A 96131-nucleotide genomic window follows, 5' to 3' on the forward strand; every position below is an offset into this window, starting at 1 on the left:
TCGGTGAAAGCGTGCGGGGCGGGCTCTTGTCGCGATCCCGCCATCGCCGCGCCATCTCCATGGCACGCTTGCCGGCCGCAAGTGCTGCGGCGGATTAATCCGGAAGACCGGCCTTGCGGTAGCCCTCCACGAAATGTTCAAGCGTGAGAGCGTCGCGAAATGGTTCGGTCGCCGCCCAGTGGCGGATGGAAAAGCCGGGGTTGGCGACAAGGAAGAGTTCGGTCTCTGCCTGCGCCTCGTCGAGCCGGCCGAGCTGAGCAAGGCTTGCCGCCAGGAAACGGCGCGAGCTTGTGCGATAGGTCTCGTCGCGGCGCAGCGTCTCGACGGCGGCTGCATATTGCCCCGCCGCATACTGCGCCTGGCCGAGCGTCAGATAATACCAGCTTGCCGGAAACGGGTTCAGCCGGAACGCCTTGCGAATCTGCTCGAGCCCCTCCTCGACCCGCCCTGCTAGGACGGTAACGTCGGATAGTGCCGCAAAGGTATCGGCCTCGTTCGGGTCAAGTTCGATCGCCTTGGCGAACTCCGCGTCCGCCGCGGCAAAATCGCGTTCATAGGCAAGAAGGTAGGCCAGCACCCAGCGGCAGCCGGCATCGTTGGGGTCGATCGCAACGGCCTTGCGCGCTAAGTGTAAGGCGATGCTGCGGGTCGCTTCCGTCGGCCCGCCGCTATGAACCCACCCCATCCAGTGGTTCATGGCCAACCAGCGATAGGCCTCGGCATAGTCGGGGTCAAGGGCGACTGCGCGGGTCAGCATCAGATGCGCCTCCTCAGCCGCCTGCGGGGTATCATCCATCAGCTTGCGCGCCCGCACGCAGAGATCGTAGGCCTCAAGACTTCTAGGCCGGCGGCGCGGCGGCGGGGTGCGCAGCCGGCCGAGCAGCGCCTCGACGATCCTGGCGGTCACCTCGTCCTGAACGACGAAAATATCGTCTAGGCTGCGGTCGAAGCGTTCCGCCCACAAATGAGTACCGCTGACGGTGTCTACCAGCTTGGCGTTGACGCGCACGCGGCCCGCGGCGCGCCTTGCGCTGCCCTCCAGCAGGTATCGCACTCCGAGCTCCTCGGCGATCTCCCGCACGGCAACCGCCCTGCCCTTATAGGTGAAGGCCGAGTTGCGGGCGATGACGAACAGACCCGGCATTCTCGAAAGGTCGGTGATCAGGTCTTCGGTCAGCCCGTCCGCAAAAGATTCCTGTTCGGGATCGTTGCCGATGTTCAGGAAGGGCAGCACGGCGATCGACGGTATGTCGGGCAGCGGCAAGGTCTTTCGCTTCACGCCGCTCAGCCGCTGCATGGCGCCCGTGAAGCGGTAGCCGACGCGCGGAACCGTTGCAATCCATTCGCCGCCGCCGGCAGCGGGGCCGAGCAGCTTGCGCAGCTGCGCGATCTGGACGGTGAGGTTGCCTTCCTCGACCGCCATGCCCGGCCAAGCCGCGTCCATCAGCTCGGTCTTGGCAAGGATTTCGCCGGATCGCCCGACGAGCGCCGCAAGCAGCTTCAGCCCGCGATGGCCAATGGCAACAGGTTCATCATTCCGAAGGAGCGTTCCCGCATCCGGATCAAGCACGAACGGACCAAAGGCAAAGCGCAATCCCTGCATAGAGCGGATCTATAGTCCGTTTGGAAGTTTTTGAGAACTTTTTGGAGCCGCTTAATTACGCCGCTCCTCCTATTCCGCAGAATTCCATCCTCTTTCGGGCGGGGCTTCTGACCCGTCACCCCTGACGACTGACGAGGAGATCTGCATGACTGCCGCAAGCATAACATCACAGCGAGACGATCGGATCCGCTGGGGCGCGATGGCAGGCATCATCGCGACCGTCACAGTGTTTGCCGTGGCGCAGGGGCTGACCTATCCGCTGCTAAGCTTCATCCTGGAGCGGCACGGAACGGCCACTGGCCTGATCGGTCTGTCGGCAGCGATGACGCCTCTCGGTTTCATCATATCGGCACCCGTCATTCCGGCGCTCTCGCGGCGCGTGGGCGCAGCGCGGCTTGCGATCCTCTGTTCGATCCTGGCCGCCCTCACCCTCATGGCGATTGCCGCGCGGCAGGACGTTTGGACCTGGATGCCGCTGCGCTTTCTGCTCGGCTTCTTTGCCAATCCACTCTATGTCATCAGCGAGACCTGGCTGATCTCGATCACGCCGGCGTCGCGCCGGGGCCGCATCATGGGCCTCTATTCATCGATCGTTTCGGCCGGCTTTGCCGTCGGTCCGCTCTCGCTCGGCCTCAGTGGCACGGAAGGCTGGGCACCCTTCCTGATCGGCATTGGGGCCTTCCTTGGCTGCGGCCTGATCGTGCTTGTTGTCGCCCTCCGCCTGCCTGACATGCCCGGCGAAGGCGAGGCAATATCGGTCGGCGGCTTCCTTGCGCGGGCGCCGCTGCTGCTGTTTGCGGTTTTCACTGCCGCCGCCTTTGAGCAGATCCTGCTCTCCCTGCTTGCCGTCTATGGCTCGGCCCTCGGCAGTACCGAGGGCCGCATCGCTTCGCTCATCACCTGTTTCGTTGCCGGCAATGCCGTGCTGCAGATCCTGCTCGGGCGCGTGGCGGAACGGTTCGGCGCGACGCGGACCATGTTATTCTGCGTCCTCACTTGTCTTTCCGGCTGCCTGCTGCTGGCGTCAACCTTTACCACCTGGTTCATCTGGCCGCTCGTTTTCATCTGGGGCGGTGCCTCGTTCGGGCTCTACACCATGTCGCTGATCCAGCTCGGCGAGCGTTTCAGCGGTCAATCCCTGATCGCCGGCAATGCGGCCTTCGCCTTCGCATGGGGCATTGGCGGCATGGCGGGCTCGCCCGCGGCCGGACTGGCAATGCAGCTGGTCGGACACCAGGGGCTGCCGTCGTTCCTCGCCCTACTCAGTTGTGTCCTGGCGATTTCTCTGTTGGCCGCGAGGCGGCGTGAGCAATGAAGGACCTCGCGTGCTTTCGATAAGTCCCTTGGCCGCGAGAATCCCTTGAATTTCGCCCGCCGCTATATATAACATGTTATATAACATTCAATGGAATTGGAGAGATTGAATGGTCGAAGATGTGGTGCGAACGCTTGGCTTTTTGTGCCTGGCCAGCCGGTTGCGTCGCATCGGCGAGAGACTGCAGGCCGATACGCAGCAGGTCATCGACGAGGCCGGCGTCGGCATCCAGGCAGGTCAGTATCCATTCCTCGCAGCGATCGACCGGGCCGGGCCGCTGACGATCGGCGAGCTTGCGCAGGCGGTTGGCATCACCCAGCCCGGCGCGACGCGGACCATCGGGCAGCTTCTCGAACTCGGCTTCGTCGATATTCAGCCGGCGCCGGACGATCAGCGCCGCAGATTGGTGTCGCTAACCGACAAGGGACAGGAACTCGTCGATCATTCGAAGGCAACCATCTGGCCGCGCGTGGCGGCTGCGGTTGCGGATCTCTGCGGCGACCTCGACGGACCGATCCTCGAGCAACTCGCCGCCATCGAAGACGGGCTTGCCGCACTGCCGCTCATACGCCGGAGCACGGTTACGGGCCCGCCCGCCCTGTCCACCGCGCAATAGGGAGAGAAAGACGATGAATCATGTGCTTGACCGGCCGATCTGGAGCGCGCTCAAAACCACGCATGCCGCTCTTGCCGAAGGCAACAGTTACGCACGGCGATACCCGCCCTCCATCGTCCCCTTCGCGGCCTCTGCCGACGATAGCCCTGAGAGCCTCGATGCCCTGGAGAAGCTGCCGTCAGCGGAAGAGCGCATGTATCTCGTCGAGGCCGGGCCGATTGCCATTTCACCGGGTCTTGCCGTCGTCATGGAGGCGCCGGTGACCCAGATGGTTGCCGAGCGGCCTCATGAGAGGATTTCGGATTCCCGCATTCAGCCGCTGACCGAGGCCGACGCCGCCGACATGCTTGATCTGGCGAGCTTGACCAGACCCGGGCCGTTCACCCTGCGCGCCCAGAGCCTCGGCAGCTTCTGGGGCATCAGGCATGAAGGCCGTCTGGTGGCGATGGCCGGGCAGCGTATGCGGCAGACCGGTTTCATCGAACTGAGTGGGCTTTGCACCCATCCCGAATTCCAGGGGCGTGGCCTCGGCACCCTGCTGTTCCGTTTCGTTGCCGGCGAAATCGCTTTAAGCGGCGCCACGGCCTATCTGCATGTCTATGCGGGGAACACCTCCGCAATTTCCCTCTACAAGGCGCAAGGCTTCACGCTTCGCTCGGAGATGAACATGCGGGTGGTCAAACGCCGCGCCTGAGCTGCTGCTCAACGGCCGGGACGGTGTCTCCTCCCCGGCAACGTCCAATTTAGGGGCTTCGGTTCAAGACACTACCTTACCGCCGCCGGCAGCACTTCAAATTTCCAGAATTTTTCCTGGCTCAAATAGGTTGTGGCGAATTCGCGGATAGTTGAGGCCGTAACCTCGTCGTAGCCGCTGAGATTTCCGCGTATGCGGTCCAAACGACGCGGATCCGTCTGGGCGCCGCGCAGATATTCAATCCAGTATTCGTTGCCCTGCCGCTGGTGCTTCAGTGTCTCGATGATGGGTTCGCGAGCGCATGCGAGCTCGTCGGCGGAGACATCATGCGACCTGAGATCATTGGCGATCTCGTCGACAAGCGCATAGAAGCGCGCGAGCTTTGCTGGATCCGTCTCGACATAGAAATAGGCGTAGCCATAGCCGGGAATTTCCCTCGACAGATTGACGTCGCCCTCCAGCGCGTAGCTTGCCCCTTCTGCAATGCGAAACTGGTCGGTCAGCCTATTCTGGAAAATCTGGGTGACAACATTGGCGGTGAAGGAGCGCGGGAGATCGGAGAGCAAATCGCCGATGGGAGCCCCGACGACGGCGGCGGCGCTATCTCCCCTTCCATTATGGGTCTGCAGAACGGGCTTCTCGGTGGCCGCCGGAAAACGCACATTACTCCAAACATTGCTCGGCGCCGCCTCCGGGCGTGGCGGCAAAGCGCCAAATGTTTCAGCTGTCAGCCGGATGGCGTCGTCCACCGTCACATCGCCGACGATGGTGATATCGATCGGGCCATTGGACACCACAGGCCGGAACAGCGCCTCGAAATCGTCCGACTTGGCGGCGGACAACTGGGCGCGATCGGGAAAGGTCCAGCGCGGATCGCCGGAGTGGACGAGACCGCCGAGGTTACGGCTGACAACGCCGCCAGGGGTGGCCTCATACTGATCGAGGCCGCTCAAATAGGCCTGCTGTACCCGCTTGAACGCCTCGGGGCGGTATGCGGGATCGGAGGTGTATGCCGTCATGAGTTGCAATTGCGTCGCCAGATCCTCAGTCCGCGTACGACCGTCGAGCTTCAAGGAGCTGTCGCCTACCGAGACGTCGAGGCCGACGATGTTGGCGGTCAGCGCTTTCTGCATATCCTGGTAATCCATGGCCTTCACGCCCGACAGCGCGACCGCCGGCGATGCCCAGATCGGGAGGGGACGGTCATGCGGCAAGTCCAGCCGGCCGCGGCCGATATCCTCGCGCACCAGCACTTCATTGGCGCGCAGCTTGGTTGGCTTGACGGTAAGCCGTACACCGTTGGAAAAGCGCACCATGGTCAGGCCGAGATCTTCGACGGCGCGGCGTTCGACCACAGCGCCCGGCGCGCCGAAATGGGTGTAGGGCCAGGCGACATCGGCTGCACTGGACGGCGCCGACACGGCAATGGCGTTGGAAGCGTAATAGACCTGCCGGAGCGCGTCGGCTCCGCCCTGCGGCGATTGGGCGGTCTGGAGCACGATCTGCGGACCATTGCCGGAGAAGGCACGCTGCAGAGCCTGATTGACCTCGGCTGCGGTGACGCCGTTCGTCACCGTCTCGAACAGCGAGAGGTCGTCGGCCGGCGACGAGAAGACCTGATTGTCATCGACGCTGCCAGCCAGCGCCGAAGCGATGTCGGTGGTCGTGCGCGTCGCGGCTCCGGCGGCAGCAGCCTTCAAGGCCGAGCGGTATTCGAGGATTTCGCGATCGATCTCGGCCTGGGCAACGCCGAACTGTTGAATACGACGCTGTTCCTGGTCAATGGCCCCGAGTGCCGCCTGCCATTTGCCCGGTTCGGAATTCGCCGTGACCAGGACGACATGAGCGGAATCGAGAAGATCCTGGGAGCCGACGCCGGCGCTGATGAAAGGCGCGTCCGCCTTGCTGGCGATGATGCTGACCCGGCGTTTGAGCACCATCAGACCGAGATCTTCGATAAGCTGGGTGCGGCGCTTGCCCAAGGTGTCGGGCGCGGCGTCATAAGGGCGCGTCCAGGCGATCTGGACGCTGGTCATGCCGCCGGGAACAACGACGACGTCCGCGCTTTCGCCTTTCGTCTGCAGCACGCCCGTATCCTGACTTGCAGGCGTCGGTCCTATGGGCTTCCAGTCGCCGAAGCGCTGCCGGATTTCGATTTCCATGGCAGCGGCGTCGATGTCGCCCACCACGATCAGCGTCGCCCGATCGGGCCGATAATTGGCCCGGTAGTAATCGCGGACGAGGTCCACAGGCGCATTGCTGATAATATCGGCTTTACCGATCGGCGGGCGCATGGTCACGCGCCGGCCGGCGAGCAATGAATTCATGATTGCAAGCCCCGCGCGGTACTGCGGCGTATCGCGCAGCCGCTCTTCCGACAGGATGACGCCGCGCTCGCGATCGAGGGCGCCGGCATCGAGGGTCAGCTCGCTCGCCGTCTCTCGCATCAGCATCAGGCCCGTGGAAACCGTGTCTGGATCGACCTCGGGCAAATCGAGTGCATAGACAGTCTCGTCATAAGAGGTATGGGCGTTGGTGTCCGGTCCAAAAGCCAGCCCCTTGCGCTGAAGGATACGGATCATCTCGCCTTCGGCGACATGCGTCGAACCTTTGAAGGCCATGTGCTCGAGAACATGCGCCAGGCCCTGCTGGTCGTCGTTTTCCTCGAGTGAGCCGGAGCCGATGCGAAAGCGGATCGCGGCCTGTCCTGATGGCGTGGCGTTGCGCATGATTGCAAAGCGCATGCCATTGGCGAGCACGCCGAAATGGACATTGGAATCGGCTTGAATGTCGCTTTGCGTTTGCGGCCAGGGGGTGGACGGCGTGTCGGCATAGGTCGGCGATGCGAAAATTGCGACAAGGCAGACCGTCGCGAGAAACCGCCAAGCGGCGGCGCATTGCATTTGTTTGGGAGACATTCTTATCCAGGCGATGAGCATGAAGAGAGGAAATGGCTTTGACCGACCATTCCATAAGTTGCATATCGCTTCAACTTCCATGTGTGAACGGATAAGACGCAGACAATTCGGTTAGAGCTCGCGGGAGCTCCATAGAAATCTTAGAATTTTCGCATAAGATTTTGATATTTAAATCTTATGACAGCGGCTTCCATCGTCATTCCCGATGAATTCCCCACATCTCGTCAATTGTCAGATCACTGTCATAGAGCCCGACTAAAGGATGGCGCTTCGACGCTGTCACCAGGGGGGCGCATTCGATGGCGACATTGCAGCAAGTCGCATTCCGGGCAGGATGTTCGCTGGCGACCGCAAGCCGGGTTCTCAATCGCAACGGGCCGGCCAGCGATCTGATGGTGCGCAAGGTGCGCCGTGCCGCTGCCGAACTCGGTTATCGCCCGGCCGCCCATGCTGTCGGGCGGCTCGGGCGCAGACCGGTAATCGGCGTCTTGATCCCGAGCATCACCAATCCCGTCTTTGCCTCGTCGCTGTCGAGCATCCAGAATCGTATGCTGGTCGCCGGCCATGGCGTCTTGATCGCCCAGTCGAATTACGATCCGGCACGCGAGGCCGATGCCGTCGCCGCACTTCTGAATGACCGGCCGACCGGGCTGATCCTCACCGTCTGCGACCCGTCGACGAGCGAGGCGCTGCTGCCCAAGCTGCCGCCGACCGTGCTTCTCAACAACCTGCCGACGGCGCAGTTTCCGGCGGCCGTCACGGCCGATAATCGCGGCGCCGGCCGGGAGATCACGACGTTCCTGATCGGCATGGGCCACCGCCACATTCTCTTTCTCTCCGGCAATTTTGCTGCCTCCGATCGCGCTCGTCTTCGCTACCAGGGCTACCTCGACGCCATGGCCGAGAACGGCCTGACGTCGCTTGACGCGATCCAGATCTCCTTCGTCGGCGCCTATGACCAGCTCGATCTCAGTGCGGCGATGACCTCGCTTTCGCCGACGGCGATTATCGCCTCCAACGATCTTCTGGCGCTCGGCGTCATCGGCGCGCTGAAGCGCGAGGGGCTGTCGGTGCCGGGGGATGTTTCGGTCGCCGGCTTCGACGGCATCGCCATCGGTCGGCTGATCGATCCGCCGCTGACAACCATTGAAATGCCGGATGCCAGCATGGGCGCGACGGCTGCCTCGCTGCTGCTCGACATGGCGGAGAATGCAGCCCCTGCCCGCCACCTCGACGTCGCCTATACGCTGCGCCGCGGCGGCACGGTGCGCGCCATCTAAACCACCCGGAAATAAAAGGCCGCCGCGCGCTCGGCGTGGCGGCCCGTTCTTCTGACGCGGAAAGCGATCAGCTGCGCGGCAGCATGCCCTCGACGTCGGCGGCCGCGTCGTCGAGCGCTTCCTTCGGCTCGGCCGATTGGTCGACGATGCGCGAAAGATTGTCGACGATCGTCTGGGTGACCTTGACACCATTGGAGCCGGGGAAGGCATACCAGGGGATCATGACCGGCATCTGGCTGAGGCCAGCCTGGAACAGCGGGTTCTGCTTGTAGAAATCGCCAAGATATTCGGGCGACTTGGCGGCAAGCTCGTTGTTCGGCACATAGCCGGTGCCGGGCACGACGACGGAAGCGCCGTAGGGGCCGGCGGCGAACTTGGCAAACTTCCAGGCGGCGTCCTGCTTGGCGGCGTCATGGGTCAGGATGACGACGGCGTTGCCGCCTGTGGGAAGACGGCCATTCACCGGATCGATCAGCGGGATCTTGGCGGTGCGCAGGTCGAACTTTTTGCCGACATTCTTGATCGTGTTGCGCAGCGCGCCTGTGGTCTGGAATTCGAAACCGACCTTGCCGGCGGCGAAAGCCTGTTCGCCGGCAGGCTTGGTGAAGACGGGCATACCGCCCTCGGTGACCAGGCGATGCAGGACGTCGACGGCCTTCTGACCTTCCGGACCGCTGAAGGCGACCTTGCTTTCGTCGTCGTTCAGCATCTTGCCGCCGGCGCCGAAGAGCAGCGCCGAGAACATCCAGTCGTCGCCCTGCCAGCGGAAATCGATGCCGTCGACGCCGTTGCCGAGCGCCTTGATCTTGCCGCCGAGCGCAATGACCTCGTCCCAGGTCTTCGGCGGATTGTCAGGGTTGCCGCCGGCCGCCTTCACCAGATCGGCGTTGTAATACATGATCGGGTTGGAGGTCGCGAAAGCGAGGCCCACCTGCTTGCCCTTGACCTGGGCGAGCTTGAGGATCGTGTCGGAGAAGCCCTGCTCGGCCATGTTGCCGTCTTTCTTGACGAGCGGGCCGAGGTCGACGGCGACATCGCGTTCGTCGAGCATGCGCAGGCGGTTCAGGCCGATGAAGGTGATATCGGGCATTTCGCTGGTGCCGACCTGACGAAGGATCGTCTGGATACCTTCTTCATAGGTGGCCGAGGGGCTGGCGAACTGGATCTTGATATCGGGGTTCTCAGCCATGAACTTCTTCGAGATCGTGTCCATCACGTCCTTGAAGAAGCCCGGCATCGGGTAATGAACCGTCAGCGTCGTCTCGGCATGCGCGGGAAGCGCGATTGCCATCGATACGGCCGCTGCGGCGAGAAGCTGGGTGATACGTTTCATCGCTCGTTCTCCTGGTTGAAGCCGGTCAGCCTTTGAGACCGGTCATGGTGATGCCCTCGACGAAACGCTTCTGCGCAAGCAGGAAGGCGGCGACGAGGGGAAGGGTAATGATGAGGGTCGCCGCCATCAGCGCGCCGTAGTCGTCGCCGGCCTCGGCGGCGCGGAAATACATCAGCCCGAGCGGCGGCGTGGCATAGTCCTGCTTGCTGATGACGATCAACGGCCAGTAGAGATCGTTCCAATGGGCGACGACCGAGAAGATGGCGAAGGCAGTGACCGCCGGCCAGGCATTCGGCACAATGACGCGGGCGACGATGCCGAGCTCCGACATGCCGTCGAGACGGGCGGCATGGATGAGATCGTCGGGTATGGCACGGAAGAACTGCAGGAACATGAAGATCGCGAAGACCGAAATGGTGAAGGGCGCTATGAGCGCGGCATAGCTGTTGAGCAGCGCGGCGCGGTCGAAGGCGACATAAAGCGGCAGCGCGGTCGCATGGATCGGCACGAGAAGTCCGAGCATGACCAGCACCATCATGGCCCGCGCCGCGCCGAAACGCAGCTTCGCCATGGCGTAGGCGCAGGGGATGGCCACCAGCACCTGAAAGAGGAAGATCAGCCCGCAGACGACGACGCCGTTCCACAGGAGCCGCGCCATCGGCACCCGGCTCAAGGCCTTGGCGAAATTCTCGGCATAGGCGAAATGCGTCGGGATGAGCGACAGTGACGAGGTGAAGATGTCGCTCTGCGTCTTGCCGGCCGCTGAGATCATGAAGATGTAAGGGGCGAGGAAGATGATCGCCCCAAGGGAAAGCAGGCTCAGGCGGATGAGCCTGCCGAGGGAAAAAGCGCTTGCCGTCATGTGTAATGCACCCGGCGATCGAGAATGCGGTACTGCAGGAACATCAGCACCACGAGGATCAGCAGGAAGACCACGGTCATCGCCGAGGCATAACCGACGCGCAGATAGACGAAGCCTTCCTGGTAGATGGTAAAGAGCAGCACTTCCGACGCCTTGTTCGGGCCGCCCTCGGTCAGCGTCTTGACCGTCTCGAAAACCTTGACCGCATTGGTGATGCTGATGGTGATGACGAAGAGCGTCGTTGGCCCGAGCATCGGCCAGGTCACCAGCAGGAAACGGTCGAGCGAGGATTTGGCGCCGTCCACTTGCGCTGCGGCGTAAAGCTCGCGCGGGATCGCGGTCAGGCCGGCCAGGAACAGCACCATGTTGAATCCGGCCGATTGCCAGACGCCGATAATCGACAGACTGTAAAGCACGGTGCCGGAACTGCCGAGCCAGTTCGGGCCGGGCAATCCCACCAGCGCCAACAACGCATTGAGCGGGCCGATCGTCGGGTGGAACATATATTGCCAGACGGTCGCCATGGCAACGATCAGCGAGGCGACCGGCAGGAAATAGGCGGTGCGGAAGAAGCTGCGGGCCGCGGTCTCGCTCTCGATCAGCATGGCGATGCCGAGGCCGAGCAGGATCGAGACCGGCGCCACGATTGCCGTATAGACCGTCGTATTCCATAGCGACTTGCGGAATGTGCGGTCGGTGATCAGGTGAGCGTAATTCTCGAAGCCGACGAAGCGGAACTTGCCGTAGCCGAGTTCGAAGTCGGTAAAGCCGAGCACGACGACAGCCGCGACCGGCAACAGCACGAAGAGAAAAAGCAGGATCATCGCCGGCAGCACCAGCATCCAGGCGATGCGGGCCTCGCTGCGGCGATGAGCAAGGGCGGAATGATCAGGGATGGCCATGGAGGCGAAGCTAGCCATGCGCCCTCTCCCGCTGGGCATCGGCATTACCAGCAAGCCTGGCATCAGCAGCGCTGAGCCCGGCATCAGCGGAGCTGAGCCCGGCATCACTACCGGCGACGAAGCCCGCCAGCCGGCTGCCGTCCTCGGCAAAGATGAGCGTCCGGCCGGGCGACAATCGAAGCCCCACGGCATCGCCGGCCGCAAGCCCGGAGGCTTCGGACGGCTGTACCTTGGCGATGACGGTCTCACCGATCGCGTCGAGCCGGCAATGGAGGATAACCTCGGACCCCAGAAATTCGACGCGTTCGATCCGGGCGGCAAGGCCGTCATGTCGGCTCTTGGAAAGAAAGACGAATTCCGGACGAATGGCGAGTGTCACCGGCGTCTTTGCCGCGGGCGCATTCCCGAGCGTTAGCCGCAGGCCGCCGCAGAGGATGACGCCGCCTTCGGCAAAGGCCGGAAGCAGGTTGATGCGCGGCTGGCCGATGAAGCGGGCGACCTCGATATGGGCGGGATCGTCGTAGATGAGCTGAGGACTTGCGATTTGCAGCAATCGGCCGCCCATCATCACGGCGACACGGTCCGCCATCGACAGCGCTTCTGCCTGGTCATGGGTGACATAGAGCGTCGGCACGCCGGCGCGGCGATGCAGGTCGACGATTTCGCCTCGGGCGTGAACGCGCAGGTTGGCGTCGAGGTTGGACAGCGGCTCATCCATCAGGAAGATGCTCGGCTGGCGCACCATGGCGCGGGCGAGCGCCACGCGCTGGCGCTGGCCGCCCGACATCTGGCCGGGTTTGCGGTCGAGCAGATGGTCGATCTTCAGCGAGGTCGCCATATCGCGGACGTCGCGGGCAATCGCCGCACGGGTGGCGCGCTGGCCCGGTATCAGCGATTCAATGAAGGGCAGCCGCTGCATCCTTGAGAGCCGGCGCATCGCCAGCGGCACGGCGATATTCTGAGACGCCGTCAAATGCGGATAAAGCGCGTAGGATTGAAAGACCATGGCGATGTTGCGCTCGGCGGCCGCCACACCGGACATATCTTTCCCGCCGATCAGGATTTCGCCGCTGTCGGCATGGTCGAGGCCGGCAAGGACGCGCAAGAGCGTGCTCTTGCCGCAGCCCGAGGGGCCGACAAGGGCGATGAATTCAGCGGCCCCGACATCGAGGCTGACGCCGTTGAGAATCTGGTTGCCGCCGAAGGCCTTGGTGATGCCGCGCAGCGAGAGCGCGCTCATTCGACAGGTTCCCGCTGTTTGACCGCCTGGGGATAGACCTCGAGCACGACATCGTCGAGCACATGCGCGGTCATGCCGGGAACGGCGACGATCTGGCTTTCGACCGATGTATCGAACTCATGCACGACGGCCCCGATCAGGCGCTCGCCCGGCATCTCGCGCTCCATCTTGTCGATGATGAAGGCAGCCGACGGACCCCAGGTCAGCTGGGTATTGTCGAATCGACCCTGCCAGGCCCAGTGGAGGTGGCCGCTGGCAAACAGCGCCACGTCATGGGCTGCGATCAGATTATAAAGCCGCCGGCGCTGAGCCGGGCGAACGCTCCAGTAGCCGGTATCGCCTTCATCGGGTGCATCGACGAACAGCGGCTTATGCGCGAAGAGAGCCACGCGCCGCCCTGCCCTGTCTTCGAGCGCCTTGGCGAGCCACTCGAACTGGGCCTCTTCCTCGTCATCCTCATGACCGAGAAGCAGCGAATTCAAGCCGATGAAGCGCCAGCCGGCCGCATCCTCGAGCCAGCGATCGTCACCGGCAAGGCTGCGCCAGCGGGCCAGCCGCTCGGCATTGACAGGCTGGTCGGTTTCCCTGAAGTGACCGACATCGTGATTGCCGGGGACGATCAGCATCGGGATCGACACTTGCCGCATCAGATCCATCGAAAAAGTGATGTCCTCGTCCTTGTCGGCGCCGTCGACGGTGAGATCACCGGTATGGACGATCAGATCGGCGCCGGTCGCTTCGATCCAGCTCAGAAGCGGCGCCCAATTGCCGTTGAAATGCGGCTTGTTCGGGCTGAAATGGGTGTCGGTGATCTGAATGATTTTCATGAGGGCGCGTCTCCGAGACCTGGGAAGCGCGTCACGGACGCTCCCTTCTCGGACCCTCTCTAGAAGGCTCGCATGTCAATCAGACATCCGCGGTTTTCAGCTGTTTTTCAGTTTTGACATCAATCCGTCATGCAGGCGCAGACCGCCCCCGAAAATGGGGGCGGCCAGCGGCAGGGTCTGCGGAGATCAATGCCTCGGCGCGGTGGCGGGTATAGACGAAACGGTTGCCGAAACGGGGTCGCTTGCCGGAAAGCTATCTTCGAGGCCTTCGTTCAGCTCCTCTTCCAGCGTTTCACTGTCATGGGTCGAACGCGCGCTCGGCTGGCCTTTCAAACCCTTGCTGCCTTCGTCGAAGTTGCCGTTGCTCAAGGCGTCGTAACGGTTGATGCTGCCGTCGGCGCCGCGGCCGGGAAAGGCGGTCAGCTGAACCATCATCACCTTGGCGTGGTCGAGCGCCGTCGAGCTGTCGAGCTCACCATGGGAATTATCGATTTTGACGAAAACCGATTCTCCTCCCTCGCCCAGGAATTCGACGGTGAAGAAGTCGCCGGACTGTGTCACGCGTGTATCGATCAACTGCATGGAAACCTCCTGTGTTCATGCCAGATCAACGGCGAGCAACATCGGGAGTTCCAGCGACGATACCATTTCATCGGGGTGCATGCCGTGCCGAGATTGCAGCGGCTTACCCTCGGCCGAAATTTATGGTTAATTTATTAATAATTCAGCTTCTATAGTTGGAACCATGCGGCCTTTCCGAGTGTTGATGCTGCGCCGTGGAGGACACCCCGATGATCCTGAAAATCCTTGCTCCGAAGACCGACGCCGAGTGCCATGATACCGGCACCTATCCCGACGGGATCTTCGCCGAAAACCGTATCGACCTTTCCTCGCGCTCCGACGGCCGCCGCCGCTCGCCGCATGAGCGCGATTATGGGGCCGACAGGAAACCGGAAAACCTGCCGCTCGGCCTTGCCTGAGATTCCGCCGCGATAAGTGGCGCGCGCTGCTGTTTGCCGCGTAACTGGCATGCGTCACCGGCACCCTGCGCGCCCGTTTTTTCAAAAGCGGCCCGCGACAGAAGTAACTTGCATGATGATAGTCACTGCTGTAGTGACATCCCCATGCAACGGACTAGCTTCAGCCAATTCAAATGCCCGGCAGCACGTGCGCTCGACAGCGTCGGCGACTGGTGGAGCATGCTGATCCTGCGCGATGCCTTTCAGGGGCTTTCGCGCTTCGACGAATTCCAGAAGAGCCTCGGCGTGGCGCCGAACATCCTGACGCGACGGCTCAAACATCTGACGGAAAAGGGGCTGTTCGAACGGCGGCTCTACCGTCAGCGCCCTGCCCGCTACGAATATCTGCTGACGGACAAGGGCCGTGATTTCTTTCCTGTTCTGATGACGCTGTTTTCCTGGGGAAGCCGGCATATCCCGGAAGAGGACCTCGCCTTTCTCTTGGGCGATGCCGCTTCAGGCAAAGAGCGCCAGACGATGCTGGTCGACGCGCGGACCGGCGAACAAGTGACACCCGAAAACACCAGCCTGCTTGCAGGTCCCGCCGCCGATGACGAGGTGCACGAGCGGATCGCCCGCATGCGCGCCTGGTACCTCGGCATCGACGCATAGAAAGGACAAAAGAATGGATCGTATCGTTGTCACCGGCATGGGACTTGTCTCGCCGCTCGGCACGGGCGTCGAGCCTTCCTGGAAGCGCCTTCTCGACGGCGGTTCGGGGCTGCGGGTGCTGGCGGAGGATATCGTCGGCGAACTCTCGGCCAAGGTCGGCGGCATCGTTCCCGGCATCGCGGAAGATGCTGAGGCCGGTTTTGATCCCGACCGTTACATTACGCCGAAGGACCAGAAGAAGATGGACCGCTTCATCCACTTCGCCATGGCGGCGACGGAGGAAGCGGTGAGGCAAGCCGGCTGGATGCCCACTGACGAAGGTGAGCGCGAGCGCACGGCAACGATCATCGCGTCGGGCATCGGCGGCTTCCCGGCGATCGCCGCAGCGGTGCGGATCGGCGAAATGCGCGGCGTTCGGCGGCTGTCGCCTTTCACCGTGCCCTCCTTCCTCGTCAACCTCGCCGCCGGCCAGGTCAGCATCCGCTACGGCTTCAAGGGGCCGCTCGGCGCTCCGGTAACGGCCTGTGCGGCCAGCGTCCAGGCAATTGGCGATGCGGCGCGGCTGATCCATTCCGGTGAAGCGGATGTGGCGATTTGCGGCGGTGCCGAGGCCTGCATCGACAAGGTGAGCCTCGGCGGCTTTGCCGCTGCGCGTGCCCTTTCCACCGGCTTCAACGAGACGCCGGAGCTGGCGTCCCGGCCCTTCGACACGGCGCGCGACGGTTTCGTCATGGGCGAAGGCGCCGGCATCCTGGTCATCGAAACACTGGAGCATGCGCTTGCCCGCGGGGCGACGCCGCTCGCCGAACTCGTCGGCTACGGCACGGCGGCGGATGCCTACCACATGACCGCAGGCCCCGAAGACGGCGACGGCGCGCGCCGGGCAATGGAGGCCGCGCTCAGGCAGGCGAAGATCCCCGCTTCCGAGGTCAAACACCTGAATGCGCACGCAACTTCGACACCCGTCGGTGACAAAGGCGAGATCGCAGCGATCGGCACCGTCTTCGGCCGCGATGGCGCCATCGCCATCAGCGCGACGAAATCGGCGACCGGCCATCTGCTCGGGGCCGCCGGCGGGCTGGAGGCGATCTTCACCATCCTGGCGCTGCGCGACCAGATCGCGCCGCCGACCCGCAACCTCGATGAGGCCGATCCTGATGCCGACGGCATCGATATCGTCGGCAAGACTGCGCGGACGCTGGCGATGGACTATGCCATCACCAACGGTTTCGGTTTTGGCGGGGTGAATGCCAGCGCCCTCTTCCGGCGCTGGTCGTAAAGTCCGCTTTCCTTGCGCTGGAAATGGCCTACACTTCCACTCTATCGGGGATCATTCCCCGATAGAGCTGGAGATCAACCCATGCGCGCCCTCTTCGCAGTTGTCATTCTGTGTGCCGCGTCCCTCCTCTCCGCCGTCTCGGCCCGCGCCGAAGATCCGATCGACACGACGCGGACGATGATCGAGGAACAGATCAAAGCCTTCCTCAAGGACGATGCCGAGACCGCCTATTCCTTCGCCGCTCCCGGTATCAAGGCGATGTATCCCGACAAGAACCTGTTCTTCTCCATGGTCAAGAAGAGCTACGAGCCGGTCTATCACCCCGGCAACTACGCCTTCGGCCGCAGCCGCTCGATCGACAACGGCGCGCTGATCTACCACGAGGTGCTGATATCAGGCCGCGACGGCAAGGACTGGACGGCGATCTACCAGATGACCCGACAGCCGGACGGCAGCTACCGGATCAACGGCGTGCAGATCATGCCGGATGCCGACAGCAAAGGCATCTAGACGATTGAGTATATTTTTTCAGATTAAGTTGTGCTCTGCATCCCAAGGAGATGGTGAGCATTCTTTCTAGTGGACTGCTGGTCGAGCTGGACCTTGCCGCGTTTGAGGCATCGATGGTGGCCCTGATCCGTCCATACCGCAATGGAGCGATCTTCAGGCTGGCCGCGCCAAACCCCGATGCCGGAAGTTGCACCCCCACCCGCTGATTTACTGAGCGCACCAAAGGTGCAGGCCGATGCGGCCTTCAGCGATCGCCTTGCGGATCCTGCTTCAGTTCCGGGTGAGCGGCTTGCCGATCATGCCGGATGCCAACAGCAACGGCATCTGACGCCCTGTTCTTGGCTGGATCACACTACCCAGCACTTGGATTCGTTGCACTAACTATTTTGAAATCGTGCTGGAGTAAAAAACCGCCAGCGGGGGATTGGCAGGTTGAATACTGGCAAGCGATTTTTCACGGCTCTTGAAGCGTTGCGAGGAATCGCGGCCATCATGGTCATGTTCCTACATACTGGCGGCACGCTCGGCCCGATACCGGTCAATATCAGCTATCTCGCCGTGGACCTTTTCTTTCTTTTGAGCGGCGTCGTTCTTGCAAATTCATACGAAAGGCAGCTGGCAACGGGACAGATTTCGCCCGCGAGATTTCTGCTGCAGCGCATTATTCGGCTTTATCCTGTCTATCTGCTTTCTCTTCCTGTTGGCCTTGTCAGCTATGCAATTCAATTCGGCTTCGATTACCCCACCCTGGCCGGCCATCTGCTGAGGGCGTTTCTGTTTATTCCAAACGCGGGCACGGGCGGCGCCTTTCCGTTAAACGGGCCGAGTTGGTCGCTCTTCTTCGAACTCTGGGCTGGAGTGCTGTTTCCCGTTCTTCTGGTACGACTATCGTCCACCATCTTGCTCGCCATCGCCCTCGGAGCAGCGGGTATCACCTTGTACGGAGCCCTTGGAGCCAATTTCGACATTGGCCATCAGGCGGGCTACTTCGGATTTGGCTTCTCGAGAATTTTGTTCTCGTTCTCGCTCGGGATCTGCCTTCACAGGTTGTACGAGGTTCGGCCGCCGAATGCGGTCAATAGAGGCAATACCATCGGCATTTTCCTCTGTGGCTGCCTGATTGTGATCACGAATATACCCGCCAGCACATTCTACGGCTTTCCCTATTTTGATCTTTTAATATGCCTGACGATTTTCCCGGCCATTGTCTGGGTCGCAATGCGCACGAGGCAGACCGGCCTTGTCGAGCTGGCATTCCGCTGGCTGGGGATCATTTCCTACCCGATTTATATCCTGCACGCGCCCATCTTCGAGTTGCTGCATCGACTGCGGCAAAAGGGCTTTGACCTCACGGCCTCCCCGGGCGCCGGTATGGTCGTCGTGATAGCGATTTTCATCATGGCCGGCATCGTCGCCATTCATTTCGACGAGCCAGTGCGCAAAAAGCTCAAATCAATGGTTGCGCCGAGACCAGCATCCGAGGTTCCCGCGGGAGCGAGCTAGTCTTACACCGGATCGAGATCGCCCCTCGCCCATTCCTCCATCGTCTCCGCCATGAAATCGGCGAAGCGGCCTTCGGCAATCGCCTTGCGAATGCCCTGCATCAGTTCCTGGTAGTAGGCGAGATTGTGCCAGGAGAGCAGCATGCCGCCGAGTGCCTCGTTGGCGCGGACGAGATGGTGCAGATAGGCGCGTGAATACTCGCGCGAGGCCGGGCAGTTCGACTGTTCGTCGAGCGGACGCATATCCTCGGCATGGCGGGCGTTGCGGATATTGACCTTGCCGCGGCGGGTGAAGGCGAGACCATGGCGGCCGGAACGGGTCGGCATGACGCAGTCGAACATGTCGATGCCGCGGGCGACCGATTTCAGGATATCGTCAGGCGTGCCGACGCCCATGAGGTAACGCGGCTTTTCCACAGGAAGCACGGGCAGCGTCGTTTCCAGCATCCGCAGCATGACGTCCTGCGGTTCGCCGACGGCAAGGCCGCCGACCGCATAGCCCTTGAGGTCGAGCTGGCTCAGCGCCTCGGCCGAGCGGATGCGCAGCGCCGGGATATCGCCGCCCTGGACGATGCCAAACATCGCCTTGCCCGGCTGCTCGCCGAAGGCGACCCGGCAGCGTTCGGCCCAGCGCAGCGACATTTCCATGGCGCGCTCGATCTCCTTCGGCTCGGCCGGCAGCGCCACGCATTCGTCGAGCTGCATCTGGATATCGGAGCCGAGCAGCCCCTGGATTTCGATGGAGCGCTCCGGCGACATATGGTGCAGGCTGCCGTCGACATGCGATTTGAAGGTGACGCCCTGTTCGTCGAGCTTGCGCAGACCGGAGAGCGACATGACCTGGAAGCCGCCGGAATCCGTCAGGATCGGATGTTCCCAGCGAATGAGCTTGTGCAGGCCGCCAAGGCGGGCGACGCGCTCGGCGGTCGGGCGCAGCATCAGGTGATAGGTGTTGCCGAGAATGATATCGGCGCCGGTCTCGCGCACCTGCTCGAGATACATGGCCTTGACGGTGCCGACTGTGCCGACTGGCATGAAGGCCGGCGTGCGGATTTCGCCCCGCGGCATGGAGATTACGCCGAGGCGGGCGCCGGCATCGGTCTTGTCAAGGGTGAATTGGAAGTTCTCGGTCATCTGTCTTTCCGGAAAAGAAGGCTCGCGTCGCCGTAGGAGTAGAAGCGGTAGCCCGTGGAAATGGCGTGTTTATAGGCCGCGCGCATGGTTTCAAAGCCTGAAAAGGCCGAGACCAGCATGAACAGCGTCGAGCGCGGGAGGTGGAAATTGGTCATCAGCATGTCGACCGCCTTGAAACGATAGCCGGGCGTAATGAAGATACCGGTGGCGCCGGCCCAGGGTTTGATCTCTCCGCCTTCTCCAGCCGCACTTTCGATGAGCCGCAGCGAGGTCGTGCCGACGCAGACGATGCGCCCGCCCCTTGCCTTGATGGCATTCAGCCGGGCGGCGATTTCACCGCTGACATAGCCGCTTTCAAGATGCATCTTGTGATCGTCGGTATCGTCGGCCTTGACGGGCAGGAAGGTGCCGGCGCCGACATGCAGGGTGACGAAATGGCGTTCGATGCCGGCCTTATCCAGCGCCGCAAACAGATCAGGCGTGAAATGCAGGCCGGCGGTCGGTGCGGCGACGGCGCCTTCCTCGCGGGCATAGATCGTCTGGTAGTCGGCGCGGTCGCGCTCGTCCTCGGGACGCTTGGCGGCGATATAGGGCGGCAGCGGAATATGGCCGACGGCGGCGATCGCCTCGTCGAGCGCCGGGCCGGACAGATCGAAGGCGAGCGTCACTTCGCCCGCCTCGCCCTTTTCCTCCACCGTCGCATCGAGCGAGCCGATCATGCAGCTTTCGCCGGAATGGCCAAATGCGATGCGGTCGCCCTCCTTGATGCGTTTGCCGGGCTTGGCAAAGGCCTTCCAGCGGCTGGGGCCGATGCGCATATGCAGCGTTGCCGACACCTGCTGGCCGCCGGCGCCGTCCCTATGACGGATGCCTTCGAGCTGGGCGGGAATGACCTTGGTATCGTTGAAGACCAGCGCGTCGCCTGCCCGCAGAAACGACGGCAGATCGCAGACATGATGATCCGAGAGCGCGCTCTCCGCATCGGGATCGACGACGAGCAGGCGCGCACTGTCGCGCGGCTCGGCAGGCCGCAGCGCAATGCGTTCATCCGGCAGGTCGAAATCGAAAAGGTCCACGCGCATCGAGGTACTTTCAGGCAAAGCGAAACCCGCCCCGCGCTTTCGCGCAAGGGCGGGTTTCAGCAGAAATCACAATCAGACGTCGGCGGCAACCCGCATCGAGACGATCGAGTCCGGATCGGAAACCGGTTCGCCGCGCTTGATCTTGTCGACATTGTCCATGCCTTCGATCACCTGCCCCCAGACGGAATACTGCTTGTTCAGCCACGGCGCGTCGGTGAAGCAGATGAAGAACTGCGAGTTGGCCGAGTTCGGGTTCTGCGAACGGGCCATCGAGCAAGTGCCGCGAACATGCGAGGTCGCGGAGAATTCAGCCTTCAGGTCCGGCTTGGAGGACCCGCCCATGCCGGCCCGGCCGGGATTGAAGGTTTCGGAACCCTTCTTGCCATATTCGACATCGCCCGTCTGGGCCATGAAATCCTGAATGACGCGGTGGAAGACGACGCCGTCATAGGCTTTCTCGCGGGCCAGTTCCTTGATGCGGGCGACGTGCTCCGGAGCGACCTGCGGCAGCAGCTGAATGACAACCTTGCCCTTGGTGGTTTCCAGAATGATGGTGTTTTCGGGATCCTTGATCTCGGCCATTGCCTTCTCCTCTTGTTTGTTTCGTAACTTACTTCTTGCCCAGGGTGACCTTGATCATCCGGTCGGGATTTTTGACTTCGCCGTTCTGGCCTTCGCCGCGCTTGATCTTGTCGACATTCTCCATGCCGGAAACGACCTTGCCGACGACGGTATACTGGCCGTTCAGGAAGGAACCGTCGGCGAACATGATGAAGAACTGCGAATTGGCGGAATTCGGATCCTGCGAGCGGGCCATGCCGACCGTGCCGCGCACGAACGGGGTCTTGGAGAACTCAGCCGGAATATCGGGCAGATCGGAGGAGCCGGTGCCGGCAAGGCCGGCATCGAAGCCCTTTTCCATGTTGCCGTATTTGACGTCGCCGGTCTGGGCCATGAAGCCCTCGATGACGCGGTGGAAGGCGACATTGTCGTATTCGCCCTTCTTGGCCAGCGCCTCGATCTGGGCAACGTGCTTCGGCGCGACATCAGGCATCAACTGGATGACGACAGGGCCGTCCTTCAGTTGGACGGTGAGATAGTGATCGGCCGCCTGGGCGAAGGCATCGCCCGCGAAGGAGGCCAGATACAGCACGCCGGCAAATGCGAGATAAAAGAGTTTCATATGGGCTCCGTTGCGGCGAGTTCCGCCTGGTCTTTGCGCTTGCGAGACTTCTTACTTGCTAGTTCGGGCGCTTGGATGTGAGGGCTTGCAAGACGGCGGCCGGCACGAAAGCGCTGACATCGCCGCCCATGGCGGCGATCTGGCGGACCAATGTGGCGGTAATGGGCCGCGAAGCCGTGCCCGCCGGCAAAAAGATGGTCTGGATGTCGGGCGCCATCGCCCTGTTCATGCCGGCCATCTGCATTTCGTAATCGAGGTCGGTACCGTCGCGAAGGCCGCGGATCAAAAGCGTTGCGCCATGGGCACGGGCGGCATCGACCACCAGATTGTCGAAGGCGACGACGGTGATGTCGCTGGTCTTGCCGGGCAGCGCTTGCGCCAGGGAAAGGCGGATCAGCTCGGCTCTCTCGTCGAACGAAAAGAGCGGTGCCTTGCCGGGATGGATGCCGATCGCCACGATCACCTTTTCAGCGACGTTCAGGGCCTGGACCAGAACATCCACATGTCCGTTGGTGATCGGGTCGAAGGACCCAGGATAAAAAGCTGTCGTCATCTGGCTCGGCCGTTGGTTTGACGCCTTTTGTCATGGATGCTGCCTTGCCGCAAGTGATTTGCCCCGCCGTTTCCCACGGCTGAACGGCGAATGAACATGCCATTCAAGGCTGTTTCAGACAGAACCTGCTTAACTCGGATCATCAAGGCAGCCGAAGCCATTCCGGCGTCCGGCGTTTCCCGAAAGACCATGTCCATGCTGATCGTGCTCGTTGCGCTTGCCGTCCTTTTCTCTCTCGCCGCCGAAATGGCCTATGGCTTTTTCGCCGACCGCTACGAGGTGAGCTGGGTGCGGCCGGAGCTTGCCGAACATGCCGCGATCGTGCGCGCCCAGGGCCGGCTGCGCGAGCGAAACGAATTTCGAATCTGAACGCCAGATGAACGAGACATTCAAGGAGGCTTCAGATCGCCATTGGTAAACACCCGCTCAACATCCGGCGGAACCATATTCAAGCGGATGCGTTCACTCAACCGACACAGAAATGCGTCAAAGCGCGGCAGGAAGGACTAAAATGCCCGGCAAGATTACGATGATTAACGTGCTCTGGATGGTCATGGTCACGGGCATGCTCACCGCAACTGTCGCTCTCTACGATCAGAAGGTCGATACCTCCAAGGTTTATGGCCCCTATGCTTCGGCCCGCACGGCCGTACTGGGCCAGTACTAGGGGCGAGAACGCAACTCCCCAGGAAAGGAATGCCCATGTTCACGATCTTGACAGTACTCACCGCCCTTATCAGCGTCATGTTCATCGTGTCTGTGGCCTCGACGATATCAGCGCTGCGGCGCGAAGGCGAAGAGGTGAAGGCGCTGAACGAAAAGCATAACGCGTTCTGACATTCCTCTCCTCCTCCCATGACGGCACCTCCCGCCGCCCGGGCCTTTCAAAGCCGGATGCACCCAGCGTCCGGCTTTTTTCAGGAACTCCGCAGCATTCGACGGAGATTGGGGCCTGCCGCATTGACCGCCACTGCGAACCTATCCGCGATATAGCGGAAATGGACCTGCTGTTCGCCGTCAGTCGGCGCGCGGCGTACTGACCAGAGCAGCGGCAGCCTGGTTGGCGGCACCGATCGCCGCCCGTATGTCCCTTCCCCGAGCAAGTTCTGCGGCAAGGACCCCTGTGAATTCGTCTCCTGCACCGTGAGTGCTTACCAGCTTCACCTTGATTGCCGCGATGAAAAACTCCTCACCGTGCTGCGTGGCGCAGGCGACCCCCTCGCCCCCGGCGGTCACGACGGCGACCGGGAATCTTCCGGCCAGCTGCTTTGCGGCGCTTGCCGCACCTGCCAGGGTATCCACGACCGGGAGATCCGCCAGTTGCTCGGCCTCAATGGCGTTGACCACCAAGATGTCGACCAACCTTTCGAGCTCGCTGGAGAGAGGCCGCGCCGGCGCGGCGTTGAGAACCACTTTACCTCCGACGGCCTTCATCGCCTTGGCCGCCGCCACGTTGGCGGAGTCAGGGACTTCGTTTTGCAATATCAACAAAGCGCTTTCGGCGAAGGCTTCCGCAGCCGTGTCGACGTCCGACTGGCCGAGGGTCAAGTTGCTTCCGGAGACGATAACTGCTCCATAGTCGCCCTCACTGTCAAAGATAGCAACGCTCATGCCGCTTGCCATCCCACCTAGCCGTTTTACAAACCGATGATCGACGTTGTTGCGTTCAAGGTTGTCAGTCAGGGCACGCCCGAAATCATCCTCGGCAACCGCCCCAATCATCACCGAGTGAATTCCGGTCTTTGCTGCCGAAACAGCCTGATTGCCGCCCTTGCCGCCACACTTCGGAAACCACCGGTCTCCTGTGACCGTTTCTCCCTTCCGTGGACGCGCAGGGCCATGCACCATGATGTCATAGTGCAGGCTGCCGAAGACGACGACGGAGGGAGATGCGGAAGTCATCCGAGCTTGTCCTTACGTTTTGACGTGACAGCGGCCATCGTCTTTTCGAGATTTTTTTCTGCTGCGTCATAATTTCTCTGCGCAACCGCCACGAACAGCGCGTCGAGGATGTTCAACTGAGCGATCCGCGCAGCTGCATTCTCGCCCATCAGCGGCGACCCCTGCGCGGTCGAACAGAGGACGATGTCGGCAATCTGGGCCAGCGGCGAACCGCCGTAGTTGGTGATGGCTATCGTTCGGGCTCCCGACTTCCGTGCGAGTTGGATTGCGTCGATGGTGGCGGTCGTGTTTCCTGAATGGGAGAACCCGATGGCGATGTCATTCGGCCCGAGAAGCGACGCGGACATGAGCATCATGTGCGAATCGTCCTCAACATTCGCTCGCACGCCGATCCGCAAAAACTTGTGTGCAACGTCTCTCGCGATCTGAGCAGAGCCGCCAACACCGTAAAAATCACGCTGGCCTGCTTTCGCCAGCAAGTCGGCAGCGCGGTCGAAGCCATCGACATCCAGGATGGCGAGCGTCTCCTCGAGCGCCTGAATTGACGTGCGGAAAACCTTTTGGATGATCTCCCTCGAACTGTCCTCCACTGACAGCTCCTGGTGCATTTCGGCAGTGGGAAGCCTGTTGTAGCTCGACACCGCCGAACGGAAATCACGGTAACCATTAAAGCCGAGCTTCTTGGTGATCTTGACGACCATAGCCTCGGACACTCCAGCCTCTGCCGCCAGGTCCCTGAGCGCCGTTTCTTCCGAAAAGTCCCTTAGTCCAAACACAGTGTCCACGACACGCGCCTCCAAGGGGGTAAGTTGCGGCATCATCATTCGGATGCGCGGACCTACCGCCTTGAGATCATCTGCAGAATTCATCCCTGTCCCCTTGTGACGCGATCGATCATCATCGCGACAAGGATAATAAGGCCAGTGGCGAGAAGTTGGTAGAATGCCTGGACATTCATCAACGTGAGCCCGTTGCGCATTGCGCCGAGAATGATTGCACCGAGGATGGTCCCTACAATGCTGCCTTTGCCACCCATCAGCGAAGCCCCGCCTATGGCTGCCGCCGCGATCGCGTCCAATTCCCACAGATTGCCGAGGATGGGCTCAGCGGCACCGAGGCGGCCGATGAGGATCATCGAGGCGAGAGCGGCCAGCACACCCGAGATCACGTAGGCAGTGATCTTTGTCAGCGCGATGGGGACACCAGCGATGTAGGCTGCTTCTTCGTTGCCGCCCACGGCCAGAAGATATTCGCCGAGGGGCGTCTTCTTGAGAAGTATCCAGGCAAGCAAGGCGACAAAGGCGACCATGACGACAGGATTCGGAATACCCGCCGGCGCCCCATTGAAGAGCGCGCGGAAGCTTTGCGGCACACCGAGCACGGGATTGCCGCCGGTGTAGATCAGGGCGATGGCTCGATAGGTGCTGAGAGTGCCCAAAGTGACGATGAACGGCTGCAGGCCGGCATAGGCGACGAGCAGGCCGTTGACGAGACCGCAGAGTACGCCAATGCCCAAGCCAGCGAGAATGGCGAGCGGAACCGGAACACCCGCCACCAGCAGCGTGGCGGTGATCACCGCGGCAATCGCGGCGCTCGGACCGACGGAGAGATCGATGCCGCCCGAGATGATCACCAGGGTCATGCCGAGTGCAAGACACGCGTTGATGCTCGACTGCTGGAGGATGTTCAACAGGTTCCTCTGCGAAAGGAAGTCCGGAGCCAACAGGCCAAAGATCGCGACGATGGCCGCCAGGCCGATCATCGTACCGGCGTCACGCACGGAGAACGACCCGAAAAGTTTGCGCGATGACATCGCTGAATCCTGGACATTGTCAGACATGAGGCTGTTCCTGTTGATCACCCGCGCCGCGGCTGTCGGCAGTGCCGACCGCATGGGAAACGATGGTTTCTTCGTTGAACTCATCGCGGCGCAGCTCTGCGGCGATCGCGCCGTTGCGCATGACGAGTACCCGGTCGGACACTCTCATCACTTCCGGAAGTTCGGAGGAGACGACGATCACCGAATGGCCCTCTGCCGCGAGGCCTTCGATCAAATGGTAGATTTCCGACTTCGCTCCGACGTCGATACCGCGGGTCGGCTCGTCAAACAGAAGGATGCGCGAGCCGGCGGCAAGCCAACGGGCGATAATCGCCTTCTGCTGGTTGCCGCCGCTGAAGAGGTTGATCTGCCGGTCTAGTTGGAACGGCTTGAGGTTCACCCGCTTCAAGAGGTCTTCGGCGCAACGCCTGAGTTCGCTTTGGTTGATGATTCCCGCCTTCGCGAACCGCGACATGGACGGCAGCGCCATGTTGCTCACGACCGAACGTCCGGGAATGATACCCTCGCGCTTGCGCTCCTCGGGCAGGAGTCCGATGCCAGCCGCGATCGCCGCACGGGGGCCTGAAAGCGCAAGCGCGGTTCCGTCGATCGTGACGATGCCCGACGTCACCCGATCGGCGCCTGCAAGCGCGCGCAGAAGTTCGGTTCGGCCGGAGCCGACAAGTCCCGCCACGCCAAGGACTTCGCCATTTCGGAGGTCGAACGAGACGTCGCGGATGCGATGTGTGCAGAGGTTTCGTACTTCGACGCTGACGCTATCCGTAGCATGCGAATGATGTTCGTCAGCCGTGAGCTGGCGGCCGACCATCATCGCGATTATCGCCTCGGACGCCGTGTTCTCGAGATCGATGCCGGCGCCGACCACCTTGCCGTCGCGCATGACAGTTGCGCGCTGGCAGACGCGGAACACCTCATCCATCTTGTGGGACACGTAGATGATCGAGACCCCGCCTGCGGCCAGCGCTTCGATGATTTTGGCCAATCGGTCGAATTCGCTGGGCGTCAGGCTCGACGTCGGCTCATCCATTGCGATGATCTTCGCCCGGTCGAGGAGCGCGCGTGCAATTTCGACGACCTGCCGCTGCGCGACCTTTAGGGAGGAGATCGGGGCTCCCGGGTTGATCGACGGATCGATCGTTGCCAAAGCCTCCGCGGCCCGACGTTCCTGCTCTCGGCGGTTGACGATGACGCCGCCAAAGCGGGTCAGGGAATGACCGAGAAACATGTTCTGGGCCACGGTCAAATGCGGCACCTGCTGCAGCTCCTGATGGATCATTGCGATCCCGGCCTGACGGGCGCTTTCCGGCTTGCGGAAATGATGAGCAGTGCCGTCAACCTTCACTTCGCCTTCTGTCGGGCGAAAGACGCCGGACAGGATGCGCAGCAGCGTTGATTTGCCCGCACCATTCTCACCAAGAAGCGCGTGGATTTCGCCCGGCGCAACGTCGAACGAGACTTCGGAGAGCGCCTTGACGCCGGGAAATTGCTTGGAGATGTTCTCGAACGCCAGTCTGGAAGAAGCCATTGAACAAAACCTTTGAGAGTTCGAACGGCCGGCAACGCCGACCGTCCGCTTAAGAGGCGGCTACTTGCTCGCGGCCTTCATGAGGACAGCGCGGATCTCGTCCGGCGAGCCCTGGAATTGCGTGTAATTATCCTTTGTAATCAGGGCCTGAGGCGTGGCGATAACGCGGGGGAGCTGCTGTCCGGAGACTAAACGCAGCGCCACTTCCATTGCGACTTCGCCCGTCAGAACTGGGAAACTATCGACAGTGCCGGTCAGCTCACCAGCGGCGATCGACTTATACGCGTCGGAAATACCGTCGGTGCCGAAGACCACGACCTTCTCCTGCAGACCGGCGGCCTTCACAGCTTCGACCACGCCAAGTGCCATGCCATCGTTGTTGCAGTAGAAACCGACGAGATCGGGATGCTGCTGCAAGATATTCGTGGCAGCGTCATAGGACATCTGGCGGTCCCAGTTGCCGGGAACGCTGGCGACGACCTGGAACTTGCCGCCATCCTCTATTGTTTTCTTGAAACCATCAGTGCGCTGTACGGCGGCATAGACGCCCGCCTGTCCTTCGATGATCGCTACCTTGCCGCCGCTCGGGCGTTTTTCGATGAACCACTTGGCGACGCGAACGCCGTTGTCGCGCTGGACATTTCCGACGTAGTGCTCGGCCTGCGGGATCACGGCGTCATTAACATTGACCACCGGCACCTTGGCGGCCTTCGCCTGTTCGATGACGGGTTGAAGATTGGCGTCGGTCTGTGGTGAGACGAGTAGAACCTTGTAGCCCTGAGTGACCATACCCTCGGCAATGGTCAGCTGGCCGAGCTGGTCGCCCTCGCTCTGGGCCGCCTGATAGGCTACCGATACGCCGACCTTGTCCGCAAACTTCTGATAGCCTTCGCCGAGCGATCGCCAGTATTCGTTGGTCAGCGTTTTGGATACGCCTCCGACCTTTAGGCCCTCAGGCAGTTTCGGCAACGTTCCAAGGTTCGCCTCCAGGACGGACCAATCCATGCGATCGGGCTCGGAGTCTGAATTGAGCGGCTTTAATTCCTGAGCAGCCGCGATCCCAGCAGAAAGGGTTGCGGCGATAGCCGCAGCAAAAATTCTCTTCATATCTTCCTCCCGAAGATGGGTTCAGTGATCCGCGCCGAACATCAGCTCATGGACGATGGCCTGCGTGGAAACGGCGTCCTGACGGTCAATCGCGCTCGAAAGGCGATTGTCCTGCTCGAGGCGGTCGACGACCTTCAACATCCGCTGGACGGTCTTGATGTTGACCTCGCATTCACGGACCGGGTCGAGACCAGTCAGATCCGGGAATGTATCGAAATAGATTGCGCCGGCGTAACCGTCGCGGCGTATCTGCCGCAGCAGCTCGATAGTCTGGGTCATGTGGATCGCGCCGACCATGAGGCCGTCGTCACGCTTGGCGTAACCGTCGTTCAGATGCACGCCAAGAATGCGGCTATGACGCGTGATCAAGGCCGCAGCAAAAGCGGGCTGCTCATCGGCATAGAGCATATGGGCTAGATCGAGCGTGACACCGAGGTTTTTCGCACCAACCTCCTTGATCGCCAGAAGGGTTGTCGCTGCATCGGGCATCAGGCTGAAGGAGCGCGGCTCGTTGGGCTTGTACTCGATCGAGATCAGGCAATCCGGATCATGTGCACAAACTTCACGAATTCCGTCGATCTCGTGTTGCCACAACCTCGTATAGTCGGCCTGGAATGCGTAGTCGAATCCGTCCTGGCCGAGCCAGATGGTCATTAGATTCGTTCCGGCTTCGCGGGCGGCATCGATCCCGCTCTTGGTGAGGTCGATCGCTTCACGGCGGACAGCGGCGTCCGGATGGGTGAACGCCCCGAGTTTGAAAGCCGGACTGGTATAATACCGCATGGCGAAACCATTGACGGAAAGACCAAGATCTCCGAGTTTTCTAGCGATTTCCGCCGGATTCTCCGTCACGTGGTCGGGGTAGTTGAGGTCGAGGTCCGTCAGCCCCTTAACCCGAGCCGCCCGTTCCGCCATCTGCATGACCGATGGCTTACCCGACTGTCCAGGCCAGGCGACATGCGCGCCGGATGCGAAGGAATTTAATCGGGTTGCGAAACGTGTCGAGTTCAAAGCATTAGCCTCATCTGTGAAGTCATACATTACTTCACAGATGATTTGATATTTGTAAAGTCAAAATTGTGATGGCGGGCAAAATGCGCTGTGATCGCCCAGAAGCGCGCGTCAGAGTGCGGCGGCACGCTCATGCACAAGAACGGCTAAATCAGAACACTCCATGATAACAAGCAGGAGGCGCGCAGCGAGGGAGCCTTGGTCGACGCTTCTGCAGCTGTTATCCGAGTGTGCACAGTCTTGAACAATGAAAAAGGGCGGCGCGAAGCCGCCCTTTCGTTCGATCATTCCTCGGCAGGACCGCCCGGGTCACCATCGGCTACCGGCGCCTCATTGGCGCCAGCCGTGCCTTCGGCGGTCTCGAGCGTGTCCTCGGCATCGTCGTCCTCCGGCTCGCTGATGCGCTCTACCGAAACGACCTTCTCGTCCTTGGCAGTCGAGAAGATTGTAACGCCCTTGGTTGCGCGGCTGGCGATGCGGATGCCGCCGACCGGCACCCGGATCAGCTGGCCGCCATCGGAGACGAGCATGATCTGGTCACCGTCGTCGACCGGGAAAGCCGCCACCAATTCGCCGATCTCGCCGGTTTTCGACGTATCGGTAGCGCGGATGCCCTTGCCGCCACGGCCGGAGATGCGGAAGTCATAGGAGGACGAACGCTTGCCGAAGCCCTTTTCCGAGACGGTGAGCACGAATTGCTCGCGTGCCTTCAGCTCCTCATAGCGCTCGTCGGAGAGTTGTCCCTCCTCGGTGACTTCTTCACCGACCAGAGCGATATCCTCTTCATCCACGCCCGTTGCGCGACGCTCGGCGGCGGACCGCTTGAGGTAAGCGGCCCGCTCCCACGGCTCGGCATCGACATGGCCGACGATGGTCATCGAGATGATGCGATCGCCCTCGCCGAGATTGATGCCGCGTACGCCGATCGAGTTGCGGCCGGCGAAGACGCGAACGTCGTCGACGGAGAAGCGGATGCACTGGCCGAGCGCGGTGGTCAGGAGCACGTCGTCACGTTCTGTACAGGTCTCGACGGAGAGGATTTCATCGCCCTCCTCCTCGAGCTTCATGGCGATCTTGCCGTTGCGGTTGACCTGGACGAAATCCGACAGCTTGTTGCGGCGAACCGTGCCGCGCGTCGTCGAGAACATGACGTCGAGATTATCCCAGCTCGCCTCGTCCTCGGGCAAGGGCAGGATGGTGGTGATGCGCTCACCGGGTTCGAGCGGCAGCATGTTGATCAGCGCCTTGCCGCGCGAGGTCGGCGTGCCGATCGGCAGACGCCAGACCTTCTCCTTGTAGACGATGCCGCGCGAAGAGAAGAACAGAACCGGCGTATGGGTATTGACCACGAATAGCCGGCTAACGAAATCCTCGTCGCGGGTGGTCATGCCGGAGCGGCCCTTGCCGCCACGGCGCTGAGCGCGGTAGGTGGTCAGCGGTACCCGCTTGATATAACCGAGATGCGAGACGGTGACGACCATGTCCTCGCGAGCGATGAGATCCTCATCGTCCATTTCGAGGCCGCCATCGACGATCTCGGTGCGGCGCGGTGTGCCGAACTCGTCGCGCACGGCGGTGAGTTCATCCTTGACGATGGTCTGGATGCGGACACGCGAGGACAGAATGTCGAGGTAATCCCGGATTTCCTCGCCGATCTTATTGAGTTCGTCGCCGATTTCGTCACGGCCAAGGGCCGTGAGGCGGGCAAGACGCAGTTCGAGAATGGCGCGGGCCTGCTCTTCCGACAGGTTGTACGTCATGTCCTCGTTAATGCGATGGCGCGGATCGTCGATCAGACGGATCAGGCTTTCGACATCTGCCGCCGGCCAGCGGCGGGTCATCAGCTCTTCGCGGGCCGACTGCGGATCGGGCGCCTGCCGGATAACGCGGATGACTTCGTCGATGTTGGCCACCGCAATGGCGAGGCCGACCAACACATGGGCACGCTCGCGGGCCTTGCGCAGCAGGAATTTCGTTCTCCGGCTAACGACTTCTTCCCGGAAGGAGACGAAGGCGCGCAGCATGTCGAGCAGCGTCAGCTGCTCCGGCTTGCCGCCGTTCAGCGCAACCATGTTGCAGCCGAAGGACGTCTGCAGCGGCGTATAACGATAGAGCTGGTTGAGGATGACCTCGGCATTGGCGTCGCGCTTCAGCTCGATGACGACGCGATAGCCCTGGCGGTCGGATTCGTCGCGCAGGTCGGAGATACCCTCGATGCGCTTTTCGCGCACCAGTTCGGCCATCTTTTCGATCATCGTCGCCTTGTTCACCTGATAGGGGATCTCGGTGATGATGATCTGTTCGCGGTCGCCACGCATCGGCTCGATCGCCGCGACGCCGCGCATGATGACAGAGCCGCGGCCGGTCTCGTAGGCCGAGCGGATGCCGGCGCGGCCGAGTATTTTTGCGCCTGTGGGAAAATCCGGGCCGGGAATGATCTGCATAAGTTCCGGCAGCTCGATCGCCGGATCGTTGATCAGCGCGATGCAGCCGTCAATGACTTCGGAAAGATTGTGCGGCGGAATGTTGGTCGCCATGCCGACGGCAATGCCGCCGGCGCCGTTGACGAGCAGGTTCGGGAACTTGGCGGGAACCACGACCGGCTCGGAGAGCGTGCCGTCGTAATTGTCGCGGAAGTCGACGGTTTCCTTGTCGAGATCGTCGAGCAGCGAATGGGCGGCCTTTTCGAGGCGGCATTCGGTGTAACGTTCGGCCGCCGGTGGATCGCCGTCGACGGAGCCGAAATTTCCCTGACCGTCGATCAGCGGCAGCCGCAGCGACCAGGGCTGCGCCATGCGGGCGAGCGCATCATAGATCGCGGCATTGCCGTGCGGATGGTATTTACCCATCACATCACCGGTGACGCGGGCACATTTGACGTATTTCTTGTTCCAGTCGATGCCGAGCTCGGACATGCCGTAGAGGATACGCCGGTGCACGGGCTTCAGGCCGTCGCGCACGTCGGGCAGCGCGCGACTGACGATGACGCTCATGGCGTAATCGAGATACGACCGCTGCATTTCCTCCATGATGGAGATGGGCTCGATGCCTGGCGGGAGCTTCCCGCCGCCGGGGGGTGTTTGCTCAGTCAAAACAGATCACGATCTCTTCTAGAATCACTTGAAGATTTATAGCGGAAAGCCTGTTCCCGCGCCAATTTCCGAGCGCGTTTTGAACAGGCTTTTGCGGCCGAAAAAGGGTAAAGCACGGGACTTGTACGATCGAACCTGACAAATCCGTCGCGGGCCGCCGCGGCATATTTGCCAAATCCAAATCCCCGCTTCACAATCGCAGAAAATCACGCACCCATATGGGCTTTCGGAGAGACGATGGCAAGCGCCGACCAGTTGATCAACGCCTTCACGACGCTTCTCGTCACCATCGATCCGCCGGGGCTCGCCCCCATCTTCCTGGGACTGACGACCGGCATGAGCCGGAGCCAGCGAACCCAGGTGGCGCTACGCGGCTCAACCATCGCCTTCATCATCCTCGCCGTCTTCGCCCTGTTCGGCTCAAGCGTTCTCGGCGTGCTCGGCATTTCGATTGGCGCCTTCCGCATCGCCGGCGGGCTGCTGCTCTTCTGGATCGCCTTCGAAATGGTGTTCGAGAGGCGCCAGGAGCGGAAAGAGAAAGCCAGCGAGGCAGCTGTCACCAAAGATCATATCGAGAATATCGCCGTCTTCCCCCTCGCCTTGCCGCTGATCGCCGGCCCGGGTGCGATCTCGGCGACAATCCTGCTTGCCGGCACGCTGCCGACCTCGGTGGAAAAGGCCCAGCTGATCGCCGTCATCGCCGCCAATCTACTGCTGACACTGCTGATGCTGCTGATTGCCGACAGGCTCGACCGTTTCCTCGGCGTCACCGGGCGGGCGATCCTGACACGGCTCCTCGGCGTCATCCTCGCCGCCCTTGCCGTGCAGTTTGTCGTCGACGGCGCGAAGGCGGCGCTTAATCTGATCAGCGCGACGCCGCACTGAACAGCGCGAGAGCAAACAAAAAAGAGCATGACGCCGTCAAAGGCATCATGCTCTCGGATCTTCTTCAAGCCGGAATAGGCGGCCGATCAGAACGGGATGTCGTCATCGAGATCGCGGGAGAAGTTGCCGCCGCCGCCGCTGCGGTTCGACGATGAGGAGGGAGCCGGAGCGCCGTAGTCGTCGCCATAATCGTTGCCGCCGCCGGCACTGCCACGGCCGCCGCTCGCGCCGCCGCCTTCACCGCGGCCGTCGAGCATCGTCAGCGTCGAACCGAAACCCTGCAGCACTACTTCCGTGCTGTAGCGGTCCTGGCCCTGCTGGTCCTGCCACTTGCGGGTCTGCAGCTGGCCTTCGATATAGAGCTTGGCGCCCTTCTTCACATATTGTTCGACGACCTTGCAGAGGCCTTCGTTGAAGACGACGACAGTGTGCCATTCGGTCTTTTCGCGGCGTTCGCCGGAATTGCGGTCACGCCAGGTCTCCGAGGTCGCGATACGGAGATTGGCGATCGGCCGGCCATCCTGAGTGCGGCGGATTTCGGGGTCTGCACCCACGTTTCCAACCAGAATTACCTTGTTCACGCTACCAGCCATGCTTCTCACCCTGCCTGCCGCCCTGCCCGGCGGCGTTTCAATCGATCGGCGCACCTTAAACCATCACGGACCGCCGATGCGCATGGGCGGCATTTAATCCACATGTTTATCCATCAGAAAGCCACATGCATTCATGAGGGAATTCTGTTCTTTATTTGTTCTAGTTTATCCGTATGATCCTGTCAACAGAATCGAAAACCTTGAACCTTCCCGGATATTCAGCCTCGACTCGCCCGCCGGCATCACTAAATAAGGGCTGTTATCCAGAAAACCAAAGCAGAGACGATGAGCGAACTGAAGACGATCTCCATCCGCGGCGCGCGCGAGCACAATCTGAAGAGCATCGATCTCGATCTGCCGCGCAACAAGCTGATCGTCATGACCGGTCTCTCGGGCTCGGGCAAATCCTCGCTCGCCTTCGACACGATCTACGCCGAGGGCCAGCGGCGCTATGTCGAGAGCCTGTCGGCCTATGCCCGTCAGTTCCTGGAAATGATGCAGAAGCCCGATGTCGACCAGATCGACGGGCTGTCGCCGGCCATTTCGATCGAGCAGAAGACCACCTCGCGCAACCCGCGTTCGACGGTCGGCACCGTTACCGAGATCTACGACTATATGCGCCTGCTCTTTGCCCGCGTCGGCGTTCCCTATTCGCCGGCGACCGGCCTGCCGATCGAAAGCCAGACGGTCAGCCAGATGGTCGACCGCATCCTCGCTTTCGGCGAAGGCACCCGCCTTTATATTCTCGCGCCGCTCGTGCGCGGGCGCAAGGGCGAATACAAGAAGGAACTGGCGGAGCTGATGAAGAAAGGCTTCCAGCGCGTCAAGGTCGACGGCCAGTTCTACGAGATCGCCGAGGCGCCTGTTCTCGACAAGAAATACAAGCATGACATCGACGTCGTGGTCGACCGCATCGTCGTGCGCTCCGATGTCTCGGCGCGCCTGGCCGACAGCCTCGAGACCTGCCTGAAGCTCGCCGACGGGCTGGCAGTCGCCGAATTCGCTGACAAGCCCCTGCCGCCGGAGGAAACCTCGGCCGGCGGCTCGGCCAACAAGTCGCTGAACGAGACGCATGAGCGCGTGCTGTTTTCGGAGAAGTTCGCCTGCCCGGTCTCGGGCTTCACCATCCCGGAGATCGAACCCCGGCTGTTTTCCTTCAACAATCCCTTCGGCGCTTGCCCGACCTGCGACGGCCTCGGCGCCCAGCAGAAGATCGACGCCGACCTGATCGTGCCCGAGCCAGAGCGGACACTGCGCGACGGGGCGATCGCGCCCTGGGCCAAGTCGACCTCGCCCTACTACAACCAGACGCTGGAAGCGCTCGGCAAACATTACGGCTTCAAGCTCGGCACCCGCTGGAACGATCTTTCCGACGAGGCCAAGGATGTCATCCTCAACGGCACCGACGACAAGATCGAATTTCACTACGCCGACGGCGCGCGCTCCTATACGACCCACAAGAACTTCGAGGGCATCATCACCAATCTCGAGCGCCGCTGGAAGGAGACGGATTCCGCCTGGGCACGCGAGGATATCGAGCGCTTCATGTCGGCAGCCCCCTGCCCGGCCTGCAACGGCTATCGCCTGAAGCCGGAAGCGCTCGCCGTGAAGGTCAACAGGCTGCATATCGGCGAAGTGACCGAGATGTCGATCCGCGTTGCCCGCGACTGGTTCGAAACGCTGCCGGCCAGCTTCAACGCCAAGCAGAACGAGATCGCCGTGCGCATCCTCAAGGAAATCCGCGACCGGCTGCGCTTCCTCAACGATGTCGGTCTGGAATATCTGAGCCTATCGCGCAACTCAGGCACGCTGTCGGGGGGGGAGAGCCAGCGCATTCGCCTCGCCTCTCAGATCGGCTCGGGCTTGACGGGCGTGCTTTACGTGCTCGACGAGCCGTCGATCGGCCTCCATCAGCGCGACAATGCCCGATTGCTCGACACGCTCAAGCACCTGCGCGACATCGGCAATACGGTCATCGTCGTCGAACATGACGAGGATGCGATCCTGACGGCCGACGACGTCGTCGACATCGGCCCGGCGGCCGGCATCCATGGCGGCCAGGTCATCGCCCATGGCACGCCGCAGGATATCATGGACAATCCGAAGTCGCTGACCGGCAAGTATCTCTCCGGCGAACTCGGCGTGCCGGTTCCAGACGAGCGCCGCAAGCCGAAGAAGGGCCGCGAGATCAAAGTCGTCGGCGCGCGCGGCAACAATTTGAAGAATGTCACGGCCGCGATCCCACTCGGCGTCTTCACCGCGGTGACCGGCGTTTCCGGCGGCGGCAAGTCCACCTTCCTGATCGAGACACTGTATAAATCGGCAGCGCGCCGCGTCATGGGTGCGCGCGAAATCCCCGCCGATCATGACCGGATCGACGGTTTCGAGCATATCGACAAGGTGATCGACATCGACCAGTCGCCGATCGGTCGCACGCCGCGCTCGAACCCGGCGACCTATACCGGCGCCTTCACGCCGATCCGCGACTGGTTTGCCGGCCTGCCGGAGGCCAAGGCGCGCGGCTATCAGCCGGGCCGCTTCTCCTTCAACGTCAAGGGCGGACGCTGCGAAGCCTGCCAGGGCGACGGCGTCATCAAGATCGAGATGCACTTCCTTCCCGATGTCTACGTCACCTGCGACGTCTGTCACGGCAAGCGCTATAACAGAGAGACGCTCGACGTCACCTTCAAGCAGAAGTCGATCGCCGAGGTGCTCGACATGACGGTGGAGGAAGGCGTCGACTTCTTTGCGGCAGTGCCCGCGGTGCGCGACAAGCTGCAATCGCTGAAGGATGTCGGCCTCGGCTATATCAAGGTCGGCCAGCAGGCCAACACGCTTTCGGGCGGCGAGGCGCAGCGCGTCAAGCTCGCCAAGGAACTGTCGAAACGCTCGACCGGGCGCACGCTCTATATTCTCGACGAACCGACGACCGGCCTGCATTTCCACGACGTCGCCAAGCTGCTCGAAATGCTGCACGAACTCGTCAACCAGGGCAATTCTGTCGTGGTGATCGAACACAATCTCGAAGTCATCAAGACGGCCGACTGGGTGCTCGATTTCGGCCCTGAGGGCGGCGATGGCGGCGGCGAGATCGTCGCAACCGGCACGCCGGAGGCAATCGTCAAGGAGAAGCGTTCCTATACCGGACAGTTCCTCAAGGAATTGCTGGAACGGCGGCCGGCCAAGAGGGCGGCTGCGGCGGAATGACGATGAGGCTGGCGTCATCCGATGATCTGGAAACGGTCGCGGCGCTGACGGCAGCCGCCTATCGCCCCTATACCGAACGCTTCGGCTCGCCACCCATCCCGGTGACGGAAGACTACAAGCCACGGATCGAACGCGGCGAGGTGGTTGCGCGACATCGGCGGCGAAATCGTAGGGCTCACGGTCGTCGAGCGGCATTCGGATCACCTCATGCTGTTCAGCATCGCGGTCTCGCCGGCCTTTCAGGGCGCCGGGCACGGGCTGGCGATGCTGCGCTGGCTGGAAGGCAAAGCGCGGGAATGGGCCACGCCGGAGATCCGGCTCTACACGAATGCGCGGATGGAGCGGAACGTCGCGCTCTATCGCGCCTTCGGATTTCAGGAAACGGGTCGCCGGCCTAATCCTTATCGGCCAGGATGGACGCTCGTCGGCATGGCGAAAAAGATTGTTGCGGCCTGAGCGGCTGCCAAAGAGGAGGACGACATGACGAAATCCGGCACTATCCGCACCGGCATCGGCGGCTGGACCTTCGAGCCTTGGCGCGGGCATTTCTTTCCAGATGATCTCAAACAGAAGGACGAGCTGCATTATGCCAGCCGCCAGCTGAAGGTCATCGAGGTCAATGGCACCTATTACAGCACCCAGAAGCCGGCCGTCTTTGCCAAATGGGCAGCCGACGTGCCCGAAGGTTTCATCTTTTCGCTGAAGGCGACGCGGTTCGTCACCAATCGGCGGGTGCTGGCCGAGGCCGGTGAATCGATGGAGCGGTTCCTGTCCTCTGGAATCAGTGAGCTCGGTGATCATCTCGGGCCGCTGCTCTGGCAATTCGCGCCGACGAAGAAGTTCGATCCGGAAGATTTCGAGGCCTTCCTGAAGCTGCTGCCGGCAAAACAGGACGGGCTTTCGCTTCGCCACGTTGTCGAGGTCCGGCACGATTCCTTCAAGGTGCCGGAATTCGTCGCCCTGCTTGCCAAATACGGCGTGGCGCCGGTTTGCGCCGAACATTTCGAATATCCGATGATCGCCGACGTCACGGCCGATTTCGTCTATGCCAGGCTGCAGAAAGGATCGGACGATATTGCGACCTGCTATCCCGACAAGGAGTTGAAGGCCTGGGCGGACCGGCTCGAGACCTGGGCGGAAGGCAAGGTACCCGACGATCTGCCGCTGATCGACAAAGGCCGCACGGTCAAGGTCGAGCCGCGCGACGTCTTCGCCTTCATGATCCATGAGGGCAAGGTGAACGCACCGCACGGGGCGATCGCCCTGCAGAAATTGCTCGAGAAATAAATCGAGCTACAGCGGCAGTACCGCCGCTGCGAGATCTTCTGCCGTCAGCCCTTTGCCGGCGCGGCGGGCGGCCTCTCCATGCAGCCAGACACCGGCGGCCGCCGCCTCGAAAGCCGGCAGCCCCTGGGCGAGCAATCCGCCGATGATGCCGGCGAGCACATCGCCGGAACCGGCGGTCGCAAGCCAGGCCGGCGCATTGGTATTGATGAGCGCGCGGCCGTCCGGCGAGGCGATGGTGGTATCGGCGCCCTTATAGACGATCGCGGCGTTGGCGCGGCGGGCAGCGGCGAGCGCCTTGTCGACCTTGCCCAGCGCATCGTCGCCGCCAATATCGGGAAACAGCCGCGAAAATTCGCCCTCATGCGGCGTCAGCACCAGGCGCGGCTCGCCTCGGAAAAGATCGAAAAGCCGTTGCGGATCGTCCTTGAACGAGGAGATGCCGTCGGCATCGAGCACCAGCCGACGTTCGGCAAGAGCCGAGACGAAGGCGCGCGCCCTGGCGCCGATGCCGAAACCGGGACCGAGGACGAAGGTCTGCAGCCGCCGGTCCGAGAGCCAGTCTTCGAGCTCGGCCTCGTCGTCGATCGCATGCAGCATCACGGCTGTGAGATGCGCGGCATTGGCGGCCATCGCCGCACCGGAGGCTGCGATCGTCACCAGCCCGGCGCCGGCCTTCAGCCCGGAGAGCGCCGACATGCGCGCAGCACCTGTCTTGTCGGCCTCGCCTGAGAAGACGACCAGATGGCCGCGCTTGTATTTGTGGGTCTCCAGCTGCTCGGGCGGCAGCACGGCCTTCCAGGCATCCGGCATATTCTCGGCGATGAGACCGCCTGCCTCGGCCCTGACGATGCGGGCGGGAATGCCGATATCGAAGACCGCCAGCTCGCCGCATAGCTCCCTGCCCGGCATCAGCAGATGGCCGGGCTTGCGCGTCATGAAGGTGATGGTGTTGCGCGCGCGGAAGGCTGCGCCCAGCACCTTGCCGGCGCGGCCGTCGAGGCCGGAGGGCAGGTCGATCGCAAGCACGGGGATATCGGCCTCGGCGACTCGCTCGATCACTGTGCCGACAGCGGCCGGCACCGCGCGACCGAGCCCCGCCCCGAACAGGCCGTCGACGACGACATCGCCGCTTTCGGGCCGGTAGCGCTCAAGCCCCTGCCCCTGAAGCGCGCAGCCGGCCCGAGCGCGGGCGGCATCGCCCTTCAGCCGGGAGGGATCACCGAGATGGAAAAGCGCCACCGCCGCTCCGCCTTCCTGCAGATGCCTTGCCGCGACATAGGCGTCGCCGCCATTGTTGCCCGGGCCGCAGAGCACGACGAAACGCAAAGCAGCCGGATGAAGCCTGAGCGCGGCAGCAGCGACCGCAGCTCCTGCCCGTTCCATCAGACCGAAGGAGTCGATGCCGGACGCGGCGGCAGCCGTATCGACGGCTGCCATTTCGGCTGGCGTAAGGAGAAGGTCGGAGAGATGTTTGCTCATCAGCCTATTCAATTCAAAAAACGCTCAAAAAACAACCGCATGAAACATCAAGCGGAAGCTCTTATTTTATGCATTTGCCTATCTGTTCACCGAATCGAGATCTGCGTTGGCAATCGCTGGAAAATCTGACTTTCGCGGTTTTCGATCTGATTTTAGGCAGGAGGCGATGTTTTTTCACTTCTCCATCACCAAAACCATATCGAATGCCCCGCAAACGCGCCGGTTTTGACAGAATCGGCGGATTTTTTCGAAAAGACGGATTTCAAACTGGCACGATATCTGCATCATATCCGGCGAGCGGGAAACATCCTGCCATAACGGGAGAAGCGGAGAGCATTTTCTCATGAAAAAGATCGAAGCGATCATTAAGCCCTTCAAGCTGGACGAAGTGAAGGAAGCCCTTCAGGAAGTCGGCCTGCAGGGTATCACAGTCACGGAAGCCAAGGGCTTCGGTCGTCAGAAGGGCCACACGGAACTCTATCGCGGCGCCGAATATGTCGTGGATTTCCTGCCGAAGGTGAAAGTCGAGGTCGTGCTGGCCGACGAGAACGCGGAAGCGGTCATCGACGCGATCCGCAAGGCGGCACAGACCGGCCGCATCGGCGACGGAAAGATCTTCGTCTCCAATGTCGAAGAGGTTATCCGCATCCGCACCGGCGAGACCGGCATCGATGCCATCTGACCACTTTGCCTACCGCGCAAAGTCCGATACCGTCACCGCGCCCACCTATTGTCATTGCAAATTGGAGGAAGGTATTTAATGGCGACCGCAAGCGAAATTCTGAAGCAGATCCAGGAAAACGACGTCAAGTTCGTCGATCTGCGTTTCACCGACCCGAAGGGCAAGCTGCAGCACGTCACGATGGACATTGCCAGCGTCGACGAGGACATGTTCGCTGACGGGGTGATGTTCGACGGCTCTTCGATCGGCGGTTGGAAGGCCATCAACGAGTCCGACATGGTGCTGATGCCCGACACCGAAACGGTACATATGGACCCATTCTTCGCTCAGTCGACCATGGTTATCGTCTGCGACATTCTCGATCCGGTTTCCGGCGAAGCCTATAACCGCGATCCGCGCGGCACCGCCAAGAAAGCCGAAGCCTATCTGAAGGCATCCGGCATCGGCGACACGGTCTTCGTCGGCCCGGAAGCCGAATTCTTCGTCTTCGACGACGTCAAGTACAAGGCCGATCCCTACAATACCGGCTTCAAGCTCGATTCGACCGAGCTGCCGTCGAACGACGACACCGATTACGAGACCGGCAACCTCGGCCATCGCCCGCGCGTCAAGGGCGGCTACTTCCCGGTCCCGCCGGTCGACAGCGCCCAGGATATGCGTTCGGAAATGCTGACGGTTCTCTCTGAAATGGGCGTCGTCGTCGAAAAGCATCACCATGAAGTGGCAGCCGCCCAACACGAACTCGGCATCAAGTTCGACACCCTGGTGCGCAACGCTGACAAGATGCAGATCTACAAGTACGTCGTGCACCAGGTGGCGAACGCCTACGGCAAGACGGCAACCTTCATGCCGAAGCCGATCTTCGGCGACAACGGTTCGGGCATGCACGTGCACCAGTCGATCTGGAAGGGCGGCAAGCCGACCTTTGCCGGCGACGAATATGCCGGTCTTTCTGAAACCTGCCTGTTCTACATCGGCGGCATCATCAAGCATGCCAAGGCGATCAACGCTTTCACCAATCCGTCGACGAACTCCTACAAGCGTCTCGTGCCGGGTTATGAAGCGCCGGTGCTGCTCGCCTATTCGGCCCGCAACCGGTCAGCCTCCTGCCGTATTCCGTTCGGCTCCAATCCGAAGGCCAAGCGCGTCGAAGTCCGCTTCCCGGATCCGACCGCCAACCCCTATCTCGCCTTTGCCGCCATGCTGATGGCCGGCCTCGACGGCATCAAGAACAAGATCCATCCCGGCAAGGCCATGGACAAGGATCTCTACGACCTGCCGCCGAAGGAATTGAAGAAGATTCCGACCGTCTGCGGCTCGTTGCGTGAGGCGCTGGAAAGCCTCGATAAGGACCGTAAGTTCCTGACGGCCGGCGGTGTCTTCGACGACGACCAGATCGATGCCTTCATCGAGTTGAAGATGGCAGAGGTGATGCGTTTCGAAATGACGCCGCACCCGGTCGAATACGACATGTATTATTCGGCCTGATCAATCGAAGACCGAAAGCCCCGGCTTGCTGGGGCTTTCGCCTCCCACGTCACGAACGGCAGACGGCGAGGATATGACGTTCATGTGACGAACTGGCTCAAAAATCTTGATTTATGAGCCGCCAATCACCAAATCCGGTGATGAAAGGAAGTCGTACCATGAAAGAAAGAGTAGCAAAGTTCAGTATCGGCGAAGTGGTTCGGCACAAGGTTTTTCCGTTTCGCGGCGTCATCTTCGACGTGGATCCGGAGTTCGCCAATACGGAGGAATGGTGGAATTCCATCCCCGCCGAGGTGCGCCCCAGCAAGGATCAGCCCTTCTACCACCTACTCGCCGAAAATGACGAGAGCGAATATGTCGCCTATGTCTCCGAGCAGAACCTGGTAAACGACGAAAGCGGCACGCCGCTTCGCAACGAGCAGGTCTACCAGATTTTCGATCAGAGCCCGTCAGGGCAGTTCAAACCCAAGATGAGCTTCGCCCACTAAAGACATCCTGATCCCATTGTAACATAAGGCCTCGCGATCCCGGCGAGGCCTTTTCTTTTGGCTGCAACCCCGGCTTTTGTCTTTCGCTGGGAAGCCCCCTCATCCGGCTGCCGAAGAGCCATGTGTAACCCAGAAGAGAGGGATGCTTAGCAACAAAAAACCCGGCTTGAAGCCGGGTTTCTAATTCAATATGGCGGCAGGATTACTGCGCCTTGGCTGCCTTCTGGGCGTCTTCCAGCTTCTTGCGGGCTTCGTCAGCCTTCTTCTGCATGCCTTCCTGCAGGCTGCGCTGGCTTTCAGCAAGCTTGTTTTCGGTAACCGGTTCGCCGTCATAAGCGCCGGTGAAGCCTTCGAGCGAGATCTTGATCGGGTTCGGGGCGCGGCGGAAGTTGATCGAGGTAAAGATCACGTCGCTGCCCTTCTTGAGGCTGGCGATCATCGCATCGGTCAGCGGGATTTCGGCGGTGCATTTGTCCGGCAGGCAGACGGCGTAATCGAGCTTCTGGCCCTTGCCACCATCGATCTGCATCATGATTCCGGGAGGAATCAGGCGCGCGGTGGGAACGGAGACCTGCAGAATCTTGCGGTTGATCTTGCCGGTGACCGAGATCAGGCCGACGGCCGTGACGAGCTGGCCGCCATTGGCGAGAATCAGGTTCTGGACGACACAGATGTCGTTGTCTTCCTGCTTGGTGCAGGTCTTGTACCAGCCGAGCTTAGGGGCGCCGACGCCCTGGGCAGGACCTGGAGCCGCCGCATCCTGGGCGAAGGAGGAGACCGGAGCCGAAGCGGCGCCGAACATCACTGCCAGAACGGACAGTGCTGCCCGCATTTTCTTTTCAGACTTGAACATCATAACGAATTCCGTCTCCTGATATCCGTTCGGGGCAACGACGTGCCGCCCCAACCATCGGGTCGTTCGGCACTCACCTCATAGAAAAATGAGGCAAATGCATGACCCCGAAACTTCGGGTTCACCTGTTACATCGCAGCGTTCAAGATATCCAGCATTTCTTTGGCAATTCGAGCAGCTATTTCATCGCCGGCGCCAAAGAAATCGCGTCCGCGTGTTGGAATCGGTCGACCCCATGCTAATCTCCGGCGTGAATCATGCCCATTTTCGCGGATTTCAAGGATTGCCGAATGCTCCGGATCGTCGTCCCCCTCGTCCTCTCGCTGCTCTGCGGCACCGTCGCTGCCGAGCCGCTGCACGGCATTGCGATGCATGGCGAGCCGGCCCTGCCGTCGGATTACAAGCACTTCCCTTACGTCAATCCCGACGTCAAGAAGGGCGGCAAGATCACCTATGGGGTCGTCGGCACCTTCGACAACCTCAACCCGTTCATTCTGAAGAGCATGCGCACGACGGCACGCGGCATGTGGGACCCGGACTACGGCAACCTCGTCTACGAATCGCTGATGCAGCGCTCCAGGGACGAGCCCTTCACGCTTTACGGCCTGCTTGCCCAGACCGTCGAATGGGACGACGACAGGAGCTTCATTCAGTTCAACCTCAATCCGAAGGCAAAATGGTCCGACGGCCAGCCGGTAACGCCGGATGACGTGATGTTCAGCTTCGAGCTGTTGCGTGACAAGGGCCGCGTCCCTTTCGCCAACCGCCTCAAGGTCGTCGCCAAGATGGAGAAGGTCGGCGAACACAGCGTGCGCTTTACCTTCAATGACAAGGCCGACCGAGAGACGCCTTTGATTTTCGGCCTTTTCCCGGTGCTGCCGAAACATGCGATCGATCCCCAAACCTTTGATCGCACATCGCTGACGCCGCCGGTCGGTTCCGGCCCCTACAAGGTGGAGGCGGTGAAGCCCGGCGAAAGCATCACCTATGAGCGCGATCCGAATTACTGGGGCAAGGACATTCCTGCCAAGGTCGGCACCGACAATTACGATCAGATCACCGTCCAGTATTATCTGCAGGACACGACGTTGTTCGAAGCCTTCAAAAAGGGCGATGTCGACATCTATCCCGACGGCAATCCCGGTCACTGGGCCAATGCCTATAATTTCCCCGCGGTCACCTCCGGGGCTATCATCAAGGACGTGTTCACGCCGAAACTGCCGAGCGGCATGCTCGGCTTCGTCTTCAACACGCGGCGGCCGATCTTTGCCGATCCGAAAGTGCGTGAGGGCTTGTCACTGGTGTTCGATTTCGAATGGGCGAACAAAAACCTCTATTCCGGCGCCTACAAGCGCACTCAGAGTTTCTGGCAGAATTCCGAGCTTTCGAGCTTCGGCGTGCCCGCCAATGCCGCGGAGCTTGCGCTACTCGGACCGATCAAGGACAAGATCGCCTCCGACATTCTCGACGGTACCTACAAGCTGCCGGTCACCGACGGCTCCGGCCGCGATCGCAACGTGCTGAAGCAGGCGGTCGGGCTGTTGAAGGAGAGCGGCTATACGATCCAGGGCGGCAAGATGGCCGATTCCTCGGGGCGGCAACTCGCTTTTGAAATCATGACGCAGAATGCCGACCAGGAGAAGCTCGCTGTCGCGTACCAGCGTTCGCTGCAGGCGATCGGTATCGCGGCGTCGATCCGCACGGTCGATGATTCGCAATATCAGAGCCGCACGAACAGCTTCGATTACGATATGATCATGAAGTCCTTTACCTCGTCGCTGTCGCCTGGAAACGAGCAGCTCGGCCGCTGGTCTTCGGCTGCCCGCACGCGCGAGGGCTCGGACAGCTTTGCCGGCGCCAACGATCCCGATCTCGACACGCTGATCGACCATCTGCTGAGGGCGCGCTCGGCGGAAGAATTCACCGCGGCGGTTCGCTCCTACGACCGGCTGCTGCTGTCGAGCCACTACGTGCTGCCGCTCTATCACATGGACCAGCAGTGGGTGGCGCGCAGCAAACGCATCGGCCATCCCGACACGGTACCGCTTTATGGCTATCAGCTGCCGATATGGTGGGATACAAGCGCCCAATAGAAGCGGCCGAAGGCCTGGGCCCGATGTCTCCACCGGAGACGCGCAGAAATAAGGAAGATCATCATGGAGCGTATCACCATCGACGTCGTCTCGGATGTCGTCTGCCCCTGGTGCTATCTCGGCAAGGCGCGGCTGGAGCTCGCCATCGCCGAGGTGCAGGACGAGATCGGTGTCGACATCAACTGGCGGCCGTACCGGCTCAATCCCGATTATCCCAAAGAAGGCGTCGACCAGAAGAGGGCGCTGGCCGAGAAGCTCGGCGGCGAGGAGCGCGTGGCGCAGGCCCACAAGATGCTGACCGATCTCGGCCGCGAGGTCGGCATCGCCTTCGATTTCGAGGCGATCAAGATCGGCCCGAACACGCTCGACGCCCATCGGCTGATCCACTGGGCGATGATCGAAGGCCGCGAAAAGCAGGACGCAGTCGTCGCAGACCTGTTCAAAGCGAATTTCGAAGAAGGCCGCAATGTCGGCGACCACGCGGTGCTGCTCGATATCGCCGAAAAGACCGGCCTGGACCGCTCGGTCATCGCCTCGTTGATCGCCTCCGATGCCGATCGTGATCTGATCGTCGCCGAAATCAAGGCGGCGCAGGAAATGGGCGTCAACGGCGTGCCGTTCTTCATCTTCGACCAGCAATATGCCGTCAGCGGCGCGCAGACGCCCGATGTGCTGGCGAATGCGCTGCGCGATATCGCCAAGGCGAAAGCCGAGGCGCGATCGGGGCTCAACTGAGGCGCTGATGCGCATCGAGATCGAAGAGCCGCGACGGAGTTGGGTCGAGGATTTCGCAGCGCTCAAACGCGCCATTATGCGCGCAGCCCCTGCTGGAGCCTATCTGCATCACATCGCTCGACGGCCATCATTATCACGGACGGCGCCAATGAATGGGCAAGACTGATCGGTTGGCCAGAACCGCCAGCCGACTGAACAGTATCAGCCTTCAGCCAAGAACCGGAATGCAGCGCACCTCGGTCTTCACCGAGTTGGCGATGAAACATTCATCGTGGGCGCGATGGTGCAGCGCCTCGAGCTCGCTCAGCGAGGGCTGCTTGTCGCCACTGAAGACAACACGTGGCTTCAGTGTCACCACAGTCATGGCAAGACGGCCTTCGGCATTCTTTTCCATGATGCCCTCGGCGGCATCGCTGTAGCTGTCGACGCAGAAGCGCTGTTTGGCGGCAATCGACAGGAACCAGAGCATGTGGCAGCTGGAGAGCGAGGCGACAAAGGCCTCTTCCGGATCGACGGCGTCTTCGGCGGAATAGGGAAGCGGAACGACATGCGTGGACGAGGACGCCCTCACCTCGATGCCGCCATCGAAGGTCCAGCGGTGGGCGCGGCTGTAGCGGTTGTCGGTGAAGGTTTCGCCGTTGCGCTCCCAGACGATCGTTGCGCCATATGTCGCCATGCCTGTCCCCCTCAGTTTATTTCGCCATTTCGGCCAGTTGCGTCATGATCACGGCGGCGCCCTGCAGGCGCTTTTCCGGGGTCGGCAGGTCGCGGGTCAGGAACAGGCTGTGGTCGGGGCGGATCTTCGCCATCGTGCCCTGCTTGCCGATATAGCCGACGAGATTTGCGGGGTTCGGGAATTCCTTGTTGCGGAACTGAACGACGACGCCCTTCGGGCCGGCATCGAGCTTTTCGACATTGGCGGTGCGGCAGAGCGACTTGATGTAGACGATCTTCAGGAGATGCTGGACTTCGATCGGCATCGGGCCGAAGCGGTCGATCATCTCGGCGCCGAAGCCGTCGATCTCCTTGAGCTCGGTGAGTTCCCCGAGACGGCGGTAAAGCGCCATGCGCAGATGCAGATCGGGAACATAGTCCTCCGGGATCATCACCGTCGTGCCGACCGAGATTTGCGGCGACCAGCCGGTGTCGTGGATCTCGTCGACGCCCTTGACCTCGGCGACCGCCTCTTCCAGCATCTGCTGATAGAGCTCGAAGCCGACCTCCTTGATATGGCCGGACTGCTCTTCGCCGAGCAGGTTGCCGGCGCCGCGGATATCGAGGTCGTGGCTTGCCAGCTGGAAGCCGGCGCCGAGCGTATCCAGCGACTGCAGCACCTTCAGCCGGCGGTCGGCCGTTGCCGTCAGCACCTTGTTCACAGGCAGGGTGAAGAGCGCAAAAGCGCGCACCTTCGAGCGGCCGACGCGGCCGCGCAGCTGATAGAGTTGGGCAAGGCCGAACATATCGGCGCGGTGGACGATCAGGGTGTTGGCTGTCGGCACGTCGAGGCCGGATTCAACGATGGTGGTTGACAGCAGCACATCGTAGCGGCCTTCATAGAAGGCATTCATGATGTCTTCGAGTTCGCCGGCCGGCATCTGGCCATGGGCAACGGCGACCTTCAGCTCCGGCACGTCGGACTGCAGGAAGGCATGCACATCGGCAAGGTCGGCAAGCCTCGGGCAGACATAGAAGCTCTGGCCGCCGCGATAGTGCTCGCGCATCAGCGTCTCGCGGATGACAAGGCTGTCGAAAGGCGAGATGAAGGTGCGCACCGCCATGCGGTCGACCGGCGGCGTCGTGATTAGCGACAGTTCGCGCACCCCGGTCATGGCGAGCTGCAGCGTGCGCGGGATCGGCGTCGCCGACAGCGTCAGCACGTGCACGTCGCTCTTCAGCTCCTTCAGCCGCTCCTTGTGCTTGACGCCGAAATGCTGCTCCTCGTCGATGACGAGCAGGCCGAGATTGGCGAACTTGATGCCGGCGCCCAGCAGCGCATGGGTGCCGACGACGATATCGGTCTTGCCTTCGGAGACTTCCTTCTTGGTCAGTGCCAGTTCCTTGGCGCCGACAAGCCGCGAGGCTTGCTGGACGCGCACCGGCAGGCCGCGAAAACGCTCCGAGAAAGTCCTGAAATGCTGGCGCGCGAGCAAGGTCGTCGGCACGACGACGGCAACCTGGACGCCGTTCATCGCGGCGACGAAGGCGGCGCGCAAGGCCACTTCCGTCTTGCCGAAGCCGACGTCGCCGCAGACGAGACGATCCATCGGCCGGCCGGCGCCGAGATCGGAGCGCACCGCGTCGATGGCGTTATCCTGGTCCTCGGTCTCGTCATAGGGGAAGCGGGCGGAAAACTCGTCGTAAAGCCCGTCCGGCGTCGTCAGAACAGGCGCGTGGCGCGTCAGTCGCTCGGCGGCGATGCGGATCAGCGCGTCCGCCATATCGAGCAACCGCTTCTTGAGCTTGGCCTTGCGCATCTGCCAGGCGCCGCCGCCGAGCTTGTCGAGCTGGGCCTCGGTGCCCTCGCCGCCGTAGCGCGAGAGAAGATCGATGTTTTCGACCGGCAGGAAGAGCTTGGCCTCGTCGGCATATTGCAGTTCGAGGCAGGCATGCGGGGCCCCTGCCGCCTCGATGGTCTTGAGGCCGATAAAGCGGCCGATGCCGTGTTCGGCATGGACGACGATCGAGCCCTCGTCGAGGCCGGCGACCTCGGCGATGAAGTCGGCGGCGCGCTTGCGGCGCTTGGAGCGGCGCACCATGCGGTCGCCGAGAATATCCTGTTCGCCGATAACGACGAGATCGCCGGCCTCGAAGCCGGATTCGAGATTGAGCACGGCAGCGGCGGCCTCGCCTTTGCCCAGCGCCGCGAGATCCTTCAGCGCCTCGACCGGCTTCACTTTTTCCAGGCCGTGCTCGTTCAGAACCTGCAGCAGCCGCTCCAGCGAACCTTCGGTCCAGGCGGTGACCAGCACTTTCGCCCCGCCGGCGCGGCGGTCGGCGATATGCTTGACGACGACGTCGAAAATATTGACGCGTTCGGCATCGCCGCCGCCTTCGGCATTCGAGCGAGCCCAGCGCTGGCCCTGGCGCGCTTCGATGTTGACGACCCGCCTCGCCTCGCCCTCGATTTCGTTGAAGGGACTGATGCGGATCGCGCCGAGCGCGTCGAGGGTTTTGGCGAAAAGCTTGCTGTCGAGATAAAGCTGGCCCGGTGTCACCGGCTTGTAGGGCGTGCCCTGCGCCATCTGGCCCTTGGCCGGCTTGCCGGAATTCAGGCGGGCGTCGAAATAATCGAGGACGAGCTTGGAGCGCTCCTCGGCCGCCTCACGCACCGTGTGGTCGGTGACGACTCTGAAGCCGCTGAGATAATCGAAAACGGTATCGAGCTTCTCGTAGAAGAACGGCAGCCAATGCTCCATGCCGGGGTAACGGCGGCCTTCGGAGACGGCGAGATAGAGCGCATCATCGCGTGTCGTCGCGCCGAACGCCGACAGGTAATTCTTGCGGAAGCGGCTGATCGTATCCGGCGTCAGCGTCACTTCGCTCATCGGGTTGAGATCGAGCGAACGCACCTGGCCGGTCGTGCGCTGGCTTGCCGGATCGAAGCTGCGGATCGATTCCAGCGTATCGCCGAAGAAATCGAGGCGGACCGGCTCTTCCGATCCCGGCACGAAGACGTCGAGAATGCCGCCGCGCACGGCATATTCGCCGACCTCGCGAACGGTCGCGACGCGGTCGAAACCGTTGCGCTCCAGACGTCCGGCGAGATCGTCCATGCGCAGCTGGTTGCCGGGTCGGGCCGAAAAGCTCAGGCTTTCGATGACATCATGCGGCGCCACCTTCTGCAGCATGGCATTGGCAGTGACGAGCACGATGGCCGCATGCGGCTTCTTCCGGTGAGCGATGAGGCCGCCGAGTGCGGCAAGCCGGCGGGCCGAGGTATCGGCGCTCGGCGAGACGCGGTCATACGGCAGACAGTCCCAGGCCGGCAGGGTGAGAACCGGAATGTCGGGGGCGACGAAGCCCAGCATCTGCTCGAGATCAGCCATACGGTGGCCGTCCGACATGACATAGGCGACCGGCTCTCCCGTGCGGGCGAGTTCGGTGAGCAGCAGCGGTTCAAGGCCGGCAGGCACATTGCCGATCGTCAGCGGCTCGGCAATGGCCGCAAGCTTCTTCGAATCGAAACCAGGGATCATTCCGGCGTCCTGAGGGGCTTGTCGAAATCGGGCGTGTAGGCGGCGAGGCGGGCAAACATCGGTGTCTGGAAACGCTCAGGCACCGGCCATGTTCCCATGATCCAGCGAACAAGATCATTGTCCTCTTCGGCCATGATCGTCTCGAACTCGTCGAGTTCGGCTTCCGAAAGTGTCGCGATCTCGGCTTCGGCGAACTGGCCGAAGACCAGATCCATCTCGCGGATGCCGCGATGCCAGCAGCGGAAAAGGATGCGGCGGCGGCGCGGGTCGAGACCGGCACTCGTGAGCGTGACACCTGTCATGGCATTACCTTCCTGTTGATGCGCCTCTATAGCCCCTCGAAAGCGGCTTGTCAGCCTTGCCAAGGCCGCATTGTTCATCGCATTTTGACCGCATGCGCCCCGCCATTCTCGATCCTCTGTTTTCCCCTATTTCTGGCCTTCCGGGCGTCGGCCCGAAGATCGCCGAACTGCTGGTCAAGCTGCTCGGTCGCGAGACGCCGGAGGATTGCCGGGTCATCGATCTCCTCTTCCACGCGCCCTTCTCGCTGATCGACCGGCGCAACCAGCCGGGAATCGCCCGCGCGCCGCAGGGCGCGATCGTGACGATCACCGCCCGTGTCGACCGCCACCAAGTGCCGCCGCGCGGCAAGAGCAATGTGCCCTACCGCGTCTTCCTGCATGACGAGACCGGCGAACTGACGCTGGTCTTCTTCCGGGGCCAGGCGGCCTGGCTGGAAAAGCAGCTGCCTGTTGATGCGGAGGTGACGGTCAGCGGCAAGGTCGACTGGTTCAACGGCCGCGCCTCGATGGTGCATCCGGACTATATCGTCAGGGCTGACGAGGCGGAGAACCTGCCGCTGGTCGAGCCGATCTATCCGCTGACGGCGGGGCTTTCGCCGAAGACATTGCACAAGATCATCGATGCCGCCCTACCGCGTTTTCCCGAGCTGCCGGAATGGATCGACCCGGCGCTGGCGCAGAAGCAGGGCCTGCCGTCGATCCGCGACAGCTTCCATATGCTGCACGAGCCGCGCGATCCCGCCGATATCGATCCGCAGGCCCCAGCGCAGCGGCGGCTCGCCTATGACGAGTTCCTCGCCGGCCAGCTGTCGCTGAGCCTGGTGCGCCAGAGGCTGCGCAAGGTCGCGGGCCAGCCGGTGCAGGCGACGGGTGCGGTCAGCGGCAAGATCCTGAAGACGCTGCCCTTTTCGCCCACATCAAGCCAAAACGAGGCGATTGCCGACATTCTGAAGGACATGGCCGGCACCGAGCGCATGCTGCGGCTGCTGCAGGGCGATGTCGGCTCCGGCAAGACGCTGGTGGCACTGATGTCGATGGCGGCGGTGATCGAGAGCGGCGGCCAGGCCGTGCTGATGGCGCCGACCGAAATCCTGGCGCGCCAGCACCACGCGACGATCTCGAAATTCGCCGCCTCCGCCGGGCTCGGCATCGAGGTGTTGACCGGGCGCACCAAGGGACGCGAGCGGGAGGAAATCCTGGAGCGCATCGCCTCCGGTGCGGCACAGATCATCATCGGTACGCATGCGCTGTTCCAGGATACTGTATCTTACGCCAACCTCATGCTGGCCGTCGTCGACGAACAGCACCGTTTCGGCGTGCATCAGCGCCTCAGGCTGACAGCCAAGGGCATCTCGCCGCACATGCTTGTGATGACGGCGACACCGATCCCGCGCACGCTGGTGCTTGCCGCCTTCGGCGACATGGACGTCTCCAAGCTCACGGAAAAACCGGCCGGCCGCAAGCCGATCCAGACGATCACCGTGCCGATGGAGCGCACGGGCGAAATTGTCGGGCGGCTGCAGAGCGCCCTTGCCGAGGGCAAGAAGGCCTACTGGATCTGCCCGCTGGTCGAAGAATCCGAAGAGCTCGACCTGATGTCGGCCGAGGAGCGGCATGCCACACTGGTCTCAGCACTCGGCCCCGATATTGGTCTCATCCACGGCCGCATGAGCGGGCCTGAGAAGGATGCGGCGATGATGGCTTTCAAGAACGGCGAGACCCGGCTGCTCGTCGCCACCACCGTCGTCGAGGTCGGCGTCGACGTGCCGGATGCGACGATCATGGTGATCGAACATGCCGAACGCTTCGGCCTGGCGCAATTGCATCAGTTGCGCGGCCGCGTCGGGCGCGGCGACGAGGCCTCGACCTGCATCCTGCTCTACAAGGGGCCGCTCGGCGAAACCGGCCATGCCAGGCTTTCGATCATGCGCGAGACCGAGGACGGTTTCCGCATCGCCGAGGAGGATCTGAAGCTGCGCGGCGAAGGCGAGCTGCTCGGCACCCGCCAGTCCGGCACGCCGGGCTTCCGGATCGCCAGCCTCGAGGCGCATGCCGACCTGCTGGAGATCGCCCGCAAGGATGCGGCCTATCTCATCGAGCGCGATCCAGAGCTGACCAGTGACAGAGGACAGGCGATCCGCACCTTGCTCTATCTCTTCCGCCGCGATGAGGCGATCCGTTTCCTGAGGGCGGGATAAAGCACGCCGCGGCGCGCTTTAATCTTCTTTCCATGCATGTCGTTATCCCAAAACCGCCAAACACTTTTGGGCGACATGCATCAATCCGCTTTTGAAACCGCCACCGGCTTCGGCCGCGGCAGATGCTTCTGCTTCGGCTCCAACGGCGTGTGTTCTGGGGCGACGAGACCGCCTGAGATCAGGAACTTGGCGGCGTCTTCCGGGCTCATGTCGAGCATGACAATCTTTTCGCGGGCCACGAAGATCAGGAAGCCGGCCGTCGGCACCGGCGTCGGGGGCAGGAAGACGGCGACCATATCCTGGCCCATGGCGTTGAATTTCGAGGCGATTTCGCCCTTAGCGTCGGTGGCGACGAAGACCAGCGCCCAGAGGCCGGGGCCTGGATATTCGATAAGCCCGACCTTCTTGAAGGAGTTCGACTGCTCCTTCAGCACCGTTTCGAAAATCTGCTTCACGCTTCTGTAGATCGTGCGCACCAGCGGCATGCGCTGGACGATCGATTCGCCGAAACGGACGATGCTTTGGCCGATGAGGTTCTTGCCGAGGAAGCCGACGACGGTGATCAGCACGATGGCGATCAGCAGGCCGAAGCCGGGAATGGCGAAATTGAGATAGCTTTCCGGGTTCCAGCGCGCCGGAATGTAGGGCCTGACCCAGCTGTCCGACCAATGGATGAAGGTCCAGGTCAGCCAGATGGTAATCGCGATCGGCGCGCAGATGATCAGGCCTGCGAGAAAATTGTTCCTCAGCCGGGTCGCGACCGGCATTCTGGGGGCGTTGTCGGCCATCGTTTCCTGATGAACTCCATCTCAGTCCTGGACGGGCCGGAACGCCGGCCCTTCCCCCTTGTCCGCATACCAAAATTGCCAGAATTCGAGGCGTCGCACAATATGTTTCGGCGCGAAGCCCCGGTCCTCCAGGCTTATTCCACGGTCACGGATTTCGCCAGATTGCGGGGCTGGTCGACATCGGTGCCCATGAAGACGGCCGTGTGATAGGCAAGCAGCTGGATCGGCAGCGAGAAGATCATCGGCGCGATGATTTCGTCGACGACAGGCAGGGTAATCGTCGCCATGGTCGGCAGTTTCGAGGCCGCCGCACCCGCTTCGTCGGTGATGAAGATGATGCGGCCGCCACGGGCTGCGACCTCCTGCATGTTGGAGATGGTCTTTTCAAAGAAGCGGTCATAGGGGGCAATGACGATAACCGGCATGTTCTCGTCGATCAGCGCGATGGGCCCGTGCTTCAATTCGCCGGCAGCATAACCTTCGGCGTGGATATAGGAAATTTCCTTGAGCTTCAGCGCGCCTTCCATGGCGAGCGGGAAGCTGGTGCCGCGGCCGAGATAGAGCACGTCCTTGCACTTCGACAATTCCCGCGACAGGCTTTCCATCTGCGGCTGGATGAGGTTCAGCACCCGGCTCATGATGCGCGGCATTTCGGCGAGGTGACGCACCAGCGCCCTCTCCTCATCAGCGCTCACCGTGCCGCGTGCCTTGCCGGCGCCGATCGCCAGCGACGCCAGCACGGCAAGCTGGCAAGTGAAGGCCTTGGTGGAGGCGACGCCGATTTCCGGGCCGGCCATGATCGGGAAGACGGCGTCGGATTCCCGTGCGATCGTCGATTCGCGGACATTGACGACGGCGCCGATCTTCAGGCCGTTGTCGCGGCAGTAGCGCAGCGATGCCAGCGTATCGGCGGTTTCGCCGGACTGCGAGATGAAGAGTGCCGCCTGCGAGGGCAAAAGCGGCATTTCGCGGTAGCGGAATTCAGAGGCGACGTCGATCTCGACCGGCAGGCGCGCATAACGCTCGAACCAGTATTTGCCGACGAGACCGGCGAGATAGGCGGTGCCGCAGGCCGAAATCGCCAGGCCGGTCGCCGCTTTGAAGTCGATCGCCGCGGCATTGGCGCCGATCGTGTTCTCGGCGAAATCGACATAGTGGCTGAGCGCATGGGAGATCACCTCCGGCTGCTCGTAGATTTCCTTTTCCATGAAGTGGCGGTGATTACCCTTGTCGACGACATAGGCGGCTGCCTGCGAGATTTGGCGGGCGCGCTTGACCGGCTTGCCGGTGAAATCGAGCACCGAGACGCTATCACGAGTAATGACGGCGCAGTCGCCGTCGACGAGATAGGTGATTTCGTTGGTGAAGGGCGAGAGCGCGATGGCATCTGAGCCGAGAAACATCTCGCCGCGGCCGTAGCCGACGGCAAGCGGTGGGCCGGAACGGGCGGCCATGATCGTGCCGGGATCGGCCTTGAGCATGACGGCCAGCGCATAGGCGCCGGTCACCCGGTTCAGCATCTTCAGCATGGCGGCGCGCGGCTCGAGGCCTTCGCGCAGATATTTCGCCATCAGCTGGGCGACGACTTCGGTGTCGGTCTGGGTTTCGAAGAACGAGCCGTCCGCGGTCAATTCGTCACGAAGCTCGGAGAAGTTCTCGATGATGCCGTTATGAACGACGGCGACGCCTTCGACGAAATGCGGATGGGCATTGGTCTCATTCGGCACGCCGTGGGTCGCCCAGCGTGTATGGGCGATTCCGACCAAACCCGGCAGCGGTTCCGCATCGAGGCGTTTTTCCAGATTGAAGAGCTTGCCCTCGGCGCGGCGGCGATCCATCACGCCCTCATGGATGGTGGCGACACCGGCGGAATCATAACCGCGATATTCGAGGCGCTTGAGCGCGTCGACAAGGCGCCCCGCAACAGGCTGAGTTCCGACGATCCCCACAATTCCGCACATATAACATCCCCACAAGGCTTCGATAGCGAGGCCAGTCCTAACGATTCCTGCTTATTTCTCAATGGCCTCGGCGGTCACTTTCAATTTCCGCCGGTTACGGAAAGCGGCCTCAAGCCTTGGCCTTCTTCGCCGCCTTGATGGCGAGCGCACGCTCGCGCAGCAGGGTCGCCCGGCCGGGCTTGATCTCCTGGCGGGCGCGGCCCAGCGCCAGCGCATCGGTCGGCACGTCGGCGGTGATGACGCTGCCGGAGCCAACATAGGCGCCGTCGCCGATCGTCACCGGCGCGACCAGCGAGGAGTTGGAACCGATGAAGGCGTTTTCGCCGATCACCGTTTCGCTCTTGTTGACCCCGTCATAATTGCAGGTGATCGTGCCGGCGCCAATATTGCTGCCGGCGCCGACGACGGCATCGCCGATATAGGTGAGGTGGTTGACCTTGGCGCCCTCGCCCAACCGGCCGTTCTTGACCTCGCAGAAATTGCCGACCTTCGAACCATTGGCGAGATCGGCCCCCGGCCGCAACCGCGCGAAGGGGCCGACAGTAGCGCCCTCACTGACATGGGCGCCTTCGATATGCGAGAAGGCGTGAATGACGGCACCGCCGTCGATCACCGCGCCGGGACCGAAGACAACATTCGGCTCGATCAGCGCATCCTGGCCGATGACGGTATCGTAGCAGAGGAACACCGTTTCCGGTGCGATCATGGTGACGCCCGCCAGCATCATCTCGCGGCGGCGGCGTTCCTGCCAGAAGCGCTCGATGACCGCGAGTTCGGCGCGGTTGTTGCAGCCGGTCATCTCGATTTCGGGGGCATCGACGGCGGTAACACGGCCGCCGAGCGAGCGGGCGATCTCAACGAGATCGGTCAAGTAGAATTCACCCTTGGCATTGGCATTGCCGATGCGCGAGAGCAGATCGAGCGCTTTGCGGCCGTTGATCGCCATCAGCCCGCTGTTGCACCAGGTGACAGCGCGCTCGGCATCGGTCGCATCCTTCTCCTCACGGATGGCGATGAGTTCGCCGTCCTTGACAAGCAGCCGGCCATAACCGGTCGGGCGGTCGGTGTGGAAACCAATAACGACGATGTCGCTGCCATCGGCAAGACCCTGGCGGGCGGCTTTCAGCGGGCCGTCGGTCTGCAGCGGCACGTCGCCATAGGTGACGAGGATATCATCATAACCCTTGGCGATCGCTTCGCGCGCCGCCAGCACTGCATGGCCGGTGCCGAGGCGCTGCTGCTGCAGATAGGATTCGACGCTGACACCGTCGATGCTTGCGGCCTTTGCTACCTCCTCGGCGTCGCGGCCGACGACAAGGGCGACGGCGGAAATGCCGGCGGAGGCGACTGCCTCGACGACATGGGCAATCATCGGCCGCCCGGCGACCGGATGCAGCACCTTCGATTTCGAGGATTTCATCCGCGTGCTGTCACCGGCAGCTAGGATGACGGCAAGACAAGTACGTTCCATGATCTGCTCCGCGAATCCGCGCCATGAGGCGGCTTTGTTGCCTCATACTGCATAATTCCTGAAATCGGAATCGATTTTCGGAAGCCGCGATGGAAGGATCGAAAGTGCGGCGGCGCCCTTTGCGGGTCCCCAAAGACGCGCAACGGCATAGGACGGTCAAAGCCCTTACTTAGGTGAAATTGCCGGCGAAAGCGGCTCTATGGGATCAGGAGAGCCTCGGGTCGCGAAGGATTCGTGCACATGATCGCGGCCGTCCAGGATAACGACTTCCATCGCCCGGCGCGCGGCGGCGCTGTCACCGGAAGCGATGGCATCGACGATGCGCATATGGGTGTCGGCAATATTGGCAAACCCATTTTCGGAAGGCGGCGTACTGATGCGGAACATGCCGACGAGGGCTGCCTCAATGAGGCTGCCGAGGGTGCGCATGAAGGGATTGTGCGATGCTTCGGCGAGCGCCAGGTGAAAGTGCAGGTCGGCGAGCGCCAGGCTGTCGGCCGTGTGGTCGCTCGCCGCCATCTCCTCCGCCAGCCCGCGCAGCGTCTCGATTTCCTCGGCATTGGCCCGCTCGGCGACGAGGCCGGCGGCGAAGGGTTCAACAGCAAGTCGGATATCGTAAAGCTGCAACAGGAATTCTTCCGTCACGCCACTGTCGAAGTGCCAGGCGATGATCTCGCTGTCGAACATGTTCCAGAGGTTTTTCTCGGTGACACGCGTGCCGACGCGCGCCTTGGCGACGACCATGCCCTTGGCGGCGAGGGTCTTCATCGTCTCGCGCAGGACCGTGCGCGACACCTTGAAACGCTGCGCCAGTTCGGTGTCGCCGGGCAGAATCGAGCCGACGGGATATGTGCCGGCGACGATCGCCTTGCCGAGCTCGTCGACCACCTGGGCGTGGCTTGTCCGGGTCCGGCGCCCTGTCTTGCGTGTCTCGATCAATTTGTTGCGCAAGCGATCCGTCTCCCCCTCAGGCATACCTCTTGTTCAGACTGGAAAGGAACAGGATCGCCTTCTGCATCAGGATGAATGCAAACAGCAGGAGGCCGATCAGGATCTTGGTCCACCAGCTCGACAGCGTGCCGTCGAAGGTGATGTAAGTCTGAATGAGCCCCTGGATCAGGATGCCGATCAAGGTTCCTGCCACGAATCCCGCTCCTCCGGTCAGCAGCGTCCCTCCGATGACGACTGCCGCGATCGCGTCGAGTTCGACGCCGACCGCCGCAAGAGAATATCCAGCAGAGGTGTACAGCGAAAAAACGATTCCGGATAGGCCGGCGAGAAAACCCGACAGCGCATAGATCTGGATCGTCGTGCGGCCGACCGGCACGCCCATCAGCCGCGCCGTCTGCGGACCGCCGCCGAGCGCATAGACATTGGTGCCGAAGCGGGTGCGGTGGGCGATGAAGATGCCGGCGGCGAAAACGAGAAGCATGATGGCGCCGATCAGCGTCAACCGCCCGCCTCCGGGCAGCCGCCAATAGAGGCTCGTCAGCGTGGAATAGTAGTCGTGGTTGATCGGAATGCTGTCGATTGAGAGCACAAAGGCGATACCGCGCGCCAGGAACATGCCGGCAAGTGTGACGATAAAGGCCGGCATTTCGAGATAATGGATGATCGCGCCCATGACGGCACCGAAGGCGGTGGTGATGACGAGGACGAGCGCGAAGGCGAGCAGCGGATGGATCGAGGTGTTCTGCAGGATGACGGCAAGGAAGACGCCGGTAAAGGCGATGACCGAACCGATCGACAGATCGATGCCGCCGGAGATGATGACGAATGTCATGCCGACCGCGGCAATGCCGAGAAAGGCGTTGTCGGTCATAAGATTGCCGATGACGCGCGTCGACAGCATGTTCGGATATTGCAGCGTGCAGCCGGCATAGGCGAGCACGAAGATGACGACGGTCGCAAGCAGCGGCAGGTATTTGGAGTTCATTTCGGCTGCTCCCTTCCGCCCTGCCGGCGGCTGGCAAAGATGGCGAGCGACTGCATCGCCGGCGACTGGATGACGAGGATCACGATGATGATCACCGCCTTGATGATCAGATTGAATTCGGGTGGAAAGCCGGAGGACAGGATGCCGGTATTGACAGCCTGGATGATCATCGCGCCGATCAGCGATCCCACGATGCTGAAGCGACCGCCGAGCAGCGAATTGCCGCCGACGACGACGGCGAGAATGGCGTCGAGTTCCAGCCAGAGACCGGCATTGTTGGCATCGGCGCCCTTGATGTCGGCTGCGACGATGATGCCTGCGATCGAGGCGCACAGCCCGCTCAGCATATAGACGGCCATCAGCAGCACCGGCGTCTGGATGCCGGAGAGCGTGCTGGCGCGGCGGTTGATGCCGACGGCCTCGAGCAGCATGCCGAGCGCCGTGCGCCGGACGAGCAGGATTACCAGCAGCCCGACGAGCAGCCAGATGACCACAGGCATTGGCAGGAGAGCCATGGAACCGCTGCCGAAGAAGATCAGACCGTCATCGTTGAAGGTCAGGATGGCGCCCTCGGTGATGAGCTGGGCGATGCCGCGGCCGGCGACCATCAGCACCAGCGTGGCGATAATCGGCTGGATGTTGAGGATCGCCACCAGGAAACCGTTCCAGACGCCGCAGGCAAGTCCGATCACCAGCGTCAACAAGATGGTGTAGGCAACTGAATTGCCGGATACAATCGATGACGCAGCAACGGCGCCGCAGATGGCGATGACCGCGCCGACGGACAGGTCGATGCCTTTGGTGGCAATTACCAGCGTCATGCCGATCGCCAGGAGCGCCACCGGCGCTCCGCGATTCAGCACGTCGATCAGGCTGCCATAAAGCCGTCCATTCTGAACCACCACATTAAAAAACTGTAGTGACGTTATGAAATTCAACAGAAGAACGACAGCGAGAGCGATCAATTGCGGCGCCAGGCGATAGGCCAGCGCATTCCGGGAGGATTTCATGCGTCCTCCGTCTTGTGTTCGGCGGCGGCAATGGCATCGACGATACCGGCGGCGGTGATGCGCTCGCCCGTGAGTTCGGCGATATGCTGCCTGTCGCGAAGTACGATAACACGTGAACTATAGGCGACAAGCTCTTCAAGTTCCGAGGAAATTACGATCAATGACATGCCTTCGGCGCAGAGCTGTTCGATGAGCCGGATGATCTCGGCATGGGCGCCGACATCGATGCCGCGGGTTGGCTCGTCGAGGATGAGAAACTTGGGATTGGTCGCCAGCCAGCGGGCAAGGATTGCCTTCTGCTGGTTGCCGCCGGAGAGCAGGCGGATCGGCTTTTCACGGTCGGTCGTTCTGATGTCGAGCGCCTTGATGTAGCGGTCGGCCAGCGCATTCTGCTCGGCGCGCGACAGCGGCCGGGTCCAGCCGCGGCGGGCCTGCAGCGCAAGCGCGATATTTTCTCGGATCGACAGGTCGCCGACGATGCCATCAGTCTTGCGGTCCTCGGGGCAGAAGCCGAAGCCCTTTTCGATCGCAGCGCGCGGACTGGACAGAGTTGCAGGCTGGCCGTCGATGGTAACACTGCCGCTATCGGCATGCTCGACGCCGAAGAGCAGTTCGGCAGTTTCGGTGCGCCCCGAGCCGAGCAGGCCGGCGATGCCGACCACCTCGCCCGCGCGCACATCGAGATCAAATGGCTTGACCTTGCCGCGTTTGCCGTAGCCGGCAAATCTGTAGCGGACCTCGCCCGCCGCAATGCTGTGTTCCCTGACCGTTTCTTCGGCCTGGGCGAGCTCGCGGCCTAGCATCATGGCGATCAGGCCCTGGCGCGGCAGCTCGGCGGCGTCGCGGGTGCCGACAAGCTTGCCATTGCGCAGCACGGTGATGCGATCGCTGATCGCATAGACCTGCTCGAGGAAATGGGTAATGAAGACGATGCCGAGGCCGCGCTTCTTCAGGCCGTCAATGATGCGGAAGAGCAGCGCCACTTCCTGGTTGTCGAGGCTCGCCGTCGGCTCATCCAATATCAGCACCTTGCCGGAGAGATCGACGGCGCGAGCGATCGCCACCACCTGCTGGACAGCGACCGAGAAGCGACTGAGTTCGGCGGTGACGTCGATATCGATGCCGTAACCGGCCAGAAGTTCGCGCGCCTTGCGGTTCATCGCGCGCACGTCGGTCATGCCGAAACGCTTCGGCTGGCGACCGAGAAAGAGATTTTCGGCGACGCTCAGATTAGAGAGGAGGTTGACCTCCTGATAGACGGTGCCGATACCAAGCTTCTGGGCAGCGAGCGTATTGGCCGGATTGATCTCCTGGCCGTCCAGCATCAGGCTGCCTTCGTCACGATGGTAGGCGCCGGTGATGCACTTGATCAGCGTCGATTTGCCGGCGCCGTTCTCGCCGAGAAGGGCATGAACCTCGCCGCGGCGCAGCGTGAAATCCACCTTGTCCAATGCGATGGCACCGGGAAAGAATTTCGATATGGCCGAGGCAGCGAGAATAGTCTCGTTATTGTGAACCATGAGGGCTGCTGTTTCCTGATATTGCGCCTTGCGCCTGCACCAAAACCGGGCATGACGCCCGGTCCGGCACCGGCAGTTCCACACCGGTCCATGATGGACCGGTGCGGTTCCAGGTTCAAATCAGTAGCCCTGACCCTTCTTCTCTTCGTAGACCTTCATCGGCTCGTCGGCGGGCGTGTAGAGCTTGGACTCTGTCTGGATCCACTTTGCCGGAGCCTTCTTGTCCTTCAGATAGGCTTCGAGCGCATCGAAGGCCGGACCAGCCATGTTCGGCGTCAGTTCGACCGTGGCATTGGCTTCGCCTTCGGACATTGCCTTGAAGATATCGGGAACGGCGTCGATCGAGACGACGAGGATATCCTTGCCGGGCTTCAGGCCGGCTTCCTTGATCGCCTGGATGGCGCCGACGGCCATGTCGTCGTTATGGGCGTAGAGCGCGCAGATATCCTTGCCGCCATTTTCGGCCTTCAGGAAGCTTTCCATGACTTCCTTGCCCTTGGTGCGGGTGAAGTCGCCGGTCTGGCTGCGAACGATCTTGAGGTTGTCGTGGCCGGCGAGAGCTTCTTCGAAGCCCTTCTTGCGGGCGATGGCCGGCGACGAACCGGTCGTGCCCTGCAGCTCGACGACATTGCACTTCTTGTCGCCAATAGTCTTGACCAGGAAGTCGCCGGCGACCTTGCCTTCATGGACGAGGTCGGAGGTGACAGCCGTCAGGTAGAGATCGTCAGGAGCCTTGATGGTGCGGTCGAGCAGAATGACCGGAATCTTGGCTTCCTTGGCTTCCTTGAGAACATCGTCCCAGCCGGTTTCGACGACCGGAGCAATCAGGATGGCGTCGACGCCCTGGGCGATGAAGGAGCGCAGGGCCTTGATCTGGTTTTCCTGCTTCTGCTGGGCGTCGGCAAACTTCAGATCGATGCCCCGCTTCTTGGCCTGCTCCTTGGTGACGGTCGTTTCAGCCGCACGCCAACCCGATTCCGAGCCGATCTGCGAGAAGCCGACGGTCAGGCCGGCGGCCGAAGCCGAACCGAACATGCAGGCAGCAAGAATCGTAGCACTCAAGAGTGCAGTCTTCAATTTCATGATATCCTCCCAATGCCGCTCTTTCGCGGCGCAGGGTCAAAAAATCATATAGTATTACTTTTGTAAATCGGTTTTTTAGGATGCACCGCAACAAAAAAAGGGCGTCCACAGGGACGCCCCTCGCATCTGCAAAGTCGTCAACCGGCTATTGCGCCGGAAGCTTGTCGTCGACGCCTTCGACGTAGAAGTTCATGCCGAGCAGCGTGCCATCATCGGCCTTCTCTCCGGCCTTCAGCCAGGGCGTACCGTCCTGCTTGTTGATCGGGCCGGTAAACGGATGCAGCTCGCCCGACTTGATCTTGGCTTCGGCTTCCTCGGCGAGTTTCTTCACATCGTCGGGCATGTTGGTGTAGGGCGCCATCGTCAGAATGCCGTCCTTGAGGCCATCCCAGCTCTGTTCCGACTTCCAGGTGCCGTCGAGGAGCGCCTGGACGCGCTTGACGTAATAGTTGCCCCAGGTGTCGATGATCGCGGTAAGCTGTACGTTCGGGCCAGCCTTGATCATGTCGGACGCCTGGCCGAAGGCCTTGACGCCGCGTTGCTCGGCAACCTGCATCGGAGCGGTCGTGTCCGTGTGCTGGGTGAGAATATCGACGCCCTGGTCGAGCAGCGCCTTGGCGGCATCGGCTTCCTTGCCCGGGTCGAACCAGGTATTGACCCAGATGACCTTCATCTTGAAGTTCGGATTGACCGACTTGGCGCCGGTTTCAAAGGCGTTGATGCCCATCACCACCTCGGGGATCGGGAAGGAGGCGATATAGCCAGCCGTGCCGGTCTTCGACAGCTTGCCGGCGATAATGCCGCTAATATAGCGGCCTTCGTAGAAGCGCGAGTTGTAGGTCGCGACGTTGTCTGCGGCCTTGAAGCCCGTCGCATGCTCGAATTTCACCTTCGGGAACTTCTTGGCGACGGCAACGGTCGCGTCCATGTAGCCGAAGGAAGTGGTGAAGATCAGAGCGCAGCCGGAACGGGCCATGCGCTCGATGGCGCGTTCGGCATCCGGACCCTCCGGAACGCTTTCGAGGTAGGACGTTTCGACCTTGTCGGCGAATTCCTTCTCGACCTGGAGGCGGCCGTTTTCATGGGCCTGCGTCCAGCCGCCATCGGTACGGGTGCCGACATAGACGAAGCAGACCTTGGTCTTGTCGGCAGCCTCGGCAGCCGAACCGATGCTCAGGACGAGGGCAGCTGTCGCTGCGAGAGCAAGTGCAAGTTTTTTCATTTTGATCCCTGTTGGTTGGAAGTTTGAAACCCGTCTTTTGTTGTTGCTCACCGGTCAGGCACGAAGGCTTTGCCAAGCGAGGCCGGCGTATTGATCATCGTCGTGCGCCGATTATGCGAGATCATGATGAGGACCACAACTGTCGCCGCATAGGGCAGCATCGACAGGAACTGCGACGGAATGCCGACGCCGAAGGCCTGCGCGTGCAGTTGCAGGATCGTCACCGCCCCGAAGAGATAACCGCCAGCCATCAGGCGCCAAGGCCGCCACGAGGAGAAGACGACAAGCGCCAGCGCAATCCAGCCGCGCCCTGCCGACATATTCTCGGTCCACTGCGGCGTGTAGATCAGCGACAGCTGTGCCCCTGCAAGGCCTGCGCACGCACCGCCGAACATTACGGCGAGATAGCGCGTGCGGATAACGTTGATGCCGAGCGCATGGGCAGAGGCGTGATTATCGCCGATGGCGCGTATCTTCAGGCCGGTACGGCTCCTGAAGAGGAACCAGTTGACGGCGACAACGAGCAGGATCGACAGGTAGAAGATCAGATCCTGCTTGAAGAGGACCGTTCCGACATAGGGTATCGCCGAGAGCACCGGGATTTCGATCGGCAGCAGCCGGATGCCGGGCGCGCCGACGAAGGCTTCGCCGAGCATGCCGGAAGCGCCCAGGCCCAAGATTGTCAGGGCAAGGCCCGTCGCCACCTGATTGGTGACGAGCGTCAGCGTCAGGAAGGCGAAGAGCAGCGAAAACAGCCCGCCGCTGACGATGCCGCCGACAATGCCGATATAGGCCGATCCGGTGAGCTGGGCTGCGGCAAAGGCACCGACGGCGCCGATGATCATCACGCCTTCGACGCCGAGGTTGAGAACGCCCGAACGCTCCGTCACGAGTTCGCCGAGGGCGGCGATCACGAGCGGCGTCGAGGCAGTGATAACAGTCAGCAGAATGGCTTCGAAGATGCTCATGCCACGCCACCCCTGACCCGCGACCAGGCGATGCGGATTTTGTAATAGATCAGCGTATCGCAGGAGAGGACGAAAAAGAGCAGCAGCCCCTGAAAAACGCGGGTGACCTTATCGGAAACGCCGAGCGACAGCTGCGCGGCCTCGCCACCGAGATACGTCAGCGCCAGCACCAGTCCCGATGCGATGATGCCGAGCGGATTAAGCCGCCCCAGGAAGGCGACGATGATGGCCGTGAAGCCATAGCCCGGCGAAATCGCCGGCTGCAGGTGGCCGATCGAGCCGGAAACCTCGGATATTCCGGCGAGGCCCGCAAGAGCGCCGGAGAAGAGGAAGCTGAACCAGATCATCTTCTTCGAGGAGAAGCCGGCAAAGCGCCCTGCCCGCTCCGACTGGCCGAGCACGACGATCTCGAAGCCTTTCAACGTATAGCGCAGCATGAACCAGGCGCCGACCGCCGCAACGATCGCGAAGATGAAGGCCCAATGGGCCCGGCCCGATTCCTCCCAGATCGCCGGCAGCACCGCTTCCGGCGCGAAATCGCGCGAGACGGGAAAATTGAATCCTTTGGGATCGCGCCAGGCGCCGCGAATCAGCCAATCGAGGAAGAGCTGGGCGATATAGACCAGCATCAGCGATGTCAGGATCTCATTGGTGTTGAAATGCGCCTTCAACAGCGCCGGGATGGCGGCGAAAAGCGCGCCGCCGAGCGCTCCCAGGACCAGCATCAGCGGCAGAACCAGCGGCGAATGCCAGTCGTAGAAGACGATCGGCAGATAGGAGCCGGTGATGGCGCCGATGGTGAACTGGCCTTCGGCGCCGATATTCCAGTTGTTCGAGCGATAGCAGACGGCAAGGCCGACGGCGATCAGGATCAGCGGTGCGGCCTTGATCGCCAGCTCGTGCAGCGACCAGACTTCGAGCAGCGGCTCGACGAAGAAGGCGTCCAGCGCCTCGACCGGATCCTTGCCGAGCATGGCGAACATAATGGCGCCGAAGGCGAGCGTCAGGACAAGCGCCAGCAGCGGCGAGACGAAGGCAAAGAGCTTCGAGACGTCGGGGCGTCTTTCCAATTCAATGCGCATGGGCTGCCTCCGCGGCATGCTTGTCTTCGTGCAGGCCACCCATTAGCAAGCCGATTCTTTCACGCGTCAGTTCACCGGCCGGATAGGGCCTGGAAAGGCGCCCTTCGGAAATGACGGCGATATCGGTCGCCACTTCGAAGATCTCGTCGAGATCCTGGCTGATGACGACGACGGCCGAGCCCGCCTTTGCGAGATCGACCAAGGCCTGGCGGATGCGGCTCGCAGCGCCCGCATCGACGCCCCAGGTCGGCTGATTGACGATGAGGACGGCCGGTTGGCGGTCGAGCTCGCGGCCGACGATGAACTTCTGCAGATTGCCGCCGGACAGAGAACCGGCGGCGGGATCGTCACCGCTCTTGCGAACATCCATCGCCTCGGAGATGCGCCGCGCGGCGGATTTCACCGCGCCATGGCGGATGATGCCGAGAATACCGAGAAAGGCTTTGCGATCCGATTGACTGCGGGCCAGCACCAGATTGTCCGACAGTTTCATCGCGGCAACGGCGGCGTGGCCATGCCGCTCCTCCGGCACGAAGCCGGCGCCGAGCAGACGGCGGGCGGTGATGCCCTCGGTGCCCACAGGCTTCTTGCGGATGACGATCGCCTCGGCCGAAGCGACCGGATATTCGCCGGAGAGCGCATCGAAAAGCTCGCTCTGCCCGTTGCCGGCCACACCGGCGATGGCCAGGATTTCGCCAGCGCGCACTGCCATGGAGACATCGCGCAGCGGCATGGCAAACGGCGTGCGGGCTGCGACGGAAAGGTTAGCAACGGCAAGCTGCACCTCGCCCTTGTCCGAGCGCTCGGGATGGGTGACGGTCGCCACCTCGCTGCCGACCATCATGCGGGCAAGCGAGGCGGGCGTCTCCTGCTTCGGATCGCAGGCGCCGGTCACCCGGCCATGGCGCAGCACGGTGGCGCGATCGCAGATGCGCTGCACCTCTTCCAGGCGGTGGCTGATATAGAGAACCGAACGGCCCTCGGCGCGCAGCTTGAACAGCGTCTCGAACAGCCTGTCAGCTTCCTGCGGCGTCAGCACCGAGGTCGGCTCGTCGAGAATGATCAGCTTCGGGTTCTGCAGCAGCGCACGGACGATCTCGATCCGCTGGCGCTCGCCGACGGAGAGATCGGCGACATGGGCATGCGGATCGAGCGGCAGGCCGTAGGCGACCGACAGCGCCCTCGCCTCCTCGGCGATCCGGTCGATCGGAATGCTGCCATCGAGGGAAAGCGCAATGTTTTCGGCAACGGTCAGCGCCTCGAACAGCGAAAAATGCTGGAACACCATGCCGATGCCGAGCTTGCGGGCTTCGCCCGGCGAAGTGACCGCGACCGGGCTGCCCTGCCAGAGGATATGCCCGTGCGTCGGCTCCAGAACGCCGAACAGCATCTTGACCAGCGTGGATTTGCCTGCGCCATTTTCGCCAAGAAGCGCGTGAATTTCGCCCGGCGCGATATCGAGATCGATTTCATTGCAGGCGGCAAAGCCACCGAAAAACTTCGTCAGCTTCTGGACGGATAGTAACGCACCGGAATCCGGCACATTCAATGGCGACACGTTCCCCTCATTTCTTCTGCCAACCGGTCCGTTCGGATCTCATGGAATCAGCAGCGTCGTTCCTGTTGTTTTTCTTGTTTCCAGATCCGCGTGAGCCCGCCCAACCTCACGCAACGGATAGGTTTGATTGACATTGATACGCACTTTGTTGCTTTGCACAACATCAAATAGCGCTTTCGCACTGTCGACCAATTCCTGGCGCGCGGCGATATAGGTGAACAGCGTCGGCCGCGTTGCAAAGAGCGAGCCTTTCTGCGCCAGCTGGGAAAGGCTGAAATTCTCGATCGGGCCGGAGGACTGGCCGAAAGAGGCAAAAAGGCCGCGCGGCTTCAGGCAGTCGAGCGACTGTGGAAAAGTATCGCGGCCGATCGAATCATAGACGACATCGACGCCCTTGCCCCCGGTGATTTCGCGCACGCGGGCGACGAAGTCTTCGCTCTTGTAGTTGATCACATGGTCGTAGCCATGGGCGAGCGCCAGCGCGACCTTGTCTTCAGAGCCCGCCGTGCCGATGACGGTGGCGCCGAGCGCCTTTGCCCATTGACCGGCGATCAGCCCGACGCCGCCGGCGGCGGCATGAAACAGCAGGACCGTCTCGGGTCCGACCTTGAAGGTGCGGTTCAAGAGATATTCGGCGGTCATGCCCTTCAGCATCATCGCCGCCGCCGTCTCGAGCGCAATGCCATCGGGGACATGCACGAGATGGCGCGCCTCGATATTGCGCTCGGCGGCATAGGCGCCGTCGGCGCTGGCGTAGGCGACCCGTTCGCCAACCTTGAAATCGGTCACGCCGGAGCCGACTGCCGTCACCGTGCCGGCGCCCTCCTTGCCGGTGACGAAGGGCAGATGCGGCACCTTGTAGGAGCCGTTGCGGAAATAGACGTCGATGAAATTGAGGCCGATCGCCGCCTGGCTGATCTGCACCTCACCAGCCGCGGGCGGCGCAAGATCGATTTCGACATAGTCGAAAACCTCCGGCCCGCCCGTCTTCGAGAATGAAACCGCCTGCGTCTTCGTCATCTTGCCTGTCCTCAAGTTTCACGTCCAAGGGCGGGGAAGAATTGCAGCACCGCACCGATGACGTAAAGATAGATCCCGGTCACGATAAAGAGAATGAGCGCCCACCCGGGCGTGTCGAAATGCATCAGAAGTGAAAAAACGCCGAGCCCCGACCACAGGAAAAAGACGCCGAGATTGAGCGGGCGCAGCCGTTTGACGCGGACCGGGTGCAGGAAATTGATCGGCAGGAAGGTCAGCACCACCGAAACGATGACGACGGCAAGCGCGGTGGTCGCGCTCGCATCGATGACGAACAGGGTGAAGACGATCATGTTCCAGACGACGGGAAAGCCGGAGAAGAAATACTCCTCCGTCTTCATGCCCATATCGGCATAATAGATGGCGCTGGAAACGACGATCATGCCGGCGGCGACAAAGGACCATGGCTCGCCGATCATGCCGCTCTGATAGAGCGCGAAGGCCGGCAGCAGCACATAGGTGACGTAATCGATGATATTGTCGAGCGTGTCGCCCGACCAATTCGGCAACACTTCCTTGACCCGCACCTTACGGGCGATCGGCCCATCGATGCCGTCGACCAGAAGGGCAAGCCCCAGCCACCAGAACATGTCGATGAAACGATGTTCGGCGGCGGCCACAACGCCGAGAAAGGCAAGGAAGGAGCCGGAGGCCGTCAGGATGTGAACGGAAAAGGCGCGCATTTCCGCGTAAGGAACACGCTTGTAATTGAAAATCTTCATATTCCCCGACCGCCCTATCGCGCTCGCCCCGGCAAGCGTCTTTTTTGCCACCGGCACCGATCCCGTCGCTGAATCGATTCCCGTAGATCCTTGTTGTCGCACCGTTTTCGCCGAAAACCGGCGTCCACATCAGGCGCGCCGCCCTAATATGCATCCTTTGCCGGGCTTCGCCAGCAGGAAATACGAATTGCCGGCCCGCCCCCGAGATCGCCATTGAATCCTGACAATGACATGCATATTTCCCTTCAGGAGCGCTGCGTGGAATGGAATGCCTTTAATTCGAGCCCGATATGTAATATCTGCCTCGCATCCGATAGTTCATCCGACGAAACGGGATCCTCTACCGCAATGAACGCGCCTGCAAAGACCGAAGACTTCGCCTCGTCCATCCCCGCCGGTGTCTACGCCGAGACGGTGCTTGCCGTGACGCATTATACCGACCGGCTCTTCCGCTTCACGATGACCCGGCCGCAGGGCTTCCGTTTCCGTTCCGGCGAATTCGCGATGATCGGCCTGATGGTCGAAGGCAAGCCGGTCTTCCGCGCCTATTCGATCGCCAGCCCCGCCTGGGCCGAAGAGCTCGAATTCTTCTCGATCAAGGTGCCGGACGGCCCGCTCACCTCGCATCTGCAGGCGATCAAGCCGGGCGACCAGGTGCTGATGCGCAAGAAGCCGACGGGCACGCTGGTGCTCGATGCGCTGACGCCTGGCCGTCGTCTCTACATGTTCTCGACGGGAACGGGCGTTGCGCCATTCGCCAGCTTGATCCGCGATCCCGAGACCTATGAGAAGTTCGAGGAAGTCATCCTCACCCATACAACGCGCGATGTCGCCGAGCTGAAATACGGCTTCGACCTCGTGCACGAGATCCAGAATGACGAGCTGCTGAAGGAAGTCGTCGGCGACAAGCTGCGCCATTATGCGACCGTCACGCGCGAAGACTTCGAATATCGCGGCCGGATCACCGACCTCATCTCGTCAGGCAAGCTGTTTACCGATCTCGGCGTGCCGCCGCTCGACCCGGCGATCGACCGCGGCATGATCTGCGGCTCCTCGGCCATGCTGAAGGACACCAAGGAACTGCTCGAAAAGGCCGGCCTCAATGAAGGCGCCAACAGCAAGCCCGCAGAATTCGTCATCGAACGCGCCTTCGTCGGCTGACGATTTATCCGACAAGCAGATCTGACAGCGGCTCCGGAAACGGGGCCGTTTCTATTTTTGGGCGAGATAGTCGATCAAGACCGCCATGGCGGCGCGCGCCTCCTTCGGCCGGCCCTGCTGAATGGCGCGAATGACGGCAACATGCAGCGCGATGGCGCGATCCATGCGCTCGGGGCTTGCGGTGGAATACCAGAGACGGCGCGAATGCGTCTGAACCGGGCCGAGCGCTGCGACGATAAAACCGTTCGGGCAGGCATCCTCGAGGATTTCATCGAAAGCCTTGTCTGCGGCAAAGAAGCCGGCGAGATCGCCGGTCACCGCGCACTCCTCCATCCCGCGAGCGCAGTCGCCGAGACGTTCGCGCTGCTCGTCGGTCGCATGTTCGGCGGCCAATGCGGCCGCGATCGGCTCCAGCTCGCGGCGCACCTGCATGACGTTGCCATGGTCTTCCGGCGCGATCTCGACCACCTGCAGCCCGACGCGCGGCTTCACCAGGATCAGCCCCTGCCAGGCCAGCTTCTGGATCGCCTCGCGCACCGGCGTTCGCCCATGGCCCGCCAAATCGATCAGCTGTTTTTCGGTGACGAGCGCGCCCGGCTTCAGCGCCAGGGTAACAATCAGGTGCTCCAACGCGAGATAGGCACGATGGCTTTGTGACGTCTGCATGCTGAAAGTCCGCTGCCCGATCTGATATATCACATTAGTGGCACGGTCAAAAACCGAACACAAGTCGGAATTGAAATATGAGAATAGAGACAAATAGATAACATCGGTGTGAGTTTCGCGGACTCAGGCGTCTACGCCACGAAAGAACTTACTTCGCCGTTCCAACCTCCCTCATACTCGGCCTTGAGCCTTGAGCCGAGCACCACACCGCATCCGCCAGCGGCAGCGGCATGGATCCTCGGCTCAAGGCCGAGGACGACGGAGCGTGGGGTTGGCGTTCCTCACAAACTCACTCCGCACCGGGCGCTTCATCAAGCAAACACCTGACCCTCAGTCAGCTCTTGCGAAAAGCCCGGCTGGACACCGAGATCGAATTTTGACAGGGGTCTTTGGCATTGGCGAACACATAGCCGTCGGCTTGGTGGAGAGCACCGAACTCAAGGCCGTTCTCCGCGCAACGCCGGCAAAAAGCCTCGACATCCTCCACGTCGAAGACGAGCTTGACGATGGATTGGCCGCCCCGTTGTCCCTTGGCAGCCGGATGAAGCATTATATTGGCGCCACCGTCCTGAGCGACAAGTTCAACGATCCTGTCGCCCGGCAGACGTGTCGTCGTGAAGCCGAAGTGCTTCTCATAAACCGTGCCGTTTCCTCGACGTTCCCAGCGTAGATCACCAGCCTGTTGAGCGGCATGATGCGGACCTCCGATAGCGCTTGCATCCGATTGATAGGAATAGCGGGACATCGCGCGTTTTGCCACGCCGCTTCACTCGTGCCGCAGCGCCTCGATCGGGTTCAACTGGGCGGCCCGTCTTGCCGGGAAATAGCCGAAGATCATGCCGATTGCGGCGGAGAAGAGGAAGGCGACGGCGACCATCAGGGGGCTGAAGACGAAGGGGACTTTCAGGAGGGTGACCGCCACCAACCCGAGGCTGAGGCCGAGCACAATGCCAGTGATGCCACCGAAGAGCGACAGCGCCACCGCTTCGACCAGGAACTGGGTGAGCACCTGGCTTTCGAGCGCGCCGATCGCCAGGCGGATGCCGATTTCGCGGGTGCGTTCGGTGACGGAGACCAGCATGATGTTCATGATGCCGATGCCGCCGACGAGCAGGCTGATGGCAGCCACCGCGCCGAGCAGGCCGGTGAGCAGCGTCGTCGTTCCGGTCATCGCCTCGGCGATCTGCGTCATGTCGTTGACGTTGAAATCGTCCTGCCGGCCGGGAATGATCTTGCGGCGTTCGCGCAGCAGGTTTTCGACATCGGCCTGCACCTTGGCAGTCGACACGCCGTCGCGCGCCGAGATGACGATCTGCGGCACGTTGCTGTTGCCGCTGATGCGCCGCTGGAACACCTTGACCGGCATGATGACGACATCGTCCTGATCGGTGCCCATGCCGGACTGGCCACGCCTGGCGAGCACGCCGACGACAGGGCATGAAACCTTGCCGACACGGATCTGCTGGCCGATCGGGTCGGCGGCGCCGAAGAGCTGCGAGCGCACCGTCTCGCCGATGATGCACCGGGACTGGCCGCGTTCCTCGGCGGGGCTGAAATTGCGGCCGAGCGCCAGATTCCAGTCCTGCGCGATGAAATAGTCGTTGGTGGTGCCATAAACGCTGGTGGAATGATTCTGGCCGCCTGATATGACCGTCGCCGTCGACTGGTTGAGCGGCGCCACGGCCCTCAAGCCGCCGATCTGGTCGCGAATGGCGGCAACGTCCTTGACGCTGAACCGCTTGGCCTCGGAGCTCGCCCGGCCGGGTCCGAACTGGCCGGGGCGGACGAACAGCATGTTGGTGCCGAGCCGCGACAGTTCGGTCGAGACCTGCGCGGTCGTGCCGTTGCCGATCGTCACCAGCGCAATGACGGCGGCAACGCCGATGACGACGCCGAGCACGGTCAGGAAAGAGCGCAGCATGTTGCGGCTGATGGCGCGCAGCGCGAGTTTCAGCGTCTCAAAGAACATGATCCGCCCTCCTCCGGTGCTCGACCTCGGTCTCCAGCTTGCCGTCGACAAACCTGAGCAGCCGCTCGGCATAGGCGGCGATATCGGGCTCGTGCGTGACCATGACGATGGTGATGCCCTTCTCGCGATTCAGCCGTGTCAGCAGATCCATGATCTCGACGCTGGTCTTGGTGTCGAGATTGCCGGTAGGCTCATCGGCGAGCAGCAGCGCCGGTTCGGTGACGATGGCACGGGCAATCGCGACGCGCTGCTGCTGGCCGCCTGATAGCTCCTGCGTCTTGTGATGTTCGCGGCCGGACAGGCCGACCAGCGCCAGGGCTTCGCGCGCCCTTTCGCGCCGCTCACGCACCGCCATGCCGCGATAGATCAGCGGCAGTTCGACATTCTCGACCGCAGAGGTGCGCGACAAGAGATTGAAGCCCTGGAAGACGAATCCGAGCATGTGGCGGCGCAGGAGCGTCAACTGGGCGCGGTCAAAGTCGCTGGTCGGGATCCCCTGGAAGACGTATTCGCCGGATGTCGGCACGTCGAGGCAGCCGAGGATGTTCATCGCCGTCGATTTGCCGGAGCCGGATGGCCCCATGATCGCGACGAATTCATGGGCCTCGATCGCCAGGTCGACATGGTCGAGGGCGCGGATCGCCGCCTCGCCCTCGCCGTAGATTTTCGAGACCTGCCTGAATTCGATGAGCGGCGGGCTTGTCATCCGTCTCTCCGCCTAATTCGTCCGCACTGCAGCGTCGGTCACCAGCGCATCGCTTTCCTTGATTTCGCCGGAGACGACCTGGGTGAACTGGCCGTCGGACGAGCCGACCTGGATGACGACAGGCGTGGAGCGGCCGTCGCGCAGCACCCAGACGCGGCGCTCCGTTCCCGTCAGCGCCTGGGCCGAATTGCCGCCGCGCCGGCGGGGCGGGCCGAAGATCCCCAGAATACCGCGGCCGCGCCGTTCGGCCTGCGGCGGCGCATAACGCAGCGCCGCATTCGGCACCATCAGCGTATCCTTGACGGCCTCGACGGTGATATCGGCGGTCGCCGTCATGCCGGGGCGCAGCAGCAGGTCGGCATTGTCGACGGAGAGGACTGCCTTGTAGGTCACGACGTTGTTGACCACTTCGGAGGCGAAGCGGATCTGCTCGATTTCGGCGGGGAAGGACCGGTCGGGATAGGCGTCGACCGTAAATTTCGCCTTCTGGCCGACGGCGATCTTGCCGACATCGGCCTCGTCGACATCGACCTGCAACTCCATCTTCTTCAGGTCGCCGGCGATGGTGAAGAGGATCGGCGCCGAAAGCGAGGCTGCGACGGTGGCGCCGGGATTGACCGAGCGGGTGAGGATGACGCCATCAATCGGCGAGATGATCTTAGCCTTGGCGAGATTGACCTCGGCAAGCTGCAGGTCGGCTTCCGAGACGAGCACCTCGGCTTCGTTGATCTGTTTGGCGGCGACAGCGGAATCATATTTGTAGGTGGCGTCGTCGAGGCTCTGCTGGGTGGAGACATTGCTCCTCACCAGGCTCTTCAGCCGCTCGAGCGAAGTGCTTGCCGATTCGAGATCGGCATTGGCCTTGGCGACGTTCGCCTTGGCCGAATTGACCTTGGCGCGCGAACTCTTCACATCGGCCTCGAGCTTGTTGGTGTCGAGCTGCGCCAGCACGTCACCCGCCTTGATCGTGCTGTTATAATCGACGTTGACGTCGCGGACCGTGCCGGAAAGCTCGCTCGATATATCCACCTGCTCGGTCGGCTGCACCGAGCCGGTGGCGGTGACGAGCACCGTCAGGGCGCCGCGTTTTGCCGGCTGCGTCGTGTAGCTCACTTCGCTTTGCCCGCTGCCGGCGTAGAAATAAGCGGCAGCCGCGGCGGCAACGGCGAGGATCAGCAGGATGAGCAGGCGTCCGCGCCAGCGGCTGCGCTTGTCCCGCTTTCCCGATGCGGCAAGAACCGCTGCGAGGTCGGGCGTCGCGCCCGCCTTGGCTCCGGTTTCGTTGCCGCTCACGATTTTGTTCATGTCATCCTCGATCAGTCAGTGGCCGCCTCGGCCCTGCAATGAACTAATCACACTGCAGATGAACCGGGAATTAGCGTTGCCGCCGAACTGGCACGGAATTGCGGACGGGCGAAATGAAATATTGGTAAGAAAAGTCAAGTTTTTCGGCGCGACAGAGCTTATCGCCCGAAAATGGGCAGCCGCTTGAAATCACGAGATGCGGAGAAACAAGGGCTGAGGCCTGGTAAGCGATCGGAAAGCGGCCGCTTCAGCGCCTGTCAATTGGCGTCTTCGGCATATTGCCCGGCGCCCGGCAACTCACGCAGCCAGGCTTCGCGCCGCTTGATCCAGAGCTCGTGATCCGGCTCAAGGTCTGTCGGTGGACTGTCGAGCGAACCGAGACGGATTTCCACCGTCGCCTCCTGCAGGCAGAAAAGCCTGCCGCCGCAGGCGGGGCAGAAGCTGCGGCCGGCAAAGGTTGATATCTCGCCACTGTGCGAGAAGGCGCCGCGGGGCCAGACCGCGAAGAAGACGAAGGCGGAACCGCTCGATTTGCGGCAATCGGCGCAATGGCAGAGGCCGACGCGGAGCGGCTCGCCTTCGACGCTGTAGGCGACCGCCCCGCAAAGGCAGCTTCCGCTTCGCCTCCGCATCGCGACCGTCAGGAATCGAGACTGGTGGGCAGCCCCGGCGGGCGCCGCTTTGCCGCCATCAGCAGATCGAGTTCGGTGGCGGAGGGGCCGAACTTCTCATAGAGACGCTTGGCCTCCTTGTCGTCCAACCGGTATTTCCTGGCGAATTCGCTGAAGCTGTAGGGGCGGCCACGCAGAACTCTTCGCGCCGGGGTCGCCATTTTCGGTGCGTCGGTCATGGTTTCCTCCTTTCATCGGGTCTCTTTTAAGCTAGAGCGGCCCTTCGATTTGGAAAGGAGTCGACGGGCCGTATCGGGAGGGTGAACCGAAAGGAATGCGGCTGATTTTGCGGGAACCTTTTCGCCGATACGCGGTTTTCGAAGCGAGGTTGCGGGCCGCGCCAAGCGGACGCGGCGGTGCTGGAGAACATAGGGATTTTTCCGCTTTCTCCCGATGGCCGACGAAATGGCAGACGAGCTCCCTACCCGCCCGGTCCGCCGCCTCAATCGCATTCTACGGCGACATCACGAAATATTAAAATGCGGAACGCATGCGCCGGAGCGCGGTTGTCAACACGAGGTCGACGTGGCCTCAGTTCAAACCAAGGAGAACCAAATGGCAAACCAAGGTGGAACCCACGAACAGCACGTCAAGGCCGGGCAACAGAGTCACAAGCACGACTCCAATACCCGCAACGCCTCTTCCGGTGGCCGCGACGCGCAGTCCAGCGGATCCCGCGGCGGCAGCCATGAGCAGCATGTAAAGGCTGGTCAACAAAGCCACAAGAACAGCCACTGAGACTGTCCTGATATGAAAATTCGGCCCGCGCTTCGGCGCGGGCTTTTTGCCGAGCTGGAACGTATGTCCGCTGGCATCGCCGCCCCGACTTGTCGCTCGTGAGCAATGCCTGTCATCACTCGAGAAAGGCCGGCCCGCCCTCCGCCAGACCAAAGTCGAACGACCGGCTGTTGCCGAACATGGCTGCGCAATCAGGGGACAACAATTGCCATCGTTAAAAAGCCGCTTTCTCGAAGGTATTCGACCAGTTCGGAAAATGGGATCATGGCGATGGTGAAGAGGGAATCTCTTGAGCGAAGAGATGAGACAAATATACGGCCTCCCGCTTCGCCGTATATCTGAACACAAGATAGGCGAGCAGCGTGAACATTCCGGTGAAAAGAAGACTACCAAACACCAGGCAGACACCGCTGATCATGGAGAGCGAAAAGAGACAAAGAGGGTTGCGCGTGATCGAATAGGGTCCCTGGGTCACAAGCGCGCAATTCTTTCGACCTCCAATATAGATGGTCGACCAGATTCGTCCGATTATGCCAAAAGCGATCAACAATGTTCCAAATTGAGCGAGCAGTGTGAGAAAAAGGCTTTCAGGTCCGAAGCCCGGATGCGCGATGAGCTGGAAGGTGACAAAGGCAACGGTCAGCAGCCACAAGGCCCAAATTCGCCGCTTCTGCTTAAAGGGGCGGTCGGAGGAAGTCGTATAAGCCATCATTAATCCGATCTCTATAAAGTCTTCGAAACGCTCTGCAGGCATGCCTGCAGAGCGAGGTTTAATTTCGGGAGTCGAAGCAATAATCAGCTATACGCAATCCCTCTGTCTGCAGGGATGCTTTTCCTGAGCGCGCCACTCCTTGACGAGTTGGCGGCGGTTTCCCGGATAATGATCGTCCAGGAAACTGACGGTCATGACGTGGTCAGCTCGGAAGATGCGAAAGTCGCCCTGCAGTTCGCACCAACCTGCGATAAATCGCTGTGAATCAATAAATCCCAGCATGATTGGCCATATGGTCCTTTCGGCCACGGCCCCGCTTCGATCTTTGTGCGTGATGCTTATCTTTCGCTGCTCGCGCATCGCTCGCCTGACCTGCGCCAGATCAACAACCGATGAACCTTTTTCAGAACGACCAACAAAGAACGTGTTGTCGTCCAAGCCCCGTCGCAGGTCGGGCGGAAGCACACCGCCGATTTTTGCGAGCGCGTTTTGAACAGCGTGCGCCAAAGCATCGTCCGTGTGCCGAGTGACCCACTGCGCGCCAGCGACAAGCGCCTGGATCTCTTCTTCCGTGAAAGACAGAGGCGGCAAAAGGAAGCCCGGCTGCAGTATGTAGCCGACCCCGGGCTCTCCATCGATATCCGCGCCCATGGCCTGCAGCGTCACGATGTCACGACGGATGGTCCGCAGCGAAACGCCGAGCTCACGCGCAAGCGTCAAGCCGGGCACCGTCCCGCGGTGACGACGAAGAACTTGCATCAGGTCAAATAATCGATGGCTTCGTGACACGCTCAATCCATCATGACGAGGGCTTTTCCGGCGAGCTTCCGTCCGGACTCAAGAGCCGTGATGAGTGGAATGGCTTCGCTGAGGGGCACGATCTCGGCGATCGGAAGGCGAAGATTCTCGTCCTTGGCGGCACGAGCGAGTCTATCGAGAATCTCGGACCTCGGTGTGCACACCACAACCTTCAGTCTTCGGTTGAACATTGACCGAATGAATTTCCCCGGCGTGGGATTGAGGTCCACGAAGCGGCCGTTCTGACGCAAGAGCCCAAGCCCCACTGCGTCCGTCATCGTCGCAGCCGTGTCGTAGACCACATCGAAACGCTCGCGAACCGTCGACAAATCAGTTGTCCGATAGTCAAACACGGTTTGAACGCCGAGGGCCCGCGCCCGTTCCGTCGCCACCGCGCTGCAACTGCCCGAGACCGTTGCGCCCAGAATCTGCGCGATCTGCACAGCCGCTTCGCCCACCGCACCGGTACAGCCATTGATGAAGACGTGCTCGCCGGCAGTCAGCTTCGCCTTGTCGACCAGCCCGTTCCAAGCGGTGGCTCCAGGCGTTCCGAGACAAGCCGCCTCCTCAAACGAAACGGTGTCGGGTTTCTTGGCCAAGAAGCTGTCCTTGGTGACGACAGCCTCTCCCAGGGCGCCGCTCTCCTTGAACCGGGCAAGACCGAACACGGCATCGCCGATCTTGAAACGCGTCACCCCTTCACCGACCGAAATGACCGTCCCGGAAATATCCATCCCCATCGCGCGAGGAAAAGCCCTTCCCGTGACGATCTTCATCCGTCCCGCCCGCAGCTTCCAATCGATGGGATTGATCGCTGCGAACTTGATCTTGACCGCCACCTGTCCTTTACCCGGCGAAGCCAGTTCGAACTCCTCGAGCCGCATGAGATCTGGGCCGCCGTACTGGTGATATTGAATGCGTTTCATAGTGATCCATTCTTCCTGTTTTGCTGAAGGCACGACTGTGACGGTGGCAAGCCGCCGCGAGCCCGGGCAGCGCCAGCGGCCCGACGACCAGGCGGCCTCCCCTGCCCGCGTTTGACGGGAATGCTTGGAGATCGCATGGACATCCGCGGAGGCAATCCGGCGTCGCCGCGAAGTCTGATGACCATGGCTTTCCTGAATCCCGTCACGTCGATGCAGGTTAGACCACCACGGTGCCAGATTCTGGCACCATCGTTTTTGTGACATCGTCCGCTTGCAGATCTAGCGGCCGAGCAGCGATCTTCGGGAGGGTCGCCGCGACCGGTCACGGCAATCCACCATCAGGAGCGGCTGTTCATGCGCTCGAACAGGGCTTCGCCCATCCGGCGCGTGTCGGCGGAGATGCCGATTAGGATCTCCTCCTTATCCGCTTCAAGCTGCGCCAGCGCATCGACAGCGAACTCTTCCGAGGAGACCATCATGCGGCTTGCTGTGCCTTCGCTGCGCGTACCACCGCCGAGAGCGGTATCGACGATCGGTGGCGCGACCTCGATCACCCGAATTGCTGTGGATTTCAACTGATGGCGCAGGCTGAGCGTAAAGGAATGGATCGCGGCCTTCGTGGCGCAATAGACCGGCACATCGGCCATCGGCGAAAAAGCGAGGCCCGAGCTGACGTTGATGATGGACGCATGTTCTTGCTGCCTCAAGGTGGCGAGCAGCTCGGCGATCAGATGGATCGGCGCCGTAAGATTGATCGCCACTTCCTGATCGACAGTGTCGATCGCCGGATCGGTATTGAAATCGCGCTGATGCTGAACGCCGGCGTTGTTGACGACGACGTTGAGTGCCGCATGCTCCGCCTTCAGCCATTCGACCATAGAATGGCGGCTCTCGCTGTTGGCAACGTCGCAAATGCGGGTGATCAGCGCAGGCACGTCCTCCTGTGCCTTCCGAAGCGCGGCTTCGCTTCTGCCGCAAATGATGACGTGATTGCCCTTTTCGCAAAGGCGCCGCGCGAGCGCAAAACCGATGCCGGTTGCGCCGCCAGTGATGAGAATTGTGTTTCCTGTGAGCTTCAAGGTCGTCCATCCTTCCAACAGTTGAGAAGGTGCGCCGACGATGACGTGGTTATCAGCGGACACACCTTTGCGACCGGCAAGCCGGTCTCGGGTGTCGCGGATACCCTTGGAGGGAGAGTTGCCGTCCCTTGAGACGGCGACCGGGCTACCATCCGGTCAGCACTCTTTCGACGGGCCGTTCGTAGCAGAATGCCGATCATACCGCAATCCAGTCGCCATGTTCCCTCGCACCCGGTTACGTCGCTGGTGGACGTGAGCGATGACGGATTGCGTTTCAGCCACCTTTTCAGCAGAGCGCCGCAAAACGCTGCGTCGCAGGCCGAACCTCCATTCGTGACCTGTATTGATGATTCAAGCTCATAAGTTCATGCGATTTGCGGCGCCTAATCATGGCTAGGCACGCGCTCTATATTCAGAGCATGAGATCGGGAAGCGGTACCACGACTGTAGCCAAACTGAGCGGAGAGCGACGATGAACTGGTCGGATGACGAACTCAGCAAGATCAATCAGGCCGACGATCTGAAAATCGCACCGTTTCGCGAAGATGGCGCCACCTACGGCACCCCGACCTGGATCTGGGAGGTCGTCGTCGAAGGCGCCCTCTACGTGCGCGGCTACCATGGTCAGAAGTCCCGATGGTATCAGGCGGCGGTCCACCAGAAGGCCGGACGGATCATTGCCGCCGGGATGACGCGCACGGTCGCCTTCGAGCCTGTGGACGGCCCGATCAACGATCGCATCGACGACGCCTACCGCGCCAAATACGGCAACAGCCAGTATCTCGCGCCGATGGTCAGTGCCCGAGCACGCGCGGCAACCGTTCGGATCACGCCGCGCGACGAAAATACCTGACGGCGGTCGAATCGCATGAGATCGCCTCAGGGCGCGCGTCGTCGATAGCTCTTCAAATCAACCTGAAAGAGGAGAAGAAAATGATCAAGCGCAGATTGGGCCAGGGCCTGGAGGTTTCCGCTTTGTCGCTGGGCGCCATGGGCTATGGCAAGGCTCGCGAGCTTCCCGACCGGGCCAAGATGGTCGACCTGCTTCGCACCGCCGTCGAACGCGGCATGGATTTCTTCGATACCGCTGAAGTCTACGGCCCCTGGACGAACGAGGAGATGGTGGGCGAGGCGCTTGCCCCGGTTCGCGACAAGGTCAAGATCGCCACGAAATTCGGTTGGGACATCGACCAGCAGACGGGTGAGCACCGCGGTGGTGTCAACAGCAAGCCGGCGCAGATCCGCCGCGCCATCGAGGGCAGCCTGAAACGTCTGCGCACAGACCATATCGATCTTTATTATCAGCACCGGGTCGATCCTGACGTGCCGATGGAAGATGTGGCCGGCACGGTCAGGGAGCTGATTGCCGAGGGAAAGGTGCGGTGGTTCGGTCTGTCCGAGGCCGGTGCCCGATCGATACGCCGTGCGCATGCGGTACAGCCGGTGGCCGCGTTGCAAAGCGAATATTCCTTGTGGACCCGCGAGCCGGAGGCCGAAATCATTCCGACGATCGAGGAACTCGGCATCGGGCTCGTGCCATTCAGCCCTCTCGGCAAGGGATTTCTGACCGGCAAGATCGACCTCAACACCACATTCGACAGTTCCGATATCCGAGCGGGAATCCCCCGCTTCTCCGAGGAAGCGCGTCTTGCCAACCTGAAGCTGGTCGAGCTGACCGGCAAGATCGGCAAGAAGCATGGTGCGACGCCGGCGCAGGTCGCGCTAGCCTGGCTGCTGGCGCAGAAGCCCTGGATTGTTCCGCTGTTCGGCACACGCAAGCTCGAACGGTTCGAGGAGAATATCGGGGCGCTGAACGTCACCTTGGATAAGGCCGATTTTGACGAGATCGAGCAGGCGAACATCGTCATTCAGGGAGCTCGTTATCCCGAAGAAATGCTGCGTCGATCCGGTCTCTAACGGCACATTCCACAGCAACCTGCTTCGACGCTGACGACGGGCGCATTGCGGCTTTCGTCGTTGCGCCGCTGCAGGCCCATTCCAGTGCGGTGCCGGAGCAACCAGTTGGAAGGATATCATCATGAACGAATTTTGGCGGCCACGGAAATCTCGCTCACGATGGGCGAGCCTCTCATGGCCCAGGAAGGAAGTGGAGGCGGAGCTATGCCGGCAAGTGCTTCATCATTGTCGGTCAGCGACATCCGGTCCGTATCGCCGGCTCTTGGCCGATACGCTGAAGAGGACCTGCTCGGAAATCTGTGGCAGCGGCCGCAACTGTCACGTCGCGATCGCAGCATCGTCACACTCGCCGTGCTGATCGTCCGAAACCAGGCAATCGATCTGAAGCACTACGTCGACGTCGCTCTCGATAACGGGGTGAGCCCGACGGAGGTCTCCGAGATCATCACGCATCTGGCTTTCTACGGGGGCTGGTCGAACGCGATGTCGGCGGTCGCCGCGACCAAGGACGTCTTCAAAGACCGGGGCATCACGGCCGACCAGTTGCCTGCGGCCTCTCCGCAACTGCTGCCACTCAAAGAGGAAGCCGAGCGCCAACGCGCCACCGGTGTTGAGAAGAACGTCGGTCCGATCTCTCCGGGGCTGGTGCAGTTCACGACCGACCCGCTGTTCCTCGATCTCTGGCAACGGCCGGGCCTTGCACCGCGAGACCGCAGCCTTGTGACGGTCAGCTCTCTGATCGCATCGGGCCAGAGCGCCCAGATCATCTATCACCTCAACCGCGCCATGGATAACGGCCTGACCGCCGACGAAGCCGGCGAGGTCGTTGCCCATACGGCCTTCTACGCCGGCTGGCCAAACGCCTTCTCTGCTTCGCCGGTTGTCGGAGAGGTGCTGCGTAGCCGGGCGAAGTGAAGCCCCAGCCTGCAGCAAAAGCACACCGGTCCGGCGCAAAGGGGTCCGCGGTGCTTGCTGCTCCAGAGTTGATCGCTACCATTTCATAGGCAGGCGTTTATGATGGGCGTCGGTCTATGAGGAGGAGTCATCATTGGAGCGCCAGAATATCAACGACCTGATGGTGTTCCTGGTGGTTGCGAGGGAGCGCAGTTTCACCAAAGCCGCAGCCAAGTTCGGCGTTTCGCAGTCGGCGCTGAGCCATACGCTCCGTCAGCTCGAGCAGCGGCTGGGCGTGCGGCTGCTGACAAGGACGACGCGCAGCGTCTCACCGACCGAGGCAGGCGAACGGATGCTGCAGAGCATCGGTCCGCTTTTCGACGAGATCGGATCTGCGCTCGATGGGCTCAACATTCTTCGGGACCAGCCGGCGGGAACCGTCCGGCTGACCGCCGGCGACTACCAGATCCAGTGCTACATATGGCCGAAGCTTCGAACCTTTCTCCAACAATATCCCGACATCAGGCTCGAACTGGACGTGAACTACGGTCTGCAGGACATCGTCAGGGAAGGCTACGACGCGGGCGTGCGCTTCGGCGAACAGATCGCCAAGGACATGATCTCGGTGAGGATCGGGCCGGATGTTCGCTTCGCGGTCGTGGCCGCAGAATCCTATTTTGCCTCACGCGATGTTCCAAGACATCCGAAGGACCTCATGCAGCACAGGTGCATCAATCTGCGCCTGCCCACTTATGGCGGTCTTTATGCCTGGGAGTTCGAAGAGAACGGCCGCGAGATCAAGGTTCGGGTGGACGGACAGCTGGTCTTCAACACGATCTACAACGTTCTTGAGGCGGCTCTCGACGGCTTCGGCTTCGCGTATGTCCCTGAGGATATCGCCAAGCTCCATCTCGGAACCGGTCGCCTCCATCGGTTTCTGGAAGATTTTTCGCCCTATTGGGAGGGCTTCCATCTCTACTACCCAAGCCGACGCCAGTCCTCGCCTGCTTTTTCCCTTCTCGTGAACGCGTTGCGTTATTCAACGTGAGCGGCTGCGACGACACCGTTGCGCGGCTCCTGCGGGAAATGAAGCGCAAAGGGATCCGCTTCAGACAACGAAACGCTTCGGCAATTCGGTGGCAAGCGCATCGATCGCCAGTCGCGACCGCAACGGCAGATATTGGGTGGTTGGCCACACGGCGTAGCATTCCATCGCCGCCCTCGGCCGATCGGTCCAGAGTTCGACCAGTTCGCCTGCCTGCAGGCGGTCATGGATCAGCCAGTAAGGAAGCCAAGCCAAGCCCATGCCGTCGACGGCGGCATCGGCGATCACTTCGAGATCGTCAAAGCGCAATCTTGAAGTGACCGACAAGTCGATGAGAGCACCGGTCGCATCGGGAAGCTGCCAGGTCAGGCCATAATCGTTGCGCCAGTATACGAGCGTGTCATGTTCTGACAGATCCGCCAGAGAATGTGGCTCCCCTCGTGCGGCGAGATAGGCTGGAGAGGCGCAGAGCGCCTTGCGTGAGCTGACCAGTCGCCGGGCGTGGAGCGCGGTTCCGTTGCCTAGAGCGCCATTGCGCACCGCCAGGTCGAAGCCGTCGGCGATCAAATCGATCTGGCGGTCACTGAAGCTGAGTTCGAGTTCGAGCCTCTCGTGCTGGCGCGCATAGGCACGCAGGATGGGCGCGGCGCAGTAGCGGCCAAACAAGACGGGCAGCGACACGCGCAACTTGCCGACGACCTCACGCCGGACGGATTCAAGGAGAGACTCGCCCGCGCGCAATTCCTCGATCGCACGCACACATCGCTCGTAATATTGCTGACCATCTTCGGTCAGGCTCTGCGTCCGCGTAGTCCTGTGAAACAACCGGACGCCCAGGCGCTCCTCGAGACGCGCGATGGCCTTACCGACTGCGGAGCGCGTCAACGACAATCGCTCGGCAGCTTTGGCAAAGCCGCCGGTCTCGACCGCCTCGACAAAGACTTGCACTCCATCGAACCTGTCTCGCACCAAGCGGATCCTCGCGAAGAGCGGCCCATTGATTGGAGAACCTCAGGAACCAAAGAAGAGAAAAACGATTTCTAATCGTCAACTGCAATCTACGATACAAGGCCGGCCAAGCAAACGATATTTCCTGGCAACCACGGCAGCACAGACGACCTTCAACCGGCTCGGAAGCTGGTTTGGTGTCATCACCCAATCGAAGACTGACCAGGCGCCGGATGTCGCGCCTGCCGGAAGCGATCTCAGGACGGCGGGCTACCTCGGCCGTTCGCGTGGCCGAGACCGTGCGCCGGTTCCAACCCGCCTGATCCATCTTTCTCAACCAAGGAATTCTGCCATGAAACTGCTTTGCCTCGACATTCCCCAGCCCGGCGCCAGCCTGGAAAAATACCAGCCGCATATGTCGGATGAAGCCCGGCACGCCTGGCAGATGTACAAGGGTGGCATCATCCGCGACATCTATTTCCGCCAGGATCGTCCGGGTGTCGCCATCATCGCCGAATGCGAATCGGTCGAAGCCGCCAAACAGGCCCTGAGCGAATTCCCGCTGGCCAAGGCCGGGCTTCTCGACTGGGAGGTCATCCCGCTTGGCCCCTTCCTCAACTGGGAAGCGCTGTTTGCGCCCGGCAACGGCTGAGATTCCTTGTCCACGATACAACGGAACACTTTGCGCCCCATCGCATTCGGCGGGCGCAGACGCAGGTCGGGGACCTCGACCAGGCTTTCGCAGCCGCGGAGGTGAAGGTTGACGAGACAATACTGTTCCCGACCAGGCGCATGCAATGATGGAGCCCCATGCGACGATCGCGACCTGGGATGGCGATCGGGTGACGTGCTGGACCTCAATTCAGCAGATGAATTGAGGAACCCGCGATCTCGGACTCAGTCTCGGCATTCCGCGCGAAAACGTTCGGCTGATCTCACCCTTCATCGGCGGCAAGGGTACGGTGCGATCTGGTGCTGGCGGCCGTTGCCGCGCGAATGGTGCGGCGACAGGTAAAGATCGCGCTTCAACGCCCGATAATGTTCAACAATACGATCCATCGGCCGAAGACGATCCAACGGATCCGGCTCGGCGCCTCGCGCTCTACGAGGTTCCGGTCCACGCCGACATCCCTCATCTAGAGGCCGTGTTCCTCGACGAAGTAGATCCAGCGATATCGCCGGTGCAAGCGAAAGGCGTCGGGGAACTGGGACTGACGCGTGTCGCGCCGGCCGTCGCAAATGCGGTCTACAACGCAACCGGAGGGCGGTTGTCAACACGAGGTCGACGTGGCCTCAGTTCAAACCAAGGAGAACCAAATGGCAAACCAAGGTGGAACCCACGAACAGCACGTCAAGGCCGGGGAGCAGAGTCACAAGAACGACTCCAATACCCGCAACGCCTCTTCCGGTGGCCGCGACGCGCAGTCCAGCGGATCCCGCGGCGGCAGCCATGAGCAGCATGTAAAGGCTGGTCAACAAAGCCACAAGAACAGCCACTGAGACTGTCCTGATATGAAAATTCGGCCCGCGCCTCCAATCCGGCGCGGGCTTTTTGAATACCGTGACGCCCTCACCCCCGGCCACAAGCCCTATTTCCGGTCACCGGCGTCCGGCCGATCTTCCGTCGATCTCGCTCGTAGTTCCCGGAGCGTCCGCACTGAAATTGCGCTAGTTGCCACTAGTATTAGAGATCCCACAAAATTCACAGCGTAAATGATCGAGAACTTATAGCTCTTTCCACCGAGCATAAGTTCGATGAAGTAACACTTTGAAATTGTGCAGGCGCTCACAACAGGAAATGAAAATATTACTACACAATAAAATATGTAAATAAGCGCAACAAAATATAAATTCCACAATTCCTTAGTAAGATTGAATTCTTCCATTGCGATCAGAGGAGGATCGCCGCTCACCTTCTTTTCTATTGTATAGATACCCACAAAACATGCCGCGGTTGCAATCTGCCCCATTAATATGATGAAACGCAGATCGTATTTGTGCAAGAACATCAGGGAAATTGCAGAAATAATTCCCAATGGAAATAGATAAGCCGCGACAAAACGCTCTCCAGTCATCTCTCTTCGATGCACGAGAGCTATGGTAGTCACATAAGCCGACCATAAAGTGGCTACGATCGGAACGGGGCCAATGACCCACGGCATGCTATAAGATGGCATAAAGTCCCCAAGGATGCCCTATCGGTATTCTATCAACTCAAAGCTTTCTCAACTACAAACTTTTGTTAGTGCATCTACGGCTCAAATAAGCTTGAAGTGAGCCTGTCCCCGACCTAACACGTCGGAGCAGACGCTACGGCAGCGAGCGATGTCGGAATGAATGTTCGTTTGAGGATAGTCTCCCTGCCCGTCAAGACAGACGCCGGCCGTCCTCGCCGAAGAGGTGCAGCACGACGGGATCGAGATGGAGCGGCAGGCTGTCACCGGATTTCATCTGCTGCTGGCCGGCGAAGACCGCGATCAGTCTTTTACCCGCCGCCTCGGTGTGGACGACGGTTTCGGAACCCAGTTCCTCGACAAGGGTGACCCGCGTGTCCAGCCGGCCTGCGGCGGCCGCGTCGGCAAGGGTGATGTGCTGCGGCCGGATGCCGATGCTGACCCTCTCGCCCGCCGGGCGCATCTCCCTGGCGATGACCGAAAGCCGATGGCCGCCGACGGTTTCGACCTCGGCATAACCGTTTTCGTGGCCGACGATCGAGCCTTCCAGGAAATTCATGTGCGGCGCACCGATGAAGCCGGCGACGAAGCGATTGGCCGGCGTGTTGTAGAGTTCCAGCGGCGTTCCGACCTGTTCGATCCGGCCGCTTCTCAGCACGACGATGCGGTTGGCAAGCGTCATCGCCTCTACCTGGTCGTGGGTGACGTAGATCATCGTTGCCTTCAGCCGCGCATGAAGGGCGGCGAGCTCGGCGCGCATGCTGACGCGCAGCTCGGCGTCGAGATTGGACAGTGGTTCGTCGAGCAGGAAGGCATCGGGACGGCGGACGATGGCGCGGCCGATCGCGACGCGCTGGCGCTGGCCGCCGGAGAGCTGACCCGGACGGCGCTGCAGAAATGGCTCGATCTCCAGCATGCGGGCGGCGTCGGTGATGCGCGCTTCGATCTCGGGCTTCGCCACCTTGGTATTCTCCAGGCCGAAAGCCAGATTTTCCCGCACGCTCATATGCGGATAGAGCGCATAGGACTGGAAGACCATGGCAAGGCCGCGATCGGCAGCGCCGATGGCTGTCACATCCTTGCCGTCGATGGCGATGCTGCCGCCTGTGGGCTTGTCGAGGCCGGCGATCAGCCGTAGCAGCGTCGATTTCCCGCAGCCGGAAGGGCCGACGAAGGCGACGAACTCGCCGTCATTGACGGCAAGCGAGACATCGCGGATGACCTCGACGGAGCCGAAATTCTTGACGATATTTCTGAGCTCAAGGCCGCTCATGCACTCTCCTGTGTCATCTTATTTCAGTCCGGAACCGGCAATGCCCGTGGTGATGAAGCGCTGCAGGAAGACGAAGATCAGCACCACCGGGATCATCGAGACGACGGTCATGGCGAGGATATAGTGCCACTGCACATTGAGCTCGCCGGCATAGACGTTGAGGCCGACCTGCAGCGTATAGAGTTCCTTGCGCGACAGCACGATGAGCGGCCAGAGAAAGTCGTTCCAGCGCCAGACGACCGAGAAGATTGCCAGCACCGCGAGCGCCGGCGCCGAAAGCGGCAGGATAATGCGCCAGTAGATCTGCCATTCACTGGCCTTATCCATGCGCGCCGCGTCGATCAACTCGTCGGGGATCGTCAGCATATATTGCCGCAGCAGGAAGACCCCGGTCGGGGTGGCGACGGTCGGCAGGATCACGCCCCAGAGACTGTCGAAGAGGTTCAAGGTGCCGATGACCGAATAGAGCGGCACGACGATGACCGAGAGCGGCACCATCAGCGTCGCCAGGATCATCAGCATAACGGCGGTGCGGCCGGGGAACTGGTATTTTGACAGGGCGAAGGCGGCCATGGAATTGACAAGCAGCGTGATTGCCGTCGCCGTCACAGTTACGAAGACCGAGTTGCGCAGGAACAGGAGGAAATCGAAGCGCTGGAATGGTTCGGTGTAGTTGCCGGCGGCGAATTCAACCTTACGCACCGGCGTGCGGTCCTTGATATTGACCTTGACGATTTCACCCGGCTGTTTCGGATCGACCATTTGGCCCATGATACCGATGCGGCGGACTTCAGCAAGCACGCGGCCGCTGCCATCCGGCATTACAACGTTATAGAGCGGCAATGGCTTATCATAGCCGGGCACGACAGCCTGCTCGGTGACATAGGGCAGGACAGAGGGCGGGAATTCGGCAAGGGCCGCCGGCGTCTTGAAGGAGGAAAAGACCAGCCAGACGGCCGGGCCGAACATCAGGAAGACGCCCAAGATCAGCCAGATCCAGGTGACGACGTCAGTCCAGTGCCAGCCCCGGCCTCCGCGGCGGCGAAGGAGAAAGGTGCCGACGGCGCTCATTGGCGTTTCCCCTTCTTCTCGTTGCGGCTGCTTGCTGCGAGCTGGACCAACGTCAGGATGACGAGCACGATGCCCATCAGGATCGAGGCGGCCGACGCAAGCCCCGGATTGCGCAGCGAACTCGCAAAACCGGTCTCGTAAATAAACTGGGTGATGTACATGGTGCTGGTGCCGGGGCCGCCGCCTGTGAGCACGAAGACCTCGTCGAAGATCTGCACGGCGCGGATCAGCGCCAGAACCAGGACGACGATGAGGTTCGGCATCAAAAGCGGCAGGGTGATGCGCCGGAAGATGCGGGTCGGGCTCGCCTTGTCCATTGCCGCTGCCTCGTAGAGATCTTTCGGGATCGCCTGCAGGCCGGCGAGCAGGATCAGCGCGTAAAAGCCCATATGCGCCCAGACCGAGACAAAGACGGCGAAGAAGAAGGCCCAGAAACGATCGCTCAGCCAGGAGAAGGGTTCGAAGCCGAAAGGGCTCAGGGCATAGTTCAACAGGCCTTCGCGTTGCAGGATCCATTTCCAGATCAGCCCGACGACAACCGGCGACAGCAGCACCGGAAAGAAGAACACGGCGCGCCAGAAGCCGCGATTGGAGAGCTCTCGGTTGAGGATCAGGGCCGTTGCCAGTGCCGCGATCAGCATCGTCGTCACCTGGAAAACGACAAAGACGGCGGTATTGCGCACCGCCGCCCAGAAAGTGTCGGCCGCGCAGGTCGAGGGATCGAGATAAGAGCCGCAATCGAAGAGAATGCGGTACTGGTCGGCGCCGACATAGGTCCTGTTCGGCAGGAAAATGGCGCCGCCGCTCGTCGTCGAATAGATGAAGTTGATGACCAGCGGCAGGAGCACGAAAACGGTGAAAATCAGCATGTTGGGCGCCAGGAAGACGCCCGCCATGCCGTTCAGCCCCGTCAACTTCTGCCAGGCGCGCATGGGGATGTCGACCAGCCCCATGACAAGCCGGACAGGCGCTGAGAGCGCCTGCCGCAGACCGGCCTTTGCCGGTGGTTCGGAAGAAACCGTCTTTCCTGCCATGCGCTCTTCCGTCAGTTGCCGGCGACCTTGGCCTTGATGTCCTCGTCGATGCGGGCATAGGCGTCGTCGAGCTTCATTTCGCCGGCGATCACCTGGCTGATGCGGGCGACGATGGCGCTGTAATAGGCGTCCGACCACTTCCAGCCCGGCAGTTTCACTGCGGGCGCGGCCGTCTGGCCGGCCGATTCGACGAAGGCCTTCAGCGCCGCCTGCACATGCGCATTGTCGGTCTTGAAGTCCATCTGGCCGGCGGCCACACCCTTATGCGCCGGAATGAACAGGCTGCGCTCGGCAAACTCCTTCTGCACCTCGGCGCTTGCCAGGTAATCCATCACCTTGGCGACGTCCTTCGGGTTCTGGGTGTATTTGACGGCGACCAGACCGGCGCCGCCCAGCATGCCGGTGCAGGCGGCCGTGCCGCACGGGCTTCCCGCCATCACCCAGTCGAAACTGTCGCCGATCTTCTGGGCGAAGGCCGAGATCTGCCAGCTGCCGGAGTAATAATAGGCAAGGCCGCCATTGATGAAGTCCTCGGCCGCGGCGCGATAGGTGGTGCCGGCCGCACTCACCCAGACATCCTTGTTGACGATGCCCTCCTCGTTCCATTTGACGAAGCGGCTGAGGAATTCCTTGGCGCCCTGATCGATCGGCGCCGGCTTGCCGTCGGCGCCGATGTAGTTGGCGCCGTAGGAGATATTAGGACCGGAGACGCGGTGGCCGGAGCGGTCGATCGCCATGGCGAAGACCTTCTGGCTGTCGGCGACCTTCTTGGCGGCCGCCGCCCAATCATCCCAGGTCGCCTTCGGACCGGGTATTTCGACGCCGGCCTGCTCGAACAGCGTCTTGTTGACAAAGCCGCCGGTCAGCGTCAGCTGGGTCATGAAGCCGGTGATGGCATTCGAGCCGTCGGGGCGCATCCAATCGGCCTGGGCGCCGAAATTGTCGTCCCAATATTTCGCATCGGCCAGCAGCGGGCGAAGATCGAGCCAGTGCTGCGCCTGCGCCTTCAGATTGGTGACGCGGGCGATATCCGGCCCCTTGCCGGCTTCCAGCTGCACCGGCAGCTGTTCCTTGACGACGTCGTAGGAAACCTCGTCGAGGATGACGTTGACGTCGGGATTGGCCTTGGAGAAGCGCGACAGCAAGTCCTTGATGACAGCGCCTTCGCCGCCATCGGAATACCACATGATGCGCACGTCGCCGGCATGGGCGGCAACGGAACTCAAGAGAACAGCGGCAAAGGCCGCGCCGATCGATTTCATTCTGGTCATTTTCTCCTCCTCTTGACCGATGAATTCCCCCGCCCGGCCGATCCTCCACCTGCCGGACATGTCGTTTACGAGGCGGCGCGGCGAAGCTGCCTGCCCGGTATCTCTAGATGTACCGCGTCTCCCCGCACCGACCAGTCCGAGGGACGAAGAATGCGGCCTTCGGCGCGCACGGTGCCGTCCTCCTCGAAGACAACCTCGCCGTAATCCGGATCGATAATGATCAATGCGCCCTCATCATTGCGGCGGGCTGCGAGGCTCGCGAAACGCGCCCGCATGCCGTCAAGGCCGCCTTCGCGGCCGAGATCGGAGAGACGGACGATCCAGCGGCCCTGGCGGCCTGCAAGCCGCAACTCGACATCCGTGGTCGGGCCATGCTTGACCGGCTCCAGCGGTCCGTTGCCGATCAGCATGGCGAGGCCGCCGCCGGAGCGGGCGAGCGCCAGATTGCCGTCGACGACCGTTTCGTCGAAGGCTTCGAGCGGGAACCAGGCATGGGTGAAATCCGGCTGGCCCTCGTGGATGGCGAAATCGAGAATGGCGAGATCGCGATATTGATGCACACGCGGCAGCGTTCCGCAGCCGCCCCAGAAGCTCGGCCGGCCGTAACCGAACTGGATGGTTTCGCCGGGATGGTTGATCCAGATCTGCGCCTCCGGCCGTTCGCCCAAGCGCAGGTGCAGCACCGTTTCCTGATATCCCCAGGCGCCGGGGCGGTAATGGGCGATGGTGCCGAGCGCGGTGTCGCGCGTCTTGTAGTGATAGAGGGCAGCAAAACGGTTTTCGCCCTGGGAGAAGGTCCATTCCTGCGCGTCGTCGGAACGATGCGCGGCGATTTCGGCGAGAGCCTCGGGGAACTGCAGGCCGTGATCGCGGATGCAGACGGCAAGCTGCGGCAGCGCGTGAAAACGCCGGCCGTACCAGCCGCGGCCCCAGAGCAGACGGGCGATGGCCGACAGCTCGACCGAGCGGCCGGGACGCAGCGTGTGTTCGTAGGAACGGCCCTGGCTGCCGGTCAGCATGCCGTGATGGGCGGAGCGGGCGACGATTTCCATCAGGCGGAGGATGCTGGCCTTGGCGCGGGCGCGGATCGTCTCATCCGGCGCGCAGGCGGCAAGCGCCGTCAGGCCCTTCAGATCGATCGGGAAATAGGGAACGGAATTCCACTCGGCCATTTCCCAGCGCTCGAAATGATCGAGCCAGGCGCGAACCCGCTCCTCGCCGACCTTCATCTGCTCGGCGCCGGTGCGGCCGGAACGGACGAAAACGGCATCGGGGAAAAGCCTGCCGCCGAGATAGGCGGCCGTGTGGAAAAGCAGCGCGTGGTTTTCCGAAAAATACCACTGAACGTCGTTGCCCGGCTCGTCCATCCAATAGCGGTAATTGAGGACCGCCTGCTCGATCCTGTCGCGCAGCGCCGGTGACAGCAGATCGCTCCAGCGCGTATAGGCAAAGAGCAGTGGCACCAGCACGAAATCGGCGCAGTCGTGACAGTCCTCGATGACAGGCAGCATGGCCGAAATCATCGCCTCGGTTTCCTCACCGCCCTGCCCCAATGCCAGGCGCGCGAAAGCGCAGACCGTGTCCGGCTCGGAATGAGCGGCGACCTCGGCAAGTGCTTCGGCAACACGATCCTCAAGCGCGGCGGGCGCCGGCCCCTGACGTTGAGGATGACAGATCTCGACGCCGAGGGTACGGCCAAGCGACAGTTCGCCTGTTTTGAAGGTGATGCGGAAGTGGCGGAAATCGGCCGGCATGCGCACCGACGTGCCGAGTTCGAGCTTCGTTGCGCCTTTCTCGAGCGCGAAATCATAGTCGAAGCGCTCGACCGACATGAAGTCGCCTTCGATCTCGACATGGCAGCTCAGCTCCAGCGGCAGCGGCGCCGGAAGCAGGATCGTCACGTCCTCGCCAAGATAGGCGGTGCGATCGAAGCGCATGCCTTCGAGGATCGCCTCCAGCCCGTCCGCCTCATCGGCGGCGATCGGAACGGGAAGTGATGTTTCGACTTCCGGTCCATCGAGATAATCCAGCTGGAAATAAAAGCGGGCGTCGCGCTCGGCCAGATCGTCGAAATAGATGCGGATCTCGTTGAGGCCCGCCGACAGCTCGACCTCGAAGATCTGCTGGGCCTCCAGATTGCGCTCGTAAGGCGCCATGAAGCCCTGTTCGCTGCCGTTGACGCAGAGGATGGCGCCGCCGCAAGTCGACAGGCGGAGGTTAGCAGGCCCGGCCGTGCGGGCCTCGAGGAAGGTGCGCGCCCAGCAGCCGATGCGTGTCGGGCGAAACCAGAAACCGGAGAGATCGACACGCGGCGAGGCAAAGGGCAGCCACCAGCGGATGGCCTCGAATTCGGCAGTTGGCTGCGGCCGCCGGCCGGAAAAGGATGCCTTGAATTCGGTGCGGCAGGGATATTCATGCGGGATGAAATTCTTCGTCTTGGTAACGAAGAAAAACGGATCCATCCTGCCTTCCATCGGACGGTCGGCGACGTCATAGCGTTGCTGCGAGAGAGGGCCGAGCTGCCAATAGACGATCGGGCTATTCTTTGCGGTATCGCGGCGGAGATGGGCTTGCTGCTCAGCGGCCATCTGAAATCTGCTCCGGCCTTGGGATTTCCGAGAAAACGCCGACGCATGGATGGCGGTCAAGCCGCATCTTCAAAGCCTCCCTGCTCTGCCGCTTGTCGCGGACTCCTCAATGGCAATTGTGCATAGGCACTCCATTTGCGCAATCTGAAAGATTTTTGCATAAAGGAGCGGGAGCGAGGAAACGACATGGCCCCGGATCAAAAGAAAGGCAGGCGCACACGCCTCGACGACATCGCCGCCCGGTGCGGCGTATCGATCAGCACCGTGTCGCGGGCGCTCGCCGGTGAAAAGGGCGTCAGGCCCGAAATCCGCAAGCTGGTGCTGGAAACGGCCAGTGCGGTCAGCTACGCGCTGCCGGCCAGTGTCGCCGGCAAGAAGGTGATGCTCGTCGCCTCCGGCGCGGCGATGATCGATTATGTCCGCAATCAGTTCACCCTCTACGTTCTCGAAGGCCTGAATGCGCGCGCGGCCGCGCTCGGCATCGAGATGGCGATGCGCCCTGTCGCCGACAAGGCGGACGAAGCCCGCGTCATTGCCGAGATGCGCGACGATCCGAGCTTTGGCGGCATGCTGATCCTGACCGTCGATGAGGAGGATATGCTGGCGGCGGCCGCGGGCTTGGGGAAACCGGTCGTGCTGGTCAATACCGACGATCCCTATATGCGGCTTTCGAGTGTGACGCCCTGCAACCGCTCGGCCGCCTTCATTGCCGCCGAGCGGCTGATCAAGGCCGGGCATCGGCAGATCCTTTTCATGCTGCGGCCGGGCCGGCGGACGATCGAGCGGCGCCTGGAGGGCTGGCGCGACGCCCTGCTACATCACGGGCTGAAGGCCGGGGCCGAGCTGGTGCTCGAGGTCGACGACTGGCTGCCGGAACTCGGCGCCGAAGCCATCACCCGCCTCGTCCGCGACCAAGGCCTCACCTTCACCGCCGTCCTGACGGCGGGCGACAGCCTTGCCAACGGCGCCATGCGTGGATTGCAGGCGATGGGATATGCGGTACCACAGGACATTTCCGTCATGGGCATCGACGACCTGCCGCAATCGGCCTTTCTCAATCCGCCGCTGTCGAGCGTGCACATTCCGATGCGCGAACTCGGCGCCACCGCGCTCGATCTCCTGCGCGACATGATGCTCGGCCTTGCCGCACCGCGCCGGCGCGTCGAGCTTGCCTGCCATATCGTCGAAAGGGGCAGCGTCGCAACCGTCAGCCGGCCTGCTGCGGCAGCGGCGGATCGCTGATGATCTCGGCCCAGAGAATGCGGGCACCCGCCCCTCATCCGCCTGCCGGCACCTTTGTAACTTCCCTTTACCCGCTATTGGCGTAGTACTGCCTGTTGCGGTGGCGGATGGAAGACCGTTGCACCTTTGGGACCCCAAGCCCGTGGGAGAGCCTGGG

87 protein-coding genes and 3 pseudogenes are annotated in these 96131 nt (G+C 61.7%); 32 read left to right on the forward strand and 58 right to left on the reverse strand.

Annotation, left to right across the window (positions count from 1 at the left end; all coding sequences use genetic code 11):
* Nucleotides 1-94: 94 nt before the first annotated feature.
* Entirely contained in the window at nt 95-1603 is a 1509-nt protein-coding gene (locus tag K6M89_RS16540) for a winged helix-turn-helix domain-containing tetratricopeptide repeat protein (protein ID WP_222140172.1), read from the reverse strand.
* 145 nt (nt 1604-1748) lie between these two features.
* On the opposite strand from K6M89_RS16540, the gene K6M89_RS16545 reads away from it, so the two are divergent.
* The 3 genes from K6M89_RS16545 to K6M89_RS16555 all read left to right on the forward strand — a co-directional run bounded on the left by K6M89_RS16545 (nt 1749) and on the right by K6M89_RS16555 (nt 4228).
* A complete protein-coding gene (locus K6M89_RS16545) occupies nt 1749-2918 on the forward strand; it encodes an MFS transporter (RefSeq protein WP_222140173.1) in 1170 nt (389 codons plus the stop codon).
* Nucleotides 2919-3027: 109 nt separating this feature from the next.
* On the forward strand, nt 3028-3534 hold the full coding sequence (locus K6M89_RS16550; RefSeq protein WP_222140174.1) for a MarR family winged helix-turn-helix transcriptional regulator: 507 nt from the start codon (nt 3028-3030) through the stop codon (nt 3532-3534).
* Nucleotides 3535-3547: 13 nt separating this feature from the next.
* A complete protein-coding gene (locus K6M89_RS16555; RefSeq protein WP_222140175.1) occupies nt 3548-4228 on the forward strand; it encodes a GNAT family N-acetyltransferase in 681 nt (226 codons plus the stop codon).
* A 71-nt stretch (nt 4229-4299) separates the two neighbouring features.
* Here K6M89_RS16555 and K6M89_RS16560 read toward each other — a convergent pair whose 3' ends face one another.
* Nucleotides 4300-7146 (reverse strand): M16 family metallopeptidase, encoded by a 2847-nt coding sequence (locus tag K6M89_RS16560; RefSeq protein WP_246642495.1) that lies wholly within the window; start codon nt 7144-7146, stop codon nt 4300-4302.
* A 299-nt stretch (nt 7147-7445) separates the two neighbouring features.
* Between K6M89_RS16560 and K6M89_RS16565 the strand changes: the two genes are divergently transcribed.
* A complete protein-coding gene (locus tag K6M89_RS16565) occupies nt 7446-8426 on the forward strand; it encodes a substrate-binding domain-containing protein (RefSeq protein ID WP_222140177.1) in 981 nt (326 codons plus the stop codon).
* A gap of 67 nt (nt 8427-8493) precedes the next feature.
* Here K6M89_RS16565 and K6M89_RS16570 read toward each other — a convergent pair whose 3' ends face one another.
* The 6 genes from K6M89_RS16570 to K6M89_RS16595 all read right to left on the reverse strand — a co-directional run bounded on the left by K6M89_RS16570 (nt 8494) and on the right by K6M89_RS16595 (nt 14172).
* Entirely contained in the window at nt 8494-9759 is a 1266-nt protein-coding gene (locus tag K6M89_RS16570) for an ABC transporter substrate-binding protein (RefSeq protein WP_222140178.1), read from the reverse strand.
* Between the two features lie 25 nt (nt 9760-9784).
* Nucleotides 9785-10621: a carbohydrate ABC transporter permease gene (locus K6M89_RS16575; RefSeq protein WP_222140179.1), complete on the reverse strand. Its 837-nt coding sequence runs from the start codon at nt 10619-10621 to the stop codon at nt 9785-9787.
* Nucleotides 10618-11541: a carbohydrate ABC transporter permease gene (locus K6M89_RS16580; RefSeq protein ID WP_222140180.1), complete on the reverse strand. Its 924-nt coding sequence runs from the start codon at nt 11539-11541 to the stop codon at nt 10618-10620. Before K6M89_RS16580 ends, K6M89_RS16575 begins: the two co-directional genes overlap by 4 nt.
* Nucleotides 11534-12763 (reverse strand): ABC transporter ATP-binding protein, encoded by a 1230-nt coding sequence (locus K6M89_RS16585; RefSeq protein WP_222140181.1) that lies wholly within the window; start codon nt 12761-12763, stop codon nt 11534-11536. Before K6M89_RS16585 ends, K6M89_RS16580 begins: the two co-directional genes overlap by 8 nt.
* Nucleotides 12760-13590, reverse strand: coding sequence for a metallophosphoesterase family protein (locus tag K6M89_RS16590; RefSeq protein ID WP_222140182.1), 831 nt, complete (start codon nt 13588-13590; stop codon nt 12760-12762). Before K6M89_RS16590 ends, K6M89_RS16585 begins: the two co-directional genes overlap by 4 nt.
* A gap of 186 nt (nt 13591-13776) precedes the next feature.
* Nucleotides 13777-14172 carry a hypothetical protein gene (locus K6M89_RS16595; RefSeq protein ID WP_097579300.1) on the reverse strand — a complete coding sequence of 132 codons (396 nt, stop codon included), beginning with the start codon at nt 14170-14172 and terminating at the stop codon, nt 13777-13779.
* A gap of 209 nt (nt 14173-14381) precedes the next feature.
* Here K6M89_RS16595 and K6M89_RS16600 point away from each other — a divergent pair, with 209 nt between their 5' ends.
* The 5 genes from K6M89_RS16600 (at nt 14382) to K6M89_RS16620 (ending at nt 18513) form a co-directional block, all read left to right on the forward strand.
* Nucleotides 14382-14570, forward strand: coding sequence for a hypothetical protein (locus K6M89_RS16600; RefSeq protein ID WP_222140183.1), 189 nt, complete (start codon nt 14382-14384; stop codon nt 14568-14570).
* Between the two features lie 144 nt (nt 14571-14714).
* On the forward strand, nt 14715-15221 hold the full coding sequence (locus K6M89_RS16605) for a winged helix-turn-helix transcriptional regulator (protein WP_222140184.1): 507 nt from the start codon (nt 14715-14717) through the stop codon (nt 15219-15221).
* A 13-nt stretch (nt 15222-15234) separates the two neighbouring features.
* Entirely contained in the window at nt 15235-16500 is a 1266-nt protein-coding gene (gene fabF / locus K6M89_RS16610; RefSeq protein WP_222140185.1) for a beta-ketoacyl-ACP synthase II, read from the forward strand.
* A gap of 81 nt (nt 16501-16581) precedes the next feature.
* Nucleotides 16582-17010: a DUF4864 domain-containing protein gene (locus K6M89_RS16615; protein WP_097579296.1), complete on the forward strand. Its 429-nt coding sequence runs from the start codon at nt 16582-16584 to the stop codon at nt 17008-17010.
* Between the two features lie 432 nt (nt 17011-17442).
* On the forward strand, nt 17443-18513 hold the full coding sequence (locus K6M89_RS16620) for an acyltransferase family protein (protein ID WP_222140186.1): 1071 nt from the start codon (nt 17443-17445) through the stop codon (nt 18511-18513).
* A gap of 2 nt (nt 18514-18515) precedes the next feature.
* On the opposite strand, the gene tgt is transcribed toward K6M89_RS16620, so the two are convergent.
* From tgt to coaD, 5 genes are all read right to left on the reverse strand, one after another.
* Nucleotides 18516-19646 (reverse strand): tRNA guanosine(34) transglycosylase Tgt, encoded by a 1131-nt coding sequence (gene tgt, locus K6M89_RS16625; protein ID WP_222140187.1) that lies wholly within the window; start codon nt 19644-19646, stop codon nt 18516-18518.
* Nucleotides 19643-20728 (reverse strand): tRNA preQ1(34) S-adenosylmethionine ribosyltransferase-isomerase QueA, encoded by a 1086-nt coding sequence (gene queA / locus K6M89_RS16630; RefSeq protein ID WP_222140188.1) that lies wholly within the window; start codon nt 20726-20728, stop codon nt 19643-19645. Before queA ends, tgt begins: the two co-directional genes overlap by 4 nt.
* Nucleotides 20729-20800: 72 nt before the next feature.
* Nucleotides 20801-21310, reverse strand: coding sequence for a peptidylprolyl isomerase (locus tag K6M89_RS16635; protein ID WP_010029525.1), 510 nt, complete (start codon nt 21308-21310; stop codon nt 20801-20803).
* A 28-nt stretch (nt 21311-21338) separates the two neighbouring features.
* Nucleotides 21339-21911, reverse strand: a complete 573-nt coding sequence (locus K6M89_RS16640; RefSeq protein ID WP_097579291.1) for a peptidylprolyl isomerase — start codon at nt 21909-21911, stop codon at nt 21339-21341.
* 58 nt (nt 21912-21969) lie between these two features.
* The gene (gene coaD, locus K6M89_RS16645) at nt 21970-22464 is read right to left on the reverse strand and encodes a pantetheine-phosphate adenylyltransferase (RefSeq protein ID WP_097579290.1); all 495 of its coding nucleotides are present in this window, start codon (nt 22462-22464) and stop codon (nt 21970-21972) included.
* Between the two features lie 90 nt (nt 22465-22554).
* On the opposite strand from coaD, the gene K6M89_RS31875 reads away from it, so the two are divergent.
* The 3 genes from K6M89_RS31875 (at nt 22555) to K6M89_RS31495 (ending at nt 23301) form a co-directional block, all read left to right on the forward strand.
* Nucleotides 22555-22833, forward strand: a complete 279-nt coding sequence (locus K6M89_RS31875; RefSeq protein WP_222140189.1) for a hypothetical protein — start codon at nt 22555-22557, stop codon at nt 22831-22833.
* 142 nt (nt 22834-22975) lie between these two features.
* Complete coding sequence (locus K6M89_RS16655; protein WP_003539654.1) at nt 22976-23131, forward strand: hypothetical protein; 156 nt, start codon at nt 22976-22978, stop codon at nt 23129-23131.
* Between the two features lie 35 nt (nt 23132-23166).
* Nucleotides 23167-23301: a hypothetical protein gene (locus K6M89_RS31495; RefSeq protein WP_281428477.1), complete on the forward strand. Its 135-nt coding sequence runs from the start codon at nt 23167-23169 to the stop codon at nt 23299-23301.
* A gap of 180 nt (nt 23302-23481) precedes the next feature.
* Here the strand turns inward: K6M89_RS31495 and K6M89_RS16660 are convergent, their stop codons facing one another.
* From K6M89_RS16660 to gyrA, 7 genes are all read right to left on the reverse strand, one after another.
* Nucleotides 23482-24366, reverse strand: a complete 885-nt coding sequence (locus tag K6M89_RS16660) for a ribokinase (protein ID WP_222140190.1) — start codon at nt 24364-24366, stop codon at nt 23482-23484.
* Nucleotides 24363-25235: a MurR/RpiR family transcriptional regulator gene (locus K6M89_RS16665; protein WP_097579287.1), complete on the reverse strand. Its 873-nt coding sequence runs from the start codon at nt 25233-25235 to the stop codon at nt 24363-24365. The genes K6M89_RS16660 and K6M89_RS16665 overlap by 4 nt, the downstream gene beginning before the upstream one ends.
* The gene (locus tag K6M89_RS16670) at nt 25232-26206 is read right to left on the reverse strand and encodes an ABC transporter permease (protein ID WP_097579286.1); all 975 of its coding nucleotides are present in this window, start codon (nt 26204-26206) and stop codon (nt 25232-25234) included. Before K6M89_RS16670 ends, K6M89_RS16665 begins: the two co-directional genes overlap by 4 nt.
* Nucleotides 26199-27731 (reverse strand): sugar ABC transporter ATP-binding protein, encoded by a 1533-nt coding sequence (locus K6M89_RS16675; protein WP_222140191.1) that lies wholly within the window; start codon nt 27729-27731, stop codon nt 26199-26201. Before K6M89_RS16675 ends, K6M89_RS16670 begins: the two co-directional genes overlap by 8 nt.
* Nucleotides 27732-27791: 60 nt before the next feature.
* Complete coding sequence (locus K6M89_RS16680) at nt 27792-28838, reverse strand: sugar ABC transporter substrate-binding protein (RefSeq protein WP_097579284.1); 1047 nt, start codon at nt 28836-28838, stop codon at nt 27792-27794.
* A gap of 21 nt (nt 28839-28859) precedes the next feature.
* Nucleotides 28860-29879 (reverse strand): sugar phosphate isomerase/epimerase family protein, encoded by a 1020-nt coding sequence (locus K6M89_RS16685; protein WP_222140192.1) that lies wholly within the window; start codon nt 29877-29879, stop codon nt 28860-28862.
* 254 nt (nt 29880-30133) lie between these two features.
* Nucleotides 30134-32941: a DNA gyrase subunit A gene (gyrA, locus tag K6M89_RS16690; RefSeq protein ID WP_097579283.1), complete on the reverse strand. Its 2808-nt coding sequence runs from the start codon at nt 32939-32941 to the stop codon at nt 30134-30136.
* A 237-nt stretch (nt 32942-33178) separates the two neighbouring features.
* On the opposite strand from gyrA, the gene K6M89_RS16695 reads away from it, so the two are divergent.
* On the forward strand, nt 33179-33826 hold the full coding sequence (locus tag K6M89_RS16695; RefSeq protein WP_038688903.1) for a MarC family protein: 648 nt from the start codon (nt 33179-33181) through the stop codon (nt 33824-33826).
* Nucleotides 33827-33912: 86 nt separating this feature from the next.
* Here K6M89_RS16695 and K6M89_RS16700 read toward each other — a convergent pair whose 3' ends face one another.
* Nucleotides 33913-34419, reverse strand: a complete 507-nt coding sequence (locus K6M89_RS16700) for a single-stranded DNA-binding protein (protein ID WP_097579281.1) — start codon at nt 34417-34419, stop codon at nt 33913-33915.
* Between the two features lie 285 nt (nt 34420-34704).
* Between K6M89_RS16700 and uvrA the strand changes: the two genes are divergently transcribed.
* The 3 genes and pseudogenes from uvrA (at nt 34705) to K6M89_RS16715 (ending at nt 38913) form a co-directional block, all read left to right on the forward strand.
* Nucleotides 34705-37626, forward strand: a complete 2922-nt coding sequence (gene uvrA, locus K6M89_RS16705) for an excinuclease ABC subunit UvrA (protein ID WP_222140193.1) — start codon at nt 34705-34707, stop codon at nt 37624-37626.
* Nucleotides 37623-38082: pseudogene (locus tag K6M89_RS16710) on the forward strand (GNAT family N-acetyltransferase). Before uvrA ends, K6M89_RS16710 begins: the two are co-directional and overlap by 4 nt.
* A gap of 24 nt (nt 38083-38106) precedes the next feature.
* On the forward strand, nt 38107-38913 hold the full coding sequence (locus K6M89_RS16715) for a DUF72 domain-containing protein (protein WP_097579279.1): 807 nt from the start codon (nt 38107-38109) through the stop codon (nt 38911-38913).
* Between the two features lie 6 nt (nt 38914-38919).
* On the opposite strand, the gene K6M89_RS16720 is transcribed toward K6M89_RS16715, so the two are convergent.
* On the reverse strand, nt 38920-40392 hold the full coding sequence (locus K6M89_RS16720; protein WP_222140194.1) for an NAD(P)H-hydrate dehydratase: 1473 nt from the start codon (nt 40390-40392) through the stop codon (nt 38920-38922).
* 343 nt (nt 40393-40735) lie between these two features.
* Here K6M89_RS16720 and K6M89_RS16725 point away from each other — a divergent pair, with 343 nt between their 5' ends.
* From K6M89_RS16725 to hspQ, 3 genes are all read left to right on the forward strand, one after another.
* Nucleotides 40736-41074 carry a P-II family nitrogen regulator gene (locus K6M89_RS16725; RefSeq protein WP_003539626.1) on the forward strand — a complete coding sequence of 113 codons (339 nt, stop codon included), beginning with the start codon at nt 40736-40738 and terminating at the stop codon, nt 41072-41074.
* Nucleotides 41075-41152: 78 nt separating this feature from the next.
* Nucleotides 41153-42562: a type I glutamate--ammonia ligase gene (gene glnA / locus K6M89_RS16730; RefSeq protein ID WP_097579277.1), complete on the forward strand. Its 1410-nt coding sequence runs from the start codon at nt 41153-41155 to the stop codon at nt 42560-42562.
* 158 nt (nt 42563-42720) lie between these two features.
* Complete coding sequence (gene hspQ, locus K6M89_RS16735) at nt 42721-43050, forward strand: heat shock protein HspQ (RefSeq protein ID WP_222140195.1); 330 nt, start codon at nt 42721-42723, stop codon at nt 43048-43050.
* A gap of 202 nt (nt 43051-43252) precedes the next feature.
* Here hspQ and K6M89_RS16740 read toward each other — a convergent pair whose 3' ends face one another.
* The gene (locus K6M89_RS16740; protein ID WP_010030460.1) at nt 43253-43906 is read right to left on the reverse strand and encodes an invasion associated locus B family protein; all 654 of its coding nucleotides are present in this window, start codon (nt 43904-43906) and stop codon (nt 43253-43255) included.
* A 287-nt stretch (nt 43907-44193) separates the two neighbouring features.
* Between K6M89_RS16740 and K6M89_RS16745 the strand changes: the two genes are divergently transcribed.
* Nucleotides 44194-45996, forward strand: coding sequence for an extracellular solute-binding protein (locus K6M89_RS16745; protein WP_222140235.1), 1803 nt, complete (start codon nt 44194-44196; stop codon nt 45994-45996).
* Nucleotides 45997-46059: 63 nt separating this feature from the next.
* Entirely contained in the window at nt 46060-46731 is a 672-nt protein-coding gene (locus K6M89_RS16750; RefSeq protein WP_222140196.1) for a DsbA family oxidoreductase, read from the forward strand.
* 208 nt (nt 46732-46939) lie between these two features.
* Here K6M89_RS16750 and K6M89_RS16755 read toward each other — a convergent pair whose 3' ends face one another.
* The 3 genes from K6M89_RS16755 to K6M89_RS16765 are packed head-to-tail and all read right to left on the reverse strand — an operon-like array spanning nt 46940 to nt 51229.
* Complete coding sequence (locus K6M89_RS16755) at nt 46940-47407, reverse strand: OsmC family protein (protein WP_222140197.1); 468 nt, start codon at nt 47405-47407, stop codon at nt 46940-46942.
* 16 nt (nt 47408-47423) lie between these two features.
* Nucleotides 47424-50927 carry a transcription-repair coupling factor gene (gene mfd, locus K6M89_RS16760; protein ID WP_222140198.1) on the reverse strand — a complete coding sequence of 1168 codons (3504 nt, stop codon included), beginning with the start codon at nt 50925-50927 and terminating at the stop codon, nt 47424-47426.
* On the reverse strand, nt 50924-51229 hold the full coding sequence (locus tag K6M89_RS16765) for an FAD assembly factor SdhE (protein ID WP_003579224.1): 306 nt from the start codon (nt 51227-51229) through the stop codon (nt 50924-50926). Before K6M89_RS16765 ends, mfd begins: the two co-directional genes overlap by 4 nt.
* A 92-nt stretch (nt 51230-51321) precedes the next feature.
* Between K6M89_RS16765 and recG the strand changes: the two genes are divergently transcribed.
* Nucleotides 51322-53427 carry an ATP-dependent DNA helicase RecG gene (gene recG / locus K6M89_RS16770; RefSeq protein WP_222140199.1) on the forward strand — a complete coding sequence of 702 codons (2106 nt, stop codon included), beginning with the start codon at nt 51322-51324 and terminating at the stop codon, nt 53425-53427.
* 80 nt (nt 53428-53507) lie between these two features.
* Here the strand turns inward: recG and K6M89_RS16775 are convergent, their stop codons facing one another.
* The 14 genes from K6M89_RS16775 to pcsA all read right to left on the reverse strand — a co-directional run bounded on the left by K6M89_RS16775 (nt 53508) and on the right by pcsA (nt 69786).
* Nucleotides 53508-54215: a DUF502 domain-containing protein gene (locus K6M89_RS16775; protein ID WP_222140200.1), complete on the reverse strand. Its 708-nt coding sequence runs from the start codon at nt 54213-54215 to the stop codon at nt 53508-53510.
* A gap of 134 nt (nt 54216-54349) precedes the next feature.
* On the reverse strand, nt 54350-56176 hold the full coding sequence (gene glmS / locus K6M89_RS16780) for a glutamine--fructose-6-phosphate transaminase (isomerizing) (RefSeq protein ID WP_222140201.1): 1827 nt from the start codon (nt 56174-56176) through the stop codon (nt 54350-54352).
* Between the two features lie 109 nt (nt 56177-56285).
* Nucleotides 56286-57647 carry a bifunctional UDP-N-acetylglucosamine diphosphorylase/glucosamine-1-phosphate N-acetyltransferase GlmU gene (gene glmU / locus K6M89_RS16785; RefSeq protein WP_222140202.1) on the reverse strand — a complete coding sequence of 454 codons (1362 nt, stop codon included), beginning with the start codon at nt 57645-57647 and terminating at the stop codon, nt 56286-56288.
* 165 nt (nt 57648-57812) lie between these two features.
* On the reverse strand, nt 57813-58598 hold the full coding sequence (locus tag K6M89_RS16790; RefSeq protein WP_222140203.1) for a FadR/GntR family transcriptional regulator: 786 nt from the start codon (nt 58596-58598) through the stop codon (nt 57813-57815).
* A gap of 16 nt (nt 58599-58614) precedes the next feature.
* Nucleotides 58615-59583 (reverse strand): galactofuranose ABC transporter, permease protein YjfF, encoded by a 969-nt coding sequence (gene yjfF / locus K6M89_RS16795; RefSeq protein WP_222140204.1) that lies wholly within the window; start codon nt 59581-59583, stop codon nt 58615-58617.
* Nucleotides 59580-60593 carry an ABC transporter permease gene (locus K6M89_RS16800; RefSeq protein ID WP_222140205.1) on the reverse strand — a complete coding sequence of 338 codons (1014 nt, stop codon included), beginning with the start codon at nt 60591-60593 and terminating at the stop codon, nt 59580-59582. The genes yjfF and K6M89_RS16800 overlap by 4 nt, the downstream gene beginning before the upstream one ends.
* Nucleotides 60590-62113, reverse strand: a complete 1524-nt coding sequence (gene ytfR / locus K6M89_RS16805; RefSeq protein WP_097579262.1) for a galactofuranose ABC transporter, ATP-binding protein YtfR — start codon at nt 62111-62113, stop codon at nt 60590-60592. Before ytfR ends, K6M89_RS16800 begins: the two co-directional genes overlap by 4 nt.
* A gap of 120 nt (nt 62114-62233) precedes the next feature.
* A complete protein-coding gene (ytfQ, locus tag K6M89_RS16810; RefSeq protein WP_097579261.1) occupies nt 62234-63196 on the reverse strand; it encodes a galactofuranose ABC transporter, galactofuranose-binding protein YtfQ in 963 nt (320 codons plus the stop codon).
* Between the two features lie 145 nt (nt 63197-63341).
* On the reverse strand, nt 63342-64418 hold the full coding sequence (locus K6M89_RS16815) for a BMP family ABC transporter substrate-binding protein (RefSeq protein WP_222140206.1): 1077 nt from the start codon (nt 64416-64418) through the stop codon (nt 63342-63344).
* A 47-nt stretch (nt 64419-64465) separates the two neighbouring features.
* On the reverse strand, nt 64466-65386 hold the full coding sequence (locus K6M89_RS16820) for an ABC transporter permease (RefSeq protein WP_222140207.1): 921 nt from the start codon (nt 65384-65386) through the stop codon (nt 64466-64468).
* Nucleotides 65383-66468 (reverse strand): ABC transporter permease, encoded by a 1086-nt coding sequence (locus K6M89_RS16825; RefSeq protein ID WP_222140208.1) that lies wholly within the window; start codon nt 66466-66468, stop codon nt 65383-65385. The genes K6M89_RS16820 and K6M89_RS16825 overlap by 4 nt, the downstream gene beginning before the upstream one ends.
* The gene (locus K6M89_RS16830) at nt 66458-68026 is read right to left on the reverse strand and encodes an ABC transporter ATP-binding protein (protein WP_222140209.1); all 1569 of its coding nucleotides are present in this window, start codon (nt 68024-68026) and stop codon (nt 66458-66460) included. The genes K6M89_RS16825 and K6M89_RS16830 overlap by 11 nt, the downstream gene beginning before the upstream one ends.
* 39 nt (nt 68027-68065) lie before the next feature.
* Nucleotides 68066-69046, reverse strand: a complete 981-nt coding sequence (locus tag K6M89_RS16835; protein ID WP_097579256.1) for a quinone oxidoreductase family protein — start codon at nt 69044-69046, stop codon at nt 68066-68068.
* Nucleotides 69047-69057: 11 nt separating this feature from the next.
* Nucleotides 69058-69786: a phosphatidylcholine synthase gene (gene pcsA / locus K6M89_RS16840; RefSeq protein WP_097579255.1), complete on the reverse strand. Its 729-nt coding sequence runs from the start codon at nt 69784-69786 to the stop codon at nt 69058-69060.
* 348 nt (nt 69787-70134) lie between these two features.
* On the opposite strand from pcsA, the gene K6M89_RS16845 reads away from it, so the two are divergent.
* Entirely contained in the window at nt 70135-70947 is an 813-nt protein-coding gene (locus tag K6M89_RS16845; RefSeq protein ID WP_010060954.1) for a ferredoxin--NADP reductase, read from the forward strand.
* 51 nt (nt 70948-70998) lie between these two features.
* On the opposite strand, the gene K6M89_RS16850 is transcribed toward K6M89_RS16845, so the two are convergent.
* From K6M89_RS16850 to K6M89_RS16880, 7 genes and pseudogenes are all read right to left on the reverse strand, one after another.
* Nucleotides 70999-71613 carry a GntR family transcriptional regulator gene (locus tag K6M89_RS16850; RefSeq protein ID WP_222140210.1) on the reverse strand — a complete coding sequence of 205 codons (615 nt, stop codon included), beginning with the start codon at nt 71611-71613 and terminating at the stop codon, nt 70999-71001.
* A gap of 334 nt (nt 71614-71947) precedes the next feature.
* Nucleotides 71948-72306 (reverse strand): annotated as a pseudogene (locus K6M89_RS16855) (VOC family protein).
* 73 nt (nt 72307-72379) lie between these two features.
* The gene (locus tag K6M89_RS16860) at nt 72380-73582 is read right to left on the reverse strand and encodes an ABC transporter permease (protein WP_222140211.1); all 1203 of its coding nucleotides are present in this window, start codon (nt 73580-73582) and stop codon (nt 72380-72382) included.
* On the reverse strand, nt 73572-74288 hold the full coding sequence (locus tag K6M89_RS16865; RefSeq protein ID WP_222140212.1) for an ABC transporter ATP-binding protein: 717 nt from the start codon (nt 74286-74288) through the stop codon (nt 73572-73574). The genes K6M89_RS16860 and K6M89_RS16865 overlap by 11 nt, the downstream gene beginning before the upstream one ends.
* A gap of 12 nt (nt 74289-74300) precedes the next feature.
* A complete protein-coding gene (locus tag K6M89_RS16870; protein WP_222140213.1) occupies nt 74301-75593 on the reverse strand; it encodes an efflux RND transporter periplasmic adaptor subunit in 1293 nt (430 codons plus the stop codon).
* 257 nt (nt 75594-75850) lie between these two features.
* A complete protein-coding gene (locus K6M89_RS16875; RefSeq protein ID WP_222140214.1) occupies nt 75851-76225 on the reverse strand; it encodes a GFA family protein in 375 nt (124 codons plus the stop codon).
* Between the two features lie 8 nt (nt 76226-76233).
* On the reverse strand, nt 76234-76443 hold the full coding sequence (locus K6M89_RS16880; protein WP_064683680.1) for a hypothetical protein: 210 nt from the start codon (nt 76441-76443) through the stop codon (nt 76234-76236).
* A 376-nt stretch (nt 76444-76819) separates the two neighbouring features.
* Between K6M89_RS16880 and K6M89_RS16885 the strand changes: the two genes are divergently transcribed.
* The gene (locus K6M89_RS16885; protein ID WP_222140215.1) at nt 76820-77002 is read left to right on the forward strand and encodes a hypothetical protein; all 183 of its coding nucleotides are present in this window, start codon (nt 76820-76822) and stop codon (nt 77000-77002) included.
* A 262-nt stretch (nt 77003-77264) separates the two neighbouring features.
* Here the strand turns inward: K6M89_RS16885 and K6M89_RS16890 are convergent, their stop codons facing one another.
* From K6M89_RS16890 to K6M89_RS16905, 4 genes are all read right to left on the reverse strand, one after another.
* Nucleotides 77265-77711 carry a methyltransferase family protein gene (locus K6M89_RS16890; protein ID WP_438826587.1) on the reverse strand — a complete coding sequence of 149 codons (447 nt, stop codon included), beginning with the start codon at nt 77709-77711 and terminating at the stop codon, nt 77265-77267.
* Between the two features lie 90 nt (nt 77712-77801).
* Nucleotides 77802-78509 carry a helix-turn-helix transcriptional regulator gene (locus K6M89_RS16895; protein WP_222140216.1) on the reverse strand — a complete coding sequence of 236 codons (708 nt, stop codon included), beginning with the start codon at nt 78507-78509 and terminating at the stop codon, nt 77802-77804.
* Nucleotides 78506-79438: an NAD(P)-dependent alcohol dehydrogenase gene (locus K6M89_RS16900; protein ID WP_222140236.1), complete on the reverse strand. Its 933-nt coding sequence runs from the start codon at nt 79436-79438 to the stop codon at nt 78506-78508. The genes K6M89_RS16895 and K6M89_RS16900 overlap by 4 nt, the downstream gene beginning before the upstream one ends.
* Nucleotides 79439-79776: 338 nt before the next feature.
* A complete protein-coding gene (locus tag K6M89_RS16905; protein ID WP_222140217.1) occupies nt 79777-80517 on the reverse strand; it encodes an SDR family oxidoreductase in 741 nt (246 codons plus the stop codon).
* Between the two features lie 472 nt (nt 80518-80989).
* Here K6M89_RS16905 and K6M89_RS16910 point away from each other — a divergent pair, with 472 nt between their 5' ends.
* The 4 genes from K6M89_RS16910 (at nt 80990) to K6M89_RS16925 (ending at nt 84376) form a co-directional block, all read left to right on the forward strand.
* A complete protein-coding gene (locus tag K6M89_RS16910; protein ID WP_222140218.1) occupies nt 80990-81370 on the forward strand; it encodes a DUF2255 family protein in 381 nt (126 codons plus the stop codon).
* A gap of 80 nt (nt 81371-81450) precedes the next feature.
* Nucleotides 81451-82434, forward strand: coding sequence for an aldo/keto reductase (locus K6M89_RS16915; RefSeq protein ID WP_222140219.1), 984 nt, complete (start codon nt 81451-81453; stop codon nt 82432-82434).
* 174 nt (nt 82435-82608) lie between these two features.
* Nucleotides 82609-83349 (forward strand): carboxymuconolactone decarboxylase family protein, encoded by a 741-nt coding sequence (locus K6M89_RS16920; protein WP_246642497.1) that lies wholly within the window; start codon nt 82609-82611, stop codon nt 83347-83349.
* Between the two features lie 133 nt (nt 83350-83482).
* On the forward strand, nt 83483-84376 hold the full coding sequence (locus tag K6M89_RS16925; protein WP_222140220.1) for a LysR family transcriptional regulator: 894 nt from the start codon (nt 83483-83485) through the stop codon (nt 84374-84376).
* A 60-nt stretch (nt 84377-84436) separates the two neighbouring features.
* Here K6M89_RS16925 and K6M89_RS16930 read toward each other — a convergent pair whose 3' ends face one another.
* Nucleotides 84437-85342, reverse strand: coding sequence for a LysR family transcriptional regulator (locus K6M89_RS16930; protein ID WP_222140221.1), 906 nt, complete (start codon nt 85340-85342; stop codon nt 84437-84439).
* Between the two features lie 331 nt (nt 85343-85673).
* Between K6M89_RS16930 and K6M89_RS16935 the strand changes: the two genes are divergently transcribed.
* The 3 genes and pseudogenes from K6M89_RS16935 (at nt 85674) to K6M89_RS16945 (ending at nt 86821) form a co-directional block, all read left to right on the forward strand.
* Nucleotides 85674-85973 carry a YciI family protein gene (locus K6M89_RS16935; protein ID WP_222140222.1) on the forward strand — a complete coding sequence of 100 codons (300 nt, stop codon included), beginning with the start codon at nt 85674-85676 and terminating at the stop codon, nt 85971-85973.
* A gap of 56 nt (nt 85974-86029) precedes the next feature.
* Nucleotides 86030-86422 (forward strand): annotated as a pseudogene (locus K6M89_RS16940) (molybdopterin cofactor-binding domain-containing protein); the annotation flags it as partial.
* A gap of 216 nt (nt 86423-86638) precedes the next feature.
* The gene (locus K6M89_RS16945) at nt 86639-86821 is read left to right on the forward strand and encodes a hypothetical protein (RefSeq protein ID WP_097579248.1); all 183 of its coding nucleotides are present in this window, start codon (nt 86639-86641) and stop codon (nt 86819-86821) included.
* A gap of 89 nt (nt 86822-86910) precedes the next feature.
* On the opposite strand, the gene K6M89_RS16950 is transcribed toward K6M89_RS16945, so the two are convergent.
* The 6 genes from K6M89_RS16950 to K6M89_RS16975 all read right to left on the reverse strand — a co-directional run bounded on the left by K6M89_RS16950 (nt 86911) and on the right by K6M89_RS16975 (nt 94732).
* Nucleotides 86911-87498 carry a hypothetical protein gene (locus tag K6M89_RS16950; protein WP_222140223.1) on the reverse strand — a complete coding sequence of 196 codons (588 nt, stop codon included), beginning with the start codon at nt 87496-87498 and terminating at the stop codon, nt 86911-86913.
* Nucleotides 87499-87688: 190 nt separating this feature from the next.
* Entirely contained in the window at nt 87689-88768 is a 1080-nt protein-coding gene (locus tag K6M89_RS16955; RefSeq protein ID WP_222140224.1) for an ABC transporter ATP-binding protein, read from the reverse strand.
* A gap of 18 nt (nt 88769-88786) precedes the next feature.
* Nucleotides 88787-89839, reverse strand: a complete 1053-nt coding sequence (locus K6M89_RS16960; RefSeq protein ID WP_222140225.1) for a carbohydrate ABC transporter permease — start codon at nt 89837-89839, stop codon at nt 88787-88789.
* Entirely contained in the window at nt 89836-90873 is a 1038-nt protein-coding gene (locus K6M89_RS16965; RefSeq protein WP_097579245.1) for a carbohydrate ABC transporter permease, read from the reverse strand. Before K6M89_RS16965 ends, K6M89_RS16960 begins: the two co-directional genes overlap by 4 nt.
* Nucleotides 90874-90884: 11 nt before the next feature.
* Nucleotides 90885-92144, reverse strand: a complete 1260-nt coding sequence (locus K6M89_RS16970; RefSeq protein ID WP_222140226.1) for an ABC transporter substrate-binding protein — start codon at nt 92142-92144, stop codon at nt 90885-90887.
* Nucleotides 92145-92209: 65 nt separating this feature from the next.
* Nucleotides 92210-94732 (reverse strand): hypothetical protein, encoded by a 2523-nt coding sequence (locus K6M89_RS16975; protein WP_222140227.1) that lies wholly within the window; start codon nt 94730-94732, stop codon nt 92210-92212.
* 186 nt (nt 94733-94918) lie between these two features.
* On the opposite strand from K6M89_RS16975, the gene K6M89_RS16980 reads away from it, so the two are divergent.
* The gene (locus K6M89_RS16980) at nt 94919-95974 is read left to right on the forward strand and encodes a LacI family DNA-binding transcriptional regulator (protein ID WP_222140228.1); all 1056 of its coding nucleotides are present in this window, start codon (nt 94919-94921) and stop codon (nt 95972-95974) included.
* Nucleotides 95975-96131: the final 157 nt, after the last annotated feature.

The organism is Rhizobium croatiense, from assembly GCF_019793465.1.
Taxonomy (GTDB): domain Bacteria; phylum Pseudomonadota; class Alphaproteobacteria; order Rhizobiales; family Rhizobiaceae; genus Rhizobium; species Rhizobium croatiense.

Bases quoted from the DNA above. Each gene is read 5' to 3' on its own strand.
- K6M89_RS16540 (WP_222140172.1), bottom strand. From the start codon at position 1,603: ATGCAGGGATTGCGCTTTGCCTTTGGTCCGTTCGTGCTTGATCCGGAT.
- K6M89_RS16545 (WP_222140173.1), top strand. From the start codon at position 1,749: ATGACTGCCGCAAGCATAACATCACAGCGAGACGATCGGATCCGCTGG.
- K6M89_RS16550 (WP_222140174.1), top strand. From the start codon at position 3,028: ATGGTCGAAGATGTGGTGCGAACGCTTGGCTTTTTGTGCCTGGCCAGC.
- K6M89_RS16555 (WP_222140175.1), top strand. From the start codon at position 3,548: ATGAATCATGTGCTTGACCGGCCGATCTGGAGCGCGCTCAAAACCACG.
- K6M89_RS16560 (WP_246642495.1), bottom strand. From the start codon at position 7,146: ATGTCTCCCAAACAAATGCAATGCGCCGCCGCTTGGCGGTTTCTCGCG.
- K6M89_RS16565 (WP_222140177.1), top strand. From the start codon at position 7,446: ATGGCGACATTGCAGCAAGTCGCATTCCGGGCAGGATGTTCGCTGGCG.
- K6M89_RS16570 (WP_222140178.1), bottom strand. From the start codon at position 9,759: ATGAAACGTATCACCCAGCTTCTCGCCGCAGCGGCCGTATCGATGGCA.
- K6M89_RS16575 (WP_222140179.1), bottom strand. From the start codon at position 10,621: ATGACGGCAAGCGCTTTTTCCCTCGGCAGGCTCATCCGCCTGAGCCTG.
- K6M89_RS16580 (WP_222140180.1), bottom strand. From the start codon at position 11,541: ATGGCTAGCTTCGCCTCCATGGCCATCCCTGATCATTCCGCCCTTGCT.
- K6M89_RS16585 (WP_222140181.1), bottom strand. From the start codon at position 12,763: ATGAGCGCGCTCTCGCTGCGCGGCATCACCAAGGCCTTCGGCGGCAAC.
- K6M89_RS16590 (WP_222140182.1), bottom strand. From the start codon at position 13,590: ATGAAAATCATTCAGATCACCGACACCCATTTCAGCCCGAACAAGCCG.
- K6M89_RS16595 (WP_097579300.1), bottom strand. From the start codon at position 14,172: ATGCAGTTGATCGATACACGCGTGACACAGTCCGGCGACTTCTTCACC.
- K6M89_RS16600 (WP_222140183.1), top strand. From the start codon at position 14,382: ATGATCCTGAAAATCCTTGCTCCGAAGACCGACGCCGAGTGCCATGAT.
- K6M89_RS16605 (WP_222140184.1), top strand. From the start codon at position 14,715: ATGCAACGGACTAGCTTCAGCCAATTCAAATGCCCGGCAGCACGTGCG.
- fabF (WP_222140185.1), top strand. From the start codon at position 15,235: ATGGATCGTATCGTTGTCACCGGCATGGGACTTGTCTCGCCGCTCGGC.
- K6M89_RS16615 (WP_097579296.1), top strand. From the start codon at position 16,582: ATGCGCGCCCTCTTCGCAGTTGTCATTCTGTGTGCCGCGTCCCTCCTC.
- tgt (WP_222140187.1), bottom strand. From the start codon at position 19,646: ATGACCGAGAACTTCCAATTCACCCTTGACAAGACCGATGCCGGCGCC.
- queA (WP_222140188.1), bottom strand. From the start codon at position 20,728: ATGCGCGTGGACCTTTTCGATTTCGACCTGCCGGATGAACGCATTGCG.
- K6M89_RS16635 (WP_010029525.1), bottom strand. From the start codon at position 21,310: ATGGCCGAGATCAAGGATCCCGAAAACACCATCATTCTGGAAACCACC.
- K6M89_RS16640 (WP_097579291.1), bottom strand. From the start codon at position 21,911: ATGAAACTCTTTTATCTCGCATTTGCCGGCGTGCTGTATCTGGCCTCC.
- coaD (WP_097579290.1), bottom strand. From the start codon at position 22,464: ATGACGACAGCTTTTTATCCTGGGTCCTTCGACCCGATCACCAACGGA.
- K6M89_RS31875 (WP_222140189.1), top strand. From the start codon at position 22,555: ATGAACATGCCATTCAAGGCTGTTTCAGACAGAACCTGCTTAACTCGG.
- K6M89_RS16655 (WP_003539654.1), top strand. From the start codon at position 22,976: ATGCCCGGCAAGATTACGATGATTAACGTGCTCTGGATGGTCATGGTC.
- K6M89_RS31495 (WP_281428477.1), top strand. From the start codon at position 23,167: ATGTTCACGATCTTGACAGTACTCACCGCCCTTATCAGCGTCATGTTC.
- K6M89_RS16660 (WP_222140190.1), bottom strand. From the start codon at position 24,366: ATGACTTCCGCATCTCCCTCCGTCGTCGTCTTCGGCAGCCTGCACTAT.
- K6M89_RS16665 (WP_097579287.1), bottom strand. From the start codon at position 25,235: ATGAATTCTGCAGATGATCTCAAGGCGGTAGGTCCGCGCATCCGAATG.
- K6M89_RS16670 (WP_097579286.1), bottom strand. From the start codon at position 26,206: ATGTCTGACAATGTCCAGGATTCAGCGATGTCATCGCGCAAACTTTTC.
- K6M89_RS16675 (WP_222140191.1), bottom strand. From the start codon at position 27,731: ATGGCTTCTTCCAGACTGGCGTTCGAGAACATCTCCAAGCAATTTCCC.
- K6M89_RS16680 (WP_097579284.1), bottom strand. From the start codon at position 28,838: ATGAAGAGAATTTTTGCTGCGGCTATCGCCGCAACCCTTTCTGCTGGG.
- K6M89_RS16685 (WP_222140192.1), bottom strand. From the start codon at position 29,879: ATGTATGACTTCACAGATGAGGCTAATGCTTTGAACTCGACACGTTTC.
- K6M89_RS16695 (WP_038688903.1), top strand. From the start codon at position 33,179: ATGGCAAGCGCCGACCAGTTGATCAACGCCTTCACGACGCTTCTCGTC.
- K6M89_RS16700 (WP_097579281.1), bottom strand. From the start codon at position 34,419: ATGGCTGGTAGCGTGAACAAGGTAATTCTGGTTGGAAACGTGGGTGCA.
- uvrA (WP_222140193.1), top strand. From the start codon at position 34,705: ATGAGCGAACTGAAGACGATCTCCATCCGCGGCGCGCGCGAGCACAAT.
- K6M89_RS16715 (WP_097579279.1), top strand. From the start codon at position 38,107: ATGACGAAATCCGGCACTATCCGCACCGGCATCGGCGGCTGGACCTTC.
- K6M89_RS16720 (WP_222140194.1), bottom strand. From the start codon at position 40,392: ATGAGCAAACATCTCTCCGACCTTCTCCTTACGCCAGCCGAAATGGCA.
- K6M89_RS16725 (WP_003539626.1), top strand. From the start codon at position 40,736: ATGAAAAAGATCGAAGCGATCATTAAGCCCTTCAAGCTGGACGAAGTG.
- glnA (WP_097579277.1), top strand. From the start codon at position 41,153: ATGGCGACCGCAAGCGAAATTCTGAAGCAGATCCAGGAAAACGACGTC.
- hspQ (WP_222140195.1), top strand. From the start codon at position 42,721: ATGAAAGAAAGAGTAGCAAAGTTCAGTATCGGCGAAGTGGTTCGGCAC.
- K6M89_RS16740 (WP_010030460.1), bottom strand. From the start codon at position 43,906: ATGATGTTCAAGTCTGAAAAGAAAATGCGGGCAGCACTGTCCGTTCTG.
- K6M89_RS16745 (WP_222140235.1), top strand. From the start codon at position 44,194: ATGCTCCGGATCGTCGTCCCCCTCGTCCTCTCGCTGCTCTGCGGCACC.
- K6M89_RS16750 (WP_222140196.1), top strand. From the start codon at position 46,060: ATGGAGCGTATCACCATCGACGTCGTCTCGGATGTCGTCTGCCCCTGG.
- K6M89_RS16755 (WP_222140197.1), bottom strand. From the start codon at position 47,407: ATGGCGACATATGGCGCAACGATCGTCTGGGAGCGCAACGGCGAAACC.
- mfd (WP_222140198.1), bottom strand. From the start codon at position 50,927: ATGATCCCTGGTTTCGATTCGAAGAAGCTTGCGGCCATTGCCGAGCCG.
- K6M89_RS16765 (WP_003579224.1), bottom strand. From the start codon at position 51,229: ATGACAGGTGTCACGCTCACGAGTGCCGGTCTCGACCCGCGCCGCCGC.
- recG (WP_222140199.1), top strand. From the start codon at position 51,322: ATGCGCCCCGCCATTCTCGATCCTCTGTTTTCCCCTATTTCTGGCCTT.
- K6M89_RS16775 (WP_222140200.1), bottom strand. From the start codon at position 54,215: ATGGCCGACAACGCCCCCAGAATGCCGGTCGCGACCCGGCTGAGGAAC.
- glmS (WP_222140201.1), bottom strand. From the start codon at position 56,176: ATGTGCGGAATTGTGGGGATCGTCGGAACTCAGCCTGTTGCGGGGCGC.
- glmU (WP_222140202.1), bottom strand. From the start codon at position 57,647: ATGGAACGTACTTGTCTTGCCGTCATCCTAGCTGCCGGTGACAGCACG.
- yjfF (WP_222140204.1), bottom strand. From the start codon at position 59,583: ATGAACTCCAAATACCTGCCGCTGCTTGCGACCGTCGTCATCTTCGTG.
- K6M89_RS16800 (WP_222140205.1), bottom strand. From the start codon at position 60,593: ATGAAATCCTCCCGGAATGCGCTGGCCTATCGCCTGGCGCCGCAATTG.
- ytfR (WP_097579262.1), bottom strand. From the start codon at position 62,113: ATGGTTCACAATAACGAGACTATTCTCGCTGCCTCGGCCATATCGAAA.
- ytfQ (WP_097579261.1), bottom strand. From the start codon at position 63,196: ATGAAATTGAAGACTGCACTCTTGAGTGCTACGATTCTTGCTGCCTGC.
- K6M89_RS16815 (WP_222140206.1), bottom strand. From the start codon at position 64,418: ATGAAAAAACTTGCACTTGCTCTCGCAGCGACAGCTGCCCTCGTCCTG.
- K6M89_RS16820 (WP_222140207.1), bottom strand. From the start codon at position 65,386: ATGAGCATCTTCGAAGCCATTCTGCTGACTGTTATCACTGCCTCGACG.
- K6M89_RS16825 (WP_222140208.1), bottom strand. From the start codon at position 66,468: ATGCGCATTGAATTGGAAAGACGCCCCGACGTCTCGAAGCTCTTTGCC.
- K6M89_RS16835 (WP_097579256.1), bottom strand. From the start codon at position 69,046: ATGACGAAGACGCAGGCGGTTTCATTCTCGAAGACGGGCGGGCCGGAG.
- pcsA (WP_097579255.1), bottom strand. From the start codon at position 69,786: ATGAAGATTTTCAATTACAAGCGTGTTCCTTACGCGGAAATGCGCGCC.
- K6M89_RS16845 (WP_010060954.1), top strand. From the start codon at position 70,135: ATGAACGCGCCTGCAAAGACCGAAGACTTCGCCTCGTCCATCCCCGCC.
- K6M89_RS16850 (WP_222140210.1), bottom strand. From the start codon at position 71,613: ATGCAGACGTCACAAAGCCATCGTGCCTATCTCGCGTTGGAGCACCTG.
- K6M89_RS16860 (WP_222140211.1), bottom strand. From the start codon at position 73,582: ATGTTCTTTGAGACGCTGAAACTCGCGCTGCGCGCCATCAGCCGCAAC.
- K6M89_RS16865 (WP_222140212.1), bottom strand. From the start codon at position 74,288: ATGACAAGCCCGCCGCTCATCGAATTCAGGCAGGTCTCGAAAATCTAC.
- K6M89_RS16870 (WP_222140213.1), bottom strand. From the start codon at position 75,593: ATGAACAAAATCGTGAGCGGCAACGAAACCGGAGCCAAGGCGGGCGCG.
- K6M89_RS16875 (WP_222140214.1), bottom strand. From the start codon at position 76,225: ATGCGGAGGCGAAGCGGAAGCTGCCTTTGCGGGGCGGTCGCCTACAGC.
- K6M89_RS16880 (WP_064683680.1), bottom strand. From the start codon at position 76,443: ATGACCGACGCACCGAAAATGGCGACCCCGGCGCGAAGAGTTCTGCGT.
- K6M89_RS16885 (WP_222140215.1), top strand. From the start codon at position 76,820: ATGGCAAACCAAGGTGGAACCCACGAACAGCACGTCAAGGCCGGGCAA.
- K6M89_RS16890 (WP_438826587.1), bottom strand. From the start codon at position 77,711: ATGGCTTATACGACTTCCTCCGACCGCCCCTTTAAGCAGAAGCGGCGA.
- K6M89_RS16900 (WP_222140236.1), bottom strand. From the start codon at position 79,438: ATGAAACGCATTCAATATCACCAGTACGGCGGCCCAGATCTCATGCGG.
- K6M89_RS16910 (WP_222140218.1), top strand. From the start codon at position 80,990: ATGAACTGGTCGGATGACGAACTCAGCAAGATCAATCAGGCCGACGAT.
- K6M89_RS16915 (WP_222140219.1), top strand. From the start codon at position 81,451: ATGATCAAGCGCAGATTGGGCCAGGGCCTGGAGGTTTCCGCTTTGTCG.
- K6M89_RS16920 (WP_246642497.1), top strand. From the start codon at position 82,609: ATGGCCCAGGAAGGAAGTGGAGGCGGAGCTATGCCGGCAAGTGCTTCA.
- K6M89_RS16935 (WP_222140222.1), top strand. From the start codon at position 85,674: ATGAAACTGCTTTGCCTCGACATTCCCCAGCCCGGCGCCAGCCTGGAA.
- K6M89_RS16945 (WP_097579248.1), top strand. From the start codon at position 86,639: ATGGCAAACCAAGGTGGAACCCACGAACAGCACGTCAAGGCCGGGGAG.
- K6M89_RS16950 (WP_222140223.1), bottom strand. From the start codon at position 87,498: ATGCCATCTTATAGCATGCCGTGGGTCATTGGCCCCGTTCCGATCGTA.
- K6M89_RS16955 (WP_222140224.1), bottom strand. From the start codon at position 88,768: ATGAGCGGCCTTGAGCTCAGAAATATCGTCAAGAATTTCGGCTCCGTC.
- K6M89_RS16960 (WP_222140225.1), bottom strand. From the start codon at position 89,839: ATGAGCGCCGTCGGCACCTTTCTCCTTCGCCGCCGCGGAGGCCGGGGC.
- K6M89_RS16965 (WP_097579245.1), bottom strand. From the start codon at position 90,873: ATGGCAGGAAAGACGGTTTCTTCCGAACCACCGGCAAAGGCCGGTCTG.
- K6M89_RS16970 (WP_222140226.1), bottom strand. From the start codon at position 92,144: ATGACCAGAATGAAATCGATCGGCGCGGCCTTTGCCGCTGTTCTCTTG.
- K6M89_RS16975 (WP_222140227.1), bottom strand. From the start codon at position 94,732: ATGGCCGCTGAGCAGCAAGCCCATCTCCGCCGCGATACCGCAAAGAAT.
- K6M89_RS16980 (WP_222140228.1), top strand. From the start codon at position 94,919: ATGGCCCCGGATCAAAAGAAAGGCAGGCGCACACGCCTCGACGACATC.